Source organism: Virgibacillus ndiopensis (assembly GCF_900187325.1).
GTDB classification, from domain to species: domain Bacteria; phylum Bacillota; class Bacilli; order Bacillales; family Amphibacillaceae; genus Virgibacillus_E; species Virgibacillus_E ndiopensis.
In genome coordinates this window covers 922,745-1,038,087 of record NZ_FZMZ01000006.1, presented here as the reverse complement: position 1 = coordinate 1,038,087, position 115,343 = coordinate 922,745, and the positions used below count along the sequence as shown (strand labels likewise).

Annotated in this window: 88 protein-coding genes and 3 pseudogenes (2 of these 91 running past the window's edge); 15 read left to right on the top strand and 76 right to left on the bottom strand. The window is 38.9% G+C overall.

Annotation, left to right across the window (positions count from 1 at the left end; genetic code table 11):
* The 11 genes from CS937_RS17385 to CS937_RS17335 all read right to left on the bottom strand — a co-directional run.
* On the bottom strand, nt 1–145 hold the 5' end (the start) of the coding sequence (locus CS937_RS17385; RefSeq protein WP_099159732.1) for a LutB/LldF family L-lactate oxidation iron-sulfur protein. 1,295 nt of this gene lie to the left of the window's left edge; the window shows 145 of its 1,440 coding nt (coding positions 1–145); it begins with the start codon at nt 143–145; its stop codon lies off the left edge, out of view.
* 520 nt (nt 146–665) lie between these two features.
* On the bottom strand, nt 666–1,385 hold the full coding sequence (locus tag CS937_RS17380) for a (Fe-S)-binding protein (RefSeq protein WP_099159731.1): 720 nt from the start codon (nt 1,383–1,385) through the stop codon (nt 666–668).
* A gap of 289 nt (nt 1,386–1,674) precedes the next feature.
* Complete coding sequence (gene ilvA / locus CS937_RS17375; protein WP_099159730.1) at nt 1,675–2,622, bottom strand: threonine ammonia-lyase; 948 nt, start codon at nt 2,620–2,622, stop codon at nt 1,675–1,677.
* A 101-nt stretch (nt 2,623–2,723) separates the two neighbouring features.
* Entirely contained in the window at nt 2,724–3,305 is a 582-nt protein-coding gene (gene leuD / locus CS937_RS17370) for a 3-isopropylmalate dehydratase small subunit (protein WP_099159729.1), read from the bottom strand.
* Nucleotides 3,306–3,318: 13 nt separating this feature from the next.
* Nucleotides 3,319–4,725: a 3-isopropylmalate dehydratase large subunit gene (gene leuC / locus CS937_RS17365; RefSeq protein WP_099159728.1), complete on the bottom strand. Its 1,407-nt coding sequence runs from the start codon at nt 4,723–4,725 to the stop codon at nt 3,319–3,321.
* 18 nt (nt 4,726–4,743) lie between these two features.
* Nucleotides 4,744–5,850: a 3-isopropylmalate dehydrogenase gene (gene leuB, locus CS937_RS17360; RefSeq protein WP_099159727.1), complete on the bottom strand. Its 1,107-nt coding sequence runs from the start codon at nt 5,848–5,850 to the stop codon at nt 4,744–4,746.
* 59 nt (nt 5,851–5,909) lie between these two features.
* Nucleotides 5,910–7,451: a 2-isopropylmalate synthase gene (locus CS937_RS17355; RefSeq protein ID WP_099159726.1), complete on the bottom strand. Its 1,542-nt coding sequence runs from the start codon at nt 7,449–7,451 to the stop codon at nt 5,910–5,912.
* The gene (gene ilvC / locus CS937_RS17350; protein WP_099159725.1) at nt 7,438–8,472 is read right to left on the bottom strand and encodes a ketol-acid reductoisomerase; all 1,035 of its coding nucleotides are present in this window, start codon (nt 8,470–8,472) and stop codon (nt 7,438–7,440) included. Before ilvC ends, CS937_RS17355 begins: the two co-directional genes overlap by 14 nt.
* A gap of 70 nt (nt 8,473–8,542) precedes the next feature.
* Nucleotides 8,543–9,061 (bottom strand): acetolactate synthase small subunit, encoded by a 519-nt coding sequence (gene ilvN / locus CS937_RS17345; protein WP_099159724.1) that lies wholly within the window; start codon nt 9,059–9,061, stop codon nt 8,543–8,545.
* Nucleotides 9,058–10,752: a biosynthetic-type acetolactate synthase large subunit gene (gene ilvB / locus CS937_RS17340; protein WP_425445487.1), complete on the bottom strand. Its 1,695-nt coding sequence runs from the start codon at nt 10,750–10,752 to the stop codon at nt 9,058–9,060. The genes ilvN and ilvB overlap by 4 nt, the downstream gene beginning before the upstream one ends.
* Nucleotides 10,753–11,714: 962 nt before the next feature.
* Nucleotides 11,715–13,163 (bottom strand): carbon starvation CstA family protein, encoded by a 1,449-nt coding sequence (locus CS937_RS17335; RefSeq protein ID WP_099159722.1) that lies wholly within the window; start codon nt 13,161–13,163, stop codon nt 11,715–11,717.
* Nucleotides 13,164–13,417: 254 nt separating this feature from the next.
* Here CS937_RS17335 and CS937_RS17330 point away from each other — a divergent pair, with 254 nt between their 5' ends.
* Nucleotides 13,418–14,509: a branched-chain amino acid aminotransferase gene (locus CS937_RS17330; protein ID WP_099159721.1), complete on the top strand. Its 1,092-nt coding sequence runs from the start codon at nt 13,418–13,420 to the stop codon at nt 14,507–14,509.
* 856 nt (nt 14,510–15,365) lie between these two features.
* Nucleotides 15,366–16,373: an N-acetylmuramoyl-L-alanine amidase family protein gene (locus tag CS937_RS17325; RefSeq protein ID WP_099159720.1), complete on the top strand. Its 1,008-nt coding sequence runs from the start codon at nt 15,366–15,368 to the stop codon at nt 16,371–16,373.
* A 44-nt stretch (nt 16,374–16,417) separates the two neighbouring features.
* On the opposite strand, the gene CS937_RS17320 is transcribed toward CS937_RS17325, so the two are convergent.
* The 6 genes from CS937_RS17320 to CS937_RS17295 all read right to left on the bottom strand — a co-directional run bounded on the left by CS937_RS17320 (nt 16,418) and on the right by CS937_RS17295 (nt 23,608).
* Nucleotides 16,418–16,741, bottom strand: a complete 324-nt coding sequence (locus CS937_RS17320) for an ASCH domain-containing protein (RefSeq protein WP_099159719.1) — start codon at nt 16,739–16,741, stop codon at nt 16,418–16,420.
* Between the two features lie 244 nt (nt 16,742–16,985).
* A complete protein-coding gene (argH, locus tag CS937_RS17315) occupies nt 16,986–18,392 on the bottom strand; it encodes an argininosuccinate lyase (protein WP_099159718.1) in 1,407 nt (468 codons plus the stop codon).
* Nucleotides 18,393–18,419: 27 nt separating this feature from the next.
* A complete protein-coding gene (locus CS937_RS17310; RefSeq protein WP_099159717.1) occupies nt 18,420–20,105 on the bottom strand; it encodes an ABC transporter permease in 1,686 nt (561 codons plus the stop codon).
* A 7-nt stretch (nt 20,106–20,112) separates the two neighbouring features.
* Nucleotides 20,113–21,210 (bottom strand): ABC transporter ATP-binding protein, encoded by a 1,098-nt coding sequence (locus tag CS937_RS17305; protein WP_099159716.1) that lies wholly within the window; start codon nt 21,208–21,210, stop codon nt 20,113–20,115.
* 103 nt (nt 21,211–21,313) lie between these two features.
* A complete protein-coding gene (locus CS937_RS17300) occupies nt 21,314–22,429 on the bottom strand; it encodes an extracellular solute-binding protein (protein ID WP_245835784.1) in 1,116 nt (371 codons plus the stop codon).
* Between the two features lie 15 nt (nt 22,430–22,444).
* Nucleotides 22,445–23,608, bottom strand: coding sequence for an ROK family transcriptional regulator (locus tag CS937_RS17295; protein WP_099159715.1), 1,164 nt, complete (start codon nt 23,606–23,608; stop codon nt 22,445–22,447).
* Between the two features lie 378 nt (nt 23,609–23,986).
* Between CS937_RS17295 and CS937_RS19920 the strand changes: the two genes are divergently transcribed.
* Together CS937_RS19920 and CS937_RS17290 are read left to right on the top strand one after the other, a co-directional pair.
* Nucleotides 23,987–24,412, top strand: a complete 426-nt coding sequence (locus CS937_RS19920) for a PIG-L family deacetylase (protein ID WP_342748228.1) — start codon at nt 23,987–23,989, stop codon at nt 24,410–24,412.
* 66 nt (nt 24,413–24,478) lie between these two features.
* The gene (locus tag CS937_RS17290) at nt 24,479–26,488 is read left to right on the top strand and encodes a COG1470 family protein (protein WP_342748227.1); all 2,010 of its coding nucleotides are present in this window, start codon (nt 24,479–24,481) and stop codon (nt 26,486–26,488) included.
* Nucleotides 26,489–26,773: 285 nt separating this feature from the next.
* Here CS937_RS17290 and CS937_RS17285 read toward each other — a convergent pair whose 3' ends face one another.
* The 14 genes from CS937_RS17285 to CS937_RS17220 form a co-directional block, all read right to left on the bottom strand.
* The gene (locus CS937_RS17285) at nt 26,774–28,060 is read right to left on the bottom strand and encodes a M20 family metallo-hydrolase (RefSeq protein WP_099159714.1); all 1,287 of its coding nucleotides are present in this window, start codon (nt 28,058–28,060) and stop codon (nt 26,774–26,776) included.
* A gap of 18 nt (nt 28,061–28,078) precedes the next feature.
* Complete coding sequence (locus CS937_RS17280) at nt 28,079–29,593, bottom strand: AbgT family transporter (protein ID WP_099159713.1); 1,515 nt, start codon at nt 29,591–29,593, stop codon at nt 28,079–28,081.
* 117 nt (nt 29,594–29,710) lie between these two features.
* Nucleotides 29,711–31,150 carry a M20 family metallopeptidase gene (locus tag CS937_RS17275; RefSeq protein WP_099159712.1) on the bottom strand — a complete coding sequence of 480 codons (1,440 nt, stop codon included), beginning with the start codon at nt 31,148–31,150 and terminating at the stop codon, nt 29,711–29,713.
* Between the two features lie 128 nt (nt 31,151–31,278).
* Nucleotides 31,279–32,529, bottom strand: coding sequence for a M20 family metallo-hydrolase (locus CS937_RS17270; RefSeq protein WP_099159711.1), 1,251 nt, complete (start codon nt 32,527–32,529; stop codon nt 31,279–31,281).
* Nucleotides 32,522–33,820, bottom strand: a complete 1,299-nt coding sequence (locus CS937_RS17265; RefSeq protein WP_099159710.1) for an amidohydrolase — start codon at nt 33,818–33,820, stop codon at nt 32,522–32,524. Before CS937_RS17265 ends, CS937_RS17270 begins: the two co-directional genes overlap by 8 nt.
* Before the next feature lie 57 nt (nt 33,821–33,877).
* Nucleotides 33,878–35,671: a S9 family peptidase gene (locus CS937_RS17260; RefSeq protein WP_099159709.1), complete on the bottom strand. Its 1,794-nt coding sequence runs from the start codon at nt 35,669–35,671 to the stop codon at nt 33,878–33,880.
* A 23-nt stretch (nt 35,672–35,694) separates the two neighbouring features.
* Nucleotides 35,695–36,078, bottom strand: coding sequence for a DUF3899 domain-containing protein (locus CS937_RS17255; RefSeq protein WP_176555870.1), 384 nt, complete (start codon nt 36,076–36,078; stop codon nt 35,695–35,697).
* Between the two features lie 364 nt (nt 36,079–36,442).
* A complete protein-coding gene (locus tag CS937_RS17250) occupies nt 36,443–38,074 on the bottom strand; it encodes a peptide ABC transporter substrate-binding protein (RefSeq protein ID WP_099159707.1) in 1,632 nt (543 codons plus the stop codon).
* A 76-nt stretch (nt 38,075–38,150) separates the two neighbouring features.
* Entirely contained in the window at nt 38,151–39,101 is a 951-nt protein-coding gene (locus CS937_RS17245) for an ABC transporter ATP-binding protein (RefSeq protein WP_099159706.1), read from the bottom strand.
* Nucleotides 39,101–40,117: an ABC transporter ATP-binding protein gene (locus tag CS937_RS17240; protein ID WP_099159705.1), complete on the bottom strand. Its 1,017-nt coding sequence runs from the start codon at nt 40,115–40,117 to the stop codon at nt 39,101–39,103. The genes CS937_RS17245 and CS937_RS17240 overlap by 1 nt, the downstream gene beginning before the upstream one ends.
* Before the next feature lie 12 nt (nt 40,118–40,129).
* Entirely contained in the window at nt 40,130–41,071 is a 942-nt protein-coding gene (locus CS937_RS17235; protein ID WP_099159704.1) for an ABC transporter permease, read from the bottom strand.
* 2 nt (nt 41,072–41,073) lie between these two features.
* The gene (locus tag CS937_RS17230) at nt 41,074–42,000 is read right to left on the bottom strand and encodes an ABC transporter permease (RefSeq protein ID WP_099159703.1); all 927 of its coding nucleotides are present in this window, start codon (nt 41,998–42,000) and stop codon (nt 41,074–41,076) included.
* Nucleotides 42,001–42,036: 36 nt separating this feature from the next.
* Nucleotides 42,037–42,885 (bottom strand): M55 family metallopeptidase, encoded by an 849-nt coding sequence (locus CS937_RS17225; RefSeq protein WP_099159702.1) that lies wholly within the window; start codon nt 42,883–42,885, stop codon nt 42,037–42,039.
* Between the two features lie 70 nt (nt 42,886–42,955).
* A complete protein-coding gene (locus CS937_RS17220) occupies nt 42,956–43,405 on the bottom strand; it encodes an Lrp/AsnC family transcriptional regulator (protein WP_099159701.1) in 450 nt (149 codons plus the stop codon).
* A gap of 191 nt (nt 43,406–43,596) precedes the next feature.
* Between CS937_RS17220 and CS937_RS17215 the strand changes: the two genes are divergently transcribed.
* The gene (locus tag CS937_RS17215) at nt 43,597–44,718 is read left to right on the top strand and encodes an amidohydrolase (protein ID WP_245835783.1); all 1,122 of its coding nucleotides are present in this window, start codon (nt 43,597–43,599) and stop codon (nt 44,716–44,718) included.
* A gap of 61 nt (nt 44,719–44,779) precedes the next feature.
* On the opposite strand, the gene CS937_RS17210 is transcribed toward CS937_RS17215, so the two are convergent.
* Both CS937_RS17210 and CS937_RS17205 read right to left on the bottom strand, forming a co-directional pair.
* On the bottom strand, nt 44,780–45,952 hold the full coding sequence (locus tag CS937_RS17210; RefSeq protein WP_099159699.1) for a pyridoxal phosphate-dependent aminotransferase: 1,173 nt from the start codon (nt 45,950–45,952) through the stop codon (nt 44,780–44,782).
* Between the two features lie 198 nt (nt 45,953–46,150).
* Nucleotides 46,151–47,116 (bottom strand): bile acid:sodium symporter family protein, encoded by a 966-nt coding sequence (locus CS937_RS17205; RefSeq protein WP_099159698.1) that lies wholly within the window; start codon nt 47,114–47,116, stop codon nt 46,151–46,153.
* 233 nt (nt 47,117–47,349) lie between these two features.
* Between CS937_RS17205 and CS937_RS17200 the strand changes: the two genes are divergently transcribed.
* On the top strand, nt 47,350–48,324 hold the full coding sequence (locus CS937_RS17200) for a proline dehydrogenase family protein (protein WP_099159697.1): 975 nt from the start codon (nt 47,350–47,352) through the stop codon (nt 48,322–48,324).
* 70 nt (nt 48,325–48,394) lie between these two features.
* On the opposite strand, the gene CS937_RS17195 is transcribed toward CS937_RS17200, so the two are convergent.
* Nucleotides 48,395–49,255: an EamA family transporter gene (locus CS937_RS17195; protein WP_099159696.1), complete on the bottom strand. Its 861-nt coding sequence runs from the start codon at nt 49,253–49,255 to the stop codon at nt 48,395–48,397.
* A gap of 157 nt (nt 49,256–49,412) precedes the next feature.
* On the opposite strand from CS937_RS17195, the gene CS937_RS17190 reads away from it, so the two are divergent.
* On the top strand, nt 49,413–50,222 hold the full coding sequence (locus CS937_RS17190) for a DUF2935 domain-containing protein (RefSeq protein WP_099159695.1): 810 nt from the start codon (nt 49,413–49,415) through the stop codon (nt 50,220–50,222).
* Nucleotides 50,223–50,343: 121 nt separating this feature from the next.
* Nucleotides 50,344–50,577, top strand: coding sequence for a hypothetical protein (locus tag CS937_RS17185; protein ID WP_099159694.1), 234 nt, complete (start codon nt 50,344–50,346; stop codon nt 50,575–50,577).
* Nucleotides 50,578–50,685: 108 nt separating this feature from the next.
* Here the strand turns inward: CS937_RS17185 and CS937_RS17180 are convergent, their stop codons facing one another.
* Complete coding sequence (locus CS937_RS17180; RefSeq protein ID WP_099159693.1) at nt 50,686–50,892, bottom strand: hypothetical protein; 207 nt, start codon at nt 50,890–50,892, stop codon at nt 50,686–50,688.
* A 225-nt stretch (nt 50,893–51,117) separates the two neighbouring features.
* On the opposite strand from CS937_RS17180, the gene metA reads away from it, so the two are divergent.
* On the top strand, nt 51,118–52,026 hold the full coding sequence (gene metA, locus CS937_RS17175; protein WP_099159692.1) for a homoserine O-acetyltransferase MetA: 909 nt from the start codon (nt 51,118–51,120) through the stop codon (nt 52,024–52,026).
* Between the two features lie 73 nt (nt 52,027–52,099).
* Here metA and CS937_RS17170 read toward each other — a convergent pair whose 3' ends face one another.
* Both CS937_RS17170 and CS937_RS19615 read right to left on the bottom strand, forming a co-directional pair.
* Entirely contained in the window at nt 52,100–53,326 is a 1,227-nt protein-coding gene (locus tag CS937_RS17170) for a Na+/H+ antiporter NhaC family protein (protein ID WP_218012846.1), read from the bottom strand.
* Nucleotides 53,327–53,395: 69 nt separating this feature from the next.
* Nucleotides 53,396–53,653: a hypothetical protein gene (locus CS937_RS19615; RefSeq protein WP_218012845.1), complete on the bottom strand. Its 258-nt coding sequence runs from the start codon at nt 53,651–53,653 to the stop codon at nt 53,396–53,398.
* 190 nt (nt 53,654–53,843) lie between these two features.
* Here CS937_RS19615 and CS937_RS17165 point away from each other — a divergent pair.
* Nucleotides 53,844–54,413: pseudogene (locus tag CS937_RS17165) on the top strand (carbon starvation CstA family protein); the annotation flags it as partial.
* A 129-nt stretch (nt 54,414–54,542) separates the two neighbouring features.
* Here the strand turns inward: CS937_RS17165 and CS937_RS17160 are convergent.
* From CS937_RS17160 to CS937_RS17130, 7 genes are all read right to left on the bottom strand, one after another.
* On the bottom strand, nt 54,543–56,309 hold the full coding sequence (locus CS937_RS17160; protein ID WP_099159691.1) for an L-lactate permease: 1,767 nt from the start codon (nt 56,307–56,309) through the stop codon (nt 54,543–54,545).
* Nucleotides 56,310–56,441: 132 nt separating this feature from the next.
* The gene (locus tag CS937_RS17155) at nt 56,442–57,206 is read right to left on the bottom strand and encodes a fumarylacetoacetate hydrolase family protein (RefSeq protein ID WP_099159690.1); all 765 of its coding nucleotides are present in this window, start codon (nt 57,204–57,206) and stop codon (nt 56,442–56,444) included.
* Between the two features lie 28 nt (nt 57,207–57,234).
* On the bottom strand, nt 57,235–58,671 hold the full coding sequence (locus tag CS937_RS17150) for an FAD-linked oxidase C-terminal domain-containing protein (protein WP_099160100.1): 1,437 nt from the start codon (nt 58,669–58,671) through the stop codon (nt 57,235–57,237).
* A 67-nt stretch (nt 58,672–58,738) separates the two neighbouring features.
* On the bottom strand, nt 58,739–60,121 hold the full coding sequence (locus CS937_RS17145; RefSeq protein WP_425445477.1) for a (Fe-S)-binding protein: 1,383 nt from the start codon (nt 60,119–60,121) through the stop codon (nt 58,739–58,741).
* A 1-nt stretch (nt 60,122) separates the two neighbouring features.
* The gene (locus CS937_RS17140; protein WP_099159689.1) at nt 60,123–61,439 is read right to left on the bottom strand and encodes an FAD-binding oxidoreductase; all 1,317 of its coding nucleotides are present in this window, start codon (nt 61,437–61,439) and stop codon (nt 60,123–60,125) included.
* A gap of 65 nt (nt 61,440–61,504) precedes the next feature.
* On the bottom strand, nt 61,505–62,212 hold the full coding sequence (locus tag CS937_RS17135) for a FadR/GntR family transcriptional regulator (RefSeq protein WP_099159688.1): 708 nt from the start codon (nt 62,210–62,212) through the stop codon (nt 61,505–61,507).
* A gap of 197 nt (nt 62,213–62,409) precedes the next feature.
* A complete protein-coding gene (locus CS937_RS17130; RefSeq protein ID WP_099159687.1) occupies nt 62,410–64,587 on the bottom strand; it encodes a malate synthase G in 2,178 nt (725 codons plus the stop codon).
* 151 nt (nt 64,588–64,738) lie between these two features.
* On the opposite strand from CS937_RS17130, the gene CS937_RS17125 reads away from it, so the two are divergent.
* Entirely contained in the window at nt 64,739–65,647 is a 909-nt protein-coding gene (locus CS937_RS17125; RefSeq protein WP_099159686.1) for a LysR family transcriptional regulator, read from the top strand.
* A gap of 234 nt (nt 65,648–65,881) precedes the next feature.
* Nucleotides 65,882–69,736 (top strand): beta-galactosidase, LacZ type, encoded by a 3,855-nt coding sequence (gene lacZ / locus CS937_RS17120; protein ID WP_099159685.1) that lies wholly within the window; start codon nt 65,882–65,884, stop codon nt 69,734–69,736.
* A 112-nt stretch (nt 69,737–69,848) separates the two neighbouring features.
* Here the strand turns inward: lacZ and CS937_RS17115 are convergent, their stop codons facing one another.
* The 8 genes from CS937_RS17115 to CS937_RS17080 form a co-directional block, all read right to left on the bottom strand.
* The gene (locus tag CS937_RS17115; protein WP_099159684.1) at nt 69,849–74,960 is read right to left on the bottom strand and encodes a GH92 family glycosyl hydrolase; all 5,112 of its coding nucleotides are present in this window, start codon (nt 74,958–74,960) and stop codon (nt 69,849–69,851) included.
* A gap of 344 nt (nt 74,961–75,304) precedes the next feature.
* Nucleotides 75,305–76,057 carry a carbohydrate ABC transporter permease gene (locus CS937_RS17110; protein WP_425445486.1) on the bottom strand — a complete coding sequence of 251 codons (753 nt, stop codon included), beginning with the start codon at nt 76,055–76,057 and terminating at the stop codon, nt 75,305–75,307.
* 68 nt (nt 76,058–76,125) lie between these two features.
* Nucleotides 76,126–77,064, bottom strand: coding sequence for a carbohydrate ABC transporter permease (locus CS937_RS17105; protein WP_099159682.1), 939 nt, complete (start codon nt 77,062–77,064; stop codon nt 76,126–76,128).
* A 135-nt stretch (nt 77,065–77,199) separates the two neighbouring features.
* Nucleotides 77,200–78,489: an ABC transporter substrate-binding protein gene (locus CS937_RS17100; protein ID WP_425445476.1), complete on the bottom strand. Its 1,290-nt coding sequence runs from the start codon at nt 78,487–78,489 to the stop codon at nt 77,200–77,202.
* Nucleotides 78,490–78,587: 98 nt separating this feature from the next.
* A complete protein-coding gene (locus CS937_RS17095) occupies nt 78,588–80,018 on the bottom strand; it encodes a response regulator (RefSeq protein ID WP_099159680.1) in 1,431 nt (476 codons plus the stop codon).
* Entirely contained in the window at nt 80,018–81,439 is a 1,422-nt protein-coding gene (locus CS937_RS17090; protein WP_099159679.1) for a sensor histidine kinase, read from the bottom strand. The genes CS937_RS17095 and CS937_RS17090 overlap by 1 nt, the downstream gene beginning before the upstream one ends.
* Complete coding sequence (locus CS937_RS17085) at nt 81,436–82,377, bottom strand: sugar-binding protein (protein ID WP_245835781.1); 942 nt, start codon at nt 82,375–82,377, stop codon at nt 81,436–81,438. The genes CS937_RS17090 and CS937_RS17085 overlap by 4 nt, the downstream gene beginning before the upstream one ends.
* A gap of 140 nt (nt 82,378–82,517) precedes the next feature.
* Nucleotides 82,518–83,519, bottom strand: a complete 1,002-nt coding sequence (locus CS937_RS17080) for a Gfo/Idh/MocA family protein (RefSeq protein ID WP_099159677.1) — start codon at nt 83,517–83,519, stop codon at nt 82,518–82,520.
* A gap of 287 nt (nt 83,520–83,806) precedes the next feature.
* On the opposite strand from CS937_RS17080, the pseudogene CS937_RS17075 reads away from it, so the two are divergent.
* Nucleotides 83,807–84,001 (top strand): annotated as a pseudogene (locus tag CS937_RS17075) (N-acetylmannosamine-6-phosphate 2-epimerase); the annotation flags it as partial.
* Between the two features lie 88 nt (nt 84,002–84,089).
* On the opposite strand, the gene CS937_RS17070 reads toward CS937_RS17075, so the two are convergent.
* The 22 genes and pseudogenes from CS937_RS17070 to CS937_RS16965 form a co-directional block, all read right to left on the bottom strand.
* Nucleotides 84,090–84,938, bottom strand: a complete 849-nt coding sequence (locus tag CS937_RS17070; RefSeq protein WP_099159675.1) for an ROK family protein — start codon at nt 84,936–84,938, stop codon at nt 84,090–84,092.
* Nucleotides 84,939–84,956: 18 nt separating this feature from the next.
* The gene (gene manA / locus CS937_RS17065; RefSeq protein WP_099159674.1) at nt 84,957–85,913 is read right to left on the bottom strand and encodes a mannose-6-phosphate isomerase, class I; all 957 of its coding nucleotides are present in this window, start codon (nt 85,911–85,913) and stop codon (nt 84,957–84,959) included.
* A 65-nt stretch (nt 85,914–85,978) separates the two neighbouring features.
* Complete coding sequence (locus tag CS937_RS17060) at nt 85,979–87,907, bottom strand: PTS fructose transporter subunit IIABC (RefSeq protein WP_099159673.1); 1,929 nt, start codon at nt 87,905–87,907, stop codon at nt 85,979–85,981.
* 153 nt (nt 87,908–88,060) lie between these two features.
* On the bottom strand, nt 88,061–89,989 hold the full coding sequence (locus CS937_RS17055; protein ID WP_099159672.1) for a BglG family transcription antiterminator: 1,929 nt from the start codon (nt 89,987–89,989) through the stop codon (nt 88,061–88,063).
* A gap of 135 nt (nt 89,990–90,124) precedes the next feature.
* Nucleotides 90,125–92,059 carry a BglG family transcription antiterminator gene (locus CS937_RS17050; RefSeq protein WP_099159671.1) on the bottom strand — a complete coding sequence of 645 codons (1,935 nt, stop codon included), beginning with the start codon at nt 92,057–92,059 and terminating at the stop codon, nt 90,125–90,127.
* 255 nt (nt 92,060–92,314) lie between these two features.
* A complete protein-coding gene (locus tag CS937_RS17045; RefSeq protein ID WP_099159670.1) occupies nt 92,315–93,634 on the bottom strand; it encodes a 6-phospho-beta-glucosidase in 1,320 nt (439 codons plus the stop codon).
* A 20-nt stretch (nt 93,635–93,654) separates the two neighbouring features.
* The gene (locus CS937_RS17040) at nt 93,655–95,040 is read right to left on the bottom strand and encodes a glycoside hydrolase family 1 protein (protein ID WP_099159669.1); all 1,386 of its coding nucleotides are present in this window, start codon (nt 95,038–95,040) and stop codon (nt 93,655–93,657) included.
* A gap of 14 nt (nt 95,041–95,054) precedes the next feature.
* Entirely contained in the window at nt 95,055–95,360 is a 306-nt protein-coding gene (locus CS937_RS17035; RefSeq protein ID WP_099159668.1) for a PTS sugar transporter subunit IIA, read from the bottom strand.
* Nucleotides 95,361–95,463: 103 nt separating this feature from the next.
* Nucleotides 95,464–96,759: a PTS cellobiose transporter subunit IIC gene (celB, locus tag CS937_RS17030; RefSeq protein WP_099159667.1), complete on the bottom strand. Its 1,296-nt coding sequence runs from the start codon at nt 96,757–96,759 to the stop codon at nt 95,464–95,466.
* Between the two features lie 21 nt (nt 96,760–96,780).
* Nucleotides 96,781–97,107, bottom strand: a pseudogene (locus CS937_RS17025) (hypothetical protein); the annotation flags it as partial.
* A 183-nt stretch (nt 97,108–97,290) separates the two neighbouring features.
* A complete protein-coding gene (locus CS937_RS17020; RefSeq protein WP_099159665.1) occupies nt 97,291–98,214 on the bottom strand; it encodes a Gfo/Idh/MocA family protein in 924 nt (307 codons plus the stop codon).
* Nucleotides 98,215–98,334: 120 nt separating this feature from the next.
* The gene (locus tag CS937_RS17015) at nt 98,335–99,096 is read right to left on the bottom strand and encodes a transposase (protein WP_099159664.1); all 762 of its coding nucleotides are present in this window, start codon (nt 99,094–99,096) and stop codon (nt 98,335–98,337) included.
* A gap of 377 nt (nt 99,097–99,473) precedes the next feature.
* Nucleotides 99,474–101,309, bottom strand: coding sequence for an exo-beta-N-acetylmuramidase NamZ family protein (locus CS937_RS17010; RefSeq protein WP_245835779.1), 1,836 nt, complete (start codon nt 101,307–101,309; stop codon nt 99,474–99,476).
* 50 nt (nt 101,310–101,359) lie between these two features.
* Nucleotides 101,360–101,707, bottom strand: a complete 348-nt coding sequence (locus CS937_RS17005; RefSeq protein ID WP_099159663.1) for a PTS lactose/cellobiose transporter subunit IIA — start codon at nt 101,705–101,707, stop codon at nt 101,360–101,362.
* Complete coding sequence (locus CS937_RS17000) at nt 101,697–102,455, bottom strand: ChbG/HpnK family deacetylase (protein WP_099159662.1); 759 nt, start codon at nt 102,453–102,455, stop codon at nt 101,697–101,699. Before CS937_RS17000 ends, CS937_RS17005 begins: the two co-directional genes overlap by 11 nt.
* A gap of 13 nt (nt 102,456–102,468) precedes the next feature.
* A complete protein-coding gene (gene celB / locus CS937_RS16995; RefSeq protein WP_099159661.1) occupies nt 102,469–103,746 on the bottom strand; it encodes a PTS cellobiose transporter subunit IIC in 1,278 nt (425 codons plus the stop codon).
* Between the two features lie 24 nt (nt 103,747–103,770).
* Nucleotides 103,771–104,073 carry a PTS sugar transporter subunit IIB gene (locus tag CS937_RS16990; protein ID WP_099159660.1) on the bottom strand — a complete coding sequence of 101 codons (303 nt, stop codon included), beginning with the start codon at nt 104,071–104,073 and terminating at the stop codon, nt 103,771–103,773.
* A 20-nt stretch (nt 104,074–104,093) separates the two neighbouring features.
* A complete protein-coding gene (locus CS937_RS16985; RefSeq protein WP_099159659.1) occupies nt 104,094–105,407 on the bottom strand; it encodes a 6-phospho-beta-glucosidase in 1,314 nt (437 codons plus the stop codon).
* A 147-nt stretch (nt 105,408–105,554) separates the two neighbouring features.
* The gene (locus CS937_RS16980) at nt 105,555–107,477 is read right to left on the bottom strand and encodes a BglG family transcription antiterminator (protein ID WP_099159658.1); all 1,923 of its coding nucleotides are present in this window, start codon (nt 107,475–107,477) and stop codon (nt 105,555–105,557) included.
* 160 nt (nt 107,478–107,637) lie between these two features.
* A complete protein-coding gene (locus CS937_RS16975) occupies nt 107,638–109,005 on the bottom strand; it encodes a PTS ascorbate transporter subunit IIC (RefSeq protein ID WP_099159657.1) in 1,368 nt (455 codons plus the stop codon).
* Nucleotides 109,006–109,032: 27 nt separating this feature from the next.
* Complete coding sequence (locus CS937_RS16970) at nt 109,033–109,299, bottom strand: PTS sugar transporter subunit IIB (protein ID WP_099159656.1); 267 nt, start codon at nt 109,297–109,299, stop codon at nt 109,033–109,035.
* 21 nt (nt 109,300–109,320) lie between these two features.
* Nucleotides 109,321–111,423 carry a BglG family transcription antiterminator gene (locus tag CS937_RS16965; protein ID WP_099159655.1) on the bottom strand — a complete coding sequence of 701 codons (2,103 nt, stop codon included), beginning with the start codon at nt 111,421–111,423 and terminating at the stop codon, nt 109,321–109,323.
* Nucleotides 111,424–111,698: 275 nt separating this feature from the next.
* Between CS937_RS16965 and CS937_RS16955 the strand changes: the two genes are divergently transcribed.
* On the top strand, nt 111,699–112,088 hold the full coding sequence (locus CS937_RS16955) for a ribonuclease HI family protein (protein WP_099159653.1): 390 nt from the start codon (nt 111,699–111,701) through the stop codon (nt 112,086–112,088).
* A gap of 62 nt (nt 112,089–112,150) precedes the next feature.
* Here CS937_RS16955 and menC read toward each other — a convergent pair whose 3' ends face one another.
* Nucleotides 112,151–113,257, bottom strand: a complete 1,107-nt coding sequence (gene menC, locus CS937_RS16950; RefSeq protein ID WP_099159652.1) for an o-succinylbenzoate synthase — start codon at nt 113,255–113,257, stop codon at nt 112,151–112,153.
* Nucleotides 113,258–113,275: 18 nt separating this feature from the next.
* Nucleotides 113,276–114,694 carry a YfcC family protein gene (locus tag CS937_RS16945; protein WP_099159651.1) on the bottom strand — a complete coding sequence of 473 codons (1,419 nt, stop codon included), beginning with the start codon at nt 114,692–114,694 and terminating at the stop codon, nt 113,276–113,278.
* A gap of 117 nt (nt 114,695–114,811) precedes the next feature.
* On the opposite strand from CS937_RS16945, the gene CS937_RS16940 reads away from it, so the two are divergent.
* A protein-coding gene (locus CS937_RS16940; protein WP_099159650.1) for a MurR/RpiR family transcriptional regulator crosses the window boundary here: on the top strand, nt 114,812–115,343 show its 5' portion. The gene runs 296 nt beyond the window's last position; only the first 532 of its 828 coding nucleotides appear in the window; the start codon lies at nt 114,812–114,814; its stop codon lies off the right edge, out of view.

Here is a 115,343-nt window from a genome sequence, read left to right as displayed (position 1 = left end):
CTAAGTTTTTGTCTCCTTCTGACGCCTGAATTTTTTTCCCGCGCAAGCTATCCTGAGCTGTGGAAATCGCATTTCGCATAAATGTATCTTTTAACTCTTGGTCAACATGATCGTAAAAGTTTTCATTACCAATTTTCATTGACATAGACTCAAGCCCTCCAATCTAAATTCTAATGGCGTGTTCTACAAGATCGTTGTTCCTGCACAAAAAACATAAACTGCGACATGACGAAAAATTATGTTTGGTGACCTTCTACCGCTGCGGAAATACACTACGCTTTCCGTGGGCTCGCGATGAGCCTCCTCGTGAGAAACCCACTCACTGCGGGGTCTCATCGTCTTCGCTATCCCACAGGAGTCTCCGTGTATTTCCTTCGCTGGTGTTGCGTTTACGGTCCATAGGTGGAATAAAAATTGTTATAGAGAAGACCGCATTATACCACATCACTAGTCCGGGTGAGCGGAGGGTGGTGACTCCTGCGGGAACAGCACGAGTCCGAAGACCCCGCAGAGTGTTTTTCTCGAGGAGGCTGAGGCCGTGCCCGCGGAAAGCATCCGCCCGCAGCGATCCCGGACGGCGGGTCGAGAATAAATTTGTTACGTCGCATTTTACTGAAACTGCGATATTGGTAAACAACGATATTAACGCTAATAATCACTTAGAATTAGTTACGATGATTTAAAATTTGTGCAATATGTTTTACCTCAATCGGTTTTCCTAGACGCTCCATCCGCCCTTTGATATTCATCAAACAACCACTGTCCGATCCAATCAGCACATCAGCCCCAGTTTCTTCAGTATGTCGGACTTTTTCATCTACCATTTGCTCAGAAATAGGAGCCATCTTCACGGCAAATGTCCCACCAAATCCACAGCAATCATGACAGTTTCTAAGCGGTTTTATTTCAAGACCCTTCACATGTTCTAATAGTTTCATAGGTGCGTTTTCTACTCCTAACAACCGTGTCATATGACATGATGTATGATAGGTTGCCTTTGCTGAAAACGTTGCGCCGATATCCTCTACTTTCAATACATCTACCAAAAACTGTGTGAATTCGTATGTTTTATCAGCTAAATCATGTGCGCGCTCACGCCATTTCGGTTCACCTGCAAACAATGATTCGTATTCATGCAGCATAGCAGCACAGGAACCAGATGGTGTAACAACACATTCGGATTTCTCAAAAGCTTCAATCGTATGCTTTGCTGCTTTAATCGCTTCTTTCCTGTGACCACTATTGTATGCTGGTTGTCCACAACAGGTTTGTCCACTTGGAAAATCCACTTCACAGCCAAGGCGCTCAAGTAATTCCACAACATCCTTACCGACATTAGGATAAAACACCTCGCCAAGACATGTAATAAATAAGGATACTTTCATATGCTTTCCACCTCTATTCTTCAATAGAAATAAAAGATAAACAGTTAAAACGGTAATAAAAAATTGCTCTTATCACGAATCCTTAAAGATTCTAATAACCTAGTATATGCGACACGATCTGTATTAAAAACAACTATAATCATTTAGAGATTTTAATTTTCCGAACAATTCACTTAATTTGAAGTAAGGTTTAATGAGAAATATCACGTTTAATTCCAATTTAAAAATTCCCTGGATACTCTTTGGTAAGAATACCCAGGGTTTCTCTAAATCCAATTCATACTTCCTATCATGCAGAAAAATTCAACCTTCCTGCAAGTTGCTGTATCTTGGGAAGGGATCCAATATCCATATTGCCACCACTAACGATTACGCCACAATGTCTTGATTTAATTTGTTTATTATGTGTAAATAACGCTGCCAACGCTGCTGCACCTGCGCCTTCCATTAATGTTTTGTTACGCTCGAGCATGTAAATAATAGCAGATGCAATTTCCTCGTCGGTTACGGTTAAGATATCATCTACGTAATCCCGAATTAATGGCAATGTATTTTTTCCCGGTTGTTTAACCGCGATACCCTCAGCAATTGTAGAAACAGATTTAAGGGTCTTTACTTTATTGTGGTGGTAACTTTCGTACATTGCAGATGCCCCGCTTGCTTGAACACCGATAACCTTTATATTACGATTGACATGTTTAGCAGCAACAGCTATGCCACTAATTAGACCGCCACCACCTATCGGTACAATTATCGTGTCGATCCTGTCTTCTTGTCGTAGCATTTCCATTGCAATCGTGCCTTGACCAGCCATTACGTCATAATCATCAAATGGATGAATATAAATAGCTCCGCTTTGCATTTGCTTTCTTAATGATGCTTCATATGCTTCTTGAAACGTCTCTCCGATAAGAACTACTTCAGCACCATAGGCCCTGGTTGCATTAACCTTGGCAAGTGGTGTTGATTCTGCCATGAAAATGATGGCTTTGGCACCTAATTTAGCCGCAGCATGTGCAACTCCTTGAGCATGATTTCCCGCCGAAGCTGTTATAACGCCTTTTTTTAATTCATCTTTTGTTAATTGCATCAATTTAAAGCTTGCACCTCTAAACTTAAATGCACCTGTTTTTTGTTGATTTTCCATTTTAAAATAAACATGTTTATCAACCAATTTGTTTGTAGTAGATGATGTAATTAATGGTGTACGGTGAACGATAGGGGCTAAACGCCCCATCGCAGTATGAACTGTTTCACCTGTTAAGCAATCCCCAATTATTTCACTCTCCTTATTACTTTAAAAAGTGGCTGTTCCGATAAAGACTTATCTCCTATTAGCTATGCCTGCTCATATGCCGCAATCTCATTCTCTAACTGGAGTGTCAATGCTATCTCATCCCAGCCATTCAGCAATTTTTCCTTGTGATATGCCGGAATATCGAAATGGACTTCTTCGTTATTTTTAGTATCAATTATCTGTTGACCTTCCAAATCTATCTCCAACGTGAATTTAGATTCTACCGCTTGTTGTATCCACTGACCAACCTGTTGTTTATCCATCTGAATAGGTATAATCCCATTCTTCAATGCGTTGTTATAAAAAATATCTGCAAAGCTTGGAGCAATGACTACACGAAATCCATAATCCAATAATGCCCACGGTGCATGCTCTCTAGAAGAACCACAGCCAAAGTTTTCACCAGCTATTAGAATAGAAGCGTCATTATATTCCGCTTTATTTAAAGCAAAATCAGGACGCTTTTTCCCTTCATCATCAAATCGCCAATGATAAAAGAGAAATTGGCCAAATCCAGTTCGTTCAATCCGTTTTAAAAATTGCTTCGGTATGATTTGATCAGTATCAACATTTGTACGATTCAAAGGGTAAACAAGACCTGTATGTTTTTGAATAGCTTCCATTACATAACACCTCCTAATTAAGCACTCCTGTGAACCTGCGTACATCGACGAAATGACCTTCTATTGCCGCTGCTGCTGCCATTTCAGGACTCACCAAATGTGTACGGGCACCGTTACCCTGTCTTCCTTCAAAATTTCGGTTCGATGTTGAGGCACATCTGCTTCCTGGTGGTACGAAATCGTCATTCATTGCAAGACACATACTGCACCCGGCCTCACGCCATTCAAATCCCGCTTGTTTAAAAATCGTATCTATTCCTGCTTTTTCTGCCTGAAATTTAACACTGAATGAACCAGGGACGACAATTGCTCTTACACTTGGTTTAACTTTTTTCCCTTCAACAATTGCCGCCGCCTTTTTCAAATCACTTAATCGTGAATTTGTGCAAGAACCTATAAATACATGGTCTATTTCAATAGAAGTAATCGGCTGATTTTCCTCCAGTCCCATATATTCCAATGCACGCTGAACATCTTCCTTATATTGAACCTCATTTAATACAGGTGTGCTTCCACTTACAGGTACACACATACCAGGGTTTGTTCCCCATGACACTTGTGGTTCGATTTCTTCCGCATATATTGTCACTGTTTGATCGTAAACTGCCCCTTCATCAGTTGCGAGCTCCAACCAGCCCTTAGCTAAGTTGTCAAATGCTTCTCCTGTAGGCACATATTCTCTACCTTTTAAAAATTCAACCGTTTTTTCATCAGGACTTATCAAACCGGCTCTAGCTCCCGCTTCAATAGACATATTACAAACAGTCATCCGCTCTTCCATCGTTAACTTTCGAATCGCATCACCGGTATATTCAATGACATAACCAGTTCCAAAACGCACGCCAAACTTAGCAATAATGGCCAGGATTAAATCCTTTGCGGTGACTCCAGGTCCAAGTTCGCCTTCTACCTTTACATTCAAAGTTTTGGGGCGTTCTTGCCATATTGTTTGAGTAGCCAATACATGCTCAACCTCACTTGTGCCAATCCCAAATGCTAATGCACCAAACGCACCATGAGTAGATGTATGACTATCACCACATACAATTGTTTTCCCAGGTTGGGTTAAACCTAGCTGTGGACCAATTACATGTACAATCCCCTGGTCTGGATGATACATATCCGCTAACGTAATTCCATTTTCCTCACAGTTTTTTCGTAACGTCTCCATTTGCTTATTCGCAATTTCATCTTTAACGACATCACGATTTTTTGTTGGAACATTATGGTCCATCGTTGCATATGTTAAATCTGGGCGACGTACTTTTCGTTTGTTCAGGCGTAACCCCTCAAAAGCTTGTGGAGAGGTTACTTCATGAACTAAATGTAAGTCAATATAAAGCAAATCTGGTTTACCTTTTTCCTCATGCACAACATGTTTATTCCAAATCTTGTTAACTATTGTTTGTGGTTTTCTCAATTTATTACACCTCCACTGTTAGGCATACGTACTGCAAATACAGTTTGAAACACTTTTTGTTGTTAAATTATCCACTACAATTTCTGTCATTTCCTTTGTACTTACTTGTTTCCCACCCTTAATTTGCAAATCAGGGGTATGGTATCCCTGATCAAGGGCATCATGCACAGCTTCCTCAATTTCAGCCGCTTCTTCTTCCATTCCAAATGAATACTTTAGCATCATTGCTGCTGATAGAATCATCCCCAACGGATTAACGATCCCTTTTCCAGCAATATCTGGAGCCGAACCATGTACAGGTTCATAAAGCCCAACACCGTCTGATCGAACACTTGCTGATGGTAGCATTCCTAGAGATCCTGTTAACACAGAGGCCTCGTCACTTAAAATATCACCAAATAAATTTTCCGTAACAATGACATCAAAACGATTAGGCTGTGTGATTAGTTTCATTGCAGCAGCATCAACAAGTACATGCTCTACCGTTACATCTGGATAATCTTTACTTTTCTCGTTGACAATCTCACGCCACATGCGACTTGATTCCAGAACATTTGCTTTATCAACGGAAGTTAGGTGATTATTTCTTAACCTGGCACTTTGAAATGCTTTGTCAATAATACGTTCCATTTCACTGCGGTGATAGGAAAGTGTATCAACAACAGCATTTCCATTCTCACGCCGTTCACTTGGCTGCCCAAAATAAAGTCCACCTGTTAGTTCACGTATGATTAAAATATCACTGCCTTTGATTACGTCCTCTTTCAATGGTGAAGCATGCAGCAAAGGGGTAAATCCTTTCACCGGACGTAAATTAGCAAATAATCCTAACGTCTTCCGTAGTCCCAGTAACCCTTTTTCCGGTCTCATATGTCCTGGAAGGGAGTCCCATTTTTCCCCTCCTACAGCACCCAATAAGATGGCATCTGCATGGTTACACGCTTTAATGGTATCCTCCGGTAAAGGTGTGCCATCATTATCAATGGCTTCACCACCAATCGTATGCTGATGAAATGTAAAGCTATGGCCAAACTCACTAGCTATCGTATTTAATACGTGCTTTGCCGACTCCATAATTTCCTTCCCAACACCATCACCTGGAAGTAGAATAATTTGTTTATTCATAATCTCCCCTCCTTAGTTATAGCTTCAGCTCCTAGAGGTTGCCTCCGCTTTTACTTTTGTTATTTTACGGCTTCTTTTTTAAAAGCTTTCTGTTGTACAAGATAACGATTTACTGCGTTTAAAAAAGCATTTGCCGATGCTTCAATAACATCTTGAGCGGATCCTCTGCCATTCATTGGTTCCCCATTAATAACGAGCTGCACGTGTGATTCGGCAAGTGCATCCTTCCCGCGGCCAACGGAGTTAAGCTGATAATCCACGAGCTGTAATTCCTCTGTTATTAGTTCATCTAACGTTTTATATAATGCCTCCACACTACCTTGACCAGTGCACGCTGTTTGTACCGTATTACCCTCTGGATTTTTCAACAAGACTGTAGCAGTAGGAATGTTCGCTGTACCATATTGTACTTGGAACATTTCCAACTGATACTTCTCCACTGATGATGTGTCTGTTTGAATTTCCGTTAAAATCGTAAATAAATCGTCATCGGTTACTTCTTTTTTACGATCAGTGAGTAGCTTAAATAGGTTGAATGCTTCTTTTAACTTTTCTTCAGACAGTTCATATCCAATTTCCTTAACTTTGTCCTTAAATGCATGACGTCCAGAATGTTTTCCAAGAAATAATGTGTTCGAGCTTACCCCGACCATTTCAGGTGTGATAATTTCATAGGTAGAAGCATGTTTTAATACCCCATCCTGATGAATACCCGCTTCATGGGCAAATGCATTACGGCCAATCACAGCTTTATTTGCTTGCACATACATCCCAGTCAATTTTGCGACAAGGTCACTGGTACGTTTGATTTCGTTCAACTTCAACTCCGTCTTATATGGATAAAAATCTGACCGAATCTTCAACGCTACAGCAATCTCCTCAAGCGATGCATTTCCAGCACGCTCGCCAATCCCGTTAATGGTTCCTTCTACTTGTGTTGCACCGTTTTCCACAGCAGCAATCGAATTCGCAACCGCCATCCCTAAATCATTATGACAATGACAAGAAAGTCTTACTCGATCTATATTGGGCACCGTTTCTTTAATGAATTTAAACAAGTTACCATACTCTAAAGGCGTCGTATAGCCAACTGTATCAGGCAAATTAATGACTGTAGCTCCTGCATCAATTACCTGTTCAATAATTTGAGCTAAAAAGTCCCAATCTGACCTTGATGCATCTTCAGCAGACCATTCTACTTGCGGAAACTTTTGTCTTGCATAGGAGACCATACTAACTGCCGTATCAATTACTTGTTCTGGTGTCTTTTTCAGCTTATATGTCATATGAATTGGCGATGTTGCTAGAAAAAGATGTAAGCATGGTTCTGTAGCACCTTTCAATGCTTCCCAGGCAGTGTCGACGTCTGACTTGACTGTTCTTGCCAGCCCTGTAACAGATGTATCTTTAATCGTTTCAGCAATCGTTTTTACCGCATTAAAGTCGCCTTTGGAGGAAGCAGGAAATCCAGCCTCCATTCTATCTACACCAAAGCGTTCAAGCTGTTTAGCGATTTCCAATTTTTCTAGCTGATTCAGGTTAACTCCTGGTGACTGTTCCCCATCTCTTAATGTTGTATCGAAAATCTTAATTTGTGACATGAACGTTCACATCCTTTTGCTTTTTTTGTAATGGCTGTTTGACAAAAGGCATTAACTCGCGTAACTCCCTTCCTACTTTTTCAATTGGATGCCCATTCTCTTTGGCATTTGTTGCATTAAATTTAGGCCGATTAGCCTGATTTTCAAGGATCCATCCTTTCGCAAATTCGCCTGATTGAACATCTGCAAGGATTTCTTTCATTCGTTCTTTTGTTTCTGCGTTGATTACGCGCGGTCCAGATACAAAATCACCCCATTGTGCCGTATCTGAAATGGAATAACGCATGTTTTCCAATCCACCTTCATAAAGCAAATCAACAATTAGTTTCATTTCATGCAAACATTCAAAGTAGGCAACTTCCGGCTGATAACCCGCTTCTGTTAATGTCTCAAATCCAGCTTTAATTAAGTTTGTGACCCCACCACAAAGGACAGCCTGCTCACCAAACAAGTCCGTTTCCGTTTCTTCCTGGAATGTTGTTTCAAGAACACCAGCTCTTGCTGCTCCAATACCTTGTGAGTATGCAAGCGCAAGTTCTTTTGCATTTCCGGTAACATCCTGATATACACCATATAGTGCTGGGACCCCTGCACCCTCTTCGTACGTACGGCGAACTAAATGTCCAGGACCTTTTGGTGCAACAAGGAATACGTCAACATCGAGCGGTGGAACTACTTGTGTGAAATGGATATTAAATCCATGTGCAAATGCAATAGCACTACCAGATTTAAGGTTAGATTGGATGCTTTCATAGTATACTGTAGGCTGGAGCTCATCAGGTAAAAGCACCATTACTACATCTGCTACACTTACCGCTTCAGCAACTGACAGTACTTCAAAGCCCTCTTCCTCAGCTTTTTCTTGAGATTTCCCTGGTCGCAAACCGACAACAACATCGTATCCACTATCGCGAAGATTCTGTGCATGTGCATGACCTTGTGAGCCATAACCTACTACTGCAATTCTCTTTTCCTGTAATACCTCTTTTTGAATGTCCTTTTCATAAAGTACTTTTGACATTTAGATCTCCCTCTCTACTTTTTTAATTTTTTATGTCTACGCCGGTAAATAGGCGTTGCTGCTTTTGGTTCTAAATTGAAAGTGAATTAATCTCTGTTACCTGTTTTGGCTGCTGTCCTCTTAAAAAGGCAGTAACTCCCGTTTTCGTCAATTCCTTGATTCCATATGGCCTTAGCAGTGAAATTAACGCTTCGACCTTATCTGGTTTTCCAGTCACCTGTATGGTTAAGCTATCCTTGCTGACATCAATTACGGATGCACGAAACGGGTTAATAATCCCTTGAATTTCTGCACGTAACTGACCAGTACCACCAACCTTAATAAGGGCTAACTCCCTAGCAACGATTGCCTTATCTGTAATATCAGATACCTTCAAGACATCAATTTGCTTATTTAATTGTTTCGTCAATTGCTCTAATTTTTGATGATCACTAATCTCCACAACAAATGTCATTTTGGATATACCTTCTGTTTCAGAACTACCTACAGTAATACTATCAATATTGAACTGTCGTTTATGCAGCATTCCCGTAATCCTATTGAGAACACCGCTTCGATCCTGAACAGTTGCTGTTATAATCCGCTTCATTTTGTCACCCCTATCATTTCATGGATCCCTTTACCAGGAGCAATCATTGGATAAACACAAGCCAGCTGAACAACTCGGCAATCTACAACAACAGGACCATTATAAGCAAAAACACCCTCTAAGATTTCGACTACATCATCTTCACGTTCTACTTTTAAACCACGAATACCATAGCTTTCAGCGAGTTTTACAAAATCAGGATTCGCTAAGATTGATTCTGAATATCTTTCTTCGTAAAAACTTTCCTGCCATTGTCTCACCATTCCTAGCGCCTCGTTATTAACGATAATTACTTTAATTGGAAGATTTCGCTCTTTAATGATAGACAATTCTTGAAGTGTCATTTGAAACCCGCCATCCCCAACTACTGAAACAACCAGTTCATCAGGGGCTCCGAGCTGTGCACCAATAGCAGCAGGGAAACCAAATCCCATTGTCCCCAGTCCTCCAGATGTTACCCATCGGTTCGGTTTATCAAATTGATAGTATTGCGCTGCCCACATTTGATGCTGGCCGACATCAGTTGTCACAATTGCCTCTCCATTTGATACACGATAAATTTGTTCCATTAACCACTGCGGCGAAATGAATTCGTTTGAACGTTCATACCATAGCGGATAATTCGCTTTATTATGCTGTAGTTTTTCTTTCCACAATTTATGGTCTGGCATGTTAATGGAGCTTTTTAATAATGCCTGTAACGCTTCTTTTGCGTCCGCCACAACAGGAATATCGGTTGAAATGTTTTTTCCAATTTCCGCTGGATCAATATCAATATGGGCAACCTTCGCATGTGGAGCAAAATGTTCTATGTTTCCTGTTAAACGATCATCAAACCTGGCTCCAATATTGATTAATAAATCACATTCGTAAATTGCCATATTCGCCGCGTACGTTCCATGCATGCCTGCCATTCCTAATGAAAGTGAATGAGAACCCGGAAAACTCCCTAAACCTAATAGCGTATTCGCTACCGGTAATTGATATTTCTCAGCAAACTCCTTCAAATCCTCAGATGCTTTTGCAAAAACTACCCCCGCTCCTGCAAGTAACACTGGCCGCTTGGCCCGCCCTAATGCTTCTGCTAGTTTGATAATTTGCAACGGATTGGGATTCTTCGTAGGTTGATAACCGGGTAAATGAAATTCATTATCATATTCTTCTAAGGTAATCGCTGCAGAAATATTTTTGGGAATATCCACAACCACTGGACCAGGACGACCTGTTGACGCAATATGAAAAGCTTCTTTCACAATTCTTGGTAACTCAGCTATGTTTTTCACTTGATAATTGTATTTTGTAATTGGAGTTGTTATGCCCATTACATCTGCTTCTTGAAAGGCATCTGTTCCAATAACACTATTTGCTACTTGACCAGTAAATACAACTAATGGCAAGGAATCCATCATGGCATCGGTAATTCCAGTAATTAAATTAGTTGCCCCAGGTCCTGAAGTAGCAAGGACTACACCAGGCTTTCCAGTAACACGCGCATACCCTTCAGCCGCATGAATGGATCCCTGTTCATGACGAGAAAGTACGTGTTTGAAAGGAGCGTTGCTACGATATAATGCATCATAAATCGGTAAGACCGCCCCACCCGGATAACCGAATATTGTATCCACTTGTGCATCAACCAATGTTTCAATTAATAAATCGGAACCGGTCCTTAATTCTTTCGTACTTTCCATCTCACGTTTTACCTCCACTTTCACTACTGCATACCTCCTCTAATTGATAATTGGTAGAACTCAAGTTTAAGCGCCTGGTTAGCGACATATGGGCTTCACCCTGCCAAGCATGGTCTTTCGGTGTTGCCGCGCAAAGCAGCGGTTAAACATTCCTTCGTAGGAGATAAAGGAAACACGGTAAGCATATGCGAACCGATGTTGACTTATCATCCGGAGGTGAGAGAGTCCAATAGACGCTTGGCGCTGGAACTGGACATGGCTTACCATGTCGTTAGCCAAAAATTATAGTACTTTACTTATAAAAAAAGACCCTTTACTCCCTATAAATCTGCATAAAGTCAGAATTATTGGGGAGAAAAGAGTCTACTTTTCACGGTACCACCCAGGTTCATAGCACTCTCGCGAATACTACCTTACAAGGCAATTGATTAGCCTATTTGATAACAGGTACATATAAATGCACCTGGCCAAGTCTAGTGAGAATATTCCGTTCAACTTAGCACTCAGAGATGATGTCGGAACAAAATGTACTTCTAGGCTTCCAGCAACCCTAGCTCTCTGTAAATACATATACCATGTTCCTTTTTTCCCGTCATCGAGTTAATATTATTCATAGTTTCCAAGATTAAGATAATTTCATTTAATAAAATGTTCCCTTTCAAAAACGATGTTTGGAATAGTTAATATTGCCGACAATCATATAACGTTTTTAACTGTTGGTCAATAGGTTTTTGTAAGTTTTTTGATACTTTTGATAAATCTAAATAATTGTATGCGTTTACAATACTCACCTAGCAAGGGAAGTTGTCAGAAAAAACTTTTTGTTACAAATTTATTACACAACATAAATAATCATAAAAAAACCCCAGTTATTTAAACTGGAGTTTTCAAAAATGTTTTTGTCGTCAAGAATCGTCCTTTTAATCCTTGGTGCTATCCCTTTGCTGAGCAGCCCCGTCTTCCTATCCAACTTTTGTATATGCAGAAATTTCTGCATTCCTTCCTTCTCTTTGTGATAAAACTTGCCAAACATACCACAATGCAATTACTAACCAAATGATCGCACCGAGAATCATAGATAAGGAGTAATCCAGATTAAAGCCTTCTGGTGCATAGAAAATATACGTACTCGTAACACCGGTCATAAATAGCGCTGGCACACTACATATCCAATGAAATTTATGATGTTTTAATAAATACATGGCACCTGTCCACAACATCACCGTTGCGACAACCTGATTTGTCCACCCGACATAGCGCCACAGAAAACTATAATCTATCAATGAAAGCATAAATGCCGGAACTGCTACCGGTATAATTAATAGAGTTAAAGACTTCTTACCACTTAATTCTTTTTTCGTAACCTGTTTTAGTAAATCTACGAGCATCATTCTAGACGAACGAAGCGCAGTATCTCCAGTCGTTATAGGGAGAATGATGACACCTAAGATTGCAAGTACACCACCAAGTGAGCCAAGAGTTGAGATACTGATTTCATTTACAACTCCAGCAGGTCCTCCTGCTCCAAGTGACTTCTGAAGACCTTCCGTACCACTGAAAAATGTCATTCCAGCCGCTGCCCAAATTAATGCAATAACTCCTTCAGCAATCATTGCCCCATAGAAAACCTTTCTTCCTTCACTTTCTTTTTTTAGCGTTCGTGCCAAGATTGGACTTTGAGTACTATGAAATCCCGATATAGCACCACAGGAAATGGTAACCATCAACAATGGCCACATTGGCAAATTATCAGGGTGCAGATTACTTACTGTTACATTCGGAATAGGGTTATCGAAAAAGAACATCCCTATACCAATGGATACTGCCATAAAAATTAAAATTGCACCAAAAATAGGATAAATTTTACCAATCACTTTATTAATTGGTAAAACTGCCGCCAACACCAAATAGGCAAAAACAATTACAATACACGCCATAAAACTTAGTGGTGTAATCTCTGCCATGAGCTGTGCAGGTCCTGCCGTAAAAGCTGCTGCAACAAGAATCATTAACACTATAGATACAACATTAATTACAGATTGTACACCTTTTCCTAAATATTTTCCCACTATGGAGGGATACTGTGCACCACCGAGTCTTAGCGACAACATACCGGAGAAATAATCATGTACAGCACCCCCAAAAATTGTTCCTATTACAATCCAGATAAATGCAACAGGACCATATAACGCGCCTAGCAACGCTCCAAAAATCGGACCAAGCCCAGCGATATTCAATAGCTGAATCAAACTGGCCTTCCACCAGCTTATCGGCATGTAATCAAAGCCATCTTGTTTCGAATATGCTGGTGTTTCCTGCTTATCATTGATGCCAAAAATTCGTTCGACCACCTTCCCGTAAACAAAATAACCGACAATTAAAAGTATGATGGATGCAACAAATGTAAGCATCGCTGAGCCTCCCTTCGATATAGATATAGCGAGAATTTTAAACCTAATAATTTGAAAAATCAAGGTATTTAGTAAAAAATAATTTTCTAACAATTACGTGAGATTTTCACCTTTCCAATAGCGTCCACACAAATATATTTTTAATTTGTATAATAATTTTAATTAAATTGAATAAATAAAAAAATTAAAGTCTTGCGTTAACAATTAATATGGCGTATTATTAATATCAAATTTTTCAACAAGGGGATAGTGACATGGAAGAACGTACAATTCAAGTGGATCTTTGTTCTATGAGAAAGGAAAAGCCAAAACCAGATCAATTGCAATTTGGGAAAGTATTTACCGATCACATGTTTATAATGGATTATTCGGATCCTTTAGGGTGGCATGATGCACGCATTGTACCCTATCAACCTATTACGGTAGATCCTTCCGCCATGATATTTCATTATGGTCAATCTGTTTTTGAAGGCTTAAAAGCGTATCTTTCACCAGAAGGGGATGCCCAATTATTTCGACCTGAAAAAAATATGCAGCGATTAAACCGGTCGAATGATCGTCTTTGTATTCCGCCCATTGATGAAGAATTTGCGCTTCAAGCAATCAAGGAATTAGTTACATTGGAAAAAGATTGGATTCCAGAATCGGAAGGAACTTCTCTTTATATCCGCCCATTTGTTATTTCAACCGAGCCTTATATCGGGGTTGCACCATCACGCCATTATAAATTTATTGTTATTTTATCTCCTGTCGGTGCGTATTACGCTGAGGGGATCAATCCCGTAAAAATCGCGGTTGAAAACCACTATGTCCGAACTGTAAAAGGAGGTACTGGTGAGGCAAAAACTGGCGGAAATTACGCTGCAAGCCTTAAAGCACAAGAGATGGTTGCAAATACTGGTTATGCCCAAGTATTATGGCTTGATGGATTCGAAAAGAAGTATATTGAAGAAGTCGGCAGCATGAACGTATTCTTTAAAATTAATGGAGAAGTTGTAACACCTGCATTAAACGGAAGCATTCTGGAAGGCGTCACACGAAATTCAGTAATTCAATTACTAAAACATTGGAACATTCCGGTTGTCGAACGCAGAGTCTCTATGGAAGAGTTGTATCAAGCAAAAAAAGATGGTCTATTAGAAGAAGCGTTTGGAACCGGGACAGCCGCAGTAATCTCACCAATCGGCCAATTAACATGGAACGATGAACACCTATTTATCAACGATGGTAAAACAGGAGCAGTGGCTAAACGTTTGTATGACACTCTAACAGGAATTCAATACGGGAAATTAGAAGATCCGTTTGGTTGGATTGAGAAAGTTGAAGAAGTAAGTCGCGTTAAGTAAAAGCTATTAAAATTACTAGGTACCACTGGCGTTAAACGCCCAGTTGGTGCCTTTTTTTTGTTTAAGTTGTCAACTGGATACTTTGGGGCACGGTCTATTCACGGGTGAAGTGCTCAAATTGTGAGTTGATGCTCTTGGGTGCACGGACTCTTCTTATTATGCGCTTTCTTTCATCGGAGTTGCGTGGACTCTCTTATTATTGCACGATTTCTACCGGGGATTGCGCGTTCCTCCCTTATTATTGCAGGATTTCTATTGGGGATTGCACGGACTCTCTTCATTATTACACGATTTCTACCCTGGATTGCACGGACTTTCTCATTATTGCGCGATTTCTAATCCGGATCGCGCGTTCCCCTCTCATTATTGCGCGATTTCTAATCCGGATTGCACGGACTCTCTTATTATTGCACGATTTCTAATCGAAGTGCGTGATCCTTCTTAGTATTGCACGTTCTTTCGCCGGAGGTGCGCGTTCCTCTCTTATTATTGCACGATTTCTACCGGGGATTGCACGGACTATCTCATTATTGCACGATTTCTAATCCGGATCGCGCGGACTCTCTCATTATTGCACGATTTCTAATCCGGATCGCGCGGACTCTCTCATAATTGCACGATTTCTAATCCGGATCGCGCGGCCACTCTCCTTTATTGCACGATTTCCCCACAAAATTGCACGCTTCATCTAATTATTGCGCACCATCTCCACGGAAGTGCACCTCATTTAATTATTGTGCGTTCTCACCACGGTGACCACCAGCTTCTGGAAACTATTTTTACTAGTTATGTATAATTATAGTTTTTCTTGGCTATTCTTGTATATTATCAAACTATTAAAAAACAGGAGGACATTATGATAGTTAAGCAGATGTTTACAGTTGGTATTAGCTTTCTACTATTTTTAATTATCTTTGTCTCACCAGTACACGCTGAGGATGGAAATTTGTATGAGGTTGGCACTGATACACTTGAGATGGTGGATGCACCAGCAAAAGATGCAGAGGTGATAGGTCAGTTAGTAAGAGGGGACATGCTTACAACTTTTCAGGAAAAGTTTGGTTGGGTGCAAACCTATTATAATGGAAAAGAAGTATGGGTAGCATCACAATATCTTATTCCAATTGATGTAGAGCCACAAACTAACAAAAAGGAACAGGATTCCAACGAAAAATCTGAGTCCCAAAATGATAAAAACGCAAATGCAGCAAATAAATGGAATAAAGTTGATTCTCCAGACGTAAAATCAGCATCCATAGAAATTTCAAATAACACTCTAGTGCCTAAAGAAAAACCTAACAAAGAAAAAGACAGTAATCGTTCGTTATCCAATTACCATATCGTTATCGACCCTGGGCATGGAGGGAAAGATGCGGGAGCAATTGGAATCGATGGAGTCTATGAAAAGGAACTAACATTATCTACAGCAAAACAAGTAGCTAAGGAATTGCACAATGATGGGGCAACCGTCACATTAACTAGATCCAATGATTCATTTATTTCATTGGATAAACGAGTGCAAATCAGCAACAATAACAAAACCAATGTATTTATCAGCCTGCATTATAATGCCTTTGACGACCCCACTGTAAAAGGAATTAACACCTTCTATTATTCGGGAAAAGAAGGGCATAAATTGGCTAAATCAATTCAAAGTTCATTAATAGACCATGTAAATCTAAGTGATCGTGGAGCTAAACAGGCTAATTATTACGTACTGCGCAACAATAATAATTTAGCTATTTTAGTAGAGTTAGGATTTATCACAAATCCTAACGAACTCGACAAAATTCAAACAACAGATTATCAGAAAAAAGTATCAAAAGGGATTTCGGAAGGTTTAAAGGATTATTTTTATAAGTAAAGAAAAGAAAGCTGTCCAAACGGGCAGCTTTCCCAAATATTGTACTATTTATTCTCTGGTGCTAGTTCATGAGCCCAAACTTCTAGTTCCGGATCCCATACCGAACCATGATGAATCGATGTGAGAGCCTCTTTATATTCATCTAAATTCTGGTAGCCTTCCTGTCTAGCACTATTTTCTGTTACCTCGCGAAGCTTTTGGAGATATACGTTTTTTACAATGAATTTATGACCATCAAGTTCTAAAATATCACCTTTATCCGCATAACGGTTATTTCGGCGAACAGCTGTCTTCTCCCCATTGATTAGCTTTTCAATATCCGTTGGTTTCGTTATAAGTAGATTAATCTCTCTCTTTTCTTTCGACATTGCAACTCCCCCACTCTTTCTATCCAAGTTGTGTCTATTATATCGAAAAATTAATTTATATCTAAGTAGATATAATCTAACATTAAAATATTTTCAAAAAGGTTTTCCCAAAAGGTAACCGTATCACTACAAAAGTGATAGGGTGATTTCTTGTTTTATATAAATTTCACTAATAAAAGTGGGATGAAATTTGAATAAACACTTTTAAAACTGGCTCATTTATCCTAATAAATTGTTTCTGAATTTAATGAGATATTTTTCTTTTATCTATCATTTTCTTAACTACTTCAAAATTTGGACCTCCAGTAACATTACGTCTTTCAACAAAGCAAACAGGGTCTATAATGCCTTGCCAGTCTTTCTCAGTTAATTCTACATCTTTTAGTAATTCATTAACATGATGTAAAGGAATTTCGTATAGTTCCTCACCTTTATTATTCGTATCTTCTGCAATTAAACTTGCCTTATGATGGGCATTTCGAAAAGGTACCCCATAATCTCGAGCAAGTACATCTGCAAGTTCTGTTACTGTAATCATATTTTCCCTAGCTTGTTGGTGCGCTCTTTCCTTATTAAAATCCATCGTTACTATTACGGCTCTCATTAAACGTAAAACACGTAATCCTTTTTGGTAGCCATGATAAAGATGAGGTTGTAAATCGTCTTCAGTATCATTGATGTCACCGTATGGAGTATTGTGAATCATATGAACAACCGCTAAACCCTCTGCTGCTGCACTACTAGCTATTGCACGTGAATGTTCAATTGAAACAGGATTTCTCTTTTGCGGCATAATACTACTTATTTGTACATAAGCATCCGATACGCGTAACAAACCAACTTCCTTTGAAGACATCCGCAAAAATTCTTGAATCCATCGTCCCATGTTGGTCATTAAACTTACTAAAGCTTGTGCAGACTCAATTAAATAATCACTTGTGCCTATAGCATCATACGAATTTTCTACTATACCATCAAATCCGAGAAGTTCAACCATCCGTTCACGACTAATCGGAAAGCCACTTGTTGTAATAGCTGCAGCCCCCATTGGGGATTGGTTAACCGTTTTGTATGCTCGCTCTAACCGCCCTATGTCTCGCTTCAAATTGTCATAAATTGCAACAAGATAATGGCCAAATGTTGTCGGTTGTGCGGGCTGTGTATGTGTATGGGCAGGCATAATGGACTCAATATGTTGTTCTGCTTGATAAAGAATTGCTTTACTAAGTTCCATGGCCTCACCTGCAGCCTTTTGAATGTACTCCCGAATCACAATTCGATACATAGCTTCACCCATGTCATTTCGGCTCTTCGCTATATGCATTTTCCCTGCAAGTTCTTCCCCAATTCTATCACCAATTTGCGATTCTACTAGGAAAAATAAATCCTCATATTCAGCGGAGTATTCAAGTTGTTTTTGATCAAGCTTTTCTACTTGCTCAATCCCTTTATAAATTTTTTTAGCTTCGTCTTGAGTAAGTATTTTTTGTTCCATAAGCATGGTAGTATGTGCTTTATGAATCATAAACATTGCATCAAATAAATGTTCTTTTTGATCATAAAACACAGGTTTTAATAATGATTCAACAAATGTTTTTCCTGGAAAATCCACACCTTCAATTGCCTCGAATTCTTCCTTCAACATACTCATCAAAAAAGCACCCCAATATAATGTAGTCTATAATGTGTTTTCAGCTTTGACACCAAAAAACTTATATGATGCATACATAACAATTGCTATTAGACCGACTTGAATCATACCGTAAGCAGCCGCTTGACCAATATTAAACATACGTAATTGGTTCATAATTTCAATTGAAATTGGCCGGTTACCTATTGTATAAAGCAAGACAGAAGTAGGAAATTCCCCAACAGCCTGGACAAACGCTAGCAACGTCCCACTCAATACACCTGGCATAATAATTGGTATAACTACTCGCCTAAAGGTATAAAACCATTTAGCCCCCAAATTTTGGGCTGCTTCTTCGATGGAATCATCCATTTGTTCTAATACTGCTGTTGTAGACCGAACGACAAGCGGTATAAATCGTACAAAATATGCTAGTGGCAATATCCAAAACGTCCCAACTAAAACGTTACCAAACGAAAATGGAGATGATTCATTAAAGGCTAAAATTAAGTTCATACCTACAACAGTAGCTGGCAATGCCCATGGAATCATTACTAAAATATCCAATAAATTTTTCCCAATAAAACTACGCTTTACAAGTGCATAGGAAGTAATAATTCCAAATATAAATACACCAATACACGCTAAGAAGGCCATAATTAAACTATTTCTTACAGGATCCCAAATATTAGGATCTTCAAATAACAATATAAAGTTTTCTAAGCTAAAATTAGTTGGATAAGTCTGCCATGTCCATGCACCCTCAGGAACAAGTGAAAGGATCAACAATGTTACGTGTGGTAGTAATAAAACAATCATTGCAACAATACCTAAGGTCACCATCGTCCATTTTAATACTGGATTGTTTACCTCACTACGGTGTGCCCCAATCCCTTTACTTGCCATTCGATAATCTTTTCTTCCTTGATACCAGCGCATAAATAATAGAAAAGATATTGAAACAACTGACAGAATAACCGACTGTGTTGCGGCCATTTCTAAATCTCCGTTAATTTTTGAGAAATAGACTTGCAAGCTTAATACACGATATCCCCCTGCAAGTAAAAACGGTGCGCTAAATGATGCCATCGACACCATAAATACTAATAACGCTGCAGCTACTAAACCGGGTGTCAATAATGGAAAAGTGACTTTCCAAAAAACTTTAAATTTACTTGAGCCTAAGTTGTAAGCTGCTTCTTCTAATGATGGATCAATATTATTTAATGCCGATGATGTTGTCATATAGAAATATGGATACATCGTATAGGCATGTACAAGTAAAATACCGGTAACTCCACCAATACTGAACGGAACTTCGGAAAGATTAAACAAATCTCTGATAAAGTTTGGAACCAGTCCAGCTTCGCCATATAAGAACATAAATGCCATAACCCCAACAAGTGACGGGAGAACAATTGGCATTATTGCGATATTCGAAAAAAATTGACGCCCAGGAAAGTTATATCGATTAAAGATATATGCTAATGGAACACCAATTAAAGCACTAAAAAATACGGATAACAGCGAAATATATACTGAATTCCATAAAGCCTCGAGATTTGCCTCTGCTTTAGGTCCAAAGAAATCCGTATAATTTTGTATGGAAAAAATTCCGTTCTTTTTAAAGCTCTCAAATAAAGTTTCAATCGATGGATATAAAACATATGCAACTAATACTAAGACAACTGGAATTAATAGAAGGAATGTTTTTCTTTTTTCCGCATTTAACATCTGATAATCACTCCTTCGCCTTTGGGATCACACGAATTTGATCTTCAGGTAACTGAAAATAAACCACTGTTCCCTCTTTAAAATATGTACTAGGTCCTTGGTTTAAAGTTGTTGTCCTAATCGTAATACCATCATTTACCGTTACATAAGTATGAACAGAAGCACCTGTAAATTGAACAAGTGAAACTTTCCCTGTAAATATATTGTTTCCATCTAGCTTATTTAGATCTAATCGAACTGCCTCAGGTCTGATTGACATGATTAGTTCATCTGTATCATTATAGGTAGCGATATTGGTTTCTGTGTCGTTAACATAAATAGGACCACTTAAATCTTTAGATTGAAAAACGAATTGCTTCTCATTTTTTTTTTCAAAAGTTATTGGTAATAGATTTGTTTCACCAATGAATTCTGCCACAAAGTCATTAACTGGTTTATTATAAATTTCAATTGGCGTCCCTACCTGTTGACATTCACCAAAATTAAATACGGCTATCCGATCACTCATGGTTAGTGCTTCCACTTGATCGTGTGTTACATAAATTGTTGTAATACCATATTCACGCTGTAACCGTAAGATTTCCGTTCTCATCTCATCTCTTAATCTAGCATCCAAGTTACTCAACGGTTCGTCTAAAAGTAAAATATCTGGTTCAATAACCAATGCGCGTGCTAATGCTACACGCTGTTGCTGGCCGCCACTCAGCTGACTTACTTGACGTTCAATATAATTCTCTAAACGTACCTTTTTCAGAACATCCTGTACCCTTTTTTTAATCTCACTTTTACTAATTTTCCTTACCTTTAAGCCAAAGGCCACATTTTCAAAAACAGTCATGTGTGGAAACAGAGCATAGTTTTGAAAAACCATACTTGTGTTCCGTTTTTCTGGTGATACGGTGGTCATATCTTTCTCATTGAATTTAACTTTTCCTGTTGTTGGGTAGTAAAATCCAGCAATCATTCTAAGAGTTGTTGTTTTTCCACATCCACTTGGACCTAAAAAAGTAAAAAACTCACCTTCTTCAATTAATAAATCCAAACCTTTGACTGCCGTTACACTACCGAACTTTTTTGTAATTGTTGATAAATTCACTGTTGACATAAAACAACAACCCCTTTTGTCTTAGAAAAACGTAAGCAATCGCCAAGTACTAATGGCGAAAGCTTTCGTTTTTTCTGGAGATTTCACTTAAATCTATTAAACGCTATTCTTCACTTTTATCCTTTTCAGTGTTCTTAATTTCAGTGTCCCAATACTCCATCCATTTTGGTGATTTCTCTTGGAATACAGACCAATCAATTTCCATAGGTTTTATTTCAGTTTTTGTAATCCATTCTGGAAGATCCTCTACGTCTTCACGAGTTGGAATACGATAATATTTTTCAGCCAATAATTTAGCGGCTTCTTTTGTATTTACAAATTCATAAAAAGCTTCTGCAGCTTTTGGATGTGGCGCATCTTTAACTATTGCAATACCCTCAGTTAAAACCGGTGTACCACTTTCAGGAATGACATAATCAAACGGATACCCTTTTTCTTTAGCTAACATAACCGTATCCGGCATGTTCCATACGGATAAAGAACCAACACCTTTAGCAACTTGGTTATACATAATTTCTGGATTTGCAGCGTACTCTTTTGTATTTTCATCAAGCTTTTGTAACCACTTATATCCTTCCTCAGGGCTTTGTGTATCCTTATAAGTACGATAAATCATTGCTGAATAAATGGTACGCATTGTTCCTGAAGCTAAGGGATATCGAATGATAATCTCATCTTTCCATTTCGGATCAAGTAAGTCATCCCAATCTTTTGGTGCCTCTTCAGCTGAAATTTCTTTTGTATTATATAAAATTACTTCTGGAGTTATCGAAGTACCTGTCCACATCCAATCTTCGTCATGATACATTTCATCTAGTGCATCTGCATAGGATGGCTTATATTCAGCGAGTAATCCTTCTTCCTTAGCTTGATCAAAGTTTACTTGCGGAGCGCCCCACCATACATCAGCTTGTGTGTTATTCTTTTCGGAACGAACACGGTCTAAAATTTCTTGAGAACCCATATCCAAGAATTGCATGTCAATGTCATATTCAGCTTCGAATTGCTTTTCAAACTCACTTAAAATATCTTTTCCATGTGGTGAATACACAACTACAGTATCTTCAAATTCCTCTCCACTTTTTGAACTGTCCTTTTCATTGGGAGTTCCTTCGCCACTAGATTCTTCATCCCCTCCAGCCATACATCCAGCTAAGACAAGGCCAATTGCAACAATTAATAAAAATGAAAATAGCCAATTCATCTTAAGATTTCCCACTAAAATTACCCCTCTCTAAATGTCAAAAATAGTATCAAACTCTTTTAAAAATAATGCTACTGCCCCTACAACTCCTGCCTCTTTACCAAAAGTTGTTTGTACTACTTCGCATCTCTTAGGTGTGAATCGCTCAATGATGTCCTTAATCTTTTCATCTATAACACTATACGATTCGCTCACACCACCTCCTAAAATAATCAATTCTGGGTCAAATAGTGAAACATAGTTTGCAATACCAAGTGCTAAATTTTCTATTGCAAAATTAATAACTTCTACTGCCTCTTGGTTATTTTCCTTGTATAACTTAAACACCTCTTTTGCAGAAACCTCCTTCCCTATTCGTTCTGATAATTGTTTCCCAATTGATGAACCACTAGCAACACTTTCTAGAAAACCGTAACCATCATATACAGGATGATAGCGTTTTGCATAAACTCTATCCGTTACCATATATCCGATTTCGCCAGCACTGTAATTACTACCCCTATATAATTCACCATTAATGATAATGCCACTACCGATTCCAGTACCTATGGCTATATAGATTAGATTATTCTTTTGCTGCCCCTTCCCTCTCCAATGTTCTCCTAGAACGCTAATATTTACATCATTATCAATGTAAATAGGAAAATCAAATAGTTTATGCATTTTCTCACGTATAGGAAAACGCTTCCATTTCAAGGCTGGTGCTTCGTATACAATTCCTTCTTCTACATTTATAACACCTGGTACCCCCACTCCCATACCAAGAATCCTTGAGTCATCAATATCTAACTCCCCTTTCATTGAATCTACATTTCTATATATTTCTGTGAAAATATCCCTTTCCAAGTTTTCTTGGGTAGGGAAGTTACGGTAAGTAATAATATTACCATTTAAATCTGTTATTCCTATTGCTACCTTAGTCCCCCCAATATCAACGCCTAGTATATATGCCTTTTTGGGGTTAAACTTTAGGTTAATGGGCTTCCTTCCTCCACCTGTTGAAGATTCACCAGATCCAGTTTCATAAATCCACTGATCCTTTAACAATTGATCAACAATTGTGGATACGGTAGGTTTACTTAATGACAGTTTCTTAGAAATGGAAGCCCGTGAAATCGACTCCTCCTCTATAATACACTTCAAAATTAACTTGCTATTCATTTGCTTTATGTAAGCTGAATTTCCTTTATGCATTCCACATGCCCCTTATTACATCATCATTCGATTAATTTAGTTAGTAAAGTTTACTTACTATTCCGATGTTAAATATATTTTATATGAAAGCCTTATCATTTGTAAAGGCATAATTTTTAAAAAATACCATTTCTTCTGAATTGTTATCTTTATTCGCAAATAGTTTCTTATTCGTAGTTAATACACTACTTTCTTACTATGTATTTTCTTAATAAATAGATCTTTCTTAATATTTACATTATTAATGTACATGTTATCTTTTAAATGTAAGAAGTAATATCTAGTTAGTTAGTAACCTTTACTAACTAACGCAAATTAAAAGTGAAGGAGGTTTCGTTTTCTACTAACCAACCATAAAAATGAAAGGGGTTTCCAAAAATGAAGAAATTTTTCTACTTAATGTTGTCCGTGTTATTGATTACGTTACTCCCACTTCCAGGACAAGGACAAGCTAAAGAAAATAACGAACCAGATGTTGCACTTTGGAATGCAATTAAACCACTCGACACCACTGTTACCTTCTTAAATACTGGTGCGCATCCAGACGATGAACGTAGTGATTTATTAGCTTATTTATCACGGGGATTAGGAGTTAAAACCGCCAGCTTAATCGCAAATCGAGGAGAAGGTGGACAAAACGAAATTGGAAATGAATTAGGAAATGCACTTGGTATCATTCGTTCAAACGAAATGATTGAAGCAGCAAAAATTACTGGTGTAAAAGCACATCATTTGAGTAAAACGACATCTGATCCCATATACGATTTTGGTTTTTCAAAATCCCCTGAGGAAACACTTGAATAATGGGGCGAAGAGGTAACGTACAAGCGTTTAATTAAATTCATCAGAACATATCAACCAGATATTGTAATGCCCTCCTTCCGTAATGTTGAAAGTCAACATGGACACCATAGAGCAATCACCATTTTAACTAAGCAAGCATTTGAGGATGCAGCGAACCCTACTGTATTCCCAGAACAGTTGGAAAATGGACTATCCGTATGGCAGATTAAGAAACTCTATTTGACTGCTGATGAAGAAAACGCTACAACTTCAATCGAGATTGGTGATTACGACCCGATCTATGGTATGACATATCCACAGCTAGGCGAAAAATCCAGATATTTGCATAAGAGTCAGGGGATGGGTAATGATATTCCAGCTGAACCAAGACAATTTCAACTTGAATTAATTAATTCAATTGAAACAGCTAATAATCCCGAACTATTTGCTGGAGTACCTTATGACTTTAGTGAGTGGGCGGATAATGTTTCGAATAAAGCTCTTCAAGTACAGTTAAAGCGACTACAACAAGACCTAGAACAAATAATTGAATTATATCCCAATCGTGAAGCTATTTTACCAGCATCACAACAGGCATTAAAGAATGTACAACGAATCGTTAAAAAGATTGAAGAGACACAAATGGATGCATCTATTAAAAATGACTTACTTCACAAACTTGAACTTAAAGAGGAACAATTAAATCAATTAAGTTTTGTTTCATCAAGCCTTAATGTCAAAACATCCATTGACTCCCAGGTGTTAACCCAAGGCGAAAAAACAAAAGTAACAATGACAATTTCAAATGAAAGTAACACGAAAATAAAAAACATTAATGCATCCTTACTCACCCCTGAAAATTGGGAATTTAATCAAGTAAATCAAATTAAGCATTTAAAACCAAACGAATCAAAAACAATTACATTTAACTTTAATGTACCGGATAATGCAGAATATTATCATTCATATGAGGAACCAATATTACAAGGATATATCAGCTTTAAGGAAAAAGGAATGTTAGCTTCTTCAATTGTTAAATTTGACAATACTATAGCTGTCTTACCGGACCTAAGTGTTAAGCCAAATCCAGAAAATATCATGATAAATACAGCTGATATTAAAAATGAAGAACCGGTAACTATTAAAGTCAAAAACTACATTAATGGTAATAAAGATGCAACTGTTTTATTAAAACTTCCAGAGGGCTGGACTAGTGAACCAGAGCAAGAAAATATTTCATTTACGAAAAGATTTGAGGAAAAAGAAGTAACCTTTAAGGTAAATCCTCCTAACAATATAGAAAAAGGCAATTTTTCTATTGAAGCAATAGCAAAAACTGATGGAGAAAAGTTTAACACAACTGTACAGGAAATTAAGTATGACCATATTAAAGATTCCTATTATCAATACCCATCCGCCATCAATGGAGTGGCATTTCAATTGTTAAAGCCAGATAACTTAAAAATTGGGTATATTGAAAGTGGATTTGATAAAGTTGCAGACCACTTAATCAATGCTGGATTCAATATTAACAAACTGACAGAAGCTGATCTATCTTCAGGAGATTTATCTCAATTCGATACAATTATTACTGGAATTAGAGCAAACTTGTCACGAGAAGATTTGGTACAAAACAATGATAGATTACTAAAATATGTAGAAAACGGTGGACATCTTGTTGTTCAATACCACAAACCATGGGATAATTGGAACATTGAGCAGACTCCACCATATCAATTAGAAATTGGTCAACCTTCCATTGAGTGGCGTGTAACAGATGAGAATGCAGAAGTTACCATGACACAACCAGACCATAAATTATTTAACTACCCAAATAAGATCACCAATAAGGACTGGGATAATTGGGCACAAGAACGTGGTCTTTACTTCCCAATGAATTGGGATGATAGATATGAAACTTTTGTAAGTATGGCAGATCCTAATGAAGAACCTTTTACTGGTGGAATATTATTAGCGGAATATGGGGAGGGAACTTATATCTACTCAAGCCTTGTATTCTATCGCCAAATTGAAAACCAAGTACCAGGTGGTTATAGGATATTTACAAATTTAATTAGTTACGGAGCAACACAATAGAATAATTATCACTATGCATAATGTATATTTAAGTGTCTAATATTTCCATTAGAGGTAGCATAAATTGTAGGTATATACTTCTTTTTCTTATTCAAAACTATTAAATTATCAGTGAGTACACTTGATATATTCGCTTAATTATGTATGTATCGGAATCAGTAGGAATATCACTACATTAGAGATGTTAAACAAGTTCTAGAAATTTACTCCTAAAATGGCATTAGCTGTATTTTAGTTTCATTAGAAATCAAGTAATAGGGAGAGGGGAAGTCTCCCTCTCCCTATTCACATACCTTTCCCCAACCTCTTAACCGAATCAAACAAAACCTCTACTGCTGGCAATAACGTATTTTCATCAATATCAAACTTCTCATTATGATGTCCTGCGGCTAATTCTGTACCGAAAACACAATAGGTTGCTTGACCCCCAAGTTGTTTAACGCGTTCCATAAAATAAGTTGCATCCTCTGAACCAGCTGGATTGTTGGTTTCTAAGATACTTTTTTCAATTGTAGCTGATTGACCCGCGCATTCATGTAAAACTGACGCCAATTGTTTGGATGATTGACTACTTAGCGCTTCCCCTACTGTCTTAACCTTATAATCTACTTGATACATTTGTGCCGCACCTGCAACGATAGATTCCACCTGTTCCTTCACATATTGATTAATGGTAGAATTTTCACCACGTGTTTCAACCTTTAATGTGGCGTGATCAGCAATGATATTCCTTCCAGCACCAGCGTGTAGTTCTCCTACATTAACTCTTGTCGCACCTTCTGAATGTCTGGGAATGGCATAAATATTTAATGCAGCCGATGCAGCAGCCACTAATGCGTTACGCCCTTTTTCGGGATTGCCACCTGCGTGTGAAGCTACTCCGTTAAACGAAATGTCTAACTTAGATGTTGCCAAAAATCCATTATTAGCTGCAACAAAGTGATCATGTGGAATCCCTGTACCAATATGGGTAGCTACGAAATAGTCAACATCATCTACTATATTTGCCTCAACCATTGACTTAGCCCCACGAGTACCTTCCTCTGCTGGCTGGAAAATCAATTTAATCTTACCATTTAAATTGGCCTTTTCCTCCGCAAGTAAAGTTGCCAATCCAAGTCCAATGGCGGTATGAGCATCATGACCACAAGCATGCATGGTAGATGGATTAATTGATCTAAAACCTTCTTTTTTTGGAACATGACTATCCAAATCACATTCATGAATATCGAGCGCATCCATATCAAAGCGATAAGCTATCGTTGGGCCGTCTTTTTTCGTATCTATCGTTGCAACAATTCCTGTATAACCATCAGAGAAGTATTCTATATAGTCCTTATTTGCACCATGTTCTAAAGCCCATTGGTAATGGTTTTTGGTAACAGTGTCATCCGGCTTACCCATACAATGATTTTTAGCCATTACCTCTTGTCCTACTTCTAATTGAAGTCCCAATTGATCGAGAACTGCTGCAACAATGGAAGCGGTTCTCATTTCCAAAAACCCTGTTTCTGGATACTGATGAAAATCCCTTCTCCATTGAATTAATTTTGCTGTCAAATTCTTGTTCATTATTTTATACACTCCCTATTACAAATATGGATCAATTCCAGGACCAAACGGTATTCCAATAAAGAAGAATATCAGTAGTAGAATGATCCATGTAATTAAAAAACAAATCGAATAAGGTATCATTAACGAAATTAACGTCCCAATACCAGCTTTCTTGTCGTATTTTTGCATAAACGACAGAACAATAACCATATACGGCATTAAAGGTGTCACGATATTAGTTGATGAATCAGCAACCCTGTAGGCTACCTGGGTGAATGCAGGGTGATAGCCAAGCTGCATAAACATAGGAACAAAAACAGGTGCCTCAAGTGCCCACTTTGCTGAACCTGATGTAATTAAAAAGTTTAACGAAGCCGTGAAAATTATATAACCGATGATTAACCATATTCCTGTAAAATTAATATCCTTTAGTAAATCGGCTCCATTTACAGCAACCCATGTCCCAATATTTGACCAGCTAAAGTAAGCAATAAATTGAGCAATTGCAAAAATCAATACAATGTAGCCCGACATATCCTTCATTGATTCACCCATATATTTTCCGATGTCTTTACTCGTTTTAATTTTCCCTACAGTCGCACCATAGGTAACCCCAATTGTAATAAAGAAAAATAGAATAATAGGGACAATACCATCTAAGAATGGAGAAGGTACAATTCCTCCTTCTTCGTTTCGTAGTGGACTGTTTGGTAAAAATATGGCAATAGCTATGATTGCTAAATAGATCATACCTGCGATAATAGCATTTCGAAACGCCTTACCTGCCTTAGGATGCTCTTCCTCTAATTCCACCTCAACAGCATCACCTTTGTACTTGCCTAATCTCGGTTCGATAATTTTATTCGTGACAAGCCCACCGACAACCGTCAATATAAATACTGAAACAATATTAAAATACCAGTTATCAACAGGTGTAACGACAATCGAATCATCTATGATTGCTGCAGCTTCAGTCGAGATACCGGCCAAAAGCGCATCTGTTCCAGCGATAAGCAAGTTTGCGGTAAAACCCGCACCAGCTGCTGCATAACCTACAGCTAGACCAGCAAGTGGGTGACGACCGACTTTATAAAAAACCATTGCTGCCAAAGGTGGAATCAAAACCATTGCAGCATCAGAAGCGATGTTCCCCATAATCCCAACGAAAACTACTGTATAGGTGATTAATGCAGGTGGTGATTTTAAAATTGTTTTTTTAATGGCATAATCTAGCAATCCTACTTTTTCAGCTAGACCAATACCTAGCATCATTGCTAAAACTAATCCAAGAGGGGCAAATCCTGTAAAGTTATCGAGCATAGACGTTAAAATATACTTTACTCCCTCACCGGATGCCAAGCTCTTAACCGATAGCTCTTCTCCTGTTCCAGGGTGAATAACCGATGCATTAAATAAACTAAAAATATGGGAGGCAATGATAACAGCAACAGCCAAAGCTGCGAATAACACAAATGGATCTGGAAGTTTATTACCCGCTTTTTCAATGACATTAAGAAACCTTGAAAAAATACCTTTTTTATTATTTTCCATGTTACCCCTCACTTTAGAATAGGATTAGTTGGGCTTGGACCCAATGTGTCGATTAATTATATTTTTCTTCAAAAAATTTATGAATAATTAGATAATTATTTTTTAAAAAATAGCCTTCTATTTGTGCTCTAAAATGGATGGTTTTACATCGTTAGGAATAGGACATGAGTACGGATTTTTGTCCTTAAATGCCTTGAATTCCTGTTGAACTACATCTAAATCTGCTTGATTATTTAATAAATCTACCGCTGTTAAGGACATTGCTTCAGCTGCCCTTAGCATTCCTTTATGCGCATAGCTGCTTATTCCTTGGGTGGTCATTTGCCACGTGTGTAATGGTGTTCCTAAAGCAGATGTCGAGGCCGTTAATTGTGCTGTTGGCACTACCCAGCTTACATCAGATACATCCGTAGACCCAGCAAGTATCTCGTTTGACTCTAGATAAGGGGAAATCGTATCCGATACATATTTCCCTTCAAATTCACTGCCGTCACCACTATAGCCAAAACCTTTCATCAGATCTAAATAGTTCTCTTTCTCACCATCTGTCAATGAGGACCACAGTTTTTCAGCAAATGAAATTTCATCTTGAGAAGGTGGTTCAATTCCAGCTTTTTTTAAGTTCTTATACAACTGTTTTTCTAAACTACGATTTGGAATATAATTGGAACAAGCTTTTTCAAATTGAATGGATAACTCTGTTTCCGTCATCAAAGCTGCACCTTCAGCAATCTTGCAAACACGTTTAAAGATTTCATCGACCTGGTTTACTTTAGGAGCACGGATCAAATATAAAACTTCCGCATCTGATTGAACTACATTAGGGGAAATGCCTCCCGTATTCGTTACCGCATAATGCATGCGTGCTTCAGGGATAACGTGTTCACGCAAATAATTGACACCAATATTCATCAATTCAACAGCATCCAATGCACTCCTACCTAAATGAGGAGAATTTGCTGCATGGGAAGCGACACCTTTAAATTTAAAATAAACCTGATAATTGGCAAGACTAGATAAACTCATAATGCTGTTAGCTGGTGATGGGTGCCATGTTAATGCGGCATCAACGCCTTCAAAAACACCCTCCCTTACCATAAATGTTTTTCCGGACCCACCTTCTTCACCAGGACATCCAAAAAATTTCACTGTACCTGGTAAATCGTTTTCCTCAAGATAATTCTTCGTTGCACATGCTGCTGCAAATGCTCCAGTCCCTAATAAATTATGTCCACAGCCATGTCCAACATTTTTATCCCAGGGTTCATAAGCTGTTTTGTTAGGTACCTGACCTAAACCAGAAAGTGCATCAAACTCACCCAAAAACCCAATTACAGGTGACCCACTGCCATAGGATGCAACAAATGCTGTATCAATATCGGCAACACCACGCTCAACGATAAACCCTTCTTTTTCACACGCTGATGCCAAAAATTGTGAAGAAGCATATTCCTCAAATCTTGTTTCCGGATGATGATATATATAGTCACTAACGTTTTTAAAACGATCCTTATTAGTTTCTAAATAACTTTTTACAAAATTGTTGGTATGTGTCATGCAAACCCTCCGTTGTATTTAGTTTCCCTACAAATAATAACAATTTTCGAAAATTTATTTATTCAATAATATCGATTATGATAAGCTAAGTTACTCTTGAGAATATACAGTTTTCTTTTAATGAATTATTATAAACCCGCAGTTTCCATCCTTAGAAATTCAACTAAAACCCTTGTACCTTTTACCATATCATCAATAGAAGCAAATTCATCCGGATGGTGACTAAGTCCGTTTCGACATGGAATAAAAATTAACCCAGATGGCCATTTCGTTGCCATATTCATCACATCATGTCCCGCCCCACTGTCCATAACATGAGCTTGTAAACCAATTCCACTACAAGCATGAACTAATTTATACTGCATCTCTGAATTAAGTAGCACAGAATCATTGTCAACTAGAGTTGTAATCTCAATGTTAACGTGATGTTTTCTTTTTATTTCACTGCAGTAATCTTTAATTTTTTCAGCAAAATCTCGTTTCGTAACATCATCGACACTACGGATATCAATACCAAGCTCAACCTCACCAGGAATAACATTCATGGCATTTGGCTTCAAATGTATTGTACTAACGGTTGCCACAAGTGAACGTTCTCCTGTTTGATCAATTTTCATTGCTTCGTCACTTACGAAATTAACCAACGGAGCAATTGCAACAAAAGCATCCTGACGATTGTTCATTGGGGTTGTACCTGTATGATTTGCCATGCCGGAAACAGTTATTTTTAAACGGACTGGACATGCCACACCGCTTACAACACCAATATCTGCATTATTTCCTTCTATCTGAGTTCCCTGTTCAATATGCAACTCCACAAAGCTTTCTAGTTCCTCAACTGGTTTTACTGCTTGTTCGATCGTCTTCCAGTTAATCCCAAAACTTTCCATCGCCTGTTTTGCCGTAACGCCATCACGATCTTTTATGGAAGCTAATTCTCCTTTATCAAGCGTTCCGGCAATCGCTTTACTTCCTATCGTGGACAAACCGAATCGTGCTGATTCCTCCGATACAAAACAAATAATCGCGATGTTTTTGGTCGGAAGAAACTGGCTATTTTTTAAAGCCTTTACTGCCGCCAACGCACAAAGTACACCAGCAACACCATCATAGCCGCCACCATTGTGGACAGTATCAAGATGTGATCCTACCGCAATTGTTGGTGCTTTCTTGTCCACCTCCCAAACTGCCCATTGGTTACCTGCTTCATCCTGATATGTGTTAAGTTCGAGCTCCCTTGCAATTTTACGAAACTGATGATGCGCTTCCTTTTCTTCCTTTGAAAAGCTTAATCGGCTGAATCCATCTGGAAGTTCCATCGTGTCGGTAAGATTGAGATTGTGCAATTTCTCCTCTAACCATGATGCTAGATTAAGCAATCACAGATCCCCCCTTCACGATGTTTACGTATGTTTCTAGCGCCACTGGTAAAACTTCCTCCTGAAAATCAAATGACGGGTGATGATGAGGATAATTTAATTCTGTTCCAAACAGCATATAAGTAGCTTTCCCACCATTTTGCTGAACACGATTTACCATAAAACTAGCATCCTCTGAACCGGAGACTTTGGCTACAGGAACGACCTCTTTAACAAATTCACTATTGCCGCACCAGTTTTCAATCATTGAAATCAATGCTTGATCACAGGCAATTTCTTCGGTAACACCTACCTGATCAATCCTGCATGTAACATTATGCATGTTTGCTGCTGCACGAATAACACGTACTGCCTCATCGAGCATAAATTGATTGATCTCCTGTGTTTTACCACGCGTTTCTACTTCCATATAGCCATTATCAGGGATTATATTTCGACCGCTTCCTGCTACAATTTTTCCTACATTGATACGTGTAATTCCATCACTATGACGTGGGATAGCGTATAAATTAGATGCTGCAGTAGTTGTTGCAAGCAAAGCATTTTTCCCTAGTTCCGGATGCATTCCGGCATGTGACGAAACTCCTGTAAAATAAGCGTTCAATTTTGTGGATGCAAGAAACCCCTGTATTGTAGCAGCCACTGTTCCTACTGGCATCGATTGAATCCCAATATGGCCAGTGTAAAAATAGTCGACATCATCCAACCATCCCTTTTCTGTCATGGCTTTAGCACCTCTTCCTCCCTCTTCAGCAGGTTGAAACAATAGTGTAAAGCGCCCTGATAAGTTATCATGATGTGTCGCGATATAGGTTGCGACACCTAAACCAATTGTCATGTGACCATCATGACCACACGCGTGCATTATGTTCTTTTCCTTGGAGGCGAATTCATTTTGGAATGGAAAATGTCCCACATCTGCTGTCTCGTTAATCGGCAGGGCGTCGATATCAAAACGAAATGCAACATGGTCACCCTCTTTATCAGTATCCCATACGGCAACAAGACCGGTGAAACCACCACGCATTTTAGCTAACCACGACTCCTCAACACCACAGCTAACCGCTTTTTCTTCCTGTTCTTTGAGAGCAATTTCATCTGGTAACCCTAAACGAGAATCATCATCCAAAGCTTCTTTTCCAACATGAATAGTGAAACCCAGTTTTTGCAGTTCCTTGCCAAGTTTATACGTCGTAACATATTCCATAAATCCCAATTCAGGTTCATAATGAAAGGATCGACGCCATTCGATTAATTGAGGAGTTAATTTTTTAACGAAATTACTAGTCATGAAGAACCATCCCCTTCTCATCATTCTATGTTTACAATCGTTCTTTATAAGAACATTCTATAAAAATTTCTCCATAAACTGCACAATCAACGTATTCATTTGAATATGGTTTTCGATTTTCTCTGTTTGATGTCCCTCATCTTCAAAGATTACTAGCTCTACTTGTTTCCCCTGAGCTTTTAGATCCGCTGTTAGCTGTTCCGCCTCAGTCACCGGAACACGCGTATCGTTTCGACCATGGAATAGCAGTAAAGGTACAGAAATGTTATCCGTATGATTTAAAGGAGCAATTTGTTCAAAAAAATCTTCGTCATGATCTAATGAACCATACTCAAACTCCCTTAATTTCCTTCTCCACGGACCCGTATTTTCTAAAAATGTCTTAAAGTGTGAAATGCCAACAATGTCTACTCCCGCTGCCCAAACATCTGGATAATGTGTCAGTGCAGCTAACACCATAAATCCACCATAACTACGTCCCATTATCCCGACTTTCTTTGGATCAACCATATTATTTTCCACAAGGTCTTTGACTAGCCACTTTAAATCAGCGACTGAATCCATCCGTTTTCGTCCATCGTCCAATTTTACATATTTCCGACCGTATCCCATACTTCCACGGACATTTGGTGTCACTACCGCAAATCCATTAGCTGCTAAAAATTGAATAACAGGATTAAACTCAGCACGGATTTGGCTTTCAGGTCCTCCATGAACATATACTACGACAGGCTGGGACTCCTGTTTATTCCCATAATAAAAATACGGAACCTCTAATCCATCAAAGGATGTAAAATGACACAATTCAGGTTCCATCCATAAGTGTTGTACATCCTTTGCTTCACCAACATAGGTAACTCGCTTTACTTTTTTAGTTTCTAAATTGATTTTCCAAACATCACCTGGAAGTACAGCACTTTTTACATGAATGAATAATTCATTCTCACTTAACCAGGAAAGCGATTGTAATACACCCATTGGAATCCCTTTGATATAATCGTTTGTTTGAGTATCAAGGTTATAAATGCCAAACTGTGAAATACCTCCTTCATTTACAGTAAATGCAATTTTAGTTTCATCCGGAGATAGCTTGATTTCCTCTATATCCCATTTTTCAACAGTAAATAACTCCTTCAACTTAGATGGTTCAGTGAATGAAAACTGATAAATGCCTAAAGTGTCACGATCCACATCAGTTAATAGAAATCCTCCTTTTCCATCCTTTGTCAATTGCAATGATTGATACCTTGCCAATGTATTCTCTTTGCCAAGTTTATTAGTCTCTTTTGTTTTCACGTGTAACACATATAAGGATTGATCGATATTCGTATCCGGCATACTTACGATTAGGCTCTCACCGTCTTTCGTCCAGCAAATCGGTGTACAATTTCCATCTACTTTGTATACAACTTCCTCTGTTTTTGTTGCAAAATCCAGTACATAAACATCGAAATAACCTGGATGGCGGCGATTACTTGAAAAAGCTACTTTCGTCTCATCCGGGGACCACCCACCAAATTGATGAAAATGTTCACCAGATACGACAAGTTCCTCGACATTGGCACTATTATTACGCAGCAGGTACAGTTGCTGTTTTTCGTTTCCTTTACAATCCATCCCAATTATTGTTTTATCTCCCGAGGGGGAATGATGTACAGAAAGAACCCGATCCTGCAAGTCTGTATATTGTTTAATTTGCGATGTTTCCTCGTCCCATCTCCACACTTGAGGTATTCCCGTTTCTTTTGATATAAATGTAAATGCTTTTTGAGTTGGGATTACTTTTGGTTGATATGCACCATAAACATTTAAATAGGTAAACAATGTTTGATCTTTAGTAGAATTAGCCATGTTTAATCTCCTTTATAGATTTGTTAATTACCGTAAAAAACAAATAACCCAATAATAGATAGAAAGATTGATGCTGAAGCAAAACTTGCCATGAATAAAAGCATCCATTTTGCTGAGGATTGTTTAAATTGTTTTAACCCTTCATCGTTAGCAAATCGCTGGTCTGTCCGTTGTAGAGATCTGGACTTTCCAGTAGGCATAAAAAATTGTCCCATTGACCTAAATCCAGTTGTAAATAAATCAAAAAATTTTGTTTGCCAGATCTTAATGCAAGCGGTGACGATAGAGGAAATCAATCCGAATAGAAAGGTGTAGTTAATCCATTCCACTAACGACCAATCAAGGAGAACTTTACACCCAATCCAAACAACTATAATGCAACTATTCAATAAGATTAACTTCCTCATTTTCATCACCCTCAAATTAAAGTCTCTTTTCACATATTTTGTTAACTTTTTACGCCGAAGTTTCTGTAAAATGTGACGTAAATATTGTTGTTCCTGGATATCGCAGCCCGTAAACACTCCGTTTCCGGGTGCGGCTGATGAGACCCCTCAAGGAAGTGGTCTTCTTCCGAGGAGACTCATCGCGAGCCCACGGAAACGGAGTGTATTTCGGAACGGCAGTCTAATGTCTTTGGTATAATACAAAACTACAATCTTTTGAAAATAGCCTAGTTAAAAGAGATAAAGCCCCTTGTAAATCCAACGTGCAAATTGCAAATGATTGGAAAGGGACTTTATCACATAGAACTATACATGTCTAAATAACTTATTCAGCAGTTTTCGATGCCCATTTTAGATTTGGATAACGGTTTACGTAATAGACAATATCTTTGAATTGTGTATTTACCAAATAATTATTTTTATAGAAATATACTGGCATAAACGGCATGTCATCCAGCAAAATCTTTTCTGCTTGATGGAGCATCTCATAACGTTTTTCCTGGTCTTGTTCTACTTTAGATTTTGCCATGATTGAATCAAATTCTTCATTCACCCAACCTGTACGGTTATTTGGACTATCACCCAAGTAGTAGTCAAGGTTTACAACGGGATCAAGGAAGATACCGATCCATCCCATACGGGCCATTTGGAAATTGTGTTGTTTCGTTGTTTCTAAGTAGGTTCCCCATTCCTGGTTGCCTAATTTGATATTCACACCTAAATTTTCTTTAAACATTTCTTGTACAGCTTCAGCTACTTTTTTATGGTTTTCCGATGTATTATACATTAATGTAACTTCTGGTAACTCATCCCAGCCTTCTTCTTCCATACCCTCTTTTAGTAGTTTCTTAGCTTCTTCTGCATTTTCTTCAAATTGTGGACCACCGTTTTCACGGAAATCCCCATTTGGAGTGTTTGCTCCAGGTGGCACCATCGCATATGCTGGTGTTTCTCCTCCTAATGTCACATTTTTCGTTAGTGATTCACGATCAATTGCCATAGCAAACGCTTTACGTACTTTTTTATTGGTAAACGGTTCTTTATCTACATTAAACATATACATATATGTTCCATAATAAGGGACCTCTTTATATTCTGGATTTTCCCTCTCTGTCGCAATAACATCAGTAGGTAAAGTCATAACAAGATCTAATTCACCTGTTTTAAACATTTGGTAGTATGTTGTTGCCTGGTTTACTAATTCAAATGTGACTTTTTCTAAATTCACTACATCTTTATCATAATACTCATCGTTTTTTTCAATAACAACATAACTGTCGTGTTTCCATTCAGACATTTTAAATGGTCCGTTACTTACAAAAGTATCAGCTTCTGCTGACCAATTTTCATTTGCTTCCACAGCATCTTTTTGTACTGGGTAGAATGTCCATAAAGTTAGTAAACTATCAAAATATCCTAATGGTGAATTCAACTGTACCTCAAATGTAGTATCATCTACGGCATTGATACCAACATCTTCAACTGAACCATTTCCTTTGTTATACGCTTCGGCACCTTTAATATAGTACATATAAAAAGCAAAAGCACTTCCTGTTTCAGGGTCTAATACACGCTTCCAAGCATATTCAAAGTCTTCTGCAGTTACCTGTGAGCCATCAGACCATTTTGCATCTTCCCGCAGTGTAAACGTGTACGTTTTTCCATCTTCAGATACCTTTACATCTTTCGCTACTCCTAGAACTGGATTCCCTTCTTTGTCACGTGTGTAAAGTCCTTCAAAAATATGGTCTAAAATCCAGCCAGATGTCGTGTCAGTTGCTAATGCCGGATCAATTGCAGGTGGCTCTGTCATGGCATTAACGACCATTTCCTGTTTTACTTCATCACTATCCTTACTGTCTGTTGTGGCCTCTTCATCTCCTCCTCCGCCGTAACACCCAGCTAGAACAGTTGAGATTGTCAGTAACATTACTAACGCTAGCAAGCCTTTTTTCATTTTCCCTTCACTCCCTATTATTTTTAAATAAAAGCAAATACATAAAAGGTCTTGACAGCTAGTTCACCTCCTATAGTTAATATAAATGGCAAGCAGTCCAATGCTCCGCTTCTACTTCTTTCCATTGTGGCTCCTGCTGTGAACAAATCTCCATTGCAAGTGGGCACCTTGTACGAAAACGACAGCCGCTAGGGGGATTTGTCGGGCTTGGTGGATCACCAGCAAGAACGATCCGATTCCTTTTTGCAGCACGTGGATTTGCCTGTGGTATTGCAGATAGTAATGCCTTTGTATACGGATGCAATGGACGATCAAACATATCATTGCTGTTGCTAAGTTCCATCATTTTCCCTAAGTACATCACACCAATACGATCACTAATATGTTTTACCATGCCTAGATCATGGGCAATAAAAAGATACGTTAAGCCTTCAGATTCTTTTAGATCTTCCATTAAATTAATTACCTGTGCCTGGATAGAAACATCTAATGCTGAAATTGGTTCATCAGCAACAATAAATTTCGGTTCAACCGCTAATGCTCTTGCAATACCAATTCGCTGTCTTTGGCCACCACTAAATTCATGTGGATACCGTTTTGCATGTTCTGGACGTAACCCGACACGTTCTAGCAATTGATAAATTCGATTGGTACGCTCTTTTCCTTTTAGAAGTTTGTATGCATCCAATCCTTCTGCAATTATATCTCCTACCCGCATTCTAGGATTAAGCGATGCATGTGGATCCTGGAAAATAATTTGCATTTCTTTGTTTACTTTTCTTTTCATCTCTTTATTAAATTGCGTTACATTTTGACCATTGTAGATGATAGTTCCTTCGGTAGGTTGCTGTAGACCTACAAGTGTTTTCCCTAACGTAGATTTTCCGCTTCCACTTTCACCAACCAATCCAAATGTTTCCCCTTTTTTCACCATAAAAGATATGTCATCAACAGACTTAACTTCAAGACCTTTTTTAATTGGAAAGTACTTTTTTAATGCTTGGATTTCGACAAGCTGTTCTGTCACTATTCTTCCCTCCCAAGTGCAACCGGTTCTTCTACCTTTGGTGCCCGCGGATCATTCAGCCAGCACTTGGCGACATGTCCACCATCGATTTCATATTCTCCCGGCATTTCTTCTATACAAACCTCCATCGCATATTTGCATCGTGGTGCAAACGGACAACCTTTTGGAGGTGCAAAAAGATCTGGTGGTGACCCATCAATTGGTTCTAGTTGTTTTTTCTCTTCTTCATCAATGTTTGGAATCGAATTTAATAATCCCCATGTATATGGATGTTTTGGATTTTCGAATATATCAAAAACTGTTCCACTCTCTACCATCATTCCGCCATACATCACGATAACCCGTTTGGCTGTTTCAGCTACCACACCAAGATCATGCGTTATTAAGATTATTGATGTTTTCGTTTCTTCCTGTATTTGTTTCATCAACTCCAGCACTTGTGCCTGAATGGTTACATCTAATGCAGTTGTCGGCTCATCAGCAATTAACAGTTCTGGATTACAAGCAAGCGCGATGGCAATCATGGCCCGTTGCCGCATCCCACCACTATACTCATGTGGATATTGATTGTATCGTTCTTCAGGATTGGGAATACCTACAAGCTTAATCATTTCAATCGCCCGCTTTTTTGCTTCAGCTTTTGACGCATGTTGATGAATGATTAATCCTTCTTCGATTTGCTTTCCGACCCGCATCGTAGGATTCAATGATGTCATTGGATCTTGGAAAATCATACCAATCTTAGAACCTTTAATTTTCCGTAATTCCTTTTTAGGCTGTTTTAACAGTTCTTTTCCTTGAAATTGGATACTACCACCTTTAATAATGCCGGGTGGGGTTGGGATAAGTCCCATAATCGATTGCACAGTAACACTTTTACCACTTCCACTTTCACCAACAATCGCTAAAACTTCTCCCTTATCAACGTGAAAGGAAACATCCCTAACAGCTTTTACTTCCCCGCCATACGTTTTAAAATTTATTTTCAAATTGTTAACTTTTAATAAATGACTCATATTGTCTACCTCCTAATTACGGGCTTGTGGATCAAGCGCATCCTGTAATCCGTCACCAAACACATTGAAAGCAAACATGGTTAGCGAGATCATAAAGGCCGGGAAAAATAGTCTCCACCATTGTCCACTTAATATAACGCCTAATGCATCGTTCGCCATTGTGCCCCAGCTAGCAAATGGAGCTTGCACACCAAGACCTAAGAAACTTAAAAACGCTTCAGCAAAAATTGCTGTTGGAATGGTAAATGTTAAATTAACAATAATGATTCCAATTGTATTAGGTAGTAGATGCCTAAAAATTATTTTTGCATGTGACGTTCCTAGCTTTTCAGCGGCCATTACATATTCCTGTTCCTTCAATTGCAGAACCTGTCCACGAATGATACGTGCCATTCCTACCCAGCCTGTAACAGATAATGCAATGATGATTGTCAATACACCTGGTTCCATAATTACCATTAACAGAATAACTACGAGGAGGTAAGGGATTCCGTATAAAATCTCTACTATGCGCATTAATATATTGTCAATGCGGTCTCCTACCTTTCCTCTACCAGCCATATAACCGGATACACCGCCAACAATCACACCAATAACAAGATCAATTAACGCTGCAAAAAAACCGATTGTTAACGAAACCCTTGCACCTTGCCATGTTCTGGACCACATATCACGACCCAAATCATCCGTTCCAAACAGATGCTCACTAGATGGGGCTAGATTTGCGCCGGTTAAATCTTGTTCAGATGCACTGTATGAAACCATAGATGGACCAACTATTCCGAAGAAAATAATAATCAAAAGAAGCAATAATCCCAGCACAGCTAATTTATTTTTAAGGATACTTAACAATGTATCTTTCCAAACGCTTAAGCTTGGACGCTGAATCGAATCTGTTTGTATTTTTGCTGTATCTACCGATCGAAACAATGAACTATCCAATTGCTTTCCCATGATCAATCCCCCTTACTAGTCAACTTAATTCTTGGATCAATGAATCGATAGGAAATATCGATTAAAAACAATGTAAAAACTAAAATTACGCTAAAGAATACAGTTGTTCCCATAATTACTGGATAATCACGATTAAAAATACTATCAACAAAATATTTACCGATACCTGGTATAGCAAATATTTTTTCAATAACGAATGTACCAGTTATTAATGATACAAATAGTGGTCCGATAAAGGATACGACAGGTAATATCGCATTCCGAATTCCATGTTTGAGAACAATTTTAAACGACGATAGACCTTTTGCATCCGCTGTTTTAATATAGTTCTGATTCATAACCTCCAGCATACTCGAACGCATAAACCGAGCAACAACAGCCAAAGGTGTAGTTGCCAGTGCTAACGTTGGTAGGATGGAATGTTGAAATGATCCCCACGAGGCAACTGGAAGCATTCCCCATTTAACCGAAAAGTAATTGATTAGTAATGGAGCTAAGATAAAGCTCGGTACAGATATACCAACAATGGCTATTACCATCGAGACATAATCTAAGAATCGATTATGGTACAATGCTGCGATGATCCCCAGTAATAAGCCAAATATGATAGCGATAAGCAACGATTGAAGTCCCAGTGTTGCAGAAGCAGGAAAACCCGATGAGATAATGTCATTTACGGTACGAGTCTCTGATTCAATCGATGGACCCAAATCGAACATCACTAGATTCTTAATATAGAGCACATACTGAATAGGAATTGGTTCATCAAGGTTGTATTTCGCTCGCATGTTCTCAACAACCTCTTCAGGAAGAACATCTGCATCAGATGCAAATGGATCACCTGGAATAAACTTCATAATGACAAACGTTAAGGAAGCAATCACCCATATCGTGAGTAGCATCGTAAAAAAACGTTTTACAATATACATAGCTTATAGCACCCCCATTATCATTTATCTATTGTTTTATGCATTAACATTACCTAAAACTCCATTTGTTGCAGTCATGGCAATAATGACACATGCCCACATGTGTTTGTATGCCGTAACAATGTCAGTACATGAAAAGCGGATTTTTTTTGGACCTATTAACTCAACAGTTGGGAGCGTTGTTGTCATTTTAGCCTGTTGTGGCCCTTTGAATTCCAGTTCAAATGTAATTGCCCCAGTTAATGTTACTGCCTTCTGTTCTTTCGCCTTTTTGATCGCACTTTCCGCTTTTTGACGTATTGCGTTTTGAGCTGTTTCAGGATGCAGCAATTCTGCAGCAAAGCGATCTACTGCCCGTTTGGTAACAGCGGCTTCGACATTCGGCAATGTTTCTTGCACTTCTTTTACATAGGCATCATCCCCACTAATGAATAGTGGTGGAACCCCAAAAGCACCTGCAACATAAGTGTTAAGCTCTGTTTCACCAACGATTTTTCCGTTAACTTTCATCTCATTCACACAAACGCCTGCTAATGTATGACTAATGACTGTTACATCTGATCCACCCTCACGACCATGATGTCCGACAAACATAATTCCATCGAAAGAATCATCCAATCCTTCTAATTGACACATCACACGGTTACTTCCGGAAACGAGTCTTGCACGCGGCTCTAAATCTTCTATTAAAATATTAGACATATTTCCATGTCCATCCGCTACAACCACTTCTGTTGCCCCTCCTTTAAATGCACCATCAATCGCTGCATTCACATCAGCAGTCATTAATTTACGAAAACGTTGGTATTCATGGGGAGTCTTTAGTTGTTGATTGGTTGCTACTCCTGAAATTCCTTCCATATCAGCCGAAATAAAGATTTTCATTTTTATTCACTCCTGTGTATTTTTATGTAATGTTGTTTTTACTAAAAACTATTTGATCCATATACTCCAGTTACAACATATAGTCAAATGTATTTCTATAAACTTCCAGTTGTACAATCGTATTAACATCCGTAACTTCGTCAATTTGATTGATGTCACGCAACACCTTTGTAATCTGATCCTGATCTTCTACTGTAATTTGTACAAGTATGGGATAATCCCCCGATGTTAATGTAATATAGCGTATTAGCTTAACCTTCTTTAGTTCCTCAACTACAGTAGAGATTCCCTTAGCTTTTACTTTTAATTGGATAATCGCTCCTGCTTTCAGACCCAAAGCAATTGGATTGACAACCCCAACTACTTCGAGAATTTCTTTATCCAGCAAGCTTTTATAACGTAAACGGACTGTCTTTTCCGTAACACTTAAACGCGTAGCTAATTCTGTAAAAGACATCCTCCCATCGTTTGATAAAAGCTTAATAATCCCACGATCAAGTTCATCAATTTTATAGTTCATATATACTACCCGCTTTCCGACTTCTAAAGTCCTTACCTTGGACAAATTAGGTACTATTACAATTTTTAAGACTACTTTACAATATTAAAAATATATTCTATTATCTAAAAAAGGAAGAACGTTAGAGGTAATTATATAGTATGTATTTTCAGAAATCAATTACTTTTTTAAAAAATTTAGGAGGTTTTGTCGTGTTAGCAATAAAAAATTCGACTATTTACGACGGAAAAGGAAACATCTTGGAAGATCAAGTTATTTTAGTTAAAGATGGAAAGTTTACATCCGTCACAACCAATAGAGATCTACCGGAAAGGTATAACGTGATTGATGCAAAAGGTAAAATTGTCACCCCTGGATTAATTGATGTTCATACACATCTTGGTGTCTCCGAGGAAGGAGTAGGAAAAGAAGGAAGCGACTTTAATGAAACAAGTGACCCGGTTACACCACAAATACGAGCAATAGATGGGATTAACCCAATGGAAATGGGATTTGAAGATGCACGCAGGGCTGGAGTAACAACTGTTCAAGTAATGCCTGGAAGTGCAAATGTCATTGGTGGAGAAATGATAGTGTTAAAAACAGCAGGGAAAATTGTTGACGAAATGGTATTAAAATCTCCCTCAGGAATGAAAGCTGCAACTGGAGAAAATCCAAAACGCTTTCATGGAGAAAAAGGAAAAATGCCTGTTACAAGGATGGGAGTTGCTGCTAGATTAAGAGAAAAACTGATTGAAGCCCAAAACTACATAAACGCTGTGGGCACTGAAAGAAAATTGGATCTGGAAAATCTAGCAAAAGTTTTGAAAAAAGAAATTCCATTACGAGTCCATGCCCACCGAGCAGATGATATTTTAACAGTGCTACGCATCAAACGTGAATTTGACATTAACGTGACAATTGAACATTGTACAGAGGGGCACCACATCGCTGATTATATTGCCAAACATGACGTAAGGGTTTCATTTGGTCCGACAATGTCTACACGCTCAAAAGTAGAGCTGAAGGATAAAGGTTGGACAACCATAAAGACGTTATTGGACGCTGGAGTGCCGTGTTCGATCACGACCGATCATCCCGTTGTAGGTATTGAATATTTGGTAACAAGTGCCATTCATGCTATCAAAAACGGGATAACAGAACAACAAGCGTTACAGACTATCACCCTTGATGCAGCAAAACATATTGGTGTAGAAGACCAAGTTGGATCAATCGAGTCAGGCAAAGATGCTGATTTTGTAATATGGAATGGCAATCCGTTTGACCTTAGAAATAAAGTTGAGAGCGTATTTATTAATGGTGAGGAAGTTTAAAAAGAAAAGGGAGAACCACTAATATTGGTAGTTCTCCCTCCCTTTTGCAAAAACATGTAACCTACCAAATTCCCAATTTACCAATTCTTCGTGCTGCTTCCTCCAGATTTTCTTCTGAGTCTAGTAAACCCGCTCTAACATAGCCCTCTCCCGTTGTTCCGAAACCATTTCCCGGTGCCACCAGTACATTTGCTTTTTCCAGCAGTAAATCAGCAAATTGTTCAGAAGTATAACCCTTTGGGACTTTTAGCCAAGCGAAAAATGTACCGTTTGGTGCATCTACTTTCCATCCGATTTGATGAAGTGCTGCAATAAAACAATTACGCCGTTTTTCATATATATCTAGTAACTGCTGAACCGCAGACTGATCTCCTGTTAGCGCATGTGCTGCAGCATGCTGAATAGCACCAAACAGACTTACATGGAGATGATCCTGAATGAGGTTGAGACTCTCTATCACAGACGAATTTCCTACCGCAAAAGCTATTCGCCAGCCAGCCATATTGTATGTTTTAGAAAGTGTATAGATCTCTACACCAACATCCTTTGCACCTGCAGACTGTAGATAGCTTTGCGGTTTCTTTCCATCAAAACCAAGTGACCCATAGGCAAAATCATGAACGACACAAAAATGATGACTTTTCGCGCGCTCAATTGTTTCATCAAAAAACTGCTTTGACGCTGTTCCTGCCGTAGGATTGTTAGGGTAATTCAAAAACATTACCTTTGCCTTTTCCAACACATCGGTCGGAACCGCATCATAATCTGGCAAAAAGTCATTTTCCTTTAAAAGCGGCATAAACGTTGATTCCGCCTCAGCCATAGCGATTCCAGACAAATAATCCGGATAACCTGGATCAGGTAATAATGCCACGTCACCTTTGTTCAGTAAACACTGGCTTAATTCAACAAGGCCTGCTTTTGCACCAAATAAAATGGCAACTTCTTCATCTGGATTAATGGATACATCGTACTCTCTTTCATAAAATTCTGCCACCGCTCCTTTCAAATATTCAAATCCTTGAAAGGGCGAATATTTATGATTAACTGGGTCCTCTGCTGCAATCTGTAAATCCTTGACAATATGTTCCGGGGTCGGTAAATCTGGATTACCCTGACCAAGATTAATAATGTCATAGCCTTGCTCTTCCAAGCGTTGTGCTTTTTTCGCAAGCTTTGCAAAAAACTGCTCTGGCAACCGCTTCAGCATTTCCGATTGTTCAAATGTCCGCACCGTATCCACTCCCCTAGATGTAAGTAATTGTTATTTATCATATAGATGAAATCTTTTGTTGTAAAGAATTCTTGTTTTGTATTGGATTGTAAATCAACCAGGACTTTAATACTACGTTAGCCACACTACATGATATTTCCAAAGCTATTATAAAGTAGTTGAAGTGGGAATAATGTGGTGCTTCATCGTTTTTGATAGTTATGCTGTTTTTTCACCCTTATCTTTCGGTGGCTCTTGGTTCTCGCTATTTTTCCCCCACCATGTTGCTAGAATTGGTCCGGAAATATTATGCCAAACACTGAAAATAGCACTAGGGACTGCTGCTATCGGTGAAAAGTGAGCAAGAGCCAATGTTGATCCAAGTCCTGAATTCTGCATCCCGACCTCAATGGATACTGCCTTCTGGTCACGGAAATCGAGTTTAAATCCTTTTGCCACCACGAACCCAAGCAGTAATCCAAGACCATTATGTAATACAACAACCCCAAATATTAACAGTCCATTCTTAACAATATTTTCTGTATTAACCGCTACCACTGCTGATGCAACAGCTACAATCCCAATAACCGAAATAAGCGGTAATGCAGCAACGCTTTTTTCAACTTGTTTACGAAATAACATACGGATTATGATGCCTAGAAAAATTGGAATCAAGACGATTTTTACAATGGATAAAAACATACTTCCAGCAGAAACAGGTAACCATTTGCTCGCCAAAAGCAACGTTAATGCCGGAGTTAGAATCGGTGCAAGTAACGTTGATACGGCAGTCACTGAAACGGATAGTGCCGTATTTCCTTTTGCCAAAAAGGTCATAACATTGGAAGCCGTGCCACCTGGGCAGCAGCCAACAAGAATAACACCTACTGCTATCTCAGGTGGAAGCTGAAACAATGTAGCAAGTCCATATGCAAGTATGGGCATTACAATGTACTGAGCTAAAACTGTAATGATCACACTTTTCGGTGCTTGGAAAACAGCCTTAAAATCGGTTGGAGAAAGTGTCAGCCCCATTCCAAACATAATAACTCCTAATAAAAGCGCGATATGTGGCGCAATCCATGTAAAGCCACCAGGAAAAAAGAAACTTAAAATACCGAATAGGATAACCCATAATGCAAATGTGTTTCCAGCAAAACTGCTAATCTTATCTAACGCCTTCAATATTCATCACCCCTTTAATTTTCTTTATTATAAATCAACTATTTAATATTTCAATACAATAATAATATTTAGATAATAATGCTTATATGGAACTCCTTATAATAAAACCTTACTAACTTCTATCATTCATAGAGCGTTTGAACTAAACAAAAATCAGCAAAAATGAGAAAAAATTCACAAAAAAAAGGTCGACATATGATATAATTTAAAGAAAAAAGCAATGAGGGATAAATATGTTGAAAGACTTCTTTATTGGTATGTCACAAAATAAACTTTTAAATAATATGGCCCAAAAATATGGCTTTAAACTTGGCGCTCAATCTGTTGTTGCCGGGACTAATATAGAAGAAATGATAGAGAGTGTTAAAGAACTCAATGCACATGGAATCTCTTGTACAATTGATAACTTAGGAGAATTTGTTTCGGATAACGAAGAAGCACTTGAGGCAAAAAGACAGATTCTAAATGTAATAGAGGCTATAAAAGAAAATGATATTGATGCACATATTTCCTTAAAACCAACCCAGCTCGGATTGGACATTGACTATGACTTCTGCTTAGACAATCTAAGAGAACTTGTTGCAAGAGCCAACGATTATAATATTTTCATAAACTTTGATATGGAAGATTACGGTCACCTGCACCCTTCCTTTAATCTTATTGATGAACTATCGAAGGATTACAGCAATATTGGTACAGTAATTCAGGCTTATTTTTTCGAGTCCGAAGAAAATATCCAAACGTATAAAGACTATCGTTTACGTCTTGTCAAAGGTGCATACAAAGAACCGGAAGCGATTGCATATCAAGATAAAAGAGAGATCGACCAAAACCTGATCAAATTAGTCGAATATCATCTATTAAATGGTAAGTATACATCCATTGCAACCCATGATCATCACATCATCAATCATGTTAAACGATTTGTAAAAGACAACAACATACCAAAAGAAAAATTTGAGTTTCAAATGTTGTACGGTTTCAGAAAAAATCTTCAGCTGGAACTAGCTAAAGAAGGCTACAACTTCTGCACCTATGTACCATTTGGACATGACTGGTATGGGTATTTCATGCGACGCCTTGCAGAACGCCCTCAAAACCTAAATCTGATGGTGAAGCAGGTATTTAACAAAAAAACCAACACACTGATTGGAATCGGAGCCGGCGCATTCTTGCTTGGAAGACTCAGCAAACGAAAAAATAAATAACTATTAGCAGCAAACTCCAACGTTGACCAAACATCAGCGGGACAGAGGGACAGACCCCTTGTCCCGCTACTTATGATATTGTCACAATTATGATTCCTGTAATCATTGTTGCGGCAGCAATTATCCGTCGCATTCCGAAACCTTCTGCAAGTAATTTCGTACCTATAATAGTTCCAATTAGAATACTTACTTCCCGAACAGGTGCTACATAGCTTACCGGGGCAAACGTCATAGCGGAAAGCACAAGTATATAGGCAAGTGGATTGAGAATTCCTACCCCAATTGCTTCTTTTCGATGATTTACCCAGTCACTTTTCACTTCCTCCCAATTCCGTAATGCCTTTGGAGTCAGAAATAGTAGCTGCCCAAGAAAAGTTCCATAGTTCAAGAGTAATGGCGGTATCAGTATAACCCCAACAGCTCCTTTGTCAAAAAGTGTGTATGCGGAAATAATCACACCAATTATGAGACCGTAAACAAGAGGCAACACTGTACTGGTTTTTCTAATCGCCTGAATGCCACCTGTAATTGCAAATACACTCCCGATAATAAGCAATATTCCGATAATTCCAATAATTGATAGGCTTTCATCAAAAATAAAAACAGCAGCAATGGCAACAATCATCGGACCAGTACCTCTAGCAACGGGGTATATCAAGGAAAAGTCTCCAATTTTGTAGCCCTTTTGTAATGTCAGCGAATATACCAAATGAATGATTGCACTTCCAACTATAAATCCGATTTCAACCCAACCTAAATGGATCGTAGTAATAATGAACATCGCTATGACAAAGGGTGCATAAACAATAATACTTACAGCTAAATAGAGCCAAACAAAAGCAAATCCACCTCCAGATCGCTTGGCAAGGTAATTCCAGGTTGCATGCATAAATGCAGATAAAATAATAAGCGAAAGCGCTAATAATGACATGAAAACGTCCTTTCTATATCAAATTCATTCATAATACCATAATTGTACACCAACACGGGACATGGGGACAGACCCCTTGTCCCCATCATTCATTAATAAAACAACCCCCCAACCGAATAGTATAAATAGAGATATTATTTAAAGGAGATGCGTACATTTGGCTGACTATTTAAGAAGCGCTGCATTTGAACATCAGTTCTGGCTGCAAGTATTGGGAGATCATGCTAGATTCATTCGTGATTCACTTTATCCATCTGAAAAGGAGGACATTGAAACCGCTACGTATTTTGTCCATCAGTTTGACCAGTTTCTTAACCAAGCAAGATCAATCAACGAAACCAATGCCATCTCAATTGCCGAGGGCGCAGCCAATGCAGTCGAACAACTAAAGGCATTCAAGTTATCCATCATTAAACGCCAATTGACCAGTAACTTCGGTATTCACCTCTCTCCAACCTTTTTAAATCACATGGTCAACGAACTGGAAGAATATCAACTTGTGTTAAGTTATCTTTTGAAAGGTGACGTTCCTCCAATATTTCATGAACTACACCATCACCTTTTGTGGCTGATGGATGCCTCAGGTCACGCTGGTGCAATAAATGATCGAATGGATGGTGTAGAAAAAAGGCTAAAGGAAAAAAGTCATAACTTTACAAAACACTTCGATCAATTTTATTTAAAAGCTGTAGAATTAACTGGTTACTTACGTGCAAATATCGAATCATTCCCCGCTTTATACAGATTCAATAGTAACGTTGAAATAGAAATGAAATTATTTAAAACCTTTTTAGGCGAGTTAGAAGAAATGGAGCTGAGCGATCAAGTATTAGGGACATTTTCTGCTTTAATGGCTGATCATATGGCACGTGAGGAATGCTATTACTTAATAAAACTCGCAGAATCATCTAATACAGCACCGCCGGATTGTGATCCTGCTAAACCGAGGGTTATGGATGCAACCTAGATGGAACAAAACTTTTTATAACAATAAAATAATAACACCCCCATTAAGCTAGCTTGAAGTACGAAAATTCTAATAGTACAAAATAACTATTAGGAATAAATAATCTGAGGTGCAAGTGTCAATGATGAAATTAAATGAAAATGAAATTAGGCTTCTGAGAACGATAATAGAAGAAAACAACTCGATTATTGAATTGGACAATAAGCACTATTATTTATCAGCTATTGAAATACATGAACCAAACACCCAAAATAAAACAACTAGTAAACTTGAGGAAAAAAAGCGCAACCTTTTAAATGAAGGTAAATTTTCAATTGACGATGTCGTTGAAATGATTGATCAAGGTGTGTTGTAAACAAAAAGAAGGATTGCCATCCAATAGGAGCGCAATCCTTCTTTAATATACTTAGCCGTGTGTCTACCCATGGCTAGGTAAACTTTTTAAATAAACTAACTGCTCTAATCAATCAACAGAGTCGCCTCGCATCATTTCTTCAAAACTCTTTAACTCTTCATCCTTTGGTTTAGCTGTACGTAATGAATCTTTTTTATGATTAACGTCCGATCTTAATCCAATTTGAACCCCTGTTGAATCTTTAATAATACCTTCTCTGATACCATCTAGATGCGGTGTAGCTTCAGATCCTATATTTTCATTTTCTCTCGGCATGAACATCAACTCCTTTATCTTATAATGAGATCAGTTCTAAAAAATATGCATGAAGTTGAAAGCTCTTTGACGAAATGTAGTATACTTTAATGGAAAATTATGAATGGGGTATGGTGAAGTAAAAAGTTATCACACGCCCCAACCAATCGACACTTCTCATCATGAAAACGATGTGTTTTATGATAAAATGCATTATATAAAAAATTCTAAGGGGAGAGATGTCTGTTGCCAATTAATATACCGAAAACATTACCTGCAGTAGAAGCATTAAAACAAGAAAATATTTTTGTAATGGATGAGGACCGGGCAAGAACCCAGGATATTCGTCCACTTAACATAATCATTTTAAATTTAATGCCTGAAAAGGAAAAGACTGAGTTACAGCTTTTAAGATTGTTAGGAAACACACCATTACAAGTCAACATAACGTTCCTGAGAATGACGACACATACAGCAAGAAATGTGAGTAAATCCCATTTAGAGACATTTTATACAACCTTTGAAAATATAAACGAGCGACGTTTTGATGGGATGATTATTACAGGTGCCCCTATTGAACATTTAGCATTTGAAGAGGTGAATTATTGGCAAGAGATGACGAAAATTATGGAATGGTCCAAACAAAACGTAACCTCTGTCCTGCACATTTGTTGGGGTGCTCAAGCTGCTTTATATTATCACTATGGAATTAACAAACAAGAATTGCCGGAGAAATGCTTTGGTGTATATAACCATCGTATAAAAGACCCAACAATAAAACTTTTCCATGGTTTTGATGATGTGTTTCATGCTCCACATTCGCGACATACAACGGTTTCTACAGAGAAAATTGAAAACAATCCACAGATATCATTAGTTTCAGCTTCAGAGGAGGGAGGAGCGTTTGTCATCATGTCTAACGATCGAAAGCATATTATGATTACTGGCCATTTAGAGTATGATGCTACAACGCTTGCAGAAGAATATCAGCGAGATCTTGATAAAGGATTAAACATATCTATGCCAAAAAACTATTTCCCAAATAACGATAAAACGAAACAGCCACCAAACACATGGCGTTCACATACACACCTACTCTTCTCCAATTGGCTTAATTATTACGTTTACCAACAAACACCTTTTGAATGGGATTAGCAGGACAGGGGTCAGGTTCATCGTCCCAGTGATGGTAGTGGTGGGACAAGGGGACAGACCCCCTGTCCCACTGCTATGCTGATAGTTTATTTTCCTCTGGTATTGGCTTTCCCCATACCTTGTTTAAAATATAAGTTAAACCAATAACGATTACTGCGCCGACAATAAGGGCCACAATTGCGGATCCTGTAATTCCCGCGATTAAAAATGAAATTAAACCACTGGCTCCGGCTAATACTGCATATGGAATCTGCGTGTTGACATGATCGATATGATCACTTGAAGAACCTGCAGATGATAGAATCGTTGTATCGGAAATTGGTGAACAATGGTCCCCAAATATCCCTCCACTAAACACTGCAGCAATTGTCATCGCCATTGAGATATCCATCGAAGCAGCAATAGGAATCGCAATTGGCATCATGATCGCAAAAGTTCCGTACGATGTACCAGTTGTGAATGCGATGATTGCTCCAATTATGAACAGCATCACTGGAATAAATGCAGGTGCCGAACTTGCTTCTGCAGCCTTAACAACAAATTCCGCAGTACCTAACTCAGATGTCACACTACCAATTGACCATGCTAACGCTAAAATAATATAAACGAGCGTCATACTCTTAATACCATTCACAATCATGTCCATTGCTTCTTTAAACTTAAATAGCTTTTGCTGCATTCCCATCGCAAGACCAACAACGGCAGCAGAAAATGCAGCAATTAATATTGACATTCCACCATCAGATTCCCCAATAGCTGTAATTAAATCATTTTCAGGAAAGCCACCGGTCCATAAGAACAACGGAGGTATCAAGCCCAGCAGTACAACTAAAGGAACAATCATATTTCTCATTTTAGGCGTATGCCCTTCCGCTAATTCAATATCGGTCATTGAATCGTCGGAAGGAGGCTGTGCGTCATCCCGAATCACTTTTCCAGTTGTTCTAGAACGATATTCCGCCTCTGCCATTGGTCCAAAATCCCATTTCTTAAAAACGATAATTCCAACTAGGAGTATCGCTAAAATAGCATAAAAATTGAAAGGTATAGTCGATAAATACGTAATATATTCCGATTTTTCTATGCCAAGCTTTCCAAATTCTACACCAATCAACCCCATAACAAATACTACCCAGGTTGACACAGGACCTAGCAAACACATTGGCGCAGAAGTTGAATCCACGATATATGCGAGTTTTTCCCGTGATACACGCATCTTGTCTGTAACCGAACGCATAACACTTCCAACAGTTAAAGCATTAAAATAGTCCTCAAAGAAAATAATGATTCCAAACAGCATTGTCGACCCTTGAGCACCCCTGTCTGTTTTAACCCTCCTAGAAATAGCATGGGCAATTGCATGAGCCCCTCATGTCTTTTGTAAAACAGTAATGAGTACACCAAAAATTCCACAGTAAATTAAAACGGTGGAACTCCATGGATCTCCAACATTAGGTAAAATAAATTCACTAAAACTAGCATAAAGTCCCATCAACGGATTCCAATCGTGTACCATTGTCGCACCAAGCCATACACCAGCAAATAGCGCAGGAATAACATTCCGGGTTATAATTGCCAAAACAATGGCAAGCACCGGTGGCAATAAAGAAAGTATCCCAAAATCCATAACGATTAACTCCTTTCATTTGTAGTTTTATCACACAATAAAGAATTTTCATTATATTATATTTCTACATAGACAAATGTATGTCCTGCTTTTGAGTGGGACAGGGGGTCAGGTTCCTTGTCCCACCATCCTGCCCTTACCGGGACACGGGGTCTGACCCCCTGTCCCACCTTTAACGGACCAACTGGTTTTATATGAAATTTTAACCAATGGTGGACCAGCAGCAGTTGTTAGTGAGGCATCTACCATAATGCTTGGTGCTATCGGAGGAACGCCTGCAATCTTAGCTGTAATTATTCTACTAATTACATCTGGAGATACAGCTTTTCGTAGTGCAAGGATGATTATTGCCGATTACTTTAACTTTTCACAAAAGAAGGTACTCAATCGCATTTGGATTGCACTTCCATTATTCATTATTTCAATTGCTTTAACACAAATTGATTTCACATTATGTGGCGACACTTCTCCAGGGCAAACCAATCAACCGCAGTAATCGCATTATTTATCGGAGCTATGTATTTATATATCGCAAAGAAAAATTATTGGGTGTCTCTGATTCCAGGTTCCTTTATGTTAATGCAACAACAACTTATATTTTAAACGCCAGTATCGGTTTTGGATTAGCATTAAGCACATCTTATATAGGAGCTGCCGTTATATGATTCTAATAGCTATTTTCTTTTATGCTGCTAATAATACACGTACGAAGAAAATTTCACTCGAAGAAGATGTATCGAAATGGAGTAAAACTGCATAGTGGTTATATATGTGAAAGCCGTCCTTTATCTTTGATATGGGACGGCTTTTGTTGATCGTGGGACAGGGGGTCAGGTCCCTCGTCCCGGTGTTGGTAGTGGGACAAGGGGTCTGACCCCCTGTCCCGCAGTTAAGCAATATTTCGATTACGCTCAATGGCGTCCAGTCGTTTATTGTTCGTAGCGATTACATAAATAACAATCGCCCAAATAATGACAGCAATTATCGATCCTATATTAAGTATTCCTTTATCCGCGGTCCACATGATCGAGTAACCGATAGAGCCTAGTAACAATGCATAATAGAAAAACGGCACAAGCGTTTTTCGAATAACATGCCCTTCTTTCCCTACAAGTCCAACTACAGCTGATGCAGCAACCACATTATGGACACAAATCATATTTCCGGCAGCACCACCAACTGCTTGAAGTGCAACCATCCACGCCGGGTCACCTCCGATATTCTCACCAACCCCGAATTGGAAAAGTGAGAACATCATGTTACTAACGGTGTTACTACCAGCTACAAATGCCCCGAGACCCCCAATAAAGGTTGCAAAAATCGGATACACAGACCCCGCAAGATCTGCAACGCCCTCTGCTAATACAAGTGGCATTTTATCAAAACCTGCTGCACCACCACCTGAGTTAAGAAATACTTGGACCATCGGAACAGTAAAGATAAGAGCAGAACCTGCAGCAATCATTGTTTTACCGGAGTCTCTCCAAGCCCTAGCAAACTCCTGCCCTTTCATCCCATGCATATAATACGTCATTACCGAAACGACGATAAAAATAAAGCCTGGTGAAAAAAGAATTTCCCAGCTAGATGAGATATCCGATCCAAAAATAGTTGGAATTGTAATTTTTACAGATTTTAGCCAGTCACCAACTACCGTTAACCTTGAAATTAATAATAGGACGGCAATTAAAACGTATGGAGCCCAAGCGCGCCACATACTAATTTTACCTGCATAGATATCACTTTGCTTAAGTTCAACTCGACCAGTCCAAGTTGGATCCCAGCGATCTTTTGCCTCAAAGTCCCAAATTTCATCTTCTTTAGGCATAAGAAACCCTTTTTTAGCAGCAGGAATAACAATGGCCAATCCAATTAGGCCACCAATCATGGAAGGAAATTCAGGTCCTAACAAATTTGCTACAATCAGGTACGGTATTGTCATTGCCAGGGAGGCAAAAATCGTAAATTTCCAGACCTTTAAGCCTTCACTGAACGATTTGTTTTTCCCAAAAAACCGCGTTAATATAGCGACTAAAAATAATGGGATTAAAAGCCCCGCAATTGAATGAAGCAAGGCGACTTTTCCAGCCACCCCGAATACAAAATCTGAAACATCTGTAATTTGGGTGAGTGGTTCAACTCCTGTACCTACCCCCACAATCATTGGCGTTCCAACAGCTCCAAATGATACAGGTGTACTTTGAATAACCATGCCGGAAACAACAGCTGCCATCGCTGGAAACCCGAGCCCAACTAACAACGGTACGGCAACCGCTGCCGGTGTACCAAACCCTGCTGATCCTTCAATAAATGAACCGAAAAGCCAGGCAATGATAATGACTTGAATACGGCGGTCTGGCGTAATATCTGTAAAACCGCGACGAATGGTGTGAAGACCACCACTTTCCTGAAGTGTGTTCAAGAGTAAAATCGCACCAAAAATAATGAATAAAAGTGTAATAGCAACGATAAGACCATGAACAGATGCAGCAGCGACTTTCGGAAATGCCACATCCCATACGAATAGTGCCAATAAAACAGCGACGACATAGGAAAGCGGCATTGCTTTACTTGCTGGCCATTTAAGTCCGACTAGAAAAACAGCAACAACAATCACAGGAAGTAAGGCCAGAATAGCTAATGTTCCAGTACCCATTTGTTTAATTCCTCCTCATAAAATGATTTATATGGAACAACATCAAATTCCGTTCTATTCGTGACAAACTACGAGATTTGATCTTGTTATTTTACAATATTAGCCTTCTCTTCCTTTTGTTGTGTTTAAAAATCAGCCTTGTTCTACAGGATTACGAAGCTCACCGATTTCGGCAATTTTACATACAATTTCGTCTCCATTTTTCATCATTTCAGCACCAAGCGGACTTCCAGTTAAAATCACATCGCCAGGTTCCAGAGTCATTACGGTGGAAAGATAAGCAATCATCTTTCTTAGTGAAAAAATCATAAGTGATGTTGCACTATCTTGCTTCTTGTTACCGTTTAAATAAGCTTCAACCGTGATTTTGTCTGGATTAAGGTTTGTCTCGATGCATGGCCCAAGTGGTGTAAACGTGTCAAATGACTTGCCAATCGTCCAATGACCCGCTTCATGGAAAAATTGTGGAGCAGTAACATCATTGGCGACGGTATAGCCAAAAATGTAATCTGTTACCACTTCCTCAGAAATATTGCTGGCACGTTTACCAATTATTGCAGCAAGCTCTGATTCGAATTTGACTTCCTCTATTTTATTTGGGATAACGATTGGTGTCCCGCTTCCAATAACAGAGGAAACCGGTTTATAAAAAAACACAGGCATATCAGGCAATATAGAAGGTAAGTCATCTGTTTCCCCCACATAATTCGCACCGATGCCAATCACATGCCTAGGTGTAAGCGGTTCCAATAAATCGATATCATCCAACCTATATATTATTTTTGTATGTTTCCAATCGGAAAATATGTCCCCTTCAATTTGTTGAATACCATTATCTGTCACAATCCCCTGCAATATTTCTCTATCACTTCGTTTTCTAAATCTAGCAAATTTCATAATTTCCACTCCTCACTGGGACAGAGGGTCAGTCCCCTCGTCCCATAGCATTGACTGGGACAGTGGACCTGTCCCCTTGTCCCGCTTGCTTGATTTCGACACATTGGCCGGGTTGCGGGAATAATTTTCCTGGGTTTAGTAGGTCTTCTGGATTGAATACTGCACGTATATTCGTTTGTGCGGTCATTTCTGCATCACTAAATATAAATCGCATTTCCGCTGACTTTTCAATTCCAACACCATGTTCGCCAGTTATGGAACCGCCGACATCGGCACATACCTTTAAGCATTCCGAACCTGCTTTTGCGGCACGTTCACTTTGCCCTGGAATACTTGCATCGAACAATATTAACGGATGTAGATTCCCATCACCTGCATGAAAAATATTCGCAATTCGAAGCTCATACTTTTTACTAATTTCAGCAATTTTGCCGAGGACCTCCGGCAATCGTGTTCTAGGAATAACACCATCCTGAACAAGGTAGTCAGGAGAGATTGCCCCCATTGCCCCAAAGCCCATCTTACGGTTTGCCCACCACAGTCCACGCTCTGCTTCGTCCTTTGCCACTTTTACTTCTCGTACATTATTATGCTTACATACAGTAAGAATTTCATCGATTTGATCGTCGATTCCGGCCGCAATCCCATCCACCTCTATCAGCAGAAAAGCAGCAATGTCCCTCGGATGCCCGACTGGATAGGCGGCAGATTCGACACCTTCAATGGCTATGGAATCCATCATTTCTAGTGCTGCTGGAATAATACCAGCTGCTATAATCTCTGAAACTGCTTGACTAGCATCATTTATATCATCATAATACGCGAGAACGGTTTTCTTACCTTCAGGATTTTTTAAAACTTTTACAGTAATTTTGGTAACAATGCCAAGCGTTCCTTCTGAGCCAGTTAAGAGTCCTAGCAAATCATACCCTGGCTGATCAGGAATCCCTTCTTCTCCGATTTCGATGACTTCTCCATTAGGAAGAACAACTTCAAGCCCCAAAATGTGGTTTGTCGTTACACCGTATTTCAAACAATGCGCCCCACCTGAGTTTTCCGCAACATTTCCACCAATTGTACATGCATATTGGCTGGAAGGGTCTGGTGCGTAATAGTACCCCTTATCTGAAATCGATTGGGTCAGCTTCAGGTTAATAAACCCAGGCTCAACCACTGCCTTTCTATTTTCCAAATCGAGATGAAGCATTCGTTTCATTCGAACCAGACTAATGATGACCTCGCCTCCGAGTGGCGTTGCTCCTCCGCTTAAACCTGTTCCTGCTCCGCGTGCAATGTAAGGAATCTTTTCCTCGTTTAAACATCTGACAACGGCAGAAACGTGCTCCGTACTCTTTACAAACACAACCGCTTTTGGCATTCCTTTTGACATCGTATAGCCGTCACACTCATAGGAAATGAGATCTTCTTTTAAATAAAACACTTCACGTTCGCCAACAATGTTCATTAATCGCTGCACAACAGCATCTGGTTTCTCTCTTCTGTGCTTTTTACGATTCAAACACGTCACCTCCTTACGATTCTACTGGTTTTCCTAGTTTTTCTTTATCCTTTTCGTAAGCCCAATCAAGTAGCTGGACGGTATGCACAACCTTTTCACTTCTTCCGTGTTTTTGCACACCCATTGCAATTTGCAGCATGCAGCCTGGGTTACCCATCGAAATCATTTCCACATCCTTAGGAATGTCATCCATTTTTCGATCGAGGAGTGCTCCAGCCATCTCAGGATGTGTGAGATTATAGATTCCTGCACTTCCACAGCATCTGTCCGCATCAGGTAAATCGACCATTTCCACACCTGGAATTTCTTTTAAAAGCTGACGGGGTTCAAAACGTACTCCTTGCCCGTGAGCTAAATGGCAAGCGTCATGGTACGTAATTTTAGTTTTAACTTCTGTTTTTGGACGATCAAAGTCATTGTCATACAAAAACTTGGATACATCCTCAATTTTTGCTGAAAATTCCTCTGCTAATGGGAGCATTTCTGGATCATTTCGGAAAAGCTCATCATATTCCTTGAGCGCACAACCGCAGCCCGCAGCATTTACAAGTATTTTATCGTAATCTTTAAAAGCCTCTATATTCTGTTTCGCTAGTTTTTTTCCTGTTTCTCTATCACCTGCGTGAACGTGAAGTGCACCACAACAACCCTGCTGCTTCGGTAACCCCACTTCAAATCCATTATGTGTCAGAACGCGAATGGTCGCTTCGTTAACGTCACTGAACATAACGTCCATGATACAGCCCGTCAGTATACCTACCCGTTGCTTTGTCTCACCTTCAGCTGGAACAACTTCCGGATATCTTCCTAATACGGGTTTTCCGACTTCTGGGAGAATTGATTCCATATCCTTCAAATGTGTTGGCATGATATTCAATAGGCCTGTTTTTCGTGCGATACGCTGTATTCCGCTCTTTTGGTAAAACCGCATCAATCCTCCGAGTGTTTTCATCCGTTTTAGATTCGGGAAAATTCCCCTCAGTAATGTTTTGTTTAGGACTCCTGCAAAACCTGTTAAAGGCATCGCCTGGCGAATTTGACCACGTGCTTCCTCGATAAGGCCACCGACCTGAACATCTGCAGGACATGCCGTTTCACACGCCCTGCAATCAAGGCAATCAAATACAGGTTTAGAAAATGCTTCATTGACATCGATTTTGCCTTCCGCAACGGATTTAATTAAATAAACACGACCTCTTGGTGAATGCTGCTCCTGACCTGTTTCTTGATACGTTGGACATGCTTCTAGACACATGCCACAGTGAACACAATCAGCCCATTTCGTAGCATCTGGAAGATCATCCCAAAGAAAGTTTCCTAGCGTCTTCGTTTGACAGGGTGTATCATTTTTTCCTGCATTCAACATAGTTACCAGTCTATTTTCCTCCGCACTCATGTTATATACCTCCCACAAAACGGTTGCGATTCAAGATATTCTTTGGGTCATTTGTTCGTTTGATGCCTTCCAGTAAAGCAAAGTACCCCGGCTTTTCACCCCAAACGCCAACCGCCTCTCTTAGGATAAACGGCAAATGGGTACAAACAACATACCCACTTTTTTCTTTTACCTTATCCCTAAGTGCTCTCGTATAGGAAACAATATCTTCCGGTAGCCCTTTCACATAAATTCTTGAAATCCCATGACCTATACCGCCGTGCGCCTCTACTGCAACATGATGTTCCGCAGCCAGATTGTCAGCTGCTACCATGTTAACCAAAACATCTAAATTATTGCTACCAACTTTTAAAGCTGCTTGGGTGTCTGCCTCACTTTCGGTGTCATGATAGCCGTTAGGTCCAAAATGACGGAATTTCTCCCACCATTGTCTTGCATCTTCCTCGTGTAATACGACATGCTCCCCGCCAAACGGTAAATGTGTCTCCACCCAATTCTCCTGATCGAGGACAGCTTTTTCTCTATCCTCAAATGAAATTGCGAGCGTATCTTGCCTATTGCCAGTCATTTTTTCAGCAATTGATGGGTTTAAAATTTCAAGCGAGACCGGTTCCGCCATTGAATCGAGAATTTTTATAGAAAATTCTCGAATATCTTGTTCCTTTCCTATTGGGAATTGCAATAGAGACAGCCCCTCATATTTCGGAAGCGGGCGTAATTTAATTGTGATTTCGCTAATGATGCCAAGTGTTCCCATCGAACCGATGAAAAGCTTATTCATATCGTAGCCAGCCACGTTTTTTACCACTTTACCGCCTGTACGAACTACATTTCCATCTGGATATACAATTCTAGTGCCGATAACCAAATCCCTTGCAGATCCATAAAGCAATCGTTTCGGCCCGCTATCGTTCGCTGCAATAATGCCACCAATCGTTGCCAACTCCGGCCAGGAAGCGTCAAGTGCAACACGCTGTCCATGCTTATGCAATTCATCTGTGATTTCCTTTAATGTTGTCCCAGGTTTCACCGTCATTGTCAGGTCACCAACTGAATGCTCCACAATGCCTTTGTAGTTTGCAAGTGACAATAAAATGTCCGCTCGTTCATTTTCCCCACCAAAGCCACGCTTTGTTCCTCCCGAGATAACATTGACCGTCTTATTATGGCTATAAGCAAATGCAAGAACCTTCGAAATATCTTCCTCGGAATTCGCCTCTATAAGTTGTAATCCACCATTTCCAAGTGGATGCCTTAATTCATCATTAATCCTAATTTGCTCTTTAGGCAAAATCCCATCTAAATAAGAAGCAATCACACTACGTACCTCCTTTGGACTGGGACAGGGGGGACAGGTCCCTTGTCCCAGATTATGCTTATGGTTTAATCGCTTGAATTCTGCAAATGGTGATGCAGCAGTTTTTCAACATACGTAAGATGACTTAACATCGCTTCACGAGCTTTTACTGGGGCGCTTTCTTTGATAGCATTGTATATTGCGACATGTTGCCCTATCACCGCAGATGACACGTTTTCATCTGATAAAATGATACGATGAGTATCCATAATTCCTTTTTTCATCGTTGTTGATACCGCTTCCATTAGATCAATTAACAATTGGTTACCACTAGCTTCTGCGATCACTTGGTGAAAATGGTAATCTGCTTCCCAGCCTTTTAACGTTGTAGCCATTAACATTTCATCCAACGCTCGTTTCATAAAGTCTATTTGGCTTACAGAAGCATGAATAGCAGCCATTTCAACAATACCAGCCTCTAAAATTTTGCGAACCTGGTATAGTTCGTTAATATCACTTTTTCTAATAAGCAATACTTCAGGAAGAAGCTGATTTGTATTAGTAGGAAGGACAAAGGTTCCTTCGCCATGCTTCACCTCAACTAGCCCTTTCCCTTTTAACGTTGTTAACGCATCACGTACTGCGGAGCGTCCAACTTCAAACATGTCACATAATTCTCTAACCGAAGGAAGCTTCTCATCAGGTTGAACCTTACCAGAACAAATCCATCCTTCTATCTGTTCCACAACAATTTCAGATACCTTTTTTCTCGATACTTTCTCAACTTGGAGCACTTAAATACCCCCTTTTTTGCACAGTAGAAACGTTGTCTGCTGATCACATATCGGATAAGACAATTTTTATTTAAGCAGTGTACGATAACAAAGTCAAGAAAATATTTCAAATAATCCAAAAACTAACAAAACAGGATTCCCCTCTCCCTTTTCCGACAAAAAGTAGCGGGACAAGGGGTCTGACCCTCTGTCCCTTATTAATTTTTCACATGGTTCTTTTCTTTTGCTTCGAGTCGTCGTTGGTGAAGGATTGGTTCTGTATAGCCGCTTGGCTGGTCTTTTCCTTTAAAAACTAGATCGTACGCCGCTTGGAAAGCGACTGAATTATCGAAGTCAGGTGCCATTGGACGATAATTTTCATCTTCAGCATTTTGCCCGTCAACAACGGCTGCCATGCGCTTCAACGTGTCTACCATTTGTTCTTCTGTACAAATATCATGGTGAAGCCAGTTTGCAAGCATTTGACTAGAGATACGCAATGTTGCACGGTCTTCCATAAGTGCTACATTGTTAATATCCGGTACTTTAGAACAGCCGACACCTTGCTCGACCCAACGAACAACATAACCAAGCAATGTCTGTGCACTGTTATCCAGTTCCTCTTGAATTTCTTCAGCTGACCAATCCGTGTTTTCTGCAACGGGAATCTGTAAAATTTCATGACGATAATCATTTTCTTCTTTCGCAAGTGATTCTTGCACTTTTTTCACATCAATTTGATGGTAATGAAGCGCGTGTAATGTTGCTGCTGTTGGTGACGGAACCCAAGCAGTGTTCCCTCCTGCATGTAAATGACCGCTCTTTTGTTCAAGCATATCAGCCATCAAATCAGGCATTGCCCACATACCTTTGCCAATCTGTGCTTTGCCCAAAAGACCTGTATCCAAGCCGACACGCACATTATTTTTCTCGTAACCATCAAGCCAGGTAGAGGCTTTCATTTCACCTTTACGAATCATGGGGCCTGCTTCCATTGACGTATGAATTTCATCACCTGTCCGATCTAGGAATCCGGTGTTAATGAACACGATTCTCGCTTTAACTTTATTCATACAATTTTTCAAATTCAGGCTGGTGCGCCGTTCTTCATCCATCACACCAATCTTAAGTGTATTGCGTTTCATATCGAGCATATCTTCTATGCGATCAAACAATTCATTAGCAAAAGCAGCTTCTTTTGAACCGTGCATTTTTGGCTTAACAATATAAACGGACCCCTGCTCAGAATTTTGGTATCGTCCGTTTCCTAAAAGGTCGTGCTTAGCCATTAAGCTTGTAAACACACCATCCATTATTCCTTCAGGGATTTCTTGCCCGTCTGCATCGAGAATCGCATTGTTTGTCATCAGGTGACCAACGTTACGGATAAACATAAGCACACGACCAGATAGTGTGACTTCTCCACCATTAGCCCCTGAATACGTTCGATCAGGGTTTAATCTACGTGTTATTTCTTTTCCAGTTTTGGTGAATACAGACGTTAAATCACCTTTGTTCAGACCAAGCCAATTACGGTAAACGAGTGTTTTGTCCTCCGCATCTACAGCAGCAACAGAATCTTCACAGTCCATAATAGTTGTGGTAGCGGACTCTAAGTAAACATCTTTCACACCCGCTTCGTCTGTTTTTCCAATCGGATGATTTCGATCGATTTGAATGTCGACATGTAAACCGTTATGTTTCAATAAGACAGCTGTAGGTGAATCGGCATCCCCTTGATACCCAACAAGTTGAGAAGGATCGTTAAGCTCCGTGGTCGTGTTGTTTTTGCGTGTTACTGCTAATTTCCCATCGATAATTGCATATTTTGTTGCTTCTGTATGCGATGCTTCTTTTAATGGTACATTTTTATCAAGGAAGTCTTTGGCGTAAGCAATAACTTTGTCACCGCGGTCAGGGTTGTAGGTGTCTTTTTTCTCAGCACCACCTTCTTCACTTATTACATCTGTTCCATAAAGTGCATCATAAAGTGATCCCCAGCGTGCGTTAGCAGCATTAATCGCATAGCGCGCATTGTCAATTGGCACTACAAGCTGTGGTCCCGCTTGCATGGTAATCACATCATCGACATTCTCGGTCGTAATAGTAAAATCCTCTACCTGAGGCTCCAGATAGCCGATTTCCTCTAAAAATGCTTTGTACGCCTCAAAATCAAATGCCTCGTTTTCCTTATGCCACGCGTCAATTTGGTTTTGAAGTTTGTCTCGTTCGACTAGCAATGCTTTGTTTTTAGGAGCCAAATCAGTGACAAGCTTACTAAAATCATTCCAAAATTTCTCACGATCAAGGCCAGTACCCGGAAGCGCTTCTGAATTTACAAAGTCGTACAGCTCTTTTGCAATTTGAAGATTGTCTGTTTTTACGTAATCTGCCATCTATAAATCCTCCTTTTCCATCTATCTACTATTCTAATAGGTGCCATCCATAAACAGAAATATATGTTTTGCATGAACGTTATTCCTTTCAGTTATACCTTATAGTATAATAGGGAAAATTACATATTATCGTTTAAAAGGGGTGCCACTAATGGATGTAAGGCAGATAAACTATTTTGCAGAAGTTGCCAAACAATTAAACTTTACCAAGGCGGCCCAGGCGCTTCATATTTCCCAGCCGTCATTAAGCAAAACCATAAAAAACCTTGAGACCGAACTCGGTGCTTCACTTTTTTATAGAGGAGCCAATCAATTGGATCTAACCGACGCTGGTAAAGCGTTTTTAATCAATGCAAAATATGTCCTCGATGCGTTTGAAAATTTAACCTCTGAACTGAATGATGTCATTGACTTAAAAAAAGGTGAAATTAAAATTGGAATTCCCCCTATTATAGGTGCCGCATTCTTTTCAAAATTAATCAGCAAATACAAAGAAACATACCCTTCGATTAATTTACTATTGACTGAAGTAGGCAGCAATAAAATTAAGAACGGTGTTGCTGAAGGTGAACTTGACATTGGTTTAATCTGTAATCGCCCTGTCCAAAAAGAAAACTTTGAAACAATTAAACTATTAAAGGATCCGTTAATGCTAATCGTGCAAAAAGACAATCCGTTAGCCTCCAAAAAAGCAATCGACTTTTCCCATATTGAAAAAGAACCCTTTGTCCTGTACAGACATGACTTTTCCCTGCATGATCGGATTATAGAGGCATGTGAACATAATGGTTTTTACCCAAATATCGTCTGTGAAAGCTCGCAGAAAGACTTTATGATTGAAATGGTCGAAGCTAAATTGGGTATTGCCCTATTGCCGAGCAAAATTTGCAGTCAGATTACGAACGAAAATATTGTAGCCATCCCTTTTAACAAGCCCATGGTCAATCTGGAATTAGGCATGATCTGGAAAAAGAATCGATACCTCCCATACGCAGTACGTGAATTCATCACCATCGCGGGACAAGGGGACAGGTCCGTTGTCCCAGGACAGAGGGACTGACCCCCTGCCCCCCCTTTACACCACCTCTAAGTAAATAGTCACGCCTAAAAAAACTAATCACCAGTATAAAAGCACGAACTTTCAGATATTTACTTGAAGGCACACCATTTAAAATTTATAATAAAATCGAAAAGTTTTTTAATTAATTTAACTAACTAATAAAGGAGGGTGAAAATGTAACCGCTTAACTATAGCGTTCGACAGATTTCAAATACGTTTGAGAGGAGAAAATGAATGGTAAAAAAATTAGTTCGTATTGTTACGTTAGTAGGACTAATCTATTTAAGCTCTCACATCATGACCATTTCTGCAGAAGAAAACGAAGACTATCCAGAATGGAACAATAACCCAGAAACCTTTGAGGTAAATCGAGAGCCTGCACATGCTTCCATCATGCACTACAAATCTATTAAATCTGCACTAAAAGACAATCAAACCAAATCAAAATTTTATAAAACACTCAATGGAAAATGGCGTTTTCATTGGTCTAAGAACCCTAACGAAAGACCGAAAGATTTTTATAAGGACGATTATGATGTAACAGATTGGGACAAAATTCAAGTTCCTTCAAGCTGGCAATTGGAAGGATATGACTATCCGATTTATACAAATATTACGTATCCATGGACAGGCTATGAGACCCCTGAGCCACCAAAAGCACCAACGATTTATAATCCTGTCGGTTCCTATAAAAAGAAATTCACCGTGCCTGGTAACTGGGATGGGGATCCGGTTTATGTTTCGTTTCAAGGTGTAGAGTCAGCCTTTTACCTATGGGTCAATGGGGAAAAAGTTGGCTACAGTGAAGATAGCTTTACACCTGCCGAATTCGATATATCGGAATACATTAATCGTAATGGAACAAATACAATTTCTGTCGAGGTTTACCGCTGGTCGGATGGAAGCTGGATGGAAGACCAAGACATGGTTCGTTTAAGTGGTATTTTTAGAGATGTTTATCTTTATTCCACGCCAAACGTGCACATGCGTGATCTCACAGTACAAACGGATCTTGACGAATCATTTAAGGATGCTGAATTAAATGTCAGTGTTGACTTATCACGATACGATGATATAGAAGTAAACGATCAAACCGTTGAAATGTATTTGTACGATAGCAAAAACAAAAAGGTCTTAGACAAGCCTCTTAAAACCGATGTAGATTTTAACGATAAAACAAAGCTGACTATTAAGAAAGATCAACTCATTAAAAACCCGAAAAAATGGTCTGCTGAACACCCAAATTTATATACACTTGTTGTAGCACTAAAAGATCAAAATGGTAAAATCACAGAAACGACAAGTACCAAGGTCGGATTCAGAGAATTTGCTATTGAAGATGGGCAAATGAAAATAAATGGTAAACCAATCACATTTAAAGGTGTTAACCGCCATGAAATGGATCCGGTAGACGGCCGAACTGTTTCAAGGGAACGCATGATTCAAGACATAAAACTAATGAAAAAGCACAACGTTAACGCGGTTCGTACGTCACATTACCCAAATCAAACTGAGTGGTATGATTTAGCTGATGAATATGGGCTGTATATTATCGATGAAGCAAATCTTGAATCCCATGGTATCAGAGGTCAGCTTCCAAAAAGCGATCCACAATGGCTTCCAGCGTCACTTGATCGTATGGAAAGCATGGTAGAACGGGATAAGAATCATCCTTCAATATTGATCTGGTCACTAGGAAATGAAGCTGGAACTGGTACGACCTTTAAACATATGGCTGAATTAGCACGTGACCTGGATCCAACCAGAATCATTCACTATGAGGGTGATAATCGCTGGACTGACGTGGAAAGTGTCATGTATCCGTCCGTTTCAAGTGTAGAATCATATGGAAAATCAGGAAATGAAAAACCTTTTATTATGTGTGAATATGCTCATGCGATGGGAAACAGCGTCGGTAACCTATACCAATATTGGGATGTTATCGATAAATATGATAACTTGCAAGGTGGATTTATTTGGGACTGGGTGAATCAAACCTTACTTGAACCTATCCCTGGTAATGAAAAAGAATTTTACTTTGCATATGGAGGGGATTGGGGAGACAATCCAAACGACGGTAACTTCATGGCAAACGGTCTTGTTTCCGCAGATCGTACCGTGCAACCAGAGTTAAAGGAAGTTAAAAAAGTTTATCAAAATATCGAAACAAAATCAGTAGATGTAAAAAATGGTGTTATCGAATTGAAGAATGAATTCCTTTTTACAAACCTAAATGAATTTGACGCGCATTGGGAATTAAAAAAGGACGGTAGCGTTATTCAAGAAGGAAAAATCGCTGCATTAGATGTCGAGCCATTATCAACAGAGGAAATAACGTTACCAATGGAAAAACCAACTTTAGAAGCAGGTGCAGAATACTTTTTAAATGTTAGCTTTACGTTGAAAGAAGACACGAACTGGGCTTCTAAAGGTCATGAAATTGCTGCTGAACAATTAGCAGTCCCATTTGATGTTCCAGAGGTACAACCAGAAGAAATCTCCACAATGCCTGAAATAAACATGGAGAATGGTGACACTGACATTACTATTAATGGAACCGACTTTAAGCTGAACTTTGATAAAGACCAAGGAACTATCTCTTCCTTCACTTACAAGAAAACAGAGTTAATCAAGACTGGACCTGAACCTGACTATTGGAGAGCTCCAAATGATAACGACAAAGGTAATGGCATGCCTTCTCGTACGGAAACATGGAAGGATGCAGGTAAAAACCGAACTGTCACAGATGTTGCGGTGACAAAATACGGTAAAAATGCCGTTCGGATAAATGTCACCGGTACATTGCCAAATGAATCAGAGTACCAAACAGCATATATTATATATGGAACAGGTGAAGTTGTCGTAAAAAGTACGTTAGATGCAGCAAACGGTTTATCGGAAATTCCAGCTGTAGGAATGGAGTTAACACTTCCAGCTGAATTTGAACAAATGGATTGGTATGGCCGCGGACCTGAGAGCAATTACTGGGATCGCAAAACTGGCTATCCAGTAGGCGTTTACAGCAGTACTGTCGATGACCAATTCTTCCCATATGTGGAACCACAAGAAACCGGAAACAAAACCGATGTACGTTGGGTAACGTTTACCAATAAACAAGGAATCGGTTTAATGGCTACCGGTTTACCATTACTCGAGGTAAATGCGCTTCACTATACGGAAGAAGATTTAGAATCATCCGCGCATCCATATGAACTGGAAAAACAAGAAGATATATTTGTCAACCTGAATTACCATCAGATGGGACTTGGCGGTGATAATAGCTGGGGAGCAAGACCACATTCGGAATTTACATTAAGTTCGGATAAAACTTATGCATACAGCTATCGCTTGCGTCCAATTTCGAAAAAAGATTCTCCAATGGAACTAAGTAAGCGTGTTGTTACAGATGATTTAATTAAAAACATTAAAATTGACGGCGAATCTTTAGCAAGCTTTAATACAGAAGTAAACACGTATACGATTAATTATCTAAAGGGTACGATTGATGAGGTACCCGAAGTAGAAGTAACACCGATTAGTGACAATGTTACGATTGATATAATACCTGCTGAAGAGCTTCCAGGTAAAACTGTAATTGAGGTCACATCAGATGATGGTTTACTATCTGCTAAATATGAAATAAACTTTGCGATTGTAGATGAGCTTTATTTAAGTGATACCGATTGGGAAAGCGCCACAGTCGGTTGGAGAACAATCCAAATGGACAGATCAATTGAAGGAAACCCATTACGGTTATGGAATGGTTCCGAAGAAATTACCTATGATAAAGGCATCGGAACTCATGCCAACTCCGAAATTGTCTATGATTTAGAAGGAAAAGGCTATACACGCTTTCAGTCTTTAGTAGGAGTTGACCAGGAAATTGGCGGCGGATCTATTGCCTTTGAGGTTTGGTTAGACGGCGAACGTGTTTACGAGAGTGGTGTTATGTATAATGATACCCCTGCTAAGCAAGTCGACTTAGATATAACCGGGAAAAAGAAGCTAAAATTAGTTGTTACAGACGCTGGTAATGGTAACGCGGAAGACCATGGTGACTGGGCTAACGCAAAATTCACAGCTGAATGACCAAAAAACTCCGATCCCATTAGGATCGGAGTTTTTTGGTATGGATGGGACATGGGGTCAGTCCCTTTGTCCCAGGACGAGGGGGCTGCCCCCTGTCCAGTTCACCACTAAATCAATTTGTGTAAAGCTCCTTTACCTCATCTGAACTGAGTGCTTCTTTAAAGATTCGAACTTCATCAATCAAACCTTTTGTCTGAAGTCCATCAGGTCCCCAAGGTGCCCCACCAATAATCAGTGGGGTATCATTTGCTGCGATAGGATTCATTCCTGCGGCAACACTGGCCACCTCTTCACCATTGATGTAGCCCGTGACCTGTCCGTTTTGTTTCCAGGTCAATGCTAAATGTGTCCATTCGTTAGAAGCGATCGTGCCATTATTAAAGCTAAATCTGCTTCCACTATCATCCCACATTTCAGGATAAAGACCGCCATCTACACCAAGAACATACCCATCTCCTATAGAGGTCTTACCAATGATCTTCTGATCTGAACCAGCATCCTCAAGATTAACCCATAATCCAATTGTAAATTCATCTCCACCATTCAACAGTTCAGTAGAAGGAATTTCAATCCAGCCACCATTTAATTGAATGGCATTTCCTACTTTTCCTTCGACAAATGAAACATCGCCATGAATTTTTCCATCATGTCCATATGGTGATGCATCCACTACACTATCTTCAAAATTAAGTGACAGAACCGGTCCATCATGAAGCGCTTTTAATGTTCCAGTTAATTCATTGATTTTGACTTGATGGATGCCTAATGGAACATTACTTACCTCAAAAGTAACATCCTTAGTTTCGCCAGGTTCCATCGTAATTGATTTAGTTTCTATTAGTTCCCCGTCAAAAGAAAAGTCAATTTGCTTATCACCAGCTAGCAAACCAATATTTGCAACATGAACCGAAATTGTAGCATTTTCTCCCGGTTCAACAGTTGGCGAACTTAGCTTGGATACTTCAAAGATTGGCACTTGTTCTACCTCATCTTTGTATTTCCATTTCCCCTTCCCTGGTTTACCATCTGGGTTTAATCTGGTAACAGAAGTGATTAATGCGTTGACGTCTGCACTTAGCACTTCTTTCGCATTTTTTGAGATGTCTCCAGATTTCTTATTTATGAATTTCAACAGATCATTGAGTTTCTTCGCTGCCTGTTTAAAATGATCTTTTTCGAACTGATCTTCTGCCTGTCTAAGCTTCGTATCAATTTGCTTGACTAGTGGTCCTTTAATATCACCAGCGTCACGATAGCCTTCATACTGGTCTCTCACTTGTTCAAATTTCTCTTTTGTATTTCCAAACCCTAGAAATTCAATTTCTGCAAATGAAGTAGAACCTTCTTCTCCACCATTCGTTACTTGAACACGGTAGTAAGTATATTCACCTGGGTTTTGAATCATAAAGGCTTTGGAAAATTCACGCCATTTAAAGGAAATATCCGTTTTTTCGTCAAGTATTGTCCATTTTTTACCATCGTTAGATCCTAATAATGTCCAGCTTTTCGGATCTGCCTGGTCATTGTCACCTGAAGTGATGGTGTACATTAACGCCCTCTTACCACCATCGTTAAATTGATATTGTATCCACGGTTTATCACTTTCCAAGGTCAATTTTGTTTCCGAGTTGTTATCAAAAAGACGATTCGCAACTCCCTGATCACTATGATAAACCTTACCATCAGCATCATTGGTTAAATCTTTTAATGGATCAGGCAGTAAGGAGGAACCATTTGTTGAACTATCTGTCATAGATTTCGGTAATGCATCTTCACCAGTACCCCAATCAGATGGCTCTGAACCCATGTCAAATTCAAGTGTTGCCCCTTCAGCTAGCAAGTCATGCGGTAGTGTTGTTTTATTATAAGACTTGCCATTCACCTTTAAGCCTTGTACATATTTGTTCTTTTTGCTTACATTTGGTGCTTTTATTACAAGATCCTTACCATTTTCTAAATGGATCGTCATTTTTTCAAAATAAGGTGCACCGATGGCATATTCCGGGCGTCCCATTTGTAACGGATAAAACCCTGCTGAACTGAAAATATACCATGCAGACATTTCACCGTTATCTTCATCACCTGGGTATCCCTGACCAATTTCACTTCCTAAATAAAGACGGGATAGCACCTCACTAACTTTTTCCTGTGTTTTCCACGGCTTGCCAGCATAATTGTACATATATGCGATATGGTGAGCTGGCTGATTGCTGTGTCCATACATTCCCATTCGGACATCCCTAGCCTCGCGTATTTCATGGATGATACCACCATAATGCCCCGGATGTTGAGCAGTTTCTGGAGTTGTAAAAAATTCATCGAGTTTATTCGCTAGTTCATCTCGTCCTCCATAAAGGTTGGCTAAACCTTGTCCATCTTGTGGCACATGAAACGCCATATTCCATGCATTTGTTTCAGTGTAGTCGCCACCCCACTCTCGAGGATCAAAATCCTCAGAAGTAGCTCCCCATTTTCCTGCAGCATTTTTACCCATAAAGAATTCGGTATTTGGGTTAAACATATTTACATAATTTTGGGCGCGTGACCAATAGTAATTATAATCTGCTTTATATTGGTCGTATTTCGGGTTATCTTTCCCTTTCTTTTCCATGAGCTCCTTTGCCATGTTGGCAATCGCAAAATCATTGATATAGCCATCCATCGCCCAAGACATACCTTCTCCTGTTGAATTACTTGTATAACCATTAAAGATAGACGTAGCTAATCCTTTGCGGCCAACACTTTGATCTTCACTTGCAACAGCGGCATTTTTTATCGCTGATTCATAATAAGCTTCAACATCAAAGTTAGTTACGCCTTTCTGATAGGCATCACCAAACGCCACATCTGAGCTAGTACCAACCATTAAATTTGCATATCCTGGTGAGGACCATCTCGAAATCCAACCGCCATCTTTGTACTGTTGGACGAATCCATCGATCATTTCCCCTGCTTTTGTTGGTGTCAACAATGTGTATGCTGGCCACGTTGTTCGGTACGTATCCCAAAAACCATTGTTAACGTATGGCTTTCCTTCAACAATCTTTGCTCCTGTTTCCGTAGCGGTATTCTCGCCTACTTCCTCAGAAAATGGGCTGGCATATTGATAAACAGGATCATCTTTTGTACCCGTATTTTCATAGGCTAGGTTTGGATACAAAAATAGACGGTACATGTTCGAATATAATGTTACGAGCTCATCATTCGATGCCCCTTCTACTTCAATAATACGCAGCTTTTTATTCCAAAGGTCTTTCGCTTGTTCCTTTAAGTCTTCAAAGCTAGCATCAGGCGTAATATCCTGTTCCAAGTTCTTCTTGGCTTGTTCAACACTAAGTAGCGATGTTGCAATTTTCATTGTAACCGTTTTATCACTGCCAGATGTATCAAATTGCAAATAGCCTGTGACATTATCTCTTCCTTCTCCGGTTAATTTGCCACTATCTTTTACAGGCTTATCAACTGTCGCATAAATAAACATTCTTGTTGCTCCTGTTGAAAGACCACTTTTAACATCTGTATAACCAGTAATTGTCTGGTTATCCGGGGATAAGGTTAAGCCACCATTATTGTTTACATTGTCAAAAATAAGGTTTGACGTATCATCTGTAAATCTGAAGGTAAACATTGCTGCTCGATTCGTGGGCGTCATTTCTGTTTGAATACCATTTTCAAATGTCACACTATAATAATGCGGTTTTGCTATTTCATTTTCATGCTTAAACGGAAGTGCTCTTTTCTTTCGATCAGCACTTAGGTTATCACCACTAGACGGCATAACCTGGAATGTCTGACGATCCCCCATCCAAGGGCTTGTTTCATGACTTAAAGAAAATGCCTCTAGTTCTGGAAGGTTATTCTCGTTATTGGATTGCTGATAACTATAAAGCCAGCTTGTTGAACCAGCATCCGTAGCCGGAGTCCAAAAATTAAATCCATGTGGAACAGCTACTGCAGGAAAATTGTTTCCACGTGAAAATGTTCCATTTGAATTTGTTCCTCGTAAAATGTTTACATAATCAACTGGGCTTGCGTAGGTCGCCTGGTCCGGATTACCCTCGATTTTAATATCGTCAATACTTCCTTTAAAGACGCCCGGTCCTTCTGGATTCTTGTAGGCGACTAGTATTCTATCAATTGTTTTACCCTCAGCTAGTTCGCCAATTTTTGCACGTTTATAGTTCCATTGATTCGGATAAAGTGTCTCTGATTCCCCTTGTTTTTGCGGGTTTAACACAATACCATGCTGATCTTTGACACCTAGATCACTTAAATAGGTTCCATCAGTAAATGCTAGATCAATCGACACATACGTGCTGGAATAATCCGTCTGCTCCTGATCAACGAACTGTGGATGGATATAATAGGATAGCTGCGCTTCCGGTGTAACCTCAATGTTCACATCAAAAATCTTATTATACGCATATGCCTCCCCGTCGACTTCATGTCTGCCCTCATAAGTTAACGCTTTTTCACCTGTCCAACCAACTCTCGTTTTAGCAGTATAACTACTTGTTGGACCATCACTAACATATGTTTTCATATCTGATGGTGGTGGCGGTGGGACATCAACACCGTTAGATAATGCAACCTCTGCTAATTGGGTAAGCCCCTCACCGGCGTTTTCCGTAATCGTTAACCGGTAATACGTATATGCCTCATCGTTTTCAAATTCAAATACGTTTCTTTGGTATCTCTCTTCAAATACTTGATTTGTTCTTGTATCTAACTCCACCCAATTTTCCTTGTCATTAGATCCCGAAAATGTCCAATTTTTCGGATCCCTTCCCGGTGCATCGTTCGCCGATGTTAGTGCATATTTGACTAATTTCTCTGGCTCGGCAAATGAAAATTCAATCCATGCACTCGATTCAAATGCCAGCCATTTTGACTGTGTACTTCGATCAATTAAATTAGTTTCCACTTCATTTGGGGGATTGCTGGCACTTGCTGTAACTTCTTCTACTCTATTCGTTATATCCCCTTGAATAGAATCATAAGGAATTTCTCCAATCACACCTGAGGTCATTTTTTTCCCTTCACTATCTACTTCTGATGTATTTTCCCAAGTTGGCTGAAGGTCGTTTGCTTCAAACGATGAATGGAAGTTCTCTGTTGCAGCCGCTTTCGTTACAAGCTTTTTCACAGGTGAGATTGGTAGTAACGAGACGAATAAAAGCAAACAAAGCATACTAGATATTTTTGGTATAAACGTTTTCCTCACTACTTATCCTCCTCATAGATTAATAGATTCGAATTAATTTATTGAAAAACTCCCTCCCTCCGCATGCTATTCCTTCATCACTTTCACCCTATTACTAATTTACTACCAGTATACTTCACCTTTTTGTAACCGCTTTCAAAAAAGAATGGACATTTTTAAGAATTTCTAGACTATTATAAGAAAACACCCCCAACCAAACTAGTACAACATTCCTATAAGCGGGACAAGGGGTCAGGTCCATTGTCCCCGTCCAGTGGTGGGACAGGGGGACTGACCCCTTGTCCCACTACGCCCACCATAAAAAAGCGGGACAGAGGGTCTGACCCTCTGTCCCACACTTCAAACTATCCTTTTACAGATCCTGCTAACAATCCTCTTACAAAATACTTTCCTAGAAAAATATAGACGAGCAATGTCGGTAGTGCTGCTATTAGGGCACCTGCCATTTGCACGTTCCACTCGACAATTTGACTACCCGATAAATTCTGCAGGGCTACCATTATCGGCTGGTTGTCGTTTGTCGTTATCGTTACAGCAAACAAAAACTCGTTCCATATATTCGTAAACTGCCAGATTGCTACAACGACAAATCCAGTAATCGACAATGGAATAATGATATGTCTAAATATCCCCAAGAAATTGGCACCGTCTATTTTGGCTGCCTCGATCATTGTATCTGGAATATTTGCGTAGAAGTTCCGGAACATCAATGTTGTAATCGGTAACCCATACACCACATGGACTAGAACCAATCCCGGTATCGTGTTGTACAGATCAATCGTACGCAAAAATTGAATTAGTGGGATTAAAATACTTTGATACGGAATAAACATCCCAAATAAAATAAACGTAAACAATATGTCCGCACCTTTAAATTTCCACTTAGACAATACATACCCATTCATAGCACCAAGTAAAGCAGATAATAGTGTTGCCGGTACAACTAGATAAATACTGTTCATAAAATTTGGGGCTAAATTGGTAAACGCCTCTACATATGAACTAAAGTCTATCGAAGTCGGTAATGCCCACATTTGTTCAAGTGATACCTCATCCAAAGGCTTTAGGCTCGTTACAATAATGACATAAATAGGCATTAAAAAAATGATAGCCAAAACAATCAAAATTAAGTATTTGATGAACTTTCCTATGTTAAATGCTGCCATTAATTATCACCCTTTCTACTATTCCATAAATATGGAACAATAAATACTGCCACTAAAAGTAACATGATAATTGCAATAGCAGCCCCATTCGCATAATAATTTCCTCTAAACGTTGTTTCAAACATATAGACACCAGGTACATCGGTAACAAAGTTCGCACCTGATCCTGTCATCGCATAAATCAAATCAAATATTTTCAACGAAATATGCGCCATAATAATAATGACACTCATAGTAATCGGTAAAAGCATAGGCAGGACAACTTTTCGATAGACTTGAAATTCACTCGCGCCGTCCATCCTAGCCGCTTCTCGTAATTCATCAGGAATTCCTCGTAAACCTGCTAAATACATGGCTAACGAGAATCCTGTCATTTGCCAAACAGCTGCAATAACAACGGCAATAATCGCTACAGGCAAGCCAAATTCAATACTCCCCCATTCAAATCCAGCTAGAATGTTTGTATCCGTATACCATTTTGGTTCAATGCCAAACATACTTAAAAATTGATTAAATCCAGTTGACGGGTTTAGTAACCATTGCCAGACGACACCAGTAACAATAAATGATAATGCCATTGGAAAAAGGAAAATATTACGGAAAATGGATTCACCTTTTAGTTTCTGATCAATTAAAATGGCTAATCCCATTCCTAGAATAATTACAAAACCAATAAATAATATCGTAAAGAACAATGTATTTCGCAAATCCGCTTGGAAACGAAAATCGTTAAACAAATAAATATAGTTCTTTAAACCAGCAAATGAGAAATCTGGTACAAGTGTATTCCAATTACTCAGCGAGACATACCCAGTCCAGCCGATAAAACCGTAAACAAAAACAAGGATTAAAATAATGGACGGTATTAAGAATGCTATCGCAGTCCATTGATCCTTGGTAAACCTCTTTTTACGCTTCGTCTGTGTATTTTCTGCCACGTTAGATCCTCCTAATCCGAGGTTGGTGAAAAAGATAAAGGCTGCCATAGCGGGACAAAGGGTCAGACCCTTTGTCCCAGGACAGCGGTCAGTCCCCGTGTCCCGCTTTAAGGCAGCCTCATATGCTTTTATATACTACATTTCAGGTGCTGCATTTTGTAATGCTTTAATAAAGTTATCGATATCTCTTTGCGTAACAAAGATATTTACTGCTTGGTTAACCTTTGTTAAAAATCCTTCTGATGCTGCAGACCCGTGAGCAAGACTTGGAACTAATCTTGCTCCTTTGAAATCTTCCATTGTTTCTTGACCGTATTTATCGTATTTTGATTTATCCGCATCAACACGTGCTGGAATCGATCCTTTTAATGGATTAAATGCATCCTGACCTTCCACAGAGCCAAGAACCTTTAAAAATTCCTTCACATCATCTGGATTTTCAATACCTTTAGGTAAGCCAAATGTATCCGTAATTACAACAAATTCTCCATCCGTAGAAGGGAATTCAAAGTAACCAAAATCTTTGTTTGTTTCTAAATTCAAATCATTGGAGAAATAACCTTTAGCCCAGTCACCCATATTAATCATAGCAGCTTCACCATCTGCAACTAATTGTGCAGAATCCTGCCAGTTACGAGAAGCATGGTCATCATTAATATAATCTAGCATTTTGCTGAACTTCTCAGCCGCTTCTTTTACGCGTGCATCATCAAAGCCAATTTCACCTTCGAAAAGTTTCTTGTAATCATCAGGTCCCAAAACCCCTAAAAGAACATTTTCGAAAATTTGTGTTGCCGTCCATGCTTCTTTATCACCTAATGCTAACGGTTTTATACCGGCAGCCTGTAACTTATCTGCTGCAGTAAAAAACTCGTCAAACGTTTTAGGTACTTCAATTCCATTTTCTTCAAATACCTTCATATTATAAAACATGACATTACCACGATGAATATCTACTGGAACAGAATAAATTTCTCCATCTTTACTTACTAGATCAATTAACTCTTCTGGAAATTTATCCATCCATCCGTTTTCTTCATAAAAATCGTTTAACGGCTCCATTTTACCTGCTGCTACCCATCCTTCATTCAACTCGTCACCACCATGAACCTGGAACGTTGATGGTGGATCGTCCCCTTGCATTCTTGTTGCAAGTACAGCTTTTGCGTTTGTTCCGGCTCCACCGGCTACAGCTGCATTTTCAATTTTGATATCTGGATGCTTTTTCTCAAATAAATCAATTAATGCAAGTAATCCATCTTCTTCACCTGCACCAGTCCACCAGCTAAAAATTTCTACCTTTTTATCTGCACTTTCACCATCACCGCTATCCGAATCACCGCCATCGCCAGATGAATCCGAACTACACGCTGCTAGCACAAGAGCTAGTACGAAGAGTAATAAAAATCCATATAATTTCTTCAACCTAATTCCCCCTTTATTTGATAACGCTTACAACAACTATTATAGAAAACTTTTACCGTCTTCGGGTAATCAATTTCTGTACATTTTTACTATTATCTTCATTTTTTTAAGATTTGCTGTTGAAAGCGCTTCGGTGATACTAAGAACTGTTTTTTAAAAACTCTACTGAAATAATTCGGATCCTTATACCCAATCATATAACTGATTTCCTTTAATGAATAATTATTTCCTTCAATTAACTCCTTAGCCCTTTGCAAGCGAACCTTCGTCACATAATCAATAAAGGTCGTTCCAAACTCCTGCTTAAACATATTGGAAAAGTAATTGGGACTCAGATTGACATGTGCTGCTGTTTCCTCTAATGTTATAGCTTGTTGAAAGTTTTCCCGCACATATTTTTTAGCCTTTTCGATATATTGCTTAGACTGATAGTAATCTTGTATTTGTAAACAACATATCGTAATAAATTTCTCCCAATCTTTCGTTGTCGTTAATTCAGATAGTGTGCTTTCCACTATAGCAATATCACGCTCAATCATGACTTGTTTAATGTGAAGATATAAGTCATCCATTGTATTTTGGTCGAAATTATCCTGATTTTCATTAAATAATCTTATCGCCTCATTGTCATCACCTTTCACAACCGCTTCCAGCAACCACTCCAAAGCACCCTTAGAATTCAACTGCTTATCTTTTTCCAAAACAAATCCATAATTTCTATTATTCTCTTTTTCTAGCTGATAGCATGCATGAAGTGCTTCCTGGTATGATCTTGGTAGATCGTCGACTGATGAAGATGGTAGACCTGCACCTACAAAACTATCCTGCCCTAGTTCAAGCTGTACTTTTCTAGACACCTGTAATATTTCAACTTTATCTATCTTTGTAGAAGAAAATACGCAAATGGTATAGTTATTCCCACTGTAGTTTACGATAAATGGCGAATCAATCGATTGATCAAATACACGCTCAATCGTATTCCTGGAAATTTCTTTGCCCGCTTGTATAACAAGAAAATACCCACTTTTCATTTTGGCAAAAAATTGCTTTTGAATAGCAATAACATCCTCGTCGACTGGATATTTCATTAATTTTGTAATTAGATGTTCCTTGATTAGCTGATTGGATTGGAATTTTTCAGCTCGCTGCTTTTTCTCTACTACTATTTCTTTTTGCACACGCATAATAGCTTTTACGATTTCTTCCTTTTTACCAGGTTTGAGTATATATTCCTTGATTCCAAATTTCATGGCCTGCTTCGCATAATCAAAAGAATCGTATGCTGAAACAAGAATAAATTTAGTAGCCGGATTTATCCGAATAATTTCCTCAATTGCTTCTAAACCGTTTATCCCAGGCATTTTTATATCCATAAAAATAATATCAGGTTCATGAGCTCCAGCTAATTCAATTGCTTTTCTCCCGTTTGGTGCTTCACCAACTACGGTGATCTCCGTAAAATTATCCTCGATGAACTTTTTCATCGCTTTTCTTTCCAAAAGTTCATCCTCAGCAATCAATACACGCATTAGCCTGTCCTCCTTTTAGGCAGTAGCAACCTTATTGTTGTTCCTTTATTTTGTTCCGAGTCAATTTCAACTACATGGGACAGCTGGTAAAATAATTGAAGCCGCCGGATCACGTTTGTCAAGCCAATACTTGTAGAATGACCGACGTGTACATCTTGTTGTTTTCCTAGAGACATTAATTGATCGATCTTGCCTTGATCCATTCCAGCACCATCATCACTAATTTCCACGATCACTTGATCAGTCTTCTGAAAAATATGAAGGGAGATCGTACCACCATCTTCTTTTTCTTCAATGCCATGAATAAATGCATTCTCTACTAATGGTTGAAGCGTTAGTCGAGGTATTTCCAAGTCCAAACAACTTTCATCAACGTGTAGTTCAAATTGTATCCTTTCCGAGAATCTTGTTTTTTGCAAATGGAAATAATCTTTAACCACTTTCACCTCATCGTTCAGGATAACATGGTGATCAATTTCACCAAGATTATGCCGGAGAATTGTCGCAACCGAATCGATTAATGCTGAAGTGGATTTGGCATCTTCCAAATACGCCATTTTTGACAATGTATTCAATGTATTGAATAAGAAATGGGGATTGATCTGACTCTGTAAATGCTTTAATTCCATTTCCTTGAGAAGTCGATCCAATTCAGACTGGTCCTTAATCTCTTCTACTAATTCATGAATATTCGAACGCATGCTGTTAAATGTATCCCCAAGCAGCTTCAGTTCATCCTTAGACCGAATCGTAACCGGTTCCCCTAATAAATCACCACTTGATACTTCCTTTGCAGCCTGCGATAATTTATTCAACGGCTTCGTAACACCACTTGAGAACCAAATCGCAAAAAATATAGCAAGCATGATCGTTGTAATAAACAAGAAAATAATAAAATATAAAAATGACTGGTTCCGTACTTGCAAATCCTGATAAAACGATTGATAGGCAGTCAACTCAAGATTAATTAATTCCAATGTTGCTTCCTGGATATACCCTGATGCGTTACGCGCTTCCTCTAAATGATAGGTGTATTGTTCAATATCATCCTTGATAACAAAACCAGCCGTTAATTCACTCTCCTGAATAAACGTCTCAATCAAATTGATATAGTTCTTCATTTCAATTGGATCAATGTCATAAAAAGAAGATGCCAATTTTTCCTTTTCCTGCTGCAGCAATTCCTTTACAACATAGTAGCTGTGATGATCAGATTCGTATTCTGTGACAAACTTCTCGGTTTCGGTATAGAGTGTTTCTGACTTTTGCGAAATAGAATTTAATAACAAGAATCGTTGAAAACTATTATTATAAGTACGCATTAATTCATTTGAACTGACAAAAATAGACACAGCCGTCACCTGAAACAAAATGACAAACACAAAAAAGTAGACTAATAGCTTTCCCCTAATCGTCTTCATTTTCGTTCACCAAAGCGCTTTGTTGTTGTTAAATCATGTTTATCGATTATTTCAGTTTCCGTGAATTGTTGTTCCTTTAAATACGCTTGTGTTTGCAGATCAATCATTACGTTTACCGATCGATACCCCATTTCTTTCGGATATTGCGCAATTGTTACATCAATTTTACCTTGCTTTATTAGATTCAACGTTTCTGGCAAAATATCAAATCCTACAATATACATGTCTTTATTTGGCGCTATTTCCTGAAGTCCATTAACGATACCAACACCATCAAGTGCACTTGTTCCAAATACTGCTGTAACTTGAGGATACTGTCTTAACAATGAATAAGTGGCTTGCGAAGCACCAATCTCTGTAATGTTGGATTCCTTTATGTCTACAATATGAATTCTGTCGACTGTAGCAACCGCATCCTTAAACCCATCAATCCGCTCCTGCTGATTAATGGCGTCGAAACGGCCAGTTACAATACCAACATATTGTTCACCGCTCGTATTATTTATAATTGCTTGGCCGGCGAGTTTCCCAGCATAATAGTTATTCGTTCCCACATATACCTTCCGCTCACTATTTTTCACATCGGTATCAGTTGTAATAATCGGTATTCCCCGTTCAATTCCTTTATGTACTAAATTGATGAAACGTTCTCCTTCAATACCTTGAATAATAATGCCATCCACTTTTGCAGAAATCATTCTGTCGAGTAGTTTCAGCATTTTTCCGTTATCCGCTTTTTCAGGAGCTACATACTCTAGATAAATATCCTTTTCGTCCGCAGCCTTCTTTGCCCCTTGCTCAACCAATCGCCAATAGTCATTATCCGTTTCCTCCGCAATAAGCGCAAAATGGTATGCATAATCATTCGCTTCCACATCATCCGTTTCGATATAGAAAGTTTTGTATCCATAAATCAACATACCAACAAAACTAATCACAAAAATCACACCACTACACGTATAAAAAAATAATTTAGAATTAGGCCACACTCATATCACCTGCTTTTGTGGGACAGGGGGTCAGGGACAGGGGGTCAGGTCCCTTGTCCCAGCAAGGAAACTGAGACCCCTATTCCCGTTTACTGTCCTAGGGTTATTTGTTTTTTCGTATGGATCGATTCGAGGCATGCGTCAATAACAAGCATATTGTTCAACGTATTGGTAAAATCATGTCTTACCTGTGTACCGTTCAAAATTGCCTCAGAAATATGTTCTACCTGCTTACGGTACTGGTCATCTACTATCGTTTCCGTTCTCGTAACACCCTTTTTTTCCACAACCACTGATCCCTCTCCACCATTCTGGTCCGGTCTATACGGTCGCGGGACTACGATCCTCCCCTTTGTTCCAATCACTTCGTATTCACTGCGATCAACTAACCCAAAACTAACATCAAACATTGCTCGTACACCATTGGGAAATGTCAAATATGCAACAACATCTGTGTCCACGTTATAGTCTGGATCGATTACACCATGAGCTTGTACGGTTTCCGGTTCCGTATTTAGTACATTTCGAATCGAGTGGACCGTATAACATCCTATATCATAAAGACTGCCACCACCTTTTTCGCTGCTCATCCGAATATTGTTAGCCTTCTCTTGTAACGGAAAAGAAAATGCTGCTCTTATAAATGATACATCACCAATTTCAGCAGATGCTATTATCTCTCTTACACGCTCATGCTGTGGATGAAAGTAATACATAAATGCTTCCATGAAAATAACATGATGCTCCACACACACCTTCTTCATCTCCATTACCTCACCACTATGAAGAGCAGCAGGCTTTTCACACAAAATATGTTTTCCATGCTTTGCCGCTTCGATCACCCATTTTTTATGTAAATGATTTGGTAACGGAATATAAACCGCATCAACACTAGCATCCTCAAGTAAAGCCTCATAACTGTCATAAGCTGTTTTTATCGTAAATTTTTCAGCAACCTCTTTAGCTCTAGCAAGTCCGCTTTCACTTGCAATCGCAACCACCTCAGCATTTGTCGTACGTTGAAAGGCAGGTAATAACTGTTCCTGCGCAATTCCAGCTGTACTTAGTACTCCCCATCTAACAACACCCACAGTAAAACCCCCTTAAAAATTATGAAACTATTAAAACTACTTTAATTATAGCCACAACTTCCCAACTATGTGAAGGATAATGATACATTTGCGAGTGGGACAGGGGGACAGGTCCCTTGTCCCAGTGTAACGGTGAGACGATGAACCTGTCTCAATAACAAAAAAGCGGGACGAGGTTACTGTCCCTCTGTCCCGCTTTCATTTTATAAACTTGCATTTACATCTGGTTTTACATAGGCATCTTTCTTTGTATAAATTGTTAGCCCTACCGAGGATACAGAAAGAAACTATACCATAACGATTTTGAATTTCTAAGAAACGTATTGAAAAACGTTACAGTCCCCGTAATAGCAGAAGGAAACGTAATCACACCCGAAATGTACAAAAAATGTATGGACCTAGGTGCTCAAGCAAGCGTTGTTGGCGGAGCGATCACACGACCAAGGGATATTACGAAACGATTTGTATGTGAAGTTGAATAGCGTCACGAGGGTTAGACCTCTGTTCCAGACTAGCGGTGGGACAAGGGGTCTGTCCCTCTGTCCCATGTCCCTCTGTCCCACTCAATTATTACAATGTCAACGCAATTGCCCCTTTAATTCCTTGTTCATCATTTAAGCTTGGCGCGACAATAAAATTATCTACATTTTCAATCGCTACATATCCGTTTACCAATTCCAAAATCTTCTCCCTGATCAATGGATATAGTTGTTCCTGTTTCAGGACACCGCCACCGATAATCACTCGTTCTGGTGACAAAATTAGAAAATAGCTCATAATTGCTTGCGCCAAATAATAAGCTTCAAGCTCCCACACACTTTGCTGATCCGCTAATAAATTGCCCTTTTTTCCGTTGCGCTTTTCAATGGCAGGACCAGAAGCTAGCCCTTCTAAACAAGTCCCATGATAGGCACAGCTCCCTACAAACTTGTCGTCCTCATGCTGTTGCACAAAAATATGCCCCATCTCTGGATGGCTTTTCCCAATGTATGTTTCTCCGTCTTTGACAAAGCCAGCTCCAATTCCAGTGCCTACAGTTATGTACATACAGCTATCCACATCATTACCAATTCCATATTTATATTCACCCAGCGCAGCAGCGTTCACATCGGTATCCATATAAACTGGTAGTTGATAATCAGTCTGTAATCGTTTCAACACATCGTAGTTCTTCCATTTTGTTTTTGGAGTGTTTAAGATGGTGCCGTACGTTTTACTTTGCTTATCCAAATCAACAGGTCCGAAACTACCGATTCCAATCGCCTCAATCGAATAGTCGGCAAAAAATGCTTTCACTTCCTTAAATGTTTCCTCTGGCCCCACCGTTGGAAAACTTGTTTTTGCAATAATTTTCCCTGTTTGATCACCCACTGCGCAAACAAATTTAGTCCCCCCTGCCTCGATTCCTCCGATTAGCATAGCACTCTCCCCTTCCATTTACACCCAGGAAACGATAAACGCCGCTTCCCCGGCAAGTTCATATTCCTTGATTCCAGTTGGCAAAATAAAATGACTGCCCTTTTCAATAGTAAAGCTGTTACCATCTACCGTTATTTTCGCACTTCCTTCAATCACACTAACCTGCAAAAAATCTTTAGATAAATGCTGCGTTACTTTCCCATTTAATTGCCAATGAGAAACAGTAAAATACTTCTCTTCTACTAATTTTTTCATCGTCAAATCGCCAATTGTTTCTTCCTGCTTCTCGATCGCCATGCGTTGATGCGGAACGGTAGTCACTTGTTTCGCACGTTCAATATGAAGGTCCCGCTTTTGCCCGTTGGCATCGACACGGTCATAATCATAGACACGATACGTAATATCAGAGCTTTGCTGCGTTTCCAAAATGACAATTCCCTTTCCTATCGCATGAATCGTACCACTTGGAACATAAATAAAGTCCCCCGCTTGCACACGCACTCGCTGTAACAATTCTTCCCATTCACCATTGTCCATCATGGCTTCCAATTCCTGTTCTGATTTCGCATGATGCCCTAAAATGAGTTCTGCATTAGGATCAGCACTAAGCACATACCAGCATTCCGTCTTTCCATATGGCTGATCTTCTACTTCTCGCGCAAATTTGTCATTAGGATGCACTTGTACAGATAGATCATCATTAGCATCCAAAATTTTTACGAGTAGCGGATATGCTTCATCATTATTAGCCTTTTTGTTAAATAATTCTCCATGCTCATTCCAAGCATCGGCCAGCGTTTTACCTTTAAGTGGTCCATTCGTAATTGCACTCGGACCATTTGGATGTGCTGAAATAACCCACGCTTCCCCCGTTTTAGCATTTGGAATATCATAACCATATAACGTATGAAGCTTCTCCCCACCCCAAATACGCTCCTGAAAAACAGGACTTAAAAAAATAGGTTCCTTATACATCTGATTTACCTCCATTGTGGGACAAGGGACCTGTCCCCCTGTCCCATTGTTTTAACGTGTCCGACCTACTGAATTGTATCTAACAATTCATAAGCATCCTCTTTGCTAGTAACGTTCAACAACGCTTCTCTAAATGTTTCATCCATCAATCGTCGAGATAGCATTTGTAAAATTTTCAAATGGGCATCTCCAGCACTTTCTTCCGGAACAGCAATCATAAAAATAAGTTTCGCTTCGGTGCCGTCCATGCTTTTCCAATCAACCCCATCACGTTTAATACCAAATGCAACAGCTGGGCGTTTTACCGCTGTTGATTTTCCGTGTGGAATCGCAATATTCATTCCAAGCCCTGTTGTACTTTCATTTTCCCGTGCTAAAATTGCTTGTTTAAATTCTTCTGTAGAACGTAAACGATTAGTTGCATCTAATTTTTCAATCAATTCATCGATCACATCATCACGCGTTGTTCCATCTAAATTAGTTTCAATCAATTCTAGGTTCGTAATATCTGTCAATTTATTAATTTCAACTGGAACCGGTTCAGATTCAACCTGTACTTGAGTAGGTTCCTCTGTCACTGCATCACCATTATCCGATTCTTCCGTAACATCTTTTTTCAACAAATTAACCATAACTGCTGTAACAATAACACCTACAATTGCTGCAATAAAGAACATTAGCACATTATCAACTGCACCTAACACAGCAACAATCGGTCCACCATGTGCAACGCGATCTCCTACATTTCCAAGCATTGCGATAACCGATCCAACCATCGAACCAACCATTAAACTTGGAATAACACGGAGTGGATCCTGTGCCGCAAAAGGAATGGCGCCCTCCGTAATCCCAAACAGCCCCATTGTAAAAGATGCCTTACCTGTTTCCCGTTCTGCAGATTGATATTTCCGTTTATTAAGTAATGTTGCAAGTCCCATTCCAAGTGGAGGTATACAAATCGCCACCGCAATCGGACCCATAATTTCATAGTTTCCTTCTGCAATCATAGCGGAACCGAATAAGAACGCTACTTTGTTAAAAGGTCCACCCATATCTACTGCGATCATCGCACCAAGAATCAGTGCCAATACAATTGAACTTGCTCCCTGCATTCCTTCAAGCCATAGTGTCAATGCTTCAAAAACGCCCGCTACCGGGGAACCAATTACAAATATAAATAGTAATGCGACAATCAGTGTTGCTATAATCGGAATGAAAATAATTGGCATCACTGGCTGGATCGCTTTTGGTACTTTGATTTTCTTAATCCCAAGCGTTACATAACCAGCTAGGAAACCAGCAATAATCCCACCAATAAAACCAGCACCAGCTTCACTACCGTAAAAACTTCCATTTGCTGCAATTAATCCACCGATGATACCAGGTGCTAAACCTGGCCTGTCTGCAATACTTACTGCAATAAACCCTGCTAAAATCGGCACCATAAAGCTAAACGATGCAGCACCAATACTTTCAATTTGTTTCCAAAAAGAACCCTCTGGAATAACAATCCCGCCAGATGTCTGGTCTCCACCGAATGTCAATGCAATCGCAATCAATAATCCGCCAACGACTATGAATGGAATCATATACGACACACCACTCATCAAGTGTTTATAAATCGGATTCTCTTTTTCCTTGCGTTTTTTCTTCACATCCTCGGCCGTCTTCAATCCAGCCTTATAAACCGAAACATCGCCACTTTGAATACGTTTGATTAAATTTTCTGGATGACGTATCCCCTCTTGCACACCAACTACAAGTAACTTTTTACCGACAAATCGTTCCTTGGAAACCTCTTTGTCGCTGGCAATTATAATACCATCAGCTTCTTCAATGTCTTTTTCCGTCAATCCATTTTCTACACCAATCGAACCTTGTGTTTCAACTTTAATATCTACACCCATTTCGACGCCTGCTTTTTGAAGATTTTCAGCAGCCATATACGTATGGGCAATACCAACTGGACATGCCGTAACAGCTAATATTTTCATAAATTTACGCCTCCAAATCTATCTAAATAAATCGCTTACATTTATTATATACCCGACTTATTTACTAATAAATTATAATTTTTACCGTAGCAATGGCAAAAATAAATTATTTTAAATAAAGGTGGCGTTTACGTGATACCTCATTCAGTAGCGTTACTTCCTGTCCATACGGGATAAAATATCAGAGGCACTGCTAGATTCTGTCAATTCTTTTACACGTATAGGCTGCTCACTAATCGACGAGATCTGTTGAATAAGGTCCTTCGTTATCATTTTATTTTCATTAGCTATTGCCAGTAGAAAAACAATAGAAACCATTTCCCCACCCCATTCCAGCGGTTCCTTCATGATAGCCATGGCAATAGCTGATTGTTTTACAGTGTCAGGACTAGCGTGGGGGATCGCAATAGCTCCACCAATGGACGTTGCAGATGCTCTTTCACGTAAAAGTGCATGATGGACAAATGTTTTTGAAACAACCCCTCTAGCTAAAAGAGAGTTTGCAAGCATTTCAACTACTTCATACCGGTGCTCTAAATCTACACCAAGATGAATTGTCTCTTCGTCCAGCAACTGTACAAGTGACGAATTTCCTTGATGCTGCTTTTTCACCTTTTCCATTGTCTGTAAAAATTGCGTTAGCTTTGCTTTATCGTTTGCCTCTAGTAACGGAGATATCTCAACATAAGGAACTTGCATATGGTCAAGAGGCGTTGTCGAGATGATAAAATCAACCATGTTAGTTGTAAGAAACGCGTCTACTTCCATTTTGCCAATACATCCTACAATGTTCATTCCCCGATAATTCTGTTCAAGTTTTGCCTGTAGCAAATGCGACATCCCGATGCCTAGATGACATACGATCAAAACACTTTTTGTCAGGTTCCTTTGCTTCTGTAAACGTTCAATGGAGGCTTGAAAATGAAGAACCAAATAAGCTGCCTCATCTTCTGGGATCTCTAAATCACATTTTTTCTTAACATCTTCAAGGGCAAGTACAATCATACTGAACATATATGGATACATTTTCTTAATGTCGGGTAAAAGTGGATTGCTAATCGTAAATCCATACGTTATACGATTGATGACTGCATGCAAATGAATGATTAAACCTTCCACAAGAATGGAGTCTTTTTCAAAATTGACCATGGTCAGCTGTTGCAAACGTTCTGAGATCATCCTAACAATATCCGCTACAACGTGATCTGAATGTCTAAGGCTTTCTGGTTGATCATTTCTTGTTCTGCTACTGACCAAATGCCACGTATAATAAATCCGCTCATTATCCGAAAAAGAAATGGTAAAAGTTGTCTCCAATTGATCTAACAACCAACTCGCCATCTGGTATTCATTCGATTGATACGTGGATGCTTTATCTTTATTCGGTATGGCAATTGGCGATTGCTGCCTCGTTCGACGTATGAGAATAAGTGCATGAATAAGCAGACTTTCAAACCCACCATCTGTAAAAACAATCTCAAACTTTTGTTGCAAGTTCTGTAAAGCCTTTCTGATAGCAGCAACTTCATAGGGCGGGAACAAATCAAGAATATAATTCCTTTCCGTTACGGATGACAGAAGTTCAGATAAATGAGCTAAAGCATTGCGTTTATTTAGCTCAGAACCACTCACAATATTCCCCAATCTTTGTTTGGAAACAAGGGAAAGATCATATCGATCAAACCAGCTTTTAATCTTCGCTAGATCCTTCTTAATCTCTGCCTTATTTGTATAATAACGTTCAGCAAAATCTCCTAACGTAATTGGTTTGTTACTTACCAACAGCTTATAGGCAATTTCGATTGTACGTTCCGCTTCTGTCATGGGATCCTTTTGGTTTTGGTAAAGCCTATTAAATAATTGGGATCGATCTTCTTCATCGATTTCCAGATACAATCCCAAACCAGGCTTGCGAACAAGACGTGCAGTTCGATATGCTACTAAATATTCTTCTATATGGTTTAAATCATTTCGTACCGTCTTCTCCGAACAATGCAGACTCTCCGCCAGAAAATCCACTTGAAATATTGTATTCAAATTCGTCAATAGGATACGCAATAACTCATCTTGCCTACTAATCATAATGACACCCACTTTGGGACAGGGGGTCAGGTTCCTTGTCCCAGTTTATCGCCGAAACGGAGCATGGGACACTGGAGCTGTCTCCTTTCCCAGTCCATCACCGGGACGGAGGGTCTGACCCCATGTCCCACTCCGTTATTTTTCTAATACTCTGATAAATCCCTCATAGTTTTTTACGTTTACTAGTTTTTCCACAATGGGAGCATTTTCGATAATCTTGCCTAACAAATCATACATCGATTGCAGATCTTCGGTACTTTCTTTCTTGACACATAGTAAACAAACAAATTGCACCAGCTTATCATTCCAAGTGATTGGTTTTTCCAACGTACAAATGGCGAGAAAGGTAGTATCTGATTTCGGTGTAATCGGATGGGGAACTGCTACCAGGTTCCCAAAAGATGTTGGTGCTATTTCCTCACGTTCATAAACTGCTTCAAGAAAGCTATGCTCCACTAAACCTTTTTTCAACAATTGGGTATGCATAAATTCCAGAACTTCTTCTTTAGAAGTAAAGCTTTCCCTTAAAAACATAAGCTCTTTTTGAAAATAGTGGTCAACACGCTGCTTGCTTTCCACGACAAAGTCCCTTATTTTCTTAAGGTCATTATCTCCTAAAATCGCATTTACCTCAACTACCGGTATAGGTAAATCCTCTGAAATTGGAATAGAACTAACGATAAAATCAACATTGTCTAAATCACGATTATCAAGCTTATAATACTCCGTTGTACCGATAACATCAATTTCCCTACTGAATCTAGATTTCAGCTTATAATAAATCAATTTTGCGGTACCTAACCCAGAGGCACAAACGATCAAACAGCGTTTAGGTCCTGACTTTAACTTTTGGCGCTCCATTGCAGCTCCTATATGAAGTGCAAGGTATCCAATTTCATTTTCATTAATTTTCGTCCCCGTATGTTCTTCAATCGCAACGCCAGCTATAATTCCCGCTTCAAAAGCTAATGGGTAGTTCTGCTTAATATCCTTAAGCATTGGATTTCGTACATTCATTCCATATTTATAACGATTAATTGCAGGTTTCAGATGTAATCCCAACCCCATAATCAATTCTTTGTCCAAGCTTATTCCTAAATTAAATTCCGCTTCTATTTTTTCAAGTATTATCCTGACCAATTGATACATTTCATCGTCCAAAACCTGCTCAACAACTTCGTCAGCATCATTTGATTGTGACAGCATTTTTGTCCCTAGTAAATGGATAGCGATATAAGCAATTTCCGATGGTGGAAAACTAACATGGAATGTCTCCTCAACTCCCTTAACAATCCGTTCGGCCACCTGATATTCTCGTTGATCACGAATCGATTGCATATCTGCGGGATAAAGTGTTACGTGGTACCCACTTTTAATCCGTTTGTAGGCGATCGCGATATGAATCAGCAAATTATTCAATGCTATATCGGATAAGGTTATTTGCTGATTCTCTATTTGCTTCATGATAATTGCCATTATAGAATCCAAATCCGTCTTAGCAAGGGAAGAAAGATGGGTCTCAACCAAATGATCACCAGTCTTTTCATTGCGGTCAAATAGATATTCTGCAGCACAGAAGCGGCGTTTAAGTTCACTTCCTCTAACCGTCAATCCATAATTAGGACGTGATTCCAAACGGATACCATATCCACTCAGTATTTGTTTTACATGTTTTAAATCATTTTGGATCGTTGATTTACTAACGTACATTTCCATAGCTAAATCGTCAAGCTTTTCATACCCTTCACTTAACAATAAACGTTTTATTAAATAGGATATCCGTTCTTCAGGTGATTTTGGAACAAATTTATCTGGAGAAACCTCCTCTGCAAAAACCGTTTTTAAATACTTACGGAACTTCAGAGAATCATCAATATATAATTGATAGCCTTTACCCATAACAGAATCAACATGTGCTCCATTAGGGGAAAGCATCGCATTAATGTTTTTCACATCTTCCCTTGTAGTACGCGATGTCACCTGATTTATATTGGCTAAATATTTTCCTGTGAGTGTCGTTTGCGCTGCCATTAATTCACGTAAAATTGTTTTCATTCTGGAGTTCAACATAGTGGTTCTTCTCCTTCTAAAGTGTATCCTCATTCAGTGACGCATTTTCCCCACTGAACGTCAGATAAACAAATCGAACCTTTACAAACAGTTGATCCCGTGGTTATTTTTAAATCTTAACGCGAGATCTTACTACCCGTAAAGCGGGATTAAATTCGTCGGTTATGTTAACAATACAATACCATTCTATACACCAAAAGGTTCTGATTCAAAACAAGAACCAGAACCCATCCATCCAATCAGTTTACAAACCCATTATCTAACCGGGTTAAAAAATTGAGGTAAATATGTTTTGTGAGCGTTTAGCATTTCATCCAGTATTTCCTTGGCGACCGTATCTGAAGGAACAAGTGGATTTATTGTCATCGCTAGTAATGCCTGATGATAATCACCGGTCACAGCAGCCTCGGCACTTACACGTTCAAAAGACTTAATCTGCTGAACAAGCCCTCTAACCGCGACTGGTAAATCCCCGACACTAATGGGCTTGGGACCATCCTTCGTAATGACGCAGTTAACTTCTACCGCTGAATCGTCTGGAATACTTGCAATTGCTCCGTTATTTCTTGTATTAACAGGTTGAATATCACGCTTATCATTATAAATGGAATTGATTAAACTGCAAGCTGCATCACTATAGTAGGCTCCACCCCGTTCTTCTAATTGTGGAGGCTTTATTGTAAGTTCTGGATCACGATATAATTTGAATAGCTCTTTTTCCAATTTTTGAACGACCTGTGCACGTGTTCCTTTTTCTGCAAAATCGCGTTGTTCTTCCTCAAGCATTTTACTAGTTTGATAATAATAACGGTGATACGGGCATGGTAAAATCTTCAATGCTTTAATGAAATCTTTTTCCCAGCCAAGATCAACAATATTTTTCATTGTCATTCCTGCTCCACTCGTAAGCTTATCCAAAACTTTTTCAGTGACGACCGTACCATCCAAATACACTTCCAGGCCAAACACCATATGGTTCAATCCTGCAAAATCGATATGAACTCTGCTTGGATCAACCGCGAGCATTTCAGCAACTCCCATCCGCATCCCAATTGGTACATTGCATAATCCTACTGTTCTTGTAATAGTACTGTACCGTAACACTGCTTCTGTTACCATTCCAGCAGGGTTGGAAAAATTAATCAGCCATGCTTTCGGGCAGAGTTCCTCCATGTCTTTGCAAATATCCAGTATAACAGGGATTGTCCGTAACCCTTTGAAAAGCCCACCTGGACCATTCGTTTCCTGACCAATCACACCATATTTTAAAGGGATTGTTTCATCCTTCGCACGTGCATGAAGATTTCCTACCCGAATTTGCGTTGTGACAAAATCAGCACCCTCTAATGCTTCCCTGCGATTCAATGATAAATGAATGTCCATTGGAATGTTTGCCTGTTCAACCATTCGCTTTGCCAAGCCACCGATAATTTCTAATTTTTCTTTTCCATCAGGAATATCCACCAGCCATAGTTCACGAATTGGCAGTTCATCATATCGCTTAATGAATCCTTCAATCAGTTCCGGTGTATAGCTTGAACCTCCACCAATTGTAACAACTTTAATTCCCTTCATGTTAACCACCTCAGGTTTAGTTAAAATCCATTATTCTCGGAAACCGTTTTTATCCAATGTGCACTTTTTTTCCATGTTCGTTCCTTCGTTTCAATATCAACGGAAATAAAACCGTAACGATTTTTGTAGGCATTCATCCATGACCAGTTATCCATAAATGACCATAAATGATACCCTTTTGCATTACATCCTTCTTCAATCGCTCTATGCAGCCATTTTAAGTGTTCACGAATAAAATCAATTCGGTAATCGTCTTGAATCTCACCATCTTGAATGAATCGACTTTCACCTTCGACTCCCATACCATTTTCAGAAATAAATGACTCGATATTGCTATAATTCTCTTTTAGATTGATCATGATGTCATAAATACCTTTTTCATAGATTTCCCAGCCACGGTATTTGTTCATCTTTCTACCAGGCATTTCATAGTTATCAAAAAACCAGTCCGGCATGAACGGGCTATATGGATTTGGTAAATGCTCTTTCGCTTTAACTCGTCTCGGCTGATAGTAGTTCACCCCAAGAATATCCGCTGTATTCGCTTTTAACAATGCACCGTCACTATTTTCCGTAACCGGTAATTGACCATGCTCACGCAAGATCTCGATTAATTCTTCTGGATATTCCCCTAATACGGCTGGATCAAGAAAACTACGGTTGAAAAATAAATCTGCAATACGCGATGCTTTTAGATCAGCAGGGTTTTGGCTTCGCGGATATGACGGTGTCAGGTTTAAGATAATACCTATTTTTCCATCGATGTTACATTCGCGAAACGCCGCAACTGCTTTAGCATGGGCAATCATCGTGTTGTAAGCGACCTGTGCCGCACGTCTTGCATCGACAACATTCGGATAATGGAAATCGTACAGGTATCCACCTTCTACCGGTACAATTGGTTCGTTGAATGTAAACCATTTTTTGACTCGATCTCCGAACAGATTAAACGCTTCTTTGGCATAGTCTGCATACGCTTCTACTACTTCTCGATTTTCCCAACCACCTTCATTTTGTAATTCCAATGGCATATCAAAATGGAAAAGATTTACAAACGGTTCAATCCCGTTGCTAAGCAGCTCATCAATTACATTATTATAAAATGTTACAGCTTCTTGGTTAACTTCCCCGCGTCCACCAGGAATTAACCGTGCCCATGATATAGACAAGCGGAATGTATTATGACCAATTTCCTTCATTGTGTTAATATCTTCTTTATATACATGATAAAAGTCAGATGTGGATTCTGGTCCTACATTGTCAAAAAAACGATTGGGCTCTGTTTTATACCAGTAGTCCCAAATAGTTTCACCTTTTCCACCTTCATTTGCTGCGCCTTCAATTTGCGTTGCGGAGGTTGCACTTCCCCACCAGAAATCGCTTGGAAATTTATAATTTATAGACATACCGTTACCACCCTTTATTTGTTTCGATAGATTTCAATAATTTCAATAGCTAGATCTCTTACCGTCATGGAAGTCATCAAATGATCCTGTGAATGAACCAAGATAACGTTAACTCCAGTCCCTTCACCACTTGCTTCCTCTTGAAGTAAATTAGTTTGGTAGCCATGTGCCTTTCCTAACTCCGTACTTGCTTCTTCAATCAATCTATCAGCTTCATCAAAATTACCCGCTTTTGCCTCTTGTATTGCCTCCATTGCGCTGGATTTACCATTTCCAGCATACAAAATAATCTGAAAAGCAATTTCTGTCAATTTATCCATGTGCCATTCACCTCTGAAGTCTGCAATATTGGTGGGACAAGGGGTCAGTCCCTCTGTCCCGGTTCTGGGTGGGACAGAGGGACTGTCCCCCTGTCCCATGAACTTATCCCGCGTTTTTCGTTTCTTTTTTCTCTGTTTCATAGTAATTTTTGTCTAGGAGTTTTAAGAATGGCCACCAGATGACCATGACTACTGCCAGGTTAAATGCTTGTAAAACCCCACCCTGCCATGCATTACCTGTTGCTAGAAAACCATTCAAAATCGGTGGTGTTGTCCATGGCACAATAATTCCTGCAGGTGGTGGAACGAGGCCAGTCGCCATCGCATAATACGTAATAATCGTTACAACTACGGGAGCTAACAACCATGGAACGATTATTAATGGATTCATAATAATTGGTAGACCAAAAATGATTGGTTCGTTAACATTGAAAAAACCAGAAGGGCCACCCAATTTACCAATTTCCTTCAGCTGCCTACTTCGTCCAATCATAAAGATTAAAAGAACAACAGCTAAGGTCATCCCAGATCCCCCCATTCCAACTAAAAAGGAATCAATAAACTGTTTTGTAATAATGTTTGGAAGCTCTGTACCAGCTTGGAATGCGCTTAAATTTTCATCATTTAATGCATACCAGATTGGATCAAATACAGAGTTTACAATGATTTGGCCATGCAATCCGAAGAACCAAAACACTTGAATCAATAATACTGCGACAATTGTTGCTGGTAAGCCGCTGCCCAATGCTGTTAGCGGTTCTTGAATAATCGTATAAATAAAATTTTGCACGGTATCGAATGATGTATAACTGAAAATAATTCGAATGAGTAAAAATACAGTAAGCGTCAATGTGATTGGAATCAGTGCACTAAACGATTTCGATACTGCTCCAGGAACACCGGCAGGCATTTTTATTGTCCAATCTTTTTGTACAAAAAATCGATACAGTTCAGCAGAAATAAAGGCGGTAAAAATCCCAAGGAACATCCCTTGTGCCCCTAGACTTGCTGTTGGAATAACTCCGGAGACTCCTTCAAGTACTTGTGGTGTCAGTATGAGAAAAGATGCAAATGCAACAACACCACCGTAAATTGCTTCTCCCTTGTAATGCTCGGTCAGCTTATACCCTATACCGATGATGACAAATATCCCCATAATACTCAAAGTTGCAGCGGATGCGGGTCCTAACGCATTTTGATATGCCGCATACGCATCTTCGCTTATCACCTTGTCAAGGAATGGTAAATTCGCAATAACCACAAATATGGAACCAAAGATAATAAGTGGCAATGCTACCATGAAACCATCACGCAATGCAGATAAATAACGATTGTTGTTTAACTTGTCTGCAATTGGTAATAGAATATCCTCCAAAAATTGCATAAATTTATTGTTCATAATCGTTTCCCCCTGTTTTGTTTACTCCCCAATTAAATCAAGGGCTTTGTTCAAAACTGCCTTTCCATCTACTCGTCCATATGCCACAGGATCAATAACATCTAGTGGAATACCAACCTCTTCTGCTCTTTTAGCGAACTTCTTCTTCATAAACCTCATCTGTGGTCCAATTAATAAAACATCCGCCTTCTCCATATCTGTTGGCGCCTTATCCTGCGCCACAGCCCAAATCTCAACCTCAACCTCTGTTTCCTTTGCGGCTTCTTCCATTTTCTTCACCAAAAGGCTAGTAGACATACCTGATGAACATGCTAATAATATACGTTTCATGATAAACTTCCTCCTCGAATTAGTATTACTCTTGCTGTATCTTCATTGTAAAATACAACCGCTTACATCTACACACATTCTTTTTCCTCCAACAAGCGGAAATGATTAAGCGCTTACATGGTGGGACATGGGGTCTGTCCCTTTGTCCCACCCCTCCCCATAAAAAAAGCTCTCTACATAATGTAAAGAGCTAATTCTCATTTAATTTTTATGTTCGTTTAGCAATTCTTCTACAGCTATTTGCGTCTTTAACCCTTCTAGTCCGTCAACAATTGGCTGTTTATCATTCTCAATACAAGCAATAAAGTGGTTTATTGCGTTTTCAAAACCACGCTGTCTGCCTACAGTTTCCCAAGATGGAGGAGTTTTCATTGTCACTGCATTCTCCTGTTCTATCTCCATCGTATGTAAATTTTTAACCCTAATAACTATGCCGTCCGAAAACAGTTCTAATTGTTCGAGATTTGATCCAGCATTGCGATGCATTGCAGTTGTGTATGAAACTTGATTGAAAGATTCATAAATATGCTGTGCATAAACTAGTTGATTGACTTCGTTTACCTGCAAATTTTTATACATAACCCGTATATCTCCACCTGCTAACCAACGAGCGGTATCGACCAAATGAATATAATCATCTAGCATTGTGAATGCAACTGAATTAGGACCAACCCCCTTTACCCTATGTTTTTCGAAGCGCACCCAAACCGGTTGATTTGCTTTCTCCTTTGCTTCCATATACATCGGGGCAAAACGCCGATTAAATCCTACCATTAGCTTTCTACCATGCTTTTCACTTATGTCAATTAACTTCTCTGCTTCTGAAATTGTAGCAGCTAATGGCTTATCAACATAAACATCTTTTCCGTTATTCAAGAGTTCTGAGACAACTTCAAAATGAGAGTCTGTTGAACTATGCACAAAAACTGCATCACAACTCTGTGATAAGGCTATTAAACTGGCAAAATCCTGAATACGATGTTGCTCACATATCTTCTTCCTTTTCGCTACACTCGGTGAAAATGCCCCTACAAACTCCCAATCTATTTCTCTTGTAAGAATTGGCAAATACGCTTTCTGAGCAATCCCACCCAATCCAACCATTCCAATCCGCAACTTCCTCACGATTGCCTTCCTCCTTCTCCGGGACAGAGGGTCAGTCCCTGCGTCCCCATTTTTTCACTCTGGTCAAGGTATCAGTCGTCCCGGGACAGAGGGTCTGACCCCCTGTCCCACCCTGCCTGATTAGCGAACTCTGTCTATAACACTTTTGGGTATTCCTGTTATTCTGGATAATTGTCTTGCTGAAACACCTCTAAGCTCTTTTAATTGCAAAATAACTTTGTCTCTATCTTTCTTTTCCATTTGCTGCAACATACTATTAGTTGAAATCCCTAGTTCCACTAAGCGACTTTTAACCGCACTATCTGGCAACCTTATTTTCACAAAATCGTCTAAACAATTGTCATCATTTGTTACTTGCATATACGCAGCAAACAATTCAATAGCTTTACCTCTATTAGGTGAAAATAAACTTAAACCTAAGTCAATATCAACCAATTGACTTCGACTGACATACTCATAGATGCTTGTCCACTTACACTCAAACACATTATTTGCTAAACCGGCCTTCACAGGATTTTGGTGTATATAGCGTAAAACTGTTAAAAAGTAAGGGATATTCTCTACATTTTCACTTCTAAACCTTCCTTGAAAAAGATGTCCGGAACGTTCATATTTATTATTATACCAGTATACATAACTTGAGCTAATTCTTTGTATTACTTTAGAAACTGTCTCCTCTGTTTCTTTCAATAACAAATGAATATGATTATCCATCAAACAATAACTAAAAACCCTGAATTCGCTAATCTCTTTGAACCTTTTTACAGTTTCCAATAACCTAAACCTATCTTCATCATCCTCAAAAATAGTTTGTCTATTAATTCCACGTAGCATAATATGATAGATTCCATTATAACTTTTCTTCCGTTGTTTTCTAGGCATACATCAAATCACCTCCGGGACAAAGGGTCAGTCCCCTCGCCCAAATTTCTATACGATCACGATCAGTAAATAATATCTGGAGTATTGATTGGAGATTGATGGAGGACATCACGGGGCTATTACGAATACAAGATAAATTATTTTCTTAAAAAAGTCAAAATTAGCCTTTCTAGTAAAATTTAAATTTCTATGTATTATTAACCAGTGAATATATATTTCGCTACACTTATTTCAGCTAAAATTCAAAAAACAACTTTAACGAAGAAGCGAAATTTAACTTTATGGAATTGGGTGGGACAAGGGACCTATCCCCATGTCCCACCCAAAAAAAAGCGGGACAGAGGGTCTGACCCCCTGTCCCATGACCCCCTGTCCCATTAATGCATTACATCAACCACGATTCTTGAGGAGAATGCTGGTGTTTGATAGTCGACGTCGTCTGTCTTTAGGTTGAACGCTGCAACAAACCTATCATCTTCCATATAATAATCAATGCTAGATATGACAGGACTATTAGATACCGTAACAGTGCCGCCTTCTTTATTTAATTCTCCATTAATTTCCCCATACGGAATTTTCAAGCGTAATTTACCATCTTGTTCTTCAATTTTATAATTGTTGACCGTTTTATTTAAATCAAACACAATCCTTGAATAATCTGAGTGTATTCCATAACGGATATTTTCGACGTTTGTAGCTGACACTTCTACCTCGCGTGAAGCAGTATAATCATTATATGTTGCTACAACTTCCCCTTGCCCTTCATTGGTAGCGTAAAAAGTTCCGTTTTCCACGTATCCAATTTCACCTGAGACTTTCCATTCAATCAATGATGGATCAATATCAAACGCTTCTCCATTTTTGTCGTATCCTTGCACAGTTAAATCAACATGCTGACCTGGCGACGCTGTTAAATCTAACGGTAAAATACCTAAAGAACCTTTTTCTTTATAGGGATGCGTGCCTTTAGGATATGGATTATATAGTAAGTAATCATTTCGAACCTCTTCAATCCATGAATTCAACTCTCCCTGCCAGGAATCCATAATCTCATTAACTGGTTCATCATTCAAAAGCATTCCCGGTACATCCGGATCTCCAATAAGATTAGCATAGCTTGATGTCATCTCAAATTTCTCTGGGTTTTGATCACGCATGGCATCGACAAGATTCAAGCCTAACTCTACTAAATTAATATCGGAGGGATCATCCATATGCACTTGCACGCCACCGACTAATTCCCCTTCATATTTTCCAAACATAGGGGTAAAATATGCAGACCTAAACGAAACGCCTTGAATAGCTCGGTCGTTCATTTCTTTAGCCAAATCTTCCCCATCAATCCATGGCGCACCGACCAGTTCAAAAGGTCTTGTCGTTCCAAGTCCTGTAGTTAAGGATGTGTCGTCCACTAGCTCCGTTCCTGCATATAAATAAGCGGTTTCCATCGTTGGTATATTAGGGGAAGTCATGACCCATGGCAGTCCTGTGTCTTCAAAGTGCATGGTCCGTTTCCACCCCTTCATTTTAGCAACTTTCAGGTCTACACCCAAGCTATACTCATGATTCCACATGGTCGCTAATTCTCCAACCGTCATTCCATGCCTTACCGGTAACAAAAATCGTCCCATAAAACTAACTGTATCCTCAGAACGGAGAGGACCTTCCACTTTCGTTCCACCAATTGGATTCGGGCGATCTAATACAATCAACTCTTTCCCAAATTCCGCAGCCGCTTCCATCGCAAAACCTAGTGTATAAATATACGTATACACGTTGGAGCCAATATCCTGTATGTCAAAAAGCAACACATCAACATCTTCCAACATTTCCTCTGACGGTTTCCAGGTAGGACCGTATAAACTGTATACAGGTAAACCCGTCTTTTCATCAATATAGGATTCTACGTATTCCCCCGCTTCCTGATCCCCCCGTATACCATGTTCGGGACCAAATAGAGCAGTTAAATTAACATCTGGATGTTCATTTAGCAAATCAATACTACTGACCAAATTACGATCAACCCCGGTAGGATTCGTTATTAAACCAACCTTTTTATCCTTAATCCAATCCAAATGATCCTTCAATAATACCTCAATACCCGGCACCACTTTTCCATTCCCTTTATTTCCTTCTGCATTAGATGTTGTTAACGAAGATGTCATGACTAACATTAGAACTACAACTGTAATCACAATCTTGTTGACTCTCACAGTAACACTCCTTTTATCGTTTCGTTAGGTTTTCCATCTTCCATAATCCATCACTTTACAGCTTCCATTAATCGCTCAATTTTTAAATTCATATCAAATTGCTTCCGATAAATCTCAATCATCTCTTCTATCAAATCCTTTTCAGACATGACTGTCATCAAATGATCCTGTGCATGGACTACTATTACCGGCAATCGTTCCATCCCATCCTTAGCATCCTCTTGCATAAACTGTGTTTGTATTTTATGTGCCTCCAATAACTCTGTCGATGCTTGTTTAACGTTTGCATCAACCTGATCAAAATTCCCATTCCTTGCATCATGTAATGCCTCATGTAAGAAGCCCTTAGCATTTCCTGCATGTAAAATAATACGCATTGAAAACTGTTCAACGTTCATTTTTTAGCCCTCCATAATGGATCAATTCGATAGCGTGCTCAAGTAAGCCGTCTTTGATCCTGCTGTCGACAAGCACATCTAATTCTTTTATTCTAGTAAAATGATAACTGCTACACCTTCTTAATTTTAAATCCATAAATGCAGGGTGACACATCACTTCTGAAATTCCTGGTTCTAGTTTTGAAAATATCTCCAGTAAATATTGTGACGAAACATTCTCTTCCCCGTAAAAATCGTAGTAGAAAAAGTCACTGGATATAACATTTCCAGTTAATTTTGTATCGGAAAATGATCGAATAGGAAGATTATACATTTCGGCTACTTCCATAACGGCTTCTAGCGCGCCAGGTATGTGCAAATGCATATGGTGGTGACTGTCAATATGCGTTACATCAACCCCCCACTTGTACAGCAATTCGAGTTGTTCTTTAAGTTCTTCCTTCACTTCCTGCTTTTTGGCAGATTCAATAAGTGTTTTTCCTTTTAAAAAATCCCCGCTATGATCCGTTAAACTTCGTACCGAAGAAGCAATAGGCTTGCCTACATCCAACACAAAATGCAAGCCGATTCCAAGATTCGGATATTTCTTCGCCTCGTCTAAACTCTGCTTCGAAAATTCAGTGTTAACCATCGCGGTCGTGCTTGTGAGGATGCCATTCTGATGGGCATACAGAATTCCAGCCGACACTCCTGGCGAGAATCCATAGTCATCAGCATTTACAATTAGTCTTGTTGATGAATGATCCATGATTTAAAACTCCTTATTCTTCCTTTGTTGCAGCAGCAGATTCAGTTGTCTGCTCCTCCTGGACAAGCTGTTTATCATATAGCCGGAAAAATGGATAATAGATAGCCATCGCCATCAATATATTGACAATCATTAACACGCCGCCACGCCAATCACCCGTTGTAAAGATTCCTGAAAATGGTGGCGGCGTTGTCCATGGAACAATAATATATGGCTTACCTACAAGGCCAATTGACATAGCAAAGTACGTTACGGTTCCAACCACTAAAGGAGCAAGAATAAAAGGTACAACTAAAAGAGGATTCATGACCACTGGCGCCCCAAAAATGGTTGGTTCACTGATGTTAAATATACTAGCCCAAATTGATCCTCTACCTAAGCCTTTTAAATGTTTGGAACGAGCCCGCCAAACAAACAAAATCGTTAATGCAAAGGCCATACCCGAGCCACCAACAGCCCACCATATTGCCATAAATGGTTGGCCGATAATATGTGGTAAAGCCTCTCCAGCCTGATGTGCAGACACGTTTTCATCGGTTAAACTGTACCAAATTGGCGCCATTACACTTGCAACAACCGAAATTCCATGGATACCGAATGACCAAAGTAAATGGATAAGTAAAATTGCTACTAATGCTCCCCACAGACTTCCACCAACCATTTGTAACGGTTCACGTAAAACGGCAGCAACTACTCCGTGTAACGATAAGTCAAATGAGGCTTTTAATATCAGGTCTACACCCCAAACGATAAAAATAATAGCAGCACCCGGAATTAATGCGGTAAAGGCGCGCCAAACAGATGGCGGAACACCATCAGGCATTCGAATAACTATATTTCTTTTTTCAAAAAAACGATAAACCTCTACAGTAAATATCGCTAGAATAATAGCAATAAATAATCCTTCGCTCCCCATTAAATTTAATGGAATATTACCGTCTTCCGTAAGAGGCGTAGCAACAAAAAATGCAGCGATACTTAATACACCGGCCGATAATCCATCCATTTGATAACTTTTAGCAAGGTTATAAGCAATCGCAAATACAGCTATTAAACCCAACAGCCCAAATGTTGCATTAACTGGAATACTTAATGATGCTGCATATGGTTTCATAAATTCAGCCCACGCTTTTACAGGTGGTGAAGATATGATCAAAAAGATACTTCCAATAATCAATAAAGGCATTGTTGCTATAATCCCATCCCGAACTGCCTTTAAATGGCGCTGTTCTGCCAATTTACCGGCAACAGGCATGAAATAACGTTCCATGAAAGCATTAAATCCATTCATTGTATTACCTTCCTTCTTTTAAGATTAATTCATTAATTTCAGTGCTTGATCCAGCACTTTTTCCCCATCCAAAATTCCGTAGGCTTTCATATCAATAATAGCCATCGGCGTGTTTGCTGCATCGGCTTTTGCAAATAATTCGTTCTTTTTGTAGCGTATTTGCGGTCCTAACAGAATAACATCAGCCGTTTTCAACTGTTCTTCCAAATCATCAACAGAATGTGCCTCAATTTCCGCTTCAATAGATTTAGCGCTAGCAGCTTTTTTCATCTTTTCAACTAGTAAGCTTGTACTCATCCCAAGCGCACACAATAATGTAATTTTCATAGGTTGATCTCCCCTTTGGATTATATATTTATTTCAGAAGTGAACTGAGGTAAATACGGTTGATTAACCACTAACATTTCATCCAAAATGCTTTTTGCCTTGTCAACGGATGGAATCAGAGGATGTAATATTAGTGCCTGCAGCGCGACTCCTCTATTTCCAGTAACAGCAGCCTCAACAGTCAACTCTTCATATGCTTTTACATGTTGCAGCAACCCTCTAATTTGTGGTGAGACGCTTCCTACTTGAAGTGGCGTAATTTGATGATTTTCAACCACGCAATTGACTTCAATACAAACATCATTAGGTAAACATGGTATTGTCCCATTATTTTTTACATTTAATGTATGTGTTTTCTTTGAATCTAAATGGATGGATTTAATTAATTCAATTGCTGCTTCTGAATAATACGCGCCACCTCTTTGCTCTAAGGCTTTCGGTTTTTCCTGTACATCAGGATTTTGATAGATTGCAAATAATTCTTTTTCAACCTGTTGAACCTGGTCTGCTCGCGTTTCATTTCTGCGATATTCTTCACGTTGTTTTTCAAGGATCTGATCCGTTTGATAATAATATTTATGATAGCCACACGGTATTGCTTGAAGTGACTGAAGAAATTCTAAATCCCAGCCGAATGAAGGGATATTTTTTGCCTCGTAACTAGCTGATTTTCCGGTTAAAATATCTTCCATTCTAGATTGACCCTTAATGTACAGTCCTGTTATCCAAATAAGGTGGTTGATTCCAACAAAGTTAATACTTACATCGTTCATTGGCACTTGATATGTTTTAGCAAATTTTTTATAAAAATTGATTGGATTATTACATAAGCCGATTACGTTAACCTTACTGTGTTTGAAAATTGCTTCGGTTATGATGCCGGCTGGATTGGTAAAATTTAAAAGCCAGGCGTTTGGTGCAAGTGCTTCAATATCCTTACATATATCCAGCATTATTGGAATTGTCCGCAATGCTTTCATAAACCCACCAGCCCCAGTAGTTTCCTGACCAACAACGCCATGCTTAATCGAGATATATTCATCATTTCTTCTCATTTTCAATTGTCCAACTCTTATTTGCGTAATAATATACGTAGCGTCTCTAATTGCTTCTTGTCGATCCAGCGTTGCAACAATTTTAATAGAGCAATTGGCTTTTTCGATCATTCTTCTTGATAAACCTTCAATTATCGCTAGTTTCTCCTGACCATCTTCTATATCCACCAGCCATATTTCCGATACCTGCAATACTTCTTGATTATTAATTATCCCCTCCACTAATTCGGGCGTATAAGAGGACCCCCCTCCTATTACAACTAATTTAAGCGGTTTCATCGTTTTCCATCCTTTCACTTGATGTATATCCCCATCTTATTATGTAAACGCATCCATTAGTAGAGGATCATTTTCCGTTAGCAACGGCAAAAAACTGATTGTAGAAAAACAAAAAGGCAAAAGGAATCGTGTCATTTCCTTTGCCCTTTAAGCTCTTCGTATTACGTTCCTAAATTGTTCAAATGACTTACATTGTAAAAGTTTGAGAAGAAGATTTCTGTTATCGATAAGCTTAACCAATGTCTGAAACATGGGCTTTAAATCATCCTTTTTAGCTTTATTCGTATTAAGGAGAAAAATAATTTGAACGGGTTTATCTCCCCATTGTATAGGCTTATTTAACGAAACAATCGACCAAAACGTAGCATTTGTTTTCGGTTCAAGTGGATGTGGAATCGCTACTAGATTACCAAAGCTCGTTGGGGCGTAACGCTCCCTTTCCAAAACAGATTTAACATAATCATCCCCAGCCCTGCCATCTTTCACTAGACGATCCCCTAAAAATGTAATTACTTCCTCATAGGTTTCAAAATCCTGGTTTAAAAAAGTATCCTGCTCATGCATATATTGTTCCATAATGGATATGTCTTTCATCATGATCGTTTGAATTTTGTTTACATCATTATCACCAAGTACGGTGCTTATTTGTATAACCGGAACAGGTAACGCCTGTTTAATCGGTATCGTGCTGACAATGAAATCAACATTATGTAAAGCATTAGCGTTCAAGTTATAGTATTCCGTCGTTCCAACAATATCTAGATCATTACCAAATTTGTCTGTTAGTTTATACAATAATAACTGTGCACTACCCAATCCTGAGGCGCAGACAATCAGACAACGCTTTGTATGATTGGAATGTTTCTTTCGCCTTTCCTGTGCCACTTCTATATGAAGGGCTACGTAACCTATTTCATTTTCATCAATTTTAATAGCCATTTTTTCATAAAGCACATCAACCATAACTAACGCCGCTTCAAAGGAAAGTGGGTAATTTGTTTTTATCTCCTCTAACATTGGATTCCTTATATTCATTTGATATTTATACCGATTGATGGCGGGCATTAAATGCAAGCATAAAGCCAATAATAATTCCTCATCATCGGAAAGTTTGAAATGATAGGTTTCGTCTATTTTGTTTACCATTTCTGTTACTAACGTATATATTTTCGGATCGATAATTGATGGGACTTTTTCCTGCGTGTGATTTGAATTTACTAACTTTGTTCCTTGTAAATGAATTGCAAGATACGCCACTTCCTTGTCAGAAAAGTTGACCCCTAGTCCCGACTCAACATCCTGTACAATTTCCTTTGCTACTGCGAACTCCTTTTTATCTTTCATATCACGTAATTCGTCCTGTACAATTTCAACTGAATTCGATTCTCTAATTCGTTTACACGCTATGGCAAGATGCGTGATTAAATTTTGCAGGCTCATATCTGAAATAATGATATTGTGCTTTCGCATCTTTGACAAAATACTAGTTTTAATGATTTCTAAATCCTTTTGCGCCAAGATGGAAATCCAGTCAGGATTATCTTCTATCAAGACACTTTTCTGATTAAAAATGTATTCGGAGATGCAAAACCGAATCTGTGTCTCATTTCCAATAACCTTAATCCCATAATTTGGCTTCTGATCAAGTGATAAGCTATAGTTTTCAAGTATTTCACGAACTATTTTTAAATCACTTTTTAATGTGGAGCGACTAATATATAGCTCCTCTGTAAGGTCCTCCATCTTTATATAGTCTGATTGTAATAAAAGTTTTTCCATTAAAAAATGAACTCTGGTCTCAGGTTCACTAGGAATTACGCCTCTTGCTTCCTCTAGGTGCTCCTGTATAAATTGGGTTAGTTTCTCATCATCCATAATCTTAAGTTGGTATCCTTTGCCTCGATAAGAGTCAATTTGTAAATCCCTTTGCTGCAACAAGCGATTTAATTCTTTTATATCATTTCTTACTGTTTTAGAACTCACATACAAATGCGTTGATAACTCTTCACTAGTCATGGGATCATTCGATTTCATCAGCAACTGTATAATTTCTTTCCATCTAGCATTCATCGAACCACCCCTTTTGTTAGAATATTAACTATATTCTACCACGAATCGGGACAGAGGGACAGGTCCATTGTCCCGCTCCAAGATTAGGGTGGTGGGACAAGGGTCAGGTCCATCGTCCTAAAAAAATCGGGACAGGGGGTCTGACCCCCTGTCCCGATGATTATGCTGCTTCGGATTTGTTTTTGTTTGTGTTTGCGCTTGTTTTCCATCCGATTAGGAATAGTACGAACAAGATTACTAAGATTACAATAGATGAGAAGACATTTGATTCGATAAAACGTACTAGATTTCCAAGTACTATACCAACGACACCAAAGTCGGCATCTCCAAATGTTGTTCCTTCAAATCCTAACGATCCAAGAACAGGTAACAACAATGCCGGTAGGAAACTAATCAAAACACCGTTAGCCATGGATCCAAATATCGCACCTTTTCTTCCACCAGTTGCGTTACCAAACACACCCGCTGCTGCTCCGGTAAAGAAGTGTGGTACGAGACCAGGAACGATAACTTTAAGTCCAAGGATAGGTAATAGAAACATACTGACTAGACCTGCAATAAAGCTGAATAAAAACCCAATTATTACAGCATTACCAGCAAACGGAAAAATTGCCGGGCAATCTAATGCAGGTTTTGCATTTGGAACAATTTTATCTGCAATCCCTTTAAACGCAGGGACAATTTCTCCCAATAGCATTCGTACACCCGCCAGAATAATGTACACACCTGCAGCGAAAGTTAAACCTTGCATAAATGCAAATACTAAGAAGTTTTGTCCGCCACTTAATTCTGATTCTATAAATGAGGCACCGGCAAATCCAGCAACTACGAAAAAGAGAATAGCCATTGTTAATGAAACCGCTACTGATGTATCACGTAAAAATCCTAATGATTTCGGAACCTTAAGCTCTTCCGTTGATTTCGAATTTTTTCCAACTGCTTTTCCAACCATAGCTGATACGAAATAGCCTGCAGAACCAAAATGACCTACAGCAAAATCATCTGAACCAGTCACTTTTCGTGTGAACGGCTGTAGCATAGCTGGTGATAATATCATCAAAGAACCGAGAATAATAGAACCAATAATAATTAATGCAGCTCCAGTGATGCCTCCAGTTGTTAAAATTACTGCAATCATACAAGCCATAAACATTGTATGATGACCCGTTAAAAAGATGTACTTAAATGGGGTGAACCTCGCCAAAATAATATTTACAATCATACCAAACAACATAATCATTGCTGTTTCTGTTCCGAACGACTCTTGCGCTAAAGCAACAATTGCTTCATTGTTCGGGATAACACCATCAACTGAAAACGCCTCGTTAAACATGCTGCTAAATTGACCAAGCGCTTGAACAATTACATCTGCCCCAGCATTTAAAATAACAAACCCCATAATCGTTTTTAATGTTCCAGATACAACATCTGCAGTATTCTTTCTTTGTACAAGGAGACCTACCAAAGCAAACAATCCAACTAAAATTGCCGGAGTCCCCAATATATCCTTCATAACTAAATCAATCATCTGTACCCCTCCATCACATTAAATAGATTAAATGTTGTTCTCTAAAGCCTCACGTAATTCCTGTTTGTCCATTAAATTTTTGAGCTTTACAACATTTTTCTGACCATCTTCTAAATTACCTACGATATCTTCGGATCCCAAATACAAATCGGCAACCTCTGATTTTGCAGTAGATAAATCTGTGTGGGATACCTCTGCCTCTTTACCCAAATCCTTTAAGATTGAATTCACATTCATTTCAACTATCATGCTGCTCCCTAATCCATTTCCACATACTACTAATACCTTTTTCATGTCAAATACCTCCAAATATAATTAAAATTTATTGATTAAATCAAGCACTTCTTTTCGACTTGTTGAATCGATTAAATGTTGAACATTTTCTTCATTAGATAACATTTCCGTAAGCTGGGATAATGCCTTTAAATGTGTCTGATTATCAATCGCCGCCAGTACAATAATCAATCGTACACGATGCTTTTCCTTGTCTGAAAAATGAACAGGATCTTTTAAGCGCAATAAACTCATTCCCAAACGTTGCACACCCGCTTCTGGCCGTGCATGAGGAAGTGCAATATTTGGCGCAATTACAACATAAGGTCCAAGTTCATTTACATTATCAATCATTGCTTGGACATATTCTTGCGTAATACTGTGCTGCGATAACAATGGCTGCGCTGCGACGCTAATTGCCTCCTCCCAATTCGAGACATGATCTTCTAGTTGAATGGTGCTTTCAGTTAGTAATTCATTCAGCATCGGTTTATTAAGCTCCTTTATCTGATGTCTTTGCTCTATGTCCATTTTGGAAATGGCTTCTTTTAAGTTGTGCCGATCGTGAATGGTTGCATAGTTTTCAATCACTTGTAAAATGTGTTCCACTTCGTTTATCTCTTGATTTTCCCGCTTAAACAAATCATTTACGGTTTGCAAAATTTGTTCTTTATCCACATTTGATAAAATGGCCGGAACATGAATGACCGGTATTTCTTTTTCTTTTATATAATTGGTAGAAAAAATGACATCGACCCCGACACGCTTTGCGTTAAACTCTCGCATCGATTGAATCGCAACCACATCCAAACCAGCTATTAAACTCTCAAGCTGTGTCTTCAGCATGTTTGAGGTACCAATACCATTCTCACAAACAATCAGTGCCTTATACTTGAGATCTACTTGCTTGTTCTCTTTTTTTAACCAGCCTCCAAAATGCAAAGCAATATATGCCGTTTCTTCGTCTGGTACAGATTTTCCAACATAATATTCAAGATGCACAATGACTCGCTTCGTAAAATGAAAAATTTCCGGATAATTTTCTTTAATACTAGACACTAAATGCTTGGACATTTTCACATTGTATTTTAAGCGGTAATATGTCGGCTTGATATGTGATATTAGATTGTTTTCTAACCCTTCTCTATCATCAAAAATGACACAGGCATCTGTTTGAAAATCAGCTATCATGCGCTGAACTACTTTTCGCAGGCCAGATTTTTCTCGTTTTGAATAATAGCTGAAATCATCACGATGTACCTTTAAACCGAGTAGATTCATAGTCAAAAAGCAAATTTCATCCGGAGGAATCGCCACATGGAAAAGATCAGACAACCTTCCCGTTATTAGCTGGGCAGCTTTAAAATGTTCCGTCTCCCTCAAGACGTTCTTTTCTTCAGAATCGACCTTAACAAACTGCTTGGAACCTACCCTTTTTATCATTATCAATAATTCAATCGCCAGCATTTCAACCATTTCGTCTGTCAGCATTAAAAACAATTCGTTTTCAGCTTTGTTAATTATTTGAATGATTTTCTCCCGGTCTGGGACATAGCCATTCTTTTCAAAATCTTTTGTTCCCAGCATATTATAGATCTTTTCACGAATAGTCTTCCATTCCGAATCGAGCATGATAATCGAAAATACATTGGATAGCAGCTTACGTTTATTCTCTTCTTCCCCAGTAACTTGATACCCTTTTAACCTGGAATAGTCGAGTGACAACGCATACTCTGAAAGTTTTACTTTAACTTTTTTTAAATCCTTCACGATAGTGCCTCTGCTCATTTGTATACTGGTAGTAAAGGATTCCATCGTTAAGACTGTTTCATCTGTCAGCAGTCTTACAAGGAGCAATAAAATACGTTCACTTTCTGAAAATTGATAGACATATTCATCAGTCAAATTATATTCCTGCAGATTAATCTCGTGTTTTAAGGAATCTGGCAACCATAATCCCTGACCGTGAATATTTTGTATAGCATCGAGCTTTTCAGAAGCAAGCCAATCGTTAATTTGGTCCAAGTCATAATAAATCGTACGCTGGGAAACACCAAGCTTTTCAGTTAACTGCTTAGCATGTATCGGCTTTGTTGATTGCAATAAAACGGATAATAAGTGTGCACGCCTTTTATCCAAAATCACTGAAGTATCCTCCCTAGAAGCAAAAAAGTTTGCAATACTAAACTTCTAAAAGACTTAATAGTAACTATGAAAATAGTATAAGCTTTCGCAACTAATAATGTAAGGGGTTTCTCTAACCATATTTTGTAATAGCCAAACTTTGCAAAATTGCACAGATGGACAAGGGAAGCGGTGGGACAGGGGGTCTGGGGGACAGAGGGTCTGACCCCTTGTCCCTTCCAACACGGTACTGATATAATCATTACAACATCCTAGAAATAAAGGGGCTATTAAATTTGATTGAAGTTTACACAGATGGGGCATCAAGTGGCAATCCTGGAGTTAGTGGTGCTGGGGTTTATGTAAAGGCAAACGGAAAAATATATGAATATGCTTTTCCATTGGGGATGCTTTCCAATCATGAAGCTGAATTTCATGCAGTTATTAAGGCGTTGGAGATTTGTAAGAAAAACTTCCCTGGAGAAATACTGTCATTTCGATCAGACTCAAGGGTAGTCGTAGATGTGATTGTCAAAGATTTCACGAAGAACCAAACATTTCTTCCCTTATTCGAAAAAATCAAGATGGAAGCAAGCAACTTTCCACACTTCTTCATTAAATGGATACCCGAAAAGAAAAACAATCATGCAGACCAATTAGCAAGAAAAGCACTTCGCATGTATTAGCGAGATAGGGGTGGGACAAGGGGTCTGACCCCTTGTCCCATGCCCCCCTGTCCCACTCCCCTTTATTCAATCACTTTTCTTTCGATTGTGTTCCGCTCAACTTCTTCTAAATTTACATCAAATCCAATCCCTGGTTTTTCCGGTACAAGCAGCTCTCCCTGCTCAACCACCACTTCTGGTTCAATCAAATCTTTCTCCCAATATCTTGAGGAAGAAGCTGTATCACCTGGTAGGTTAAAATTGGCTAATGATGTAATGGCAATATTATGTGCACGACCTATCCCTGATTCAAGCATCCCACCACACCATAGCGGTATATTCTCCTTCTCACATAAATCATGAATTTTTTTAGCTTGAGTAAGCCCTCCAACTCTACCAACCTTCATATTAATTATGTTGACGCTTCCCAATTCAATAGCTTGTCTCGCATTTTCATAAGAATGAATACTTTCGTCGAGACATATTGGAGTTTCTATCTCCTTTTGTAATGTAGCATGGTCAATTAAATCTCCGGCAGTTAAAGGCTGTTCAATCATCATTAAATTAAATTGATCCATGGCCTTTAATACCTTTATATCTTTTAATGTATAAGCTGAATTTGCATCTGCCATTAAAGGTATATCTGGAAAGTTTGCTCGTATCTCTCGTAACACATCAATATCCTTACCAGGTTTTATCTTCACTTTAATTCGTTTATAGCCTTCATCCACCTTTCCCTTAATTGACTCTAATAAGCTATCTATATTTTCTTCAATACCAAGACTTATCCCAACTTGTATTTTTGACTTCACTCCACCTAACGTTTTTGCAAGTGGTTCACCTTTTGACTTAGCATACAAGTCCCATACTGCCGCCTCAAGTGCTGATTTTGCCATATTGTTACGTTTGTACGCATGAAACAATTCCTGTAAATCATCTGGATGATCAATTTCTTTTTTTACAACTGCAGGAACCAGAAATTTCTCCAGCATATACCAGCTTGATTGCGTAAATTCCTCACTGTATAGCGGTCTCTCCGAGGTTACGCACTCCCCCCAACCCGATAATCCTTGTTCATCAATAGCTTCAACTAACAAAAATAATCGATCTTGCTCTGTTCCAAAACTAGTTGTAAAGGGATTCCGCATCCGCATGTTTATTTTATACAATTTAACTTTTTCAATTTTCATAGAATAAATTCCTCCTTCTTAAATTGGTCCCCAACCTATAATTACTGCTATCGTTAAATACACTGCACCGATTGCAAACCAAATCAGTACTAATGGTAAAATATACTTAATCCATTTCGTCCAAGGTATCCCAGCAATCGCCAGGTTAGCCATTAAAATACCGGAAATCGGTGTAATTACATTCGTAAACCCATCTCCCATTTTGTATGCCTGCACTGCCACCTGACGAGAAATGTCCATAATATCCGCAAGTGGTGTCATAATAGGCATTACAATTGCTGCTTGTCCGCTACCCGATGAAACGATCAAATTAAATACCCCATTTGCAATAAACATTACAATTGCACCTAATACACTGGAAAATGGCTCCATTACAGTTGCCATACCATGTACTACTGTATCAAGAATCTGTCCATCTTCTAAAAGAACTACGATAGATCTGGCCATTCCAATAATTAATGCGCCGTAAACAAGACCTTTACAACCATTAAAAAATTCCTCAACCAGTTTATTCGGAGTTATTTTCGCAATAATAGCTGTTCCAATCGCTATTACAATAAACATCGCTGCCATTTCATTTAACGACCAGCCAAATTGAAAAACACCAAATATATAAATAGCAATACCAACTGCTAACCAAGAAATAACCAATTTATGTGTTCCTGTTAATTCAGTTGGAGCAGTATCAACACTTTTTTCATCATACTTCGGAAACCTATTTGCTCCTAATACACTCTTCTCTGGGTTTTTCTTAATTTTATTGGAATACCACCATATATACAGAATGGTTGATAGGAGCACTGTTATATAAATAAGGATTCGAAACCCTATCCCAGAGAACAGCGGAACCTGGGCAATCTGTTGTGCCATCCCAGTCGTTAACGGGTCAAGAAAAGCAGTATTAAAACCTGCATACGCACCAAGATAAATAATAGATACCCCAACTACTGCATCAAGCTTCATTGAACGAGCTAAGATTATCCCAATAGGAATAAAGGCTATTACCGCATTTACGATAATTCCTAATGCACCGAATATAGAAAATAACGTACATACAATAATGATCAATAAATATTCCTTATTTTTGGTCTTATTTATTGTTTTCATAATTAAAGCATCGATGGCACCAGTATGTTCAATTACCGCAAATGCCCCGCCGATTATTAATACAAGGAATATTAGTCCTGCTGAATCAATCATCCCCTGTTGAATAGCACGAAAAAGTTCAATAAAACTTGCCGGTTGCTGTTCTGTTGCGTGATAACTGTCAGGAACTACAGTTGTAATTCCATCCGTCGTTTCTCTATCGAAGCTTCCAGCAGGTATAAAATAAGTTGCAACTGCGGCCAAGAATAAAATAGCAAACAATATTACATATGCATCCGGCAATCCTATTTTCTTCTTGTTTTCCTTTTGCGGTTTCTGTTCTTCAGTCATATTTCCCCTCCTATTTAATAAAAAATTCTAAATATTAATAACTTGCATTTAATTATAATGAAGTATATAATTTATTTCAATATTAAATATTGTAAAAACTTCAAAAAAGGTGAGACAATGACGCAAGATTATTTAACAAAAACAAAAGAAAATTTTCCAACGTTAACAAAAGGATTAAAGAAGGTTGCAGATCATTTAATTTCTGAGCCTGTGATATTTGCAATACATCCTGCAAAAAAAGTAGGAAATATCATTGGGGTTAGTGAAACAATGGTCATCCGATTCTGTAATACGATTGGCTATAGCGGATATAGCCCACTTCAAAAAGAAGTTAGAAAACATCTTTTAGATTTAAATCATAATTCGTCTGAAGAGTTAAATATGGAAAGTTATCAGGATAATGGTTATGCGGAAAGTATGATCAAGGATGTTACGACCATAAAAAACAATATAGAAAAAATCGAAGTTGAAAATATGGATGCTGTTGTGAAGACGATAATTGAGAGTGAAAGAATCGTCATTGCTGGATACTATCACTCCTTTACTTTTGCACACTGGCTATACTTTAACTTGAATTACATCACAGGGAATGCTGCTTTGTATCGGCCCGAAACCGATGCTGGTTTACTTGATTTGTTACCAGAAAAAT

Excerpts from the sequence above, each read along its gene's own strand:
- CS937_RS17185 (WP_099159694.1), top strand. The coding sequence starts at position 50,344 with ATGATGAAATTAAATGAAAATGAAATTAGGCTTCTGAGAACGATAATA.
- CS937_RS17005 (WP_099159663.1), bottom strand. The coding sequence starts at position 101,707 with ATGAACGTTGAACAGTTTTCAATGCGTATTATTTTACATGCAGGAAAT.
- menC (WP_099159652.1), bottom strand. The coding sequence starts at position 113,257 with ATGAAAATTGAAAAAGTTAAATTGTATAAAATAAACATGCGGATGCGG.
- CS937_RS16980 (WP_099159658.1), bottom strand. The coding sequence starts at position 107,477 with ATGAATGCTAGATGGAAAGAAATTATACAGTTGCTGATGAAATCGAAT.
- CS937_RS17235 (WP_099159704.1), bottom strand. The coding sequence starts at position 41,071 with ATGGGAAAGCAATTGGATAGTTCATTGTTTCGATCGGTAGATACAGCA.
- CS937_RS17280 (WP_099159713.1), bottom strand. The coding sequence starts at position 29,593 with ATGGAAAATAATAAAAAAGGTATTTTTTCAAGGTTTCTTAATGTCATT.
- CS937_RS17290 (WP_342748227.1), top strand. The coding sequence starts at position 24,479 with ATGCCCTCCTTCCGTAATGTTGAAAGTCAACATGGACACCATAGAGCA.
- celB (WP_099159661.1), bottom strand. The coding sequence starts at position 103,746 with ATGAATGGATTTAATGCTTTCATGGAACGTTATTTCATGCCTGTTGCC.
- CS937_RS17220 (WP_099159701.1), bottom strand. The coding sequence starts at position 43,405 with ATGAACTATAAAATTGATGAACTTGATCGTGGGATTATTAAGCTTTTA.
- CS937_RS17180 (WP_099159693.1), bottom strand. The coding sequence starts at position 50,892 with ATGCCGAGAGAAAATGAAAATATAGGATCTGAAGCTACACCGCATCTA.
- CS937_RS17090 (WP_099159679.1), bottom strand. The coding sequence starts at position 81,439 with ATGAAGACGATTAGGGGAAAGCTATTAGTCTACTTTTTTGTGTTTGTC.
- CS937_RS17095 (WP_099159680.1), bottom strand. The coding sequence starts at position 80,018 with ATGCGTGTATTGATTGCTGAGGATGAACTTTTGGAAAGAAAAGCGATG.
- CS937_RS17275 (WP_099159712.1), bottom strand. The coding sequence starts at position 31,150 with ATGACACATACCAACAATTTTGTAAAAAGTTATTTAGAAACTAATAAG.
- CS937_RS17225 (WP_099159702.1), bottom strand. The coding sequence starts at position 42,885 with ATGAAAATCTTTATTTCGGCTGATATGGAAGGAATTTCAGGAGTAGCA.
- CS937_RS17055 (WP_099159672.1), bottom strand. The coding sequence starts at position 89,989 with ATGATTAGTAGGCAAGATGAGTTATTGCGTATCCTATTGACGAATTTG.
- lacZ (WP_099159685.1), top strand. The coding sequence starts at position 65,882 with ATGGTAAAAAAATTAGTTCGTATTGTTACGTTAGTAGGACTAATCTAT.
- CS937_RS17000 (WP_099159662.1), bottom strand. The coding sequence starts at position 102,455 with ATGGATCATTCATCAACAAGACTAATTGTAAATGCTGATGACTATGGA.
- CS937_RS17250 (WP_099159707.1), bottom strand. The coding sequence starts at position 38,074 with ATGAAAAAAGGCTTGCTAGCGTTAGTAATGTTACTGACAATCTCAACT.
- ilvB (WP_425445487.1), bottom strand. The coding sequence starts at position 10,752 with ATGGAAAGTACGAAAGAATTAAGGACCGGTTCCGATTTATTAATTGAA.
- CS937_RS16990 (WP_099159660.1), bottom strand. The coding sequence starts at position 104,073 with ATGAAAATTACATTATTGTGTGCGCTTGGGATGAGTACAAGCTTACTA.
- CS937_RS17230 (WP_099159703.1), bottom strand. The coding sequence starts at position 42,000 with ATGTATATTGTAAAACGTTTTTTTACGATGCTACTCACGATATGGGTG.
- CS937_RS17070 (WP_099159675.1), bottom strand. The coding sequence starts at position 84,938 with ATGCTAATCGGAGGAATCGAGGCAGGGGGGACTAAATTTGTTTGCGCA.
- CS937_RS17155 (WP_099159690.1), bottom strand. The coding sequence starts at position 57,206 with ATGAAATTTGCTAGATTTAGAAAACGAAGTGATAGAGAAATATTGCAG.
- leuD (WP_099159729.1), bottom strand. The coding sequence starts at position 3,305 with ATGGAAGCTATTCAAAAACATACAGGTCTTGTTTACCCTTTGAATCGT.
- CS937_RS17060 (WP_099159673.1), bottom strand. The coding sequence starts at position 87,907 with ATGAAAATATTAGCTGTTACGGCATGTCCAGTTGGTATTGCCCATACG.
- CS937_RS17040 (WP_099159669.1), bottom strand. The coding sequence starts at position 95,040 with ATGTCTATAAATTATAAATTTCCAAGCGATTTCTGGTGGGGAAGTGCA.
- CS937_RS19920 (WP_342748228.1), top strand. The coding sequence starts at position 23,987 with ATGAAGAAATTTTTCTACTTAATGTTGTCCGTGTTATTGATTACGTTA.
- CS937_RS17320 (WP_099159719.1), bottom strand. The coding sequence starts at position 16,741 with ATGTCGAAAGAAAAGAGAGAGATTAATCTACTTATAACGAAACCAACG.
- CS937_RS17195 (WP_099159696.1), bottom strand. The coding sequence starts at position 49,255 with ATGTCATTATTAGCGCTTTCGCTTATTATTTTATCTGCATTTATGCAT.
- CS937_RS17310 (WP_099159717.1), bottom strand. The coding sequence starts at position 20,105 with ATGTTAAATGCGGAAAAAAGAAAAACATTCCTTCTATTAATTCCAGTT.
- CS937_RS17305 (WP_099159716.1), bottom strand. The coding sequence starts at position 21,210 with ATGTCAACAGTGAATTTATCAACAATTACAAAAAAGTTCGGTAGTGTA.
- CS937_RS17255 (WP_176555870.1), bottom strand. The coding sequence starts at position 36,078 with ATGAGGAAGTTAATCTTATTGAATAGTTGCATTATAGTTGTTTGGATT.
- CS937_RS16985 (WP_099159659.1), bottom strand. The coding sequence starts at position 105,407 with ATGAAACCGCTTAAATTAGTTGTAATAGGAGGGGGGTCCTCTTATACG.
- ilvC (WP_099159725.1), bottom strand. The coding sequence starts at position 8,472 with ATGTCAAAAGTACTTTATGAAAAGGACATTCAAAAAGAGGTATTACAG.
- CS937_RS17355 (WP_099159726.1), bottom strand. The coding sequence starts at position 7,451 with ATGTCACAAATTAAGATTTTCGATACAACATTAAGAGATGGGGAACAG.
- CS937_RS17265 (WP_099159710.1), bottom strand. The coding sequence starts at position 33,820 with ATGACTAGTAATTTCGTTAAAAAATTAACTCCTCAATTAATCGAATGG.
- CS937_RS17240 (WP_099159705.1), bottom strand. The coding sequence starts at position 40,117 with ATGAGTCATTTATTAAAAGTTAACAATTTGAAAATAAATTTTAAAACG.
- CS937_RS17150 (WP_099160100.1), bottom strand. The coding sequence starts at position 58,671 with ATGAACATTGTTGGCGAACGTGAAGTGTTTTATTTAAAAGAAGATCTC.
- CS937_RS19615 (WP_218012845.1), bottom strand. The coding sequence starts at position 53,653 with ATGGATTTTGGGATACTTTCTTTATTGCCACCGGTGCTTGCCATTGTT.
- CS937_RS17325 (WP_099159720.1), top strand. The coding sequence starts at position 15,366 with ATGATAGTTAAGCAGATGTTTACAGTTGGTATTAGCTTTCTACTATTT.
- CS937_RS17125 (WP_099159686.1), top strand. The coding sequence starts at position 64,739 with ATGGATGTAAGGCAGATAAACTATTTTGCAGAAGTTGCCAAACAATTA.
- CS937_RS17330 (WP_099159721.1), top strand. The coding sequence starts at position 13,418 with ATGGAAGAACGTACAATTCAAGTGGATCTTTGTTCTATGAGAAAGGAA.
- manA (WP_099159674.1), bottom strand. The coding sequence starts at position 85,913 with ATGTATAAGGAACCTATTTTTTTAAGTCCTGTTTTTCAGGAGCGTATT.
- CS937_RS17045 (WP_099159670.1), bottom strand. The coding sequence starts at position 93,634 with ATGAAGGGAATTAAAGTTGTTACAATTGGTGGAGGTTCAAGCTATACA.
- CS937_RS17130 (WP_099159687.1), bottom strand. The coding sequence starts at position 64,587 with ATGGCAGATTACGTAAAAACAGACAATCTTCAAATTGCAAAAGAGCTG.
- CS937_RS17295 (WP_099159715.1), bottom strand. The coding sequence starts at position 23,608 with ATGCATAAAGGAAATTCAGCTTACATAAAGCAAATGAATAGCAAGTTA.
- CS937_RS17160 (WP_099159691.1), bottom strand. The coding sequence starts at position 56,309 with ATGGGTACTGGAACATTAGCTATTCTGGCCTTACTTCCTGTGATTGTT.
- CS937_RS17050 (WP_099159671.1), bottom strand. The coding sequence starts at position 92,059 with ATGTTGAACTCCAGAATGAAAACAATTTTACGTGAATTAATGGCAGCG.
- CS937_RS16975 (WP_099159657.1), bottom strand. The coding sequence starts at position 109,005 with ATGATTGATTTAGTTATGAAGGATATATTGGGGACTCCGGCAATTTTA.
- CS937_RS17145 (WP_425445477.1), bottom strand. The coding sequence starts at position 60,121 with ATGAGTGCGGAGGAAAATAGACTGGTAACTATGTTGAATGCAGGAAAA.
- ilvN (WP_099159724.1), bottom strand. The coding sequence starts at position 9,061 with ATGAAGCGGATTATAACAGCAACTGTTCAGGATCGAAGCGGTGTTCTC.
- CS937_RS17200 (WP_099159697.1), top strand. The coding sequence starts at position 47,350 with ATGTTGAAAGACTTCTTTATTGGTATGTCACAAAATAAACTTTTAAAT.
- CS937_RS16945 (WP_099159651.1), bottom strand. The coding sequence starts at position 114,694 with ATGACTGAAGAACAGAAACCGCAAAAGGAAAACAAGAAGAAAATAGGA.
- leuB (WP_099159727.1), bottom strand. The coding sequence starts at position 5,850 with ATGAATAAACAAATTATTCTACTTCCAGGTGATGGTGTTGGGAAGGAA.
- ilvA (WP_099159730.1), bottom strand. The coding sequence starts at position 2,622 with ATGGGGCGTTTAGCCCCTATCGTTCACCGTACACCATTAATTACATCA.
- argH (WP_099159718.1), bottom strand. The coding sequence starts at position 18,392 with ATGAGTATGTTGAAGGAAGAATTCGAGGCAATTGAAGGTGTGGATTTT.
- CS937_RS17110 (WP_425445486.1), bottom strand. The coding sequence starts at position 76,057 with ATGCCTATTTATGTCATTATTGTAACGAGCCTAAAGCCTTTGGATGAG.
- CS937_RS17285 (WP_099159714.1), bottom strand. The coding sequence starts at position 28,060 with ATGAACAAGAATTTGACAGCAAAATTAATTCAATGGAGAAGGGATTTT.
- CS937_RS16970 (WP_099159656.1), bottom strand. The coding sequence starts at position 109,299 with ATGAAAAAGGTATTAGTAGTATGTGGAAATGGATTAGGGAGCAGCATG.
- CS937_RS17170 (WP_218012846.1), bottom strand. The coding sequence starts at position 53,326 with ATGCTGTTTGGAATCATTATTTTCTTTGAGGACTATTTTAATGCTTTA.
- celB (WP_099159667.1), bottom strand. The coding sequence starts at position 96,759 with ATGAACAATAAATTTATGCAATTTTTGGAGGATATTCTATTACCAATT.
- CS937_RS17335 (WP_099159722.1), bottom strand. The coding sequence starts at position 13,163 with ATGCTTACATTTGTTGCATCCATCATACTTTTAATTGTCGGTTATTTT.
- CS937_RS17015 (WP_099159664.1), bottom strand. The coding sequence starts at position 99,096 with ATGCCTAGAAAACAACGGAAGAAAAGTTATAATGGAATCTATCATATT.
- CS937_RS17380 (WP_099159731.1), bottom strand. The coding sequence starts at position 1,385 with ATGAAAGTATCCTTATTTATTACATGTCTTGGCGAGGTGTTTTATCCT.
- CS937_RS17035 (WP_099159668.1), bottom strand. The coding sequence starts at position 95,360 with ATGGATAAATTGACAGAAATTGCTTTTCAGATTATTTTGTATGCTGGA.
- CS937_RS17260 (WP_099159709.1), bottom strand. The coding sequence starts at position 35,671 with ATGGCTAATTCTACTAAAGATCAAACATTGTTTACCTATTTAAATGTT.